Source organism: Halomonas sp. IOP_31 (assembly GCF_021151495.1).
Lineage (GTDB): Bacteria > Pseudomonadota > Gammaproteobacteria > Pseudomonadales > Halomonadaceae > Modicisalibacter > Modicisalibacter zincidurans.
Map to the genome: position 1 here is coordinate 110,794 of NZ_JAIRBP010000002.1, position 94,041 is coordinate 204,834.

Annotated in this window: 85 protein-coding genes, 1 tRNA gene and 1 pseudogene (1 of these 87 only partly in view); 32 read left to right on the plus strand and 55 right to left on the minus strand. The window is 65.0% G+C overall.

Annotation, left to right across the window (positions count from 1 at the left end; all coding sequences use genetic code 11):
* The 16 genes from dnaE to rpsB form a co-directional block, all read right to left on the minus strand.
* Positions 1–2,759 carry the 5' portion of a DNA polymerase III subunit alpha gene (gene dnaE / locus K7I12_RS02250; RefSeq protein ID WP_231662872.1) on the minus strand. It extends 745 nt beyond the left edge of the window, so the window shows 2,759 of its 3,504 coding nt (coding positions 1–2,759); the start codon lies at positions 2,757–2,759; its stop codon lies off the left edge, out of view.
* Between the two features lie 88 nt (positions 2,760–2,847).
* Positions 2,848–3,501 (minus strand): ribonuclease HII, encoded by a 654-nt coding sequence (gene rnhB, locus K7I12_RS02255; RefSeq protein WP_231662873.1) that lies wholly within the window; start codon positions 3,499–3,501, stop codon positions 2,848–2,850.
* Complete coding sequence (gene lpxB, locus K7I12_RS02260; RefSeq protein WP_231662874.1) at positions 3,498–4,748, minus strand: lipid-A-disaccharide synthase; 1,251 nt, start codon at positions 4,746–4,748, stop codon at positions 3,498–3,500. The genes rnhB and lpxB overlap by 4 nt, the downstream gene beginning before the upstream one ends.
* Positions 4,749–4,751: 3 nt before the next feature.
* The gene (gene lpxA / locus K7I12_RS02265; protein WP_231662875.1) at positions 4,752–5,522 is read right to left on the minus strand and encodes an acyl-ACP--UDP-N-acetylglucosamine O-acyltransferase; all 771 of its coding nucleotides are present in this window, start codon (positions 5,520–5,522) and stop codon (positions 4,752–4,754) included.
* A complete protein-coding gene (gene fabZ / locus K7I12_RS02270; RefSeq protein WP_231662876.1) occupies positions 5,519–5,962 on the minus strand; it encodes a 3-hydroxyacyl-ACP dehydratase FabZ in 444 nt (147 codons plus the stop codon). Before fabZ ends, lpxA begins: the two co-directional genes overlap by 4 nt.
* 117 nt (positions 5,963–6,079) lie before the next feature.
* Positions 6,080–7,120: a UDP-3-O-(3-hydroxymyristoyl)glucosamine N-acyltransferase gene (gene lpxD, locus K7I12_RS02275; RefSeq protein WP_231662878.1), complete on the minus strand. Its 1,041-nt coding sequence runs from the start codon at positions 7,118–7,120 to the stop codon at positions 6,080–6,082.
* A 33-nt stretch (positions 7,121–7,153) separates the two neighbouring features.
* On the minus strand, positions 7,154–7,291 hold the full coding sequence (locus K7I12_RS02280; RefSeq protein WP_231662879.1) for a hypothetical protein: 138 nt from the start codon (positions 7,289–7,291) through the stop codon (positions 7,154–7,156).
* 72 nt (positions 7,292–7,363) lie between these two features.
* Entirely contained in the window at positions 7,364–9,697 is a 2,334-nt protein-coding gene (gene bamA / locus K7I12_RS02285; RefSeq protein WP_231662880.1) for an outer membrane protein assembly factor BamA, read from the minus strand.
* A 147-nt stretch (positions 9,698–9,844) separates the two neighbouring features.
* Positions 9,845–11,203 (minus strand): sigma E protease regulator RseP, encoded by a 1,359-nt coding sequence (gene rseP / locus K7I12_RS02290; protein WP_231662881.1) that lies wholly within the window; start codon positions 11,201–11,203, stop codon positions 9,845–9,847.
* A gap of 15 nt (positions 11,204–11,218) precedes the next feature.
* Entirely contained in the window at positions 11,219–12,433 is a 1,215-nt protein-coding gene (gene ispC / locus K7I12_RS02295) for a 1-deoxy-D-xylulose-5-phosphate reductoisomerase (protein WP_231662882.1), read from the minus strand.
* Positions 12,434–12,473: 40 nt separating this feature from the next.
* Entirely contained in the window at positions 12,474–13,271 is a 798-nt protein-coding gene (locus tag K7I12_RS02300) for a phosphatidate cytidylyltransferase (RefSeq protein ID WP_231662883.1), read from the minus strand.
* Complete coding sequence (uppS, locus tag K7I12_RS02305; protein WP_231662885.1) at positions 13,264–14,007, minus strand: polyprenyl diphosphate synthase; 744 nt, start codon at positions 14,005–14,007, stop codon at positions 13,264–13,266. The genes K7I12_RS02300 and uppS overlap by 8 nt, the downstream gene beginning before the upstream one ends.
* A 59-nt stretch (positions 14,008–14,066) precedes the next feature.
* Positions 14,067–14,624, minus strand: coding sequence for a ribosome recycling factor (frr, locus tag K7I12_RS02310; protein WP_031384672.1), 558 nt, complete (start codon positions 14,622–14,624; stop codon positions 14,067–14,069).
* 4 nt (positions 14,625–14,628) lie between these two features.
* Entirely contained in the window at positions 14,629–15,432 is an 804-nt protein-coding gene (pyrH, locus tag K7I12_RS02315; protein WP_231662886.1) for a UMP kinase, read from the minus strand.
* A gap of 120 nt (positions 15,433–15,552) precedes the next feature.
* Positions 15,553–16,422: a translation elongation factor Ts gene (gene tsf / locus K7I12_RS02320; protein WP_231662888.1), complete on the minus strand. Its 870-nt coding sequence runs from the start codon at positions 16,420–16,422 to the stop codon at positions 15,553–15,555.
* Positions 16,423–16,588: 166 nt separating this feature from the next.
* Entirely contained in the window at positions 16,589–17,344 is a 756-nt protein-coding gene (gene rpsB, locus K7I12_RS02325; RefSeq protein ID WP_031384669.1) for a 30S ribosomal protein S2, read from the minus strand.
* 306 nt (positions 17,345–17,650) lie between these two features.
* Between rpsB and map the strand changes: the two genes are divergently transcribed.
* The 3 genes from map to K7I12_RS02340 all read left to right on the plus strand — a co-directional run bounded on the left by map (position 17,651) and on the right by K7I12_RS02340 (position 22,344).
* Positions 17,651–18,439, plus strand: a complete 789-nt coding sequence (gene map / locus K7I12_RS02330) for a type I methionyl aminopeptidase (RefSeq protein ID WP_231662889.1) — start codon at positions 17,651–17,653, stop codon at positions 18,437–18,439.
* A 51-nt stretch (positions 18,440–18,490) separates the two neighbouring features.
* Complete coding sequence (locus K7I12_RS02335; RefSeq protein ID WP_231662890.1) at positions 18,491–21,166, plus strand: [protein-PII] uridylyltransferase; 2,676 nt, start codon at positions 18,491–18,493, stop codon at positions 21,164–21,166.
* Between the two features lie 131 nt (positions 21,167–21,297).
* Positions 21,298–22,344, plus strand: coding sequence for a Fic family protein (locus K7I12_RS02340; RefSeq protein WP_084173589.1), 1,047 nt, complete (start codon positions 21,298–21,300; stop codon positions 22,342–22,344).
* An 80-nt stretch (positions 22,345–22,424) separates the two neighbouring features.
* Here K7I12_RS02340 and K7I12_RS02345 read toward each other — a convergent pair whose 3' ends face one another.
* On the minus strand, positions 22,425–23,144 hold the full coding sequence (locus K7I12_RS02345; RefSeq protein WP_231662891.1) for a hypothetical protein: 720 nt from the start codon (positions 23,142–23,144) through the stop codon (positions 22,425–22,427).
* Between K7I12_RS02345 and K7I12_RS02350 the strand changes: the two genes are divergently transcribed.
* The 6 genes from K7I12_RS02350 (at position 23,130) to K7I12_RS02375 (ending at position 32,334) form a co-directional block, all read left to right on the plus strand.
* A complete protein-coding gene (locus tag K7I12_RS02350) occupies positions 23,130–25,955 on the plus strand; it encodes a site-specific DNA-methyltransferase (RefSeq protein WP_231662892.1) in 2,826 nt (941 codons plus the stop codon). The two genes, K7I12_RS02345 and K7I12_RS02350, sit on opposite strands and share 15 nt — an antisense overlap.
* Positions 25,946–29,116 carry a DEAD/DEAH box helicase family protein gene (locus K7I12_RS02355; RefSeq protein ID WP_231662893.1) on the plus strand — a complete coding sequence of 1,057 codons (3,171 nt, stop codon included), beginning with the start codon at positions 25,946–25,948 and terminating at the stop codon, positions 29,114–29,116. Before K7I12_RS02350 ends, K7I12_RS02355 begins: the two co-directional genes overlap by 10 nt.
* A gap of 166 nt (positions 29,117–29,282) precedes the next feature.
* On the plus strand, positions 29,283–29,639 hold the full coding sequence (locus K7I12_RS02360; protein ID WP_231662895.1) for an arsenate reductase: 357 nt from the start codon (positions 29,283–29,285) through the stop codon (positions 29,637–29,639).
* Between the two features lie 58 nt (positions 29,640–29,697).
* Positions 29,698–30,723, plus strand: coding sequence for a 2,3,4,5-tetrahydropyridine-2,6-dicarboxylate N-succinyltransferase (gene dapD / locus K7I12_RS02365; RefSeq protein WP_231662897.1), 1,026 nt, complete (start codon positions 29,698–29,700; stop codon positions 30,721–30,723).
* Between the two features lie 49 nt (positions 30,724–30,772).
* On the plus strand, positions 30,773–31,939 hold the full coding sequence (gene dapE, locus K7I12_RS02370; protein WP_031384660.1) for a succinyl-diaminopimelate desuccinylase: 1,167 nt from the start codon (positions 30,773–30,775) through the stop codon (positions 31,937–31,939).
* An 8-nt stretch (positions 31,940–31,947) separates the two neighbouring features.
* Positions 31,948–32,334, plus strand: a complete 387-nt coding sequence (locus K7I12_RS02375; protein ID WP_231662899.1) for a hypothetical protein — start codon at positions 31,948–31,950, stop codon at positions 32,332–32,334.
* A gap of 70 nt (positions 32,335–32,404) precedes the next feature.
* On the opposite strand, the gene K7I12_RS17445 is transcribed toward K7I12_RS02375, so the two are convergent.
* Complete coding sequence (locus K7I12_RS17445) at positions 32,405–32,869, minus strand: cold-shock protein (protein WP_031384658.1); 465 nt, start codon at positions 32,867–32,869, stop codon at positions 32,405–32,407.
* 200 nt (positions 32,870–33,069) lie between these two features.
* Between K7I12_RS17445 and K7I12_RS02385 the strand changes: the two genes are divergently transcribed.
* Positions 33,070–33,315, plus strand: a complete 246-nt coding sequence (locus K7I12_RS02385) for a SlyX family protein (protein ID WP_031384657.1) — start codon at positions 33,070–33,072, stop codon at positions 33,313–33,315.
* A gap of 118 nt (positions 33,316–33,433) precedes the next feature.
* Here the strand turns inward: K7I12_RS02385 and trxB are convergent, their stop codons facing one another.
* From trxB to K7I12_RS02400, 3 genes are all read right to left on the minus strand, one after another.
* Positions 33,434–34,387, minus strand: a complete 954-nt coding sequence (trxB, locus tag K7I12_RS02390; protein WP_031384656.1) for a thioredoxin-disulfide reductase — start codon at positions 34,385–34,387, stop codon at positions 33,434–33,436.
* 137 nt (positions 34,388–34,524) lie between these two features.
* Complete coding sequence (locus tag K7I12_RS02395; protein WP_031384655.1) at positions 34,525–35,127, minus strand: peroxiredoxin; 603 nt, start codon at positions 35,125–35,127, stop codon at positions 34,525–34,527.
* Positions 35,128–35,320: 193 nt separating this feature from the next.
* The gene (locus tag K7I12_RS02400) at positions 35,321–35,530 is read right to left on the minus strand and encodes a CPXCG motif-containing cysteine-rich protein (RefSeq protein ID WP_031384654.1); all 210 of its coding nucleotides are present in this window, start codon (positions 35,528–35,530) and stop codon (positions 35,321–35,323) included.
* Positions 35,531–35,579: 49 nt separating this feature from the next.
* Here K7I12_RS02400 and K7I12_RS02405 point away from each other — a divergent pair, with 49 nt between their 5' ends.
* Together K7I12_RS02405 and acnA are read left to right on the plus strand one after the other, a co-directional pair.
* Positions 35,580–35,921 (plus strand): hypothetical protein, encoded by a 342-nt coding sequence (locus K7I12_RS02405; protein WP_231662901.1) that lies wholly within the window; start codon positions 35,580–35,582, stop codon positions 35,919–35,921.
* Positions 35,918–38,668 carry an aconitate hydratase AcnA gene (acnA, locus tag K7I12_RS02410; RefSeq protein WP_031384653.1) on the plus strand — a complete coding sequence of 917 codons (2,751 nt, stop codon included), beginning with the start codon at positions 35,918–35,920 and terminating at the stop codon, positions 38,666–38,668. Before K7I12_RS02405 ends, acnA begins: the two co-directional genes overlap by 4 nt.
* A gap of 65 nt (positions 38,669–38,733) precedes the next feature.
* Here acnA and slmA read toward each other — a convergent pair whose 3' ends face one another.
* The 7 genes from slmA to K7I12_RS02445 all read right to left on the minus strand — a co-directional run bounded on the left by slmA (position 38,734) and on the right by K7I12_RS02445 (position 46,043).
* The gene (gene slmA, locus K7I12_RS02415) at positions 38,734–39,351 is read right to left on the minus strand and encodes a nucleoid occlusion factor SlmA (RefSeq protein WP_031384652.1); all 618 of its coding nucleotides are present in this window, start codon (positions 39,349–39,351) and stop codon (positions 38,734–38,736) included.
* Between the two features lie 84 nt (positions 39,352–39,435).
* Positions 39,436–40,344 (minus strand): acetylglutamate kinase, encoded by a 909-nt coding sequence (argB, locus tag K7I12_RS02420; RefSeq protein WP_231662902.1) that lies wholly within the window; start codon positions 40,342–40,344, stop codon positions 39,436–39,438.
* Positions 40,345–40,429: 85 nt separating this feature from the next.
* Positions 40,430–41,812, minus strand: a complete 1,383-nt coding sequence (locus K7I12_RS02425) for a phosphomannomutase/phosphoglucomutase (RefSeq protein ID WP_231662904.1) — start codon at positions 41,810–41,812, stop codon at positions 40,430–40,432.
* A 94-nt stretch (positions 41,813–41,906) separates the two neighbouring features.
* Entirely contained in the window at positions 41,907–42,434 is a 528-nt protein-coding gene (gene dut / locus K7I12_RS02430; protein ID WP_231662905.1) for a dUTP diphosphatase, read from the minus strand.
* A complete protein-coding gene (coaBC, locus tag K7I12_RS02435) occupies positions 42,431–43,870 on the minus strand; it encodes a bifunctional phosphopantothenoylcysteine decarboxylase/phosphopantothenate--cysteine ligase CoaBC (RefSeq protein ID WP_231662906.1) in 1,440 nt (479 codons plus the stop codon). Before coaBC ends, dut begins: the two co-directional genes overlap by 4 nt.
* Before the next feature lie 87 nt (positions 43,871–43,957).
* Complete coding sequence (uxuA, locus tag K7I12_RS02440) at positions 43,958–45,133, minus strand: mannonate dehydratase (RefSeq protein ID WP_231662907.1); 1,176 nt, start codon at positions 45,131–45,133, stop codon at positions 43,958–43,960.
* Between the two features lie 175 nt (positions 45,134–45,308).
* Positions 45,309–46,043 (minus strand): GntR family transcriptional regulator, encoded by a 735-nt coding sequence (locus K7I12_RS02445; RefSeq protein WP_031384646.1) that lies wholly within the window; start codon positions 46,041–46,043, stop codon positions 45,309–45,311.
* Positions 46,044–46,435: 392 nt separating this feature from the next.
* Here K7I12_RS02445 and radC point away from each other — a divergent pair, with 392 nt between their 5' ends.
* From radC to K7I12_RS02500, 11 genes are all read left to right on the plus strand, one after another.
* Entirely contained in the window at positions 46,436–47,110 is a 675-nt protein-coding gene (gene radC, locus K7I12_RS02450) for a RadC family protein (protein WP_031384645.1), read from the plus strand.
* 216 nt (positions 47,111–47,326) lie between these two features.
* Positions 47,327–47,563: a 50S ribosomal protein L28 gene (gene rpmB, locus K7I12_RS02455; protein WP_031384644.1), complete on the plus strand. Its 237-nt coding sequence runs from the start codon at positions 47,327–47,329 to the stop codon at positions 47,561–47,563.
* A 14-nt stretch (positions 47,564–47,577) separates the two neighbouring features.
* Positions 47,578–47,733, plus strand: coding sequence for a 50S ribosomal protein L33 (gene rpmG, locus K7I12_RS02460; RefSeq protein ID WP_031384643.1), 156 nt, complete (start codon positions 47,578–47,580; stop codon positions 47,731–47,733).
* Positions 47,734–47,995: 262 nt separating this feature from the next.
* Positions 47,996–48,826 (plus strand): bifunctional DNA-formamidopyrimidine glycosylase/DNA-(apurinic or apyrimidinic site) lyase, encoded by an 831-nt coding sequence (gene mutM / locus K7I12_RS02465; RefSeq protein ID WP_031384642.1) that lies wholly within the window; start codon positions 47,996–47,998, stop codon positions 48,824–48,826.
* 83 nt (positions 48,827–48,909) lie between these two features.
* On the plus strand, positions 48,910–50,100 hold the full coding sequence (locus K7I12_RS02470; RefSeq protein WP_031384641.1) for a class I SAM-dependent rRNA methyltransferase: 1,191 nt from the start codon (positions 48,910–48,912) through the stop codon (positions 50,098–50,100).
* Positions 50,101–50,111: 11 nt separating this feature from the next.
* Positions 50,112–50,429, plus strand: coding sequence for a putative signal transducing protein (locus tag K7I12_RS02475; RefSeq protein ID WP_031384640.1), 318 nt, complete (start codon positions 50,112–50,114; stop codon positions 50,427–50,429).
* Positions 50,430–50,471: 42 nt separating this feature from the next.
* Positions 50,472–50,912, plus strand: coding sequence for an acyl-CoA thioesterase (locus tag K7I12_RS02480; RefSeq protein ID WP_231662908.1), 441 nt, complete (start codon positions 50,472–50,474; stop codon positions 50,910–50,912).
* Between the two features lie 165 nt (positions 50,913–51,077).
* Positions 51,078–52,193: an alanine dehydrogenase gene (gene ald, locus K7I12_RS02485; protein ID WP_031384638.1), complete on the plus strand. Its 1,116-nt coding sequence runs from the start codon at positions 51,078–51,080 to the stop codon at positions 52,191–52,193.
* A 128-nt stretch (positions 52,194–52,321) separates the two neighbouring features.
* On the plus strand, positions 52,322–53,335 hold the full coding sequence (trpS, locus tag K7I12_RS02490; protein WP_031384637.1) for a tryptophan--tRNA ligase: 1,014 nt from the start codon (positions 52,322–52,324) through the stop codon (positions 53,333–53,335).
* A gap of 195 nt (positions 53,336–53,530) precedes the next feature.
* Positions 53,531–54,733 (plus strand): YeeE/YedE family protein, encoded by a 1,203-nt coding sequence (locus K7I12_RS02495; RefSeq protein ID WP_084173585.1) that lies wholly within the window; start codon positions 53,531–53,533, stop codon positions 54,731–54,733.
* Between the two features lie 202 nt (positions 54,734–54,935).
* Positions 54,936–56,615, plus strand: coding sequence for an NAD-dependent malic enzyme (locus tag K7I12_RS02500; protein ID WP_231662909.1), 1,680 nt, complete (start codon positions 54,936–54,938; stop codon positions 56,613–56,615).
* Positions 56,616–56,809: 194 nt separating this feature from the next.
* On the opposite strand, the gene ppk1 is transcribed toward K7I12_RS02500, so the two are convergent.
* The 15 genes from ppk1 to K7I12_RS02575 form a co-directional block, all read right to left on the minus strand.
* Entirely contained in the window at positions 56,810–59,008 is a 2,199-nt protein-coding gene (gene ppk1 / locus K7I12_RS02505; RefSeq protein WP_031384634.1) for a polyphosphate kinase 1, read from the minus strand.
* Positions 59,009–59,044: 36 nt separating this feature from the next.
* Complete coding sequence (gene hemB, locus K7I12_RS02510) at positions 59,045–60,052, minus strand: porphobilinogen synthase (RefSeq protein WP_031384633.1); 1,008 nt, start codon at positions 60,050–60,052, stop codon at positions 59,045–59,047.
* A gap of 194 nt (positions 60,053–60,246) precedes the next feature.
* The gene (gene tatC / locus K7I12_RS02515) at positions 60,247–61,041 is read right to left on the minus strand and encodes a twin-arginine translocase subunit TatC (protein WP_031384632.1); all 795 of its coding nucleotides are present in this window, start codon (positions 61,039–61,041) and stop codon (positions 60,247–60,249) included.
* Positions 61,038–61,430 carry a Sec-independent protein translocase protein TatB gene (gene tatB / locus K7I12_RS02520; protein ID WP_031384631.1) on the minus strand — a complete coding sequence of 131 codons (393 nt, stop codon included), beginning with the start codon at positions 61,428–61,430 and terminating at the stop codon, positions 61,038–61,040. The genes tatC and tatB overlap by 4 nt, the downstream gene beginning before the upstream one ends.
* Before the next feature lie 6 nt (positions 61,431–61,436).
* Complete coding sequence (gene tatA, locus K7I12_RS02525; RefSeq protein WP_031384630.1) at positions 61,437–61,700, minus strand: Sec-independent protein translocase subunit TatA; 264 nt, start codon at positions 61,698–61,700, stop codon at positions 61,437–61,439.
* Positions 61,701–61,732: 32 nt separating this feature from the next.
* Positions 61,733–62,071: a phosphoribosyl-ATP diphosphatase gene (locus K7I12_RS02530; protein WP_031384629.1), complete on the minus strand. Its 339-nt coding sequence runs from the start codon at positions 62,069–62,071 to the stop codon at positions 61,733–61,735.
* A 78-nt stretch (positions 62,072–62,149) separates the two neighbouring features.
* A complete protein-coding gene (gene ubiB / locus K7I12_RS02535) occupies positions 62,150–63,772 on the minus strand; it encodes a ubiquinone biosynthesis regulatory protein kinase UbiB (protein WP_031384628.1) in 1,623 nt (540 codons plus the stop codon).
* On the minus strand, positions 63,769–64,413 hold the full coding sequence (locus K7I12_RS02540) for a ubiquinone biosynthesis accessory factor UbiJ (RefSeq protein ID WP_031384627.1): 645 nt from the start codon (positions 64,411–64,413) through the stop codon (positions 63,769–63,771). The genes ubiB and K7I12_RS02540 overlap by 4 nt, the downstream gene beginning before the upstream one ends.
* 7 nt (positions 64,414–64,420) lie before the next feature.
* Positions 64,421–65,167 carry a bifunctional demethylmenaquinone methyltransferase/2-methoxy-6-polyprenyl-1,4-benzoquinol methylase UbiE gene (gene ubiE / locus K7I12_RS02545; RefSeq protein WP_031384626.1) on the minus strand — a complete coding sequence of 249 codons (747 nt, stop codon included), beginning with the start codon at positions 65,165–65,167 and terminating at the stop codon, positions 64,421–64,423.
* 165 nt (positions 65,168–65,332) lie between these two features.
* On the minus strand, positions 65,333–65,716 hold the full coding sequence (locus tag K7I12_RS02550; protein WP_031384625.1) for a gamma-butyrobetaine hydroxylase-like domain-containing protein: 384 nt from the start codon (positions 65,714–65,716) through the stop codon (positions 65,333–65,335).
* A 156-nt stretch (positions 65,717–65,872) separates the two neighbouring features.
* Entirely contained in the window at positions 65,873–67,198 is a 1,326-nt protein-coding gene (gene hslU, locus K7I12_RS02555) for an ATP-dependent protease ATPase subunit HslU (RefSeq protein ID WP_031384624.1), read from the minus strand.
* 1 nt (position 67,199) lies between these two features.
* Complete coding sequence (hslV, locus tag K7I12_RS02560) at positions 67,200–67,721, minus strand: ATP-dependent protease subunit HslV (protein WP_031384623.1); 522 nt, start codon at positions 67,719–67,721, stop codon at positions 67,200–67,202.
* A gap of 270 nt (positions 67,722–67,991) precedes the next feature.
* Complete coding sequence (locus tag K7I12_RS02565) at positions 67,992–68,648, minus strand: SPOR domain-containing protein (RefSeq protein ID WP_031384622.1); 657 nt, start codon at positions 68,646–68,648, stop codon at positions 67,992–67,994.
* A 3-nt stretch (positions 68,649–68,651) separates the two neighbouring features.
* Positions 68,652–70,337: an arginine--tRNA ligase gene (gene argS / locus K7I12_RS02570; RefSeq protein WP_231662910.1), complete on the minus strand. Its 1,686-nt coding sequence runs from the start codon at positions 70,335–70,337 to the stop codon at positions 68,652–68,654.
* Positions 70,338–70,591: 254 nt separating this feature from the next.
* Entirely contained in the window at positions 70,592–72,838 is a 2,247-nt protein-coding gene (locus tag K7I12_RS02575) for a primosomal protein N' (RefSeq protein WP_231662911.1), read from the minus strand.
* Positions 72,839–73,020: 182 nt separating this feature from the next.
* Here K7I12_RS02575 and rpmE point away from each other — a divergent pair, with 182 nt between their 5' ends.
* Positions 73,021–73,236 (plus strand): 50S ribosomal protein L31, encoded by a 216-nt coding sequence (gene rpmE, locus K7I12_RS02580; RefSeq protein ID WP_031384620.1) that lies wholly within the window; start codon positions 73,021–73,023, stop codon positions 73,234–73,236.
* Between the two features lie 109 nt (positions 73,237–73,345).
* On the opposite strand, the gene K7I12_RS02585 is transcribed toward rpmE, so the two are convergent.
* A complete protein-coding gene (locus tag K7I12_RS02585; protein ID WP_031384619.1) occupies positions 73,346–74,224 on the minus strand; it encodes an AEC family transporter in 879 nt (292 codons plus the stop codon).
* A gap of 230 nt (positions 74,225–74,454) precedes the next feature.
* On the opposite strand from K7I12_RS02585, the gene K7I12_RS02590 reads away from it, so the two are divergent.
* The 5 genes from K7I12_RS02590 to K7I12_RS02610 all read left to right on the plus strand — a co-directional run bounded on the left by K7I12_RS02590 (position 74,455) and on the right by K7I12_RS02610 (position 79,443).
* Positions 74,455–74,592, plus strand: a complete 138-nt coding sequence (locus K7I12_RS02590) for a dihydrodipicolinate synthase family protein (RefSeq protein ID WP_150113117.1) — start codon at positions 74,455–74,457, stop codon at positions 74,590–74,592.
* A gap of 107 nt (positions 74,593–74,699) precedes the next feature.
* Positions 74,700–74,993: a type II toxin-antitoxin system HigB family toxin gene (locus K7I12_RS02595; RefSeq protein ID WP_031384618.1), complete on the plus strand. Its 294-nt coding sequence runs from the start codon at positions 74,700–74,702 to the stop codon at positions 74,991–74,993.
* Positions 74,990–75,415 carry a helix-turn-helix domain-containing protein gene (locus K7I12_RS02600; protein ID WP_031384617.1) on the plus strand — a complete coding sequence of 142 codons (426 nt, stop codon included), beginning with the start codon at positions 74,990–74,992 and terminating at the stop codon, positions 75,413–75,415. The genes K7I12_RS02595 and K7I12_RS02600 overlap by 4 nt, the downstream gene beginning before the upstream one ends.
* A gap of 136 nt (positions 75,416–75,551) precedes the next feature.
* Entirely contained in the window at positions 75,552–77,207 is a 1,656-nt protein-coding gene (locus tag K7I12_RS02605; protein WP_231662912.1) for a multidrug ABC transporter permease/ATP-binding protein, read from the plus strand.
* Between the two features lie 121 nt (positions 77,208–77,328).
* Positions 77,329–79,443 carry a TonB-dependent siderophore receptor gene (locus K7I12_RS02610; RefSeq protein WP_231662913.1) on the plus strand — a complete coding sequence of 705 codons (2,115 nt, stop codon included), beginning with the start codon at positions 77,329–77,331 and terminating at the stop codon, positions 79,441–79,443.
* Between the two features lie 260 nt (positions 79,444–79,703).
* Here the strand turns inward: K7I12_RS02610 and K7I12_RS02615 are convergent, their stop codons facing one another.
* The 7 genes from K7I12_RS02615 to K7I12_RS02645 all read right to left on the minus strand — a co-directional run bounded on the left by K7I12_RS02615 (position 79,704) and on the right by K7I12_RS02645 (position 88,816).
* Positions 79,704–80,294: a PRC-barrel domain-containing protein gene (locus K7I12_RS02615; protein ID WP_031384614.1), complete on the minus strand. Its 591-nt coding sequence runs from the start codon at positions 80,292–80,294 to the stop codon at positions 79,704–79,706.
* A 222-nt stretch (positions 80,295–80,516) separates the two neighbouring features.
* Positions 80,517–83,045 carry a cellulose binding domain-containing protein gene (locus tag K7I12_RS02620; RefSeq protein WP_051907521.1) on the minus strand — a complete coding sequence of 843 codons (2,529 nt, stop codon included), beginning with the start codon at positions 83,043–83,045 and terminating at the stop codon, positions 80,517–80,519.
* Between the two features lie 464 nt (positions 83,046–83,509).
* Positions 83,510–85,513: a Fe(3+)-hydroxamate ABC transporter permease FhuB gene (gene fhuB, locus K7I12_RS02625; RefSeq protein WP_231662914.1), complete on the minus strand. Its 2,004-nt coding sequence runs from the start codon at positions 85,511–85,513 to the stop codon at positions 83,510–83,512.
* Positions 85,510–86,436 carry an iron-siderophore ABC transporter substrate-binding protein gene (locus K7I12_RS02630; protein ID WP_231662915.1) on the minus strand — a complete coding sequence of 309 codons (927 nt, stop codon included), beginning with the start codon at positions 86,434–86,436 and terminating at the stop codon, positions 85,510–85,512. The genes fhuB and K7I12_RS02630 overlap by 4 nt, the downstream gene beginning before the upstream one ends.
* Positions 86,437–86,465: 29 nt before the next feature.
* On the minus strand, positions 86,466–87,233 hold the full coding sequence (locus tag K7I12_RS02635) for an ATP-binding cassette domain-containing protein (RefSeq protein ID WP_031384610.1): 768 nt from the start codon (positions 87,231–87,233) through the stop codon (positions 86,466–86,468).
* A gap of 217 nt (positions 87,234–87,450) precedes the next feature.
* Positions 87,451–88,188, minus strand: coding sequence for a 4'-phosphopantetheinyl transferase family protein (locus K7I12_RS02640; RefSeq protein ID WP_231662916.1), 738 nt, complete (start codon positions 88,186–88,188; stop codon positions 87,451–87,453).
* A gap of 4 nt (positions 88,189–88,192) precedes the next feature.
* A complete protein-coding gene (locus tag K7I12_RS02645; protein ID WP_051907517.1) occupies positions 88,193–88,816 on the minus strand; it encodes a hypothetical protein in 624 nt (207 codons plus the stop codon).
* 94 nt (positions 88,817–88,910) lie between these two features.
* Between K7I12_RS02645 and K7I12_RS02650 the strand changes: the two genes are divergently transcribed.
* Positions 88,911–88,987: transfer RNA gene (locus K7I12_RS02650), tRNA-Ile, on the plus strand.
* 39 nt (positions 88,988–89,026) lie between these two features.
* On the opposite strand, the gene K7I12_RS02655 is transcribed toward K7I12_RS02650, so the two are convergent.
* On the minus strand, positions 89,027–89,677 hold the full coding sequence (locus tag K7I12_RS02655) for a site-specific integrase (RefSeq protein WP_231662917.1): 651 nt from the start codon (positions 89,675–89,677) through the stop codon (positions 89,027–89,029).
* Here K7I12_RS02655 and K7I12_RS02660 point away from each other — a divergent pair.
* Positions 89,572–90,774, plus strand: a pseudogene (locus K7I12_RS02660) (IS1380 family transposase); the annotation flags it as partial. The gene K7I12_RS02655 and the pseudogene K7I12_RS02660 sit on opposite strands and share 106 nt — an antisense overlap.
* A gap of 255 nt (positions 90,775–91,029) precedes the next feature.
* Here the strand turns inward: K7I12_RS02660 and K7I12_RS02665 are convergent.
* A complete protein-coding gene (locus K7I12_RS02665) occupies positions 91,030–92,259 on the minus strand; it encodes a type II toxin-antitoxin system HipA family toxin (RefSeq protein WP_231662919.1) in 1,230 nt (409 codons plus the stop codon).
* A complete protein-coding gene (locus K7I12_RS02670; protein ID WP_231662921.1) occupies positions 92,252–92,836 on the minus strand; it encodes a helix-turn-helix domain-containing protein in 585 nt (194 codons plus the stop codon). The genes K7I12_RS02665 and K7I12_RS02670 overlap by 8 nt, the downstream gene beginning before the upstream one ends.
* A 174-nt stretch (positions 92,837–93,010) precedes the next feature.
* Between K7I12_RS02670 and K7I12_RS02675 the strand changes: the two genes are divergently transcribed.
* Positions 93,011–93,274, plus strand: coding sequence for a hypothetical protein (locus K7I12_RS02675; protein ID WP_231662922.1), 264 nt, complete (start codon positions 93,011–93,013; stop codon positions 93,272–93,274).
* Positions 93,275–93,300: 26 nt separating this feature from the next.
* Here K7I12_RS02675 and K7I12_RS02680 read toward each other — a convergent pair whose 3' ends face one another.
* Entirely contained in the window at positions 93,301–93,915 is a 615-nt protein-coding gene (locus K7I12_RS02680; RefSeq protein WP_231662923.1) for an integrase core domain-containing protein, read from the minus strand.
* Positions 93,916–94,041 lie beyond the last annotated feature (126 nt).

Consider the following 94,041-nt stretch of genomic DNA (forward strand, 5'->3'; position numbering starts at 1 on the left):
GTGGTGCTCTGGGCGGCGGCCTTGAGCGCGTCCTCCAGCGCGGCGGCGAGCATCGCCCGCGAGGGCCCCAGGTTGTCGAGCGCCCCGGAGCGGATCAGCGCTTCGAGGGTGCGCTTGTTCATGCGCTTGCCGTCGACCCGGCGACAGAAGTCGAACAGATCACTGAAGGCGCCGCCCTCGGCACGCGCCTCGACGATCGCGCCGATCGGCCCCTCGCCGACCCCGCGGATCGCGCCGAGCCCGTAGACCACCCGGCCCGCGTCGTCGACGGTGAACTTGTAGCCGCCGACGTTGACGTCGGGCGGGGTCACCGTAAGGCCCAGGTTGCGGCACTCCTCGATCAGCGGCACCACCTTGTCGAGGTTGTCCATTTCGGTGGACAGCACCGCGGCCATGAACGGCCCGGGGTAGTGTGCCTTGAGCCAGGCGGTCTGGTAGGAGACCAGGCCGTAGGCCGCCGAGTGCGACTTGTTGAAGCCGTAACCGGCGAATTTCTCCACCAGGTCGAAGATATTGCCCGCCAGCTCCTTGTCGATGCCGTTGGCGGCGCAGCCCTCCATGAAGCCGGCGCGCTGCTTGGCCATCTCCTCGGGCTTCTTCTTGCCCATCGCCCGGCGCAGCATGTCGGCCTGGCCCAGGCTGTAACCCGCCAGCACCTGGGCGATCTGCATCACCTGCTCCTGATAGAGGATGATGCCATAGGTGGGCTCGAGCACCGGCTTGAGCAGCTCGTGCTGGTAATCCGGGTGGGGAAAGGAGAGCTCGGCGCGGCCGTGCTTGCGATTGATGAAGTCGTCGACCATGCCTGACTGCAGCGGCCCGGGGCGGAACAGCGCGACCAGCGCGATCATGTCCTCCAGCGAGTCGGGTTGAAGGCGCTTGATCAGCTCCTTCATGCCGCGGGATTCGAGCTGGAAGACGGCGGTGGTCTCGGCCTTCTTGAGCATGTCGAAGGTCGGTGCATCGTCGAGCGGGATGGTGTCGAGATCGAGCGGGCCATGGCCGTCGCGCGCACGCACCGTGTCGACCATCGCCAGCGCCCAGTCGATGATCGTCAGGGTACGCAGGCCCAGGAAGTCGAACTTGACCAGCCCGGCGTCCTCGATGTCGTTCTTGTCGAACTGCACCACCAGGCTGCCGCCGCCCTCGTCGCACAGCAGCGGCGAGAAGTCGGTGAGCTTGGTCGGCGCGATCACCACCCCGCCGGCGTGCTTGCCGGTGCCGCGGGTGATGCCCTCGAGCTTGAGCGCCATGTCCCAGATCTCCTGGGCCTCCTCGTCGTTGGCGAGGTAATCGCGCAGCGCCTCCTCCTGCTCATGCGCCTTGGCCAGGGTCATGCCGACCTCGAAGGGGATCAGCTTGGAGAGCTTGTCGCCCAGCGAGTAGGGCTTGCCCTGGGCGCGCGCCACGTCGCGCACCACCGCCTTGGCGGCCATGGTGCCGAAGGTGACGATCTGCGACACCGCATCGCGGCCGTAGCGCTCGGCGACGTAGTCGATGACGTCGTCGCGCTTTTCCATGCAGAAGTCGACGTCGAAGTCGGGCATCGAGACGCGTTCGGGATTGAGGAAACGCTCGAACAGCAGGTCGTATTCCAGCGGGTCGAGATCGGTGATCTTGAGCGCGTAGGCGACCAGCGAGCCGGCCCCGGAACCACGCCCCGGCCCCACCGGGATGTCGTTGTCCTTGGCCCACCGGATGAAGTCCATGACGATCAGGAAGTAGCCTGGAAAGCCCATCTTGATGATGATGTCGAGCTCGAAATCCAGCCGCTCGCGATAGGCGCTCTCGTGCTCGGCGCGCTCGCGAGCGGCGTAGATCGCGCTGTCGCCGTCGAACAGCTGCGTCAAACGCTCGCTCAGGCCGTCGTGGGAGACCTTGCGGAAGAAGCCGTCGAGAGTCATGCCCTCGGGGATCGGGAACTCGGGCAGGAAGATCTCGCCGAGCCGCACGTCGACGTTGCAACGCGCGGCGATCATCACGCTGTTCTCCAGCGCCTCGGGGATGTCGGCGAACAGCTCGGCCATCTCCGCGGGGCTCTTGAGGTATTGCTCCTCGCTGTAGCGGCGCTCACGGCGACGATCGTCGAGCGCCTTGCCCTCGCCGATCGACACCCGGGTCTCGTGGGCCCAGAAATCCTCGCGGGTCAGAAAGCGCACGTCGTTGGTGGCCACCACCGGCGTTGCGGTCGCGCCGGCCAATTCCACCGACAGATGCAGGCAGTCCTCGTCGTACTGGCGCTCGGTACGCTGCAACTCGAGATAGAAGCGCCCCGGGAAGTGCTGCTGCCACTCCTCGAGCACGGTGCGCGCCTCGGCCTGGTGGTCGGCGAGCAGGAAGCGTCCGATCTCGCCCTCGCGCGCTCCGGATAGCGCGATCAACCCTTCGCTCTGGGCGAAGATCCACGCCTTCTTGAGCACCGCGATGCCCTGCTGCTGGCCTTCCAGCCAGCCCCGCGAGATCAGCTCGGTGAGGTTGCGGTAACCGACGTCGTTCATCGCCAGCAGCGTCAGCCGATAGGGGTGGCTGGCGTCGAAGGGGTTCTCGAGCCACAGGTCGGCGCCGATGATCGGCTTGAGTCCGGCGCCGAGCGCCGCCTTGTAGCCCTTGACCAGGCCGAACAGGTTGGCCTCGTCGGTGACCGCCATCGCCGGCATGCCGGCTTCGGCCGTCGCCGCGACCAGCGGCTTGAGGCGCACCAGGCCATCGACGAGGGAATATTCGCTGTGTACGCGGAGGTGAACGAAAGGCGTGGTCATATCGGGCTCGTGGTTGTGCGGTGACCGGGGCTTGGCATGCGGTGGTCGATGCGGCATCGCCGACCCGGTCGGAAACGGTCAGTAACGCTTAGCGAAGGTCGAGCTGTCTTTTCACCGGGGCGAACGAGCGGCGATGCTCGGGCAACGGTCCCAGCCGCTCCAGGGCCGCCAGATGCTCGGGGGTCGGGTAGCCCTTGTGGCGGGCGAAGCCGTACTCCGGGAAGCGCTCGTGCAACGCCACCATCTGCGCGTCGCGGGCCACCTTGGCGAGGATCGAGGCCGCGCCGATGGCCGGATGCCGGGCATCGCCCTTGATCACCGCCTGGCCGGGACAATGATGCCCGGGCAGCCGGTTGCCGTCGACCAGCAGGTATTCGGCGGCGATCGGCAGGCCGTCGATCGCCCGACGCATCGCCAGATGGGTGGCGTGATAGATATTGAACTCGTCGATCTCGATGGGCGACGCCTCGGCCACCGCGAAGGCCAGCGCCCGGTCGCGAATCGCCCTATCAAGCGCCAGGCGGCGCTGCTCGCTGAGCGCCTTGGAATCGGCGATGCCAATGATCGGCCGACACGGATCGAGAATCACCGCGGCGGCGACCACCGAGCCGATCAATGGCCCGCGGCCGACTTCGTCGACCCCGGCCAGCCGTTCACCGGCGTAATCGACGATCAGTTCGGCTTCGCCGTCGAGCCCACGCAGAGTATGCGTCACGCCCGGGCTGGCCAGCGCGATGGTCATTGCCGCTCTCCTTTACCCTTGCCCTTTTCGCCAGACCCGCCGGCGACAGCCTCAGACGACTCGCTCGGCTTAGTTGGCTCGCTCGGCTCATCTGGCTCATTTGACAGGGGCCGGCGCGCCGCCACCGCCAGCACCGCCTCGGCGGCACGCTCGCTGGCGCCGCGCTGCAGCGTGGCGTGCAGCGCGGCGAAGCGCGATTCCATGGCCTGGCGCGCCGCGTCGTCGTCGAGCCACTGCGCCAGCGCCGCGGCGATCGCCTGCGGCGTCGCGGCGTGCTGGATCAGTTCCGGCACCAGGCTCTCACGCGCGATCAGGTTGGGCAACGAGATCCATTCGGTCTTGACCATGTGGCGGGCCAGCCAGTGGGTCGCCGGCGCCATCTTGTAGGCCACCACCATCGGCCGATGGCAGAGCATCGCCTCCAGCGCCGCGGTTCCCGAGGCCAGCAGTACGGCGTCGCTGGCGATCATCGCCTCACGCGAGCGGCCGTCGATCAGCGTGACCCGTTCGGCCAATTGCGGATGCTCGGCCAGCAGCGCTTCGAGTTCGTCGCGACGCTGCGCGGTGGCCGCCGGAATCACCAGCTGCAGGCCTTCGATGCGCGCCGCCAGACGCTCGGCAGCGGCCAGGAAGGTGGCGCCCAGGAAGTGGATCTCGTTGCCGCGCGAGCCGGGCAATATCGCCAGCACCGGTCGCTCGGCATCCAGCCCCAGCGCATGCCGGGCGGCCAGCCGGTCGTTGGCAAGCGGCAGCTCGTCGGCCAGCGGGTGGCCGACGAAGGCGACCGGTACCCGATGGCGGGCGTAGAAGGCCGCCTCGAACGGCAGCAACGTCAGCATCGCGTCCACCGAGCGGGCGATGCCCTTGACGCGGCCCTGGCGCCAGGCCCAGACCGAGGGGCTGACGTAGTGCGCAGTGGCGATGCCCGCCACGCGCAGTTGACGCTCGAGCCCCAGGTTGAAGTCCGGCGCATCGATGCCGACCATCGCGTCCGGCTGCCAGTCCAGCGCGTCGCGCTTGAGATGACGGCGCACGCGGATCAGCCCCGGCAGGTGTTTGAGCACCTCGACCAGGCCCATCACCGCGAGGGTTTCCAGCGGATAGCGGCTGTCGAGACCTTCGGCGATCATCCGCGGACCGCCGATGCCGCGAAACTGCACCTCGGGATGGCGCGCCTTGAGCGCCCGCATCAAGCCGACGCCGAGAATGTCACCCGACAGCTCGCCGGCGACCAGATAGATCTTCATGGCTCAGCGAATGATACCGCGGGTCGATACGCGCAACGAGTCGCTGAACGCGGTGACCTCGGCCAGGTCGGCATAGCGCGCATCGATCTCGGCGAGCGCCTGTTCGAGCGTCAGCCCCTGACGATAGACCAGCCGATAGGCATCGGACAGCGCCTTGAGCGCCTCGCGCGAGAAGCCGCGACGCTTGAGCCCGACCAGGTTGAGCCCGTGGGCCTGACCGGGGTTGCCGTTGACCATCAGGTAGGCGGGGATGTCCTTGGTGATGATCGAGCCGCCGCCGCACATCGCATGGATACCGACATGGCAGAACTGGTGAATGGCGCTGAGCCCACCGAGGATCACGAAATCGCTCAGCGTGACGTGGCCGCCCAGGGTCGCCTGGTTGGCGAGGATGCAGTCGTCGCCGATCAGGCAATCGTGGCCCACGTGTGCGTAGGCCATGAACAGGTTGCGACTGCCGATGGTGGTCACGCCGCGATCCTGGACGGTGCCCCGATGCAGGGTCACGCCCTCGCGCACGACGTTGTCGTCGCCCATCTCGAGACGCGTCGGCTCGCCGGCGTACTTCTTGTCCTGGCACTCTTCGCCGACCGAGGCGAACTGGAAGATGCGGTTGCGTCGGCCGAGCCGGGTCGGTCCTTGAAGTACCACGTGCGGGCCGATCCGGCAGCCCGCGCCGATCACGACATTGGCGCCGATCACGCTGAACGGCCCCACCTCGACGTCGTCGGCCAGTTGCGCTCCGGGATCGACGATGGCGGTTGGATGAATCAAGCGACCTTCCTCTCGGCACAGATGATGTCGGCTTCGCAGACCAGCTCGCCGTCGACCGTGGCGCGACAGGCGAACTTCCAGATGCCGCGCTTGGCGAAGATCACCCGGGCTTCCAGGCGCAGCTGGTCGCCGGGCAGCGCGGGGCGCTTGAGACGCACGTTGTCGCTGCCCACATAGTAGTAGACGTAACCGTCGCGGGGCAGCTTGTTGACCGTCTTGAAGCCCAGGATGCCCGCCGCTTGCGCCAACGCCTCGATGATCAGCACGCCGGGCATGATCGGATGGTGCGGAAAATGCCCGTTGAAGAAAGGCTCGTTGATGCTGACGTTCTTGTGGGCAACGATGTATTCGCCGATTTCCAGTTCCATCACCCGATCGACCAGCAGAAACGGATAGCGGTGAGGGAGATACTCTCGAATTTCGTTGATGTCCATTACCATCGATGCAACCTCTGATAGTGCGTCACGCCTGTCCGGGCGGCGCAGGCAATTCTGGGGCAAGCCCGCTGCCTGTGAAGTGACGGGGGATTATAGCGTTGCTACTGGCGGCTTACAGCCTCAAGGCTGACGCGAGTCGCGCTCGAGCCGGCTCAGACGCTTGGCGATATCGTCCAGCTGCTTGAAACGCACGGCATTCTTGCGCCATAGCGCGTTCTGCATGGCGCCGGTACCCGACGAGTAGACGCCGGGCTCGGTGATCGAATTGGTGACCAGGCTCATGCCGGTGACCTGCACGCCGTCGCAGATCGTCAGGTGGCCGGACAGACCGACACCGCCGCCCAGCATGCAATGACGCCCGACCCGGGTCGAGCCGGCGATGCCGACACAGCCGGCCAGCGCGCTGTGCGCGCCGACCTGCACGTTGTGGGCGATCTGAACCTGGCTGTCGATCTTGACGTCGTCGCCGATCAGGGTATCGCCCAGCGCGCCGCGATCGATGCTCGAGCAGCTGCCCACTTCGACCTCGTCGCCGATGATCACCCCGCCCAGTTGGGCGATCTTGTGCCAGCGCGCGCCGTCGTGGGCGAAGCCGAAGCCGTCGGCACCGATCACGCAGCCACTGTGCAAGATGGCGCGTTCGCCGATCGTCACACCGTGATAGACGGTGACGTTGGCGTACAGCCGCGAACCGGCACCCAGCGACGAGTCGGCGCCGACCACGCTGCCCGGGCCGATCACCACGTCGTCGCCGATCACCGCGCCGCGCTCGATCACTGCCTGGGCCTCGATGCGCACGTTGGCGCCCAGCGAGACGTCCTCGGCGACCACCGCCGAAGGGTGCACGCCGGCTTCCTGAGGCATCGCCATGGGATCGAACAGCCGCGAGAGCTCGGCGTAGGCCAGGTAAGGATTGTCCAGCTCGAGACGCGCGACCGGGCAGTCGGCGGCATGGGCCGGGTGCAGCAGTACCGCTGCCGCCCGGGTCGCGGGGAGATACTTGAGATACGCCTTGTTGGCGAGGAAGCTGATGTCGTCCAGGCCGGCATCGCTGAGCGTCGCCAGGCCGCTGACCCGGCGTTCGCCGTCACCGACGAGGGTCGCCCCCAGCCGCGTGGCCAGCTCGCCCAGCGAGCAGGAAAAGGTCTTGGTCGTCTTCATGTCGGCGAGGCCGGCGGCAGAACGCTCGGCACCTCAGTTGGCATTGAGGATAGCGGTCACTTCCCGAGTCAGGCCGAGACCGCCGCTCATGTAGACGACGGCCTCGCGATCGATCACCTGCACGCCGTGACGCGCGACGTCGTTGGCGTAGGCGCAAACGGGGGCGAGCAACGCCCCCGACGGCACAGCACGCCGGTCAGCTTGCGCATGCCAGCGTCTCCCCGGTTGCGGACCCGGCCGGCATCAGAACGTCTGGCCGAGGGAGAACTGGAAGACCTGGGACTCGTCGTCGTCCTTGGCGTTGAGCGGCTGGGCGACACTGAAGGTCAGCGGCCCCACCGGCGTCAGCCAGGAAAGCCCCAGGCCGGCGCTGTAGCGCAGGTCGCTGAGACGAACGCCGCTTTCGCAATTCGATTCGTAGCCTTCGGGCACGTCATAGCAATTGGTCAGATAGGTGTTGCCGGCATCGAGGAACACCGTGGTCTGCAGCGAGCGACGGTCCTCGACGAACGGGAACGGATAGATCAACTCGACGGAGCCCTCGAGGAGCACATTACCGCCCAGGGTATCCTCGCTTACGCCGGCGGGATCGGTGGTCTTCGGCCCCAGCGTATTGCCCGAGTAGCCGCGAACGGAGCCCAGCCCGCCGGCATAGAAGTTTTCGTAGAACGGGTAGGGGTCGTTGTCGATGGTATCGGCGTAACCCAGCGTGGAAGCGAACTTCAGCGACCAGTCGGGGCTCAGTTCGAACAGCTTCTGGCCGCTATAGCGCAACTTGTAATATTCGGCGTCGGAGCCCGGCACCGCGGTTTCCAGCGACACGCGCTGATAGCTGCCCGCGGTGGGCAGGATGCCGCGATTGAGATTGTTACGGGTCCAGCTGGCGGTCAGCTTGTAGCTGGATGCGTCCTCGCCCTGGCTGTCGACGTACTCGACGATCTCCAGCGGCGTATCGTCGTAGGTCTCGACGCTCAGCTCCTCGAGGCCCACGCCAAAGTTCAAGCGGCTGAGATCATTGATCGGGTAGCCGAAATTGATGCTGCCGCCGTAGGAATCGGTCGAGTAGGTCGAGATGTCCGAATCCTCGTAATCGGTCTCGCGGTAGAACAGGTTATAGCCGCGCGAGATGCCGTCGAGTGTCCAGTAGGGATCGGTGAAACCGAAGTTCAGATTGGTATAGGTGTCGCTACGCTGGGCGCCGATATCCACCTTGTTGCCGGTACCCAGGAAGTTCTTCTGCGACAGCGAGGCGCCGTAGATCACCCCGGCGGTCTGCGAGAAGCCGACGCTCGCCGAGATCGAGCCGGACGGCTGCTCCTCGACCGTGTAGGCGACGTCGACCTGGTTGGGCTCGCCGGCCACCGGACGGGTCTCGACATCGACCTGGCGGAAGAAGCCGAGTCGTTCGAGGCGCTGCTTGGACTGGCTGATCTTGTCGGTGGAGGCCGGCGCGCCCTCCATCTGGATCATTTCGCGGCGCAACACCTCGTCCTGGGTGGTGGTGTTGCCCTCGAAGCTGATGCGTCGCACGTAGGCCCGACGCCCGGGCTCGACCATGAAGGTGACATCGACGGTGTCGCCGTCCGCGTCGACCTCGGGCACGCTCTCGACGGTGGCGAAGGCGAAGCCCTCGGCACCGAGCTTCTGGCGCAAGGCCTCGGCGGACTCGGTGAGCGCGCTGCGCGAATAGATGTCGCCCGTCTCGGCGGTGACCAGCGAACGCGCCTCGCGCTCGGCGATCTTGAGATCGCCGGCAAAGCCGATCTCGTCGACGCGATAGCGCTTGCCCTCGTCGACGTTGACGGTGACGAAGATCTTCGACTTGTCGGGGCTGATCGCGACCTGGGTCGAGGTGATGGCGAAATTCACATAGCCGCGATCGAGATAATAGGAACGCAACGACTCGAGATCGCCGGAGAGTTTCTCGCGGGAATATTCGTCATTGGAAAACCAGCCGAACAGCCAGCCGGGACGGTCTTCGAGCTGCAGCAGCTCGCGCAGGGTCTCGTCGTCGAACGCCTGATTGCCGACGATGTTGATCTGGCGAATTTTGGCGACATTGCCCTCGTTGACGTTGATGTTGACCTGCACGCGATTGCGATCGACCGGTTCGACCGAGGCGTCGATGCTGGCGCTATAGCGACCCTGGGATTGATAGAGCTGTTCCAGCTGACGCTGGACCTCCTCGAGCGAAGCGCGCTGCAGGACCTGACCTTCGGCCAGCCCGGAATCCGCCAGGCCCTTGCGCAGATCCTCGTCGGAGATCTGCGAATTGCCGTCGATCTCGACGCGGGAGATCGACGGCCGCTCCTCGACGCGAATGATCAGCACGTCGTCGTCGCGGGCCAGGCTGACATCCTCGAACAATCCGGTATCGAAGAGCTGCTTGGCTGCATCGGCCAGTTGACGGTCGTCGGCGCGCTCGTTGGCGGAAACCGGGAAGGCGTTGAAGACGGAAGCGGCCGAAACCCGCTGCAGCCCCTCCACGCGAATGTCGGAAACAGTAAAGGGGGCCGCCTGGGCCATTTGGGTGCTGCCTAGCAGCAGTGCCGCCAATCCGATGGTCTTGAGTTTCATGCGCTCGCTTCGCTCGAGTTGTTCCGCCGGCTCGCTGAACAGGCACCTTATACATTTACGCGGGTAACTGACAAGGCCAACCATGGCGCTTGCCGCGCGTCACCCTAACACGGCCCCGCAGGGCATTTCTCACCGCCAGCCATCTTTCTACAAACGCATCAGGTCGAAATACAGCGCCATCACCATCAGCGTTCCAACCAGCGCCAGGCCGATGCGCAAGCCGGCCGACTGAGTCGCTTCGGACACCGGCCGCCCGCGGATCAGCTCGATGACGTAATACAGCAGATGGCCGCCGTCGAGCACCGGGATAGGCAGCAGGTTGAGCACCCCCAGGCTGATCGACAGATAGGCCATGAAGGCCACGAAACTCTCCAGTCCGCTGCGTGCGGTCTCGCCGGCGATGCGCGCGATGGTGATCGGTCCCGACAGGTTGCTGGGTGAAATCAGCCCGATCAGCATCTTGCGGATCGAATCCAGCGTCAGCACGGTCATCTCGCCGGTCCGGGTCACCGCCTCGGCGACCGCGTCCAGCGGACCGAAGCGAATCTCGCGGCGGTAGCTCTCGGGCCAGCTGACTGGCTCCACGCCGGCACCGATATAGCCGATCGTCTCGCTGTCCTGCTCGCGACGCTGCGGGGTCAAGCTTATCTCGCGGGTCGCTGCGTCGCGCTCGACGCGCAGCGTCAGGGTCTCGCCCGGGCTGGCCCGCACCCGCTCGACGAAGGTCATCCATTCGCCGATCGGCTCGCCGTCGACCGCCACGATGCGATCGCCGGTCTGCAGTCCGGCCTGCGCGGCGGCGCCGTCGTCGAGTACCTGGCCAAGTACCGCCGGTGTCGCCGGACGCCAGGGGGTCACGCCCAGGGTGGTCAGCGGCTGCGGCGGGTCCTGGCCGACCAGCCAGTCGGACACCGGCACCTGATAGCGTTTCGTCGTCTGGTCGCTGCGTTCGGGGTCGCGGGTCGCGATCTCGAGCGAGCCGTCGGCGCCGATCGCCGACAGCAGTTCGAGGTTGACCGCCTCCCAGGTCGGCGTGGCATCGCCCTGCACCGCGACGATTTCCTGGCCGCTCGCCAGCCCGCCGCGCGCTGCCGGCGAATCCGGCGCCACCGGGCCGATCACCGGTGCCACGGTGCTGGTGCCCATCACGAAGATCAGCCAGTAGGCGGCAATCGCCAGCAGGAAGTTGGCCAGCGGTCCCGCCGCGACGATGGCGATCCGCGACCACACCCCCTGACGATTGAAGGCGCGATCGAGCTCCTCTTCGGCCACCGGGCCTTCGTGTTCGTCGAGCATCTTGACGTAGCCGCCCAGCGGGATGGCAGCAATCGCGTACTCGGTGCCATGGCGGTCGAAGCGCGACCACAGCGGCTTGCCGAAGCCCACCGAGAAGCGCAGCACCTTGACACCGCAGCGCCGCGCGACCCAGAAGTGCCCGAACTCGTGAAAGGTGATCAGCAGCCCCAGCACCACGATGGCCGCCAGGACATTCTGAATCGCGTCCATCTTTCTCTCCTCGCGTTAACGCTTCGGTCGCTGGGCGGCAATTCGCTGGGCGGCATCCTCGCGGGCCCGCGCATCCTCGTCGAGAATCATAGCCAGCTCGTCGGCCGGTTGCACCTCGCGCGCGGCGAGCACCGCCTCGACGACCTCGCCGATCGCAGCGAAGGCCAGCCGACCGGCGAGAAACGCCCCGACCGCGACCTCGTTGGCGGCATTGAGCACGGCCGGCGCGGTCCCGCCGGCAGCCATCGCCTCGCGGGCCAGGCGCAGGCAGGGAAAGGCCGCCTCGTCGGGCGGTTCGAAATCGAGCCGTGCGACCTCGAACAGGTCGAGCCGCGCGACGCCGGCGTCGATCCGCTCGGGCCAGGCCAGGCCGAAGGCAATCGGCGTGCGCATGTCCGGGTTGCCCAGCTGGGCGATCACCGAACCGTCGCTGTAGGCGGCCATCGAATGAATCACGCTCTGCGGATGCACGACCACCTGGATCTGTTCGGGGCGCGCGGCGAACAGCCAGCAGGCCTCGATCAACTCGAGCCCCTTGTTCATCAGCGTGGCGCTATCCACCGAAATCTTGCGGCCCATCGACCAGTTGGGGTGGGCGCAGGCCTGTTCGGGAGTCACCGCGCGCAGCTGCTCGGGCGTCCAGCCACGAAACGGCCCGCCCGAGGCGGTCAGCAGCAACTGCTCGACTCCGGCTTCGCCGAGCCCGCCGCGGCGCCCGGGGGGCAGGCACTGGTAGATGGCGTTGTGCTCGGAGTCGATGGGCAGCAGGGTCGCGCCATGGCGCTCGACGGCGTCCATGAACAGCGCCCCGGACATCACCAGCGCCTCCTTGTTGGCCAGCAGCACGCGCTTGCCGGCGCGCACCGCCGCCAGCGTCGGCAACAGCCCCGCGGCGCCGACGATGGCGGCCATTACCACGTCGACCTCGGCGGCCTCGGCGACCTCGCTGAGCGCCGTCTCGCCGGCGCGCACTTCGGTGCCGAGCCCGGCCGCCGCCAGCCGTTCACGCAGCCAGGCGGCGTCGTGCTCGGCGGCGAGTACCGCGACCGCCGGGCGGTGTAACAGGCATTGCTCGAGCAGCGCTTCGCGACGCCGGCCCGCGGTGAGTGCGTGGACCCGGTAGCGATCGGGATGGCGGGCAATCACGTCCAGGGTACTGACGCCGATGGAACCGGTGGCACCCAGCACGGTAACTCGCTGACGGCGCGGCGTGACGGAAAGCTCGCTCATTCGGATCTCCTCGCGGCCGAGAATTTCACGACTCGGCGCGTCACAGCCATAACCGCAGCAGGGCGAACAGCGGCACTGCGGCGGTGAGGCTGTCGATGCGATCGAGAATGCCGCCGTGGCCCGGCAGCACTCGCCCCGAATCCTTGATCCCGCGCCAGCGCTTGAACATGCTCTCGAGCAGGTCACCGAGCACCGAGACCAGCGTGACCAGCAAGGTGGCGACGACCAGCCACAGGGTGTCGGCGATATTCAGCGACAGGCCGGTGGCATAGCCCAGAGCCAGCAGGGCGGTGACCATCATGCCGCCGTAGACGCCTTCCCACGATTTGCCGGGACTGACCCTGGGCGCCAACTTGCGACGTCCGAAGCGTCGGCCGGCGAAATAGGCGCCGATATCGGCCAGCCACACCAGCAGCAGTACATAGAGCAGCCATTCGAGGCCGTCGGCACGCAACTGCACGAACCCGACCCAGCATGGCAGCAGCACCCACATGCCGATCAGCGCGCGCCGCGGGGTCGAGCGCCATTGGTGACCGCCATCGGGATAGCGCGCCACCCAGAGGAAGCTTAGCAACCAGCCGCCCAGGGCCAGCCACAGTGGCCAGGTGGCGTGTACGGCGCCGCTGAACCAGCCGACGATCATCAGCGCCACCAGTGCGGCGACGTAAGCAAGCCGCGGCGCCAGTCGGACGATACCCGCAAGATTGGCCCATTCCCAGGCCGCCAGCGCCACCACGCCACCGGTGAAGATCGCGAAGCCGCCGCCGTCCAGGCCGAACAGCCCGGCGACCATCAGCGGCCCCAGGATCGCGGCGGTGATGATGCGCTGCTTAAGCACCCCGGGCCTCGATCTGTTCCTGGGTCATCCCGAAGCGCCGCTGACGCCGGCAGTAATCGTTGAGTGCCGCATCGAAGGCATCCGCCGAAAAATCGGGCCACAACAGCGGCGAGAAATAGAACTCGGAGTAGGCCAGCTGCCAAAGCAGGAAGTTGGAGATACGCTGCTCGCCGCTGGTGCGAATGCACAGGTCGACCGGCGGCACGCGGCCTTGGTCGATCTCACGCTCGAGCAACTGCTCGTCGATCGCCTCGGCGGTGAGTTGGCCGGCCTCGACCCGCGCCGCCAGGCGTCGTGCGGCCAGGGCGATGTCGCGATGGCCGCCATAGTTGGCGGCGATTACCAGGTGTAGGCCGTGATTGTCGGCGGTCAGCGCCTCGGCGCGTTCGATGTGTTCCTGGATCGAACTCGAGAAGCGTTCGCGCTCACCGATCACGGTCAGGCGAATGTCGTGCTCATGGAGCTTTCTGACCTCGCGCTTGAGCGCCATCAGGAACAGTTCCATCAACGCGCTGACCTCGCTCGACGGGCGCTTCCAGTTCTCGCTCGAGAAGGCAAACAGCGTCAGTGTCTCGATGCCCCGCTCGGCCGCGCGTCGGATCACCGCGCGTACTGCCTCGACACCGGCACGATGACCGCGCGTGCCGGGCAGCCCGTGGGCACGCGCCCAACGGTTGTTGCCGTCCATGATGATCGCCACGTGGCGTGGCAGGTTGTCGGTCCGCTGTTGTGTCATGCTATCTCGCCTGGCGGGCGTAAGAGACGGGCGGCGCAATGCGCGCCGCCCGCTCCGGCTCAGACCTGCAGCAGGTCGTGTTCCTTGGCTTCCAGCAGCTTGTCGATCTCGGCGACATACTTGTCGGTCAGCTTCTGGATCGCCTCTTCACCCTGATGCTCATCGTCCTCGGTGATCGACTTGTCCTTGAGCAGCGCCTTGATGTCGCTGTTGGCATCGCGGCGTACGTTGCGCACCGCCACGCGAGCGTTCTCGGCTTCACCGCGGGCCTGCTTGATGTAGCCGCGACGGGTTTCCTCGGTCAGCGCCGGCATCGGCACGCGGATCACGCTGCCCGCGGTCGCCGGATTGAGTCCCAGGTCGGAGGTCATGATCGCCTTCTCGACCTTGGGCACCATCGACTTCTCCCACGGCACCACGGCCAGGGTGCGGGCATCCTCGACGTTGACGCTGGCCACCTGGTTGAGCGGCATCTGCGCGCCGTAGTACTCCACGGTGACCGAATCCAGAATCGTCGGATGGGCGCGCCCGGTGCGGATCTTGTGGAAGTTGGTCTGCAGCGACTCGAGAGTCTTCTTCATTCGCGCTTCGGCGTCTTGCTTGATGTCGTTGATCACGGTTTCAACCTCTGTCTATCAGCGTACCTTCCTTACCACCCACGACCAGGTTCAACAACGCCCCGGGCTTGGTCATGTCGAATACGCGCACCGGCATGTCATGGTCCCGTACCAGGCAAATGGCGGTCAAATCCATGACCCCCAGCTTGCGGTCGAGCACTTCATCGTAACCCAGTCGCTCGTACTTGACGGCATCCGAGTGACGCACGGGGTCCTTGTCGTAGACGCCGTCGACCTTGGTGGCCTTGATCACCACGTCGCCATCGATCTCGATGCCGCGCAGGCAGGCCGCGGAGTCGGTGGTAAAGAAGGGATTGCCGGTACCGGCGGAGAAGATCACCACGTCGCCCGAGGTGAGATAACGAATGGCGGTGCGTCGGTCGTAGTGCTCGACCACGCCGCTCATGGGGATCGCCGACATCACCCGCGAGCGGATGTTCGAGCGTTCCAGGGCATCGCGCATGGCCAGCGCGTTCATTACCGTGGCCAGCATGCCCATATGGTCACCGGTCACGCGTTCCATGCCCGCCGCATGCAACGCCGCGCCGCGGAACAGGTTGCCGCCGCCGATGACGATGCCGACCTGGACGCCGATGCCGACCAGTTGCCCGATCTCCAGTGCCATGCGGTCGAGCACCTTGGGGTCGATGCCGAACTCGCCATCGCCCATCAGCGCCTCGCCGGACAGCTTGAGGAGGATCCGCTTGTACTTTGATTTGTCGCTGCGCGGTGCGGACTTGTCGCTGCGCGGCGCGGACTTGTCGCTGCGCGGTGCGACGCTGACATTCGGGTCGGGAAGGGCGGGCATGGTGTCTCTCCTGGTAACAGCGGAAAAGTGGGCAGCCGGCGCTAGCGCCTAAAACCACCGGCCGGATACACAATGGCGTGCGCCGAAGCGCACGCCATGCAACAACCAGAAGTTAGGACCTCAGCTGCGACGAGCCTGTTCCATGACTTCCTTGGCAAAATCGACTTCTTCCTTCTCGATGCCTTCGCCGACCTCGAAGCGCGTGAAACCAACCACTTCACCGCCGTGCGACTTGACGTAGTCGGCCACCGAGGTGTTGGGGTCCTTGACGAACGGCTGCTCGGTCAGGCTAACCTCGGCCAGGTACTTCTTGAGACGGCCCTGGACCATCTTCTCGGCGATCTGCTCGGGCTTGCCGGCCATGTCCGGCTGGGCCAGGATGATCGCCTTTTCCTTGTCGAGCTGCTCCTGGGGCATGTCCTCGGGACGCGCCACCAGCGGGTTGATCGCCGCGACGTGCATGGCGACATCCTTGGCCGCGTCGGCATTGCCGCCCTTGAGCTGGGTCAGCACACCGATGCGACCGCTGTGCACGTAGGCGCCGACCACGCCATCGACCGGGGCCTCGACGACCACCGCGCGACGCACGCTGATGTTCTCGCCGATCTTCTGCACCAGCTGCTCGCGGGCGGTTTCCAGCTCGCCGTCCATCAGCGCGGCGACGTCTTCGCTTCTGGTCTCGAAGACCTTGGCGACGACTTTCTCGGCAAAGGCCTTGAAGTTGTCGTCACGGGCGACGAAGTCGGTCTCGGAGTTGACCTCGAGCATCACGCCGTAGCGGCCGTCGTCGGCGACGCGGGTCACCACCGCGCCTTCGGCGGCGGTACGACCGGCCTTCTTTGCGGCCTTGAGACCGGAGTTCTTGCGCAGGTCCTCGATCGCCCGCTCGATGTCGCCGTCCGCCTCGGTGAGCGCCTTCTTGCACTCCATCATGCCGAGCCCGGTGCGTTCCCGCAGTTCCTTGACCAGCGATGCGCTGATAGCTGCCATGGTGAATACCTCTGAAAATTGTCGACGTCGAATGACGTAAGCAAAGTTGGCGCTCGGCGCGTCGGGTTCTACCAATCCCGGCGCGCCGAGCCAAGCCTGATAGTCGGAGCCTGGCCCCCATCGGCCTGCCCGGACGGCTTCGCCGCGCGGGCGGGCCCGCTATCGATCACTCGGCGACTTCGTTGCTCTCGGTAGGGTTGCTCTCGATGCTCTCGGTTACCTCGACGAACTCGTCGGGACGGCCTTCCTTCGCCTTGGCGCTGGCATCGGCGATCGCCTGCACGTAGATCTGGATGGCGCGGATCGAGTCGTCGTTACCGGGGATGACGTAATCGACGCCATCGGGGTTCGAGTTGGTATCGACCACGCCGATCACCGGAATGCCCAGCTTGTTGGCTTCGTTGATCGCGATGCGCTCATGGTCGACGTCGACCACGAACAGCGCGTCGGGCAGGCCGCCCATATCCTTGATGCCGCCCACGCTGCGCTCGAGCTTGTCCTGCTCGCGGGTGGCCATCAGCACTTCTTTCTTGGTCAGCTTGGCGAAGGTGCCATCTTCGTGCATGGCTTCCAGCTCGCGCAGACGCTTGATGGACACGCGGATGGTCTTGTAGTTGGTCAGCATGCCGCCCAGCCAGCGATGATTGACGAACGGCTGACCGGCACGCTGGGCCTCTTCCTTGATGATCTTGCTGGCCGCACGCTTGGTGCCGACGAACAGGATCTTGTTGTTGGAAGCGGCCATCTTCTCGACCACGGCGGCGGCGTCGTTGATCGCCGGCAGGGTGTGCTCGAGGTTGATGATATGGATCTTGTTGCGTGCGCCGAAGATGAACTTGCTCATCTTCGGGTTCCAGTACTTGGTCTGGTGCCCGAAGTGGGCGCCTGCCTTGAGCAGGTCACGCATATTGACTTGCGCCATGGGAATGACTCCTGATGTATCGGGTTAGGCCTCCATGCACCCCATGGATCCGACCGCGACGAGTGTTCCGCCGACGGCACCCGGGACCATGTGTCGGTGCATGTGTGTTTTTCAAGGCATTGATTGCTTGTCGCCTGACGCCGCGCTCTGAAGCCGTGCTCGGCAGATGCAATGTCGAGACGGAGCGCCAAGGCGGAGTACGGTTTGCAGTCAAGCGCGCGGCTTTATACCATAGATGACCGCCAAGATGAAGCCGGCCGGGCCTTTCAGGCCGACTCGCGGCCCCATTTCCCGACCCGAGATTCCATGAACGTCCCGATCAATACCCCCGACGATATCGAGAAGCTGAAGATAGCCGGACGCTGCGCCGCCCAGGTGCTCGAGATGATTGCCGAGCATGTCCGTCCGGGCGTCTCGACCGGCGAGATCGACAAGCTGTGCCAGGATTATCTTGAGCAGGAATTGGGCTGCACATCGGCCACCATCGGCTATCACGGTTACCAGCACGCCACCTGCATCTCGCTCAACCACGTGGTGTGTCATGGCATTCCCGACTTCGGCAAGCTTTTGAAGAACGGCGACATCTTCAATATCGACGTCACCGTGATCAAGGACGGCTATTACGGCGATACTAGCCGCATGTTCGTGGTCGGCGAGAACATCAAGGGCGAACGCCTCTCGCAGATCACTCAGGAGTGCCTTTACAAGTCGCTGGCAATCGTCAAGGAGGGCGCCCGGCTGTCCGACATTGGCAAGACGATCCAGGCCCATGCCGAAGCCAACGGCTACAGCGTGGTGCGCGACTTCTGCGGGCACGGTATCGGCAAGAACTTCCACGAGGAACCGCAGGTACTGCATTATGACGGCTACGACCAGCATAACGACCTGATCCTCAAGGAAGGCATGTGCCTGACCATCGAGCCGATGATCAATGCCGGCAAGTACCAGACCAAGGTGCTCAAGGATGGCTGGACGGCGGTCACCCGCGACAAGAGCCTGTCGGCGCAGTGGGAGCATACGCTGGTGGTCACCAGGGGCGGCTGCATCGTCACCACGGTGCGCCACGACGAGGACCTGTCGTTTCTCGACGGCTGACCGCCGTCTTCGTTGACCCGCCCTTCGTCGCCGCCTGGAGAGTCGTTTCGCATGCTGCTGCATCACTACCGCTTCGTGGCCGACGACAGCCTGTTTGACGTCGCCGACTTTCGCGCCGAACTCGACACCGGTCGCCCGCCGGTCCCGCTGTACAAGCAGGCGCTGGGCGACATCCAGACGCGCCTCGACGCACGCTTTCGCGACGGCGCCGACATCCGCGACCTGATCCACGGACGGGCCTGGTGCCTCGATCGGCTGCTCGAGACGGCTTGGACCCGCCACCCCTGGCCCGATGCCGGCGTCGCGCTGCTCGCGGTGGGGGGCTACGGTCGCGGCGAGCTGCACCCGCATTCCGACATCGACCTGCTGCTGCTGCTCGAGCACGACGACGACGCCCCCTATCGCGAGCCGCTGACTGCCTTCATCACCTTTCTCTGGGACATCGGTCTGGAGATCGGCCACAGCGTGCGCTCGCTGGCCGATTGCGAACGCGAGGCGCGCGCCGATGTCACGGTCATCACCAACCTGCTGGAGACGCGCACCCTGGCCGGCGCCGAGCGTCTTCGCGAGGCCATGGCCGAGCGCCTGTCGAGCCATCACATGTGGCCGCCGGCTCAGTTCTTCGAAGCCAAATGGCAGGAGCAGATTGCCCGTCACTACAAGCACAACAACTCCGAGTACCAGCTCGAGCCCAATCTCAAGAGCTCTCCCGGCGGGTTGCGCGACATCCAGATGATCGGTTGGGTGGCCAAGCGCTATTTCGGCCCGCTGCGTTACGAGGACGTCGTCGCCCAGGGCTTCATGAACGACGCCGAGCTGCAGATCCTCAGCCAGGGCCAGGCTTTCCTGTGGCAGGTCCGCTACGCCCTGCATACCCTCACCGGGCGCGCCGAGGATCGTCTGCTATTCGACCATCAGCGCGCCATCGCCGAGCTGTTTGGCTTTCACGACAGCCACCAAGGTCTCGGCGTCGAGCAGTTCATGAAGCGCTACTACCGGCATGTCACCGCGCTGGCCGGGCTCAACGACATGCTGCTGCAGCATTTCGACGAGATGATCCTGCGCGGCGACGAGGCGCTCGAGATCCAGCCACTCAACGCCCGCTTCGAGATTCGCGGCGGCTACATCCAGGCGCGCCACCCCGGCGTCTTCCGCCGTCGTCCCGCCGCACTGCTCGAGCTGTTCCTGCTGATGGCCCAGCACCCCGGCATCGAGGGCGTGCGCGCCGAGACCATCCGCCTGATCCGCGATCACCGCCACATGATCGACGAGGCCTTCCGCGACGACCTGCGCCACCAGAGCCTGTTCATGGAACTGCTGCGCAGCGGCGGCAACGTGCCGCGCCAGCTGCGGCGCATGAACCGCTACGGCATCCTCGGCAAGTACCTGCCCGAGTTCGGCCAGGCGGTGGGGCTGATGCAGCACGACCTGTTCCACCTGTACACCGTCGACGCCCACACCCTGCGCCTGCTCAAGTTCATCCAGCGCTTCCGCGAGACCGCCGGGCGCGAGGACTTTCCGGTCGCCGCCACGCTGATCCATCAGTTGCCCAAGCTCGAGCTTCTATGGATCGCCGGGCTCTATCACGACATCGGCAAGGGCCACGGCGGCGATCACTCGCTGATCGGCGCCCAGTACGTCGCCGAGTTCGGCGAGCGTCACGGCCTGTCGCCCCGCGACACCCGGCTGGTCGCCTGGCTGGTCGAGCACCACCTGCTGATGTCCAAGACCGCCCAGAAGCGCGACATCTCCGATCCCGAGGTGATTCGCGAGTTCGCCCACCAGATGCGCGACGAGGTGCATCTCGATTATCTCTACGTGCTCACCGTCGCCGACATCACCGCCACCAATCCCTCGCTGTGGAACGGCTGGCGCGCCGCGCTGCTGCGCCAGCTGCATGGCGAGACCAAGCGCGCCCTGCGCCGCGGCCTGGAAAACCCCATCGACCGCGACGACTGGGTCCGCGAGACCCGCGCCGAGGCACTCGGCCTGCTGCGCACCCTGGGCGCCGACGTCGCCCGGGTCGAGGTGCTGTGGGACACCCTCGGCGACGACTACTTCATGCAATACACGCCCAGCGAGATCGTCTGGCAGACCCAGGGCATCCTCGCCCACGCCGGCTCCGAGCTGCCGCTGGTGCTGGTCAGCGCGCCCGCCGAGGACACCAGCGAAGGCGGCACCAAGGTGTTCATCCATACCCGCTCGGTGGACGATCTGTTCGCCGCCACCGCCGCGGCCATGGACCAGCTCGACCTGTCGATCCACGATGCACGCATCGCCACCTCGAGCAACGACTGGACGCTCAACACCTTCATCGTGCTCGACGACGCCAACGAGCCGATCCGGGAAGCGGCGCGGCTCGAGCGCATGCGCGCGTACCTGGTCGAGGAGCTCGACGATCCCGACGACTACCCGCAGATCGTCAATCGCCACACCCCGCGCCAGCTCAAGCACTTCCGCGTGCCCACCCAGGTACTGATCGAACAGGACCCGGCCAACGCGCGGACCATGCTCGAACTGATCGCCCCCGACCGCCCGGGGCTGCTGGCGCGGGTCGGGCGGATCTTCATGGAGCAGCACATCGCGCTGTCGGCGGCCAAGATCGCCACCCTCGGCGAGCGCGTCGAGGACGTGTTCTTCATCACCGACAAGAACGGCGAGCCGCTCATCGACCCCGAACGCCAGGCGGCGCTGCGCGAACGGCTGCGCGAGATGCTGAGCGTTTGACACAACCCGACAAAAAAGGCCAGACAAAGCACTCGTCCATAGGAATAGGGTAACAAAGCAAAAATAAGGGCAAACTGGTGAAAAATTACCCCATTGAAGCTATTATGCTCCCCTTCCAATAAGGGGGCGGCATGCATTCACTTTCACCTGAATTTCTGGATAGGCTGCGCTATGACGGCTTGCAACTTGCCACCTTGCGTACGCTAGGAGAGCATCGCGGAAAGCAACAACTATTCACCATTCAGTCACCGGAAGTGCTACGTGATCTCAAACAAGTGGCAGTCATCGAGTCAGCTGAATCTTCTAACCGCCTCGAAGGCGTCGTAGTAAAGCCCAGTCGGCTCAAACCCTTGATAGTACGCAACGCTACGCCTAAAAGCCGCTCCGAGCAGGAACTGGCGGGTTACCGCGATGCGCTGGCACTGATTCATGAATCGGCAAGCGATATGCCCCTTTCCGTGGGAGTCGTCAGACAACTGCACGCCCTTCTCTACCGCTATATGCCGCAGGATGGCGGGAATTGGAAAGCAACCAACAATGACATCATCGAGAAAGGGCCTGATGGCAGCAGTCGTGTTCGCTTCCAGCCAGTCGCCGCGCACCTAACCCCCATGGCCATGAACAAGCTAGTGGATTGCTACCAACATGCCCTGGATCGTCATTTGGCCGACCCTCTCGTACTGGTCCCACTCACCATCCTGGACTTTCTCTGTATTCACCCTTTTCCAGACGGCAACGGACGTATGGCCAGATTGCTGACACTCGTACTGCTCTATCATTTCGATTATGACGTGGGTCGCTTCATCAGCCTGGAGCGTATAATCGAGGAATCCAAGGAGAGCTACTACGAAACCCTCGAAACCAGTTCCCAGGGCTGGCACGAAGGCCAACATAACGCCCGTCCCTGGCTCGACTACTTTTGGGGCGCTCTGCTGCGCGCCTATAAGGAGTTTGAAGCGCGTGTCGGCACCATTGACAACAGCCGGGGGAATAAAAGCGATCGGGTTCGTGCCGAAGCGCTTAATCGCACCCTACCTTTTTCGATCTCCGAACTGGAAGAGAGTTGTCCCGGCATTAGCCGCGATACCGTGCGCCTAGTACTACGAGCACTGAAAGCCGAAGGGCTAGTCAAACCGACGGGGAAAGGCCGGGGCGCAAAATGGATAAACATACAGTAAAATGATATTCAACCACGTCTCAGCTTGTTACCGAACACTTTTGGACAACCATGACCGCACCGATCCAAGCCTTCGACCAGTTACGCCGCTTCCTCAAGGACATGTTCCAGTTCGAGGCCCACGACCTGGACTTCGGCATTTACCGCATCACGCGCTTGAAGCGTCAATTCATCCAGTCTTTCATCGATGGCGAAGCGGACAACAGCCTGCGCAGTACCGTCAATCACGCCCTGGGTAGCGTACATAACAGTCAGAGCGAAACCGCACGCCACTGGCTGGCGGCCTTTGCCGCCCAATTCGGTGACATGGGCCGTCCGCTCTGGCAGGCCGTGGTTGAAAACCCCGACGATGAAAATGCGCAAACCCACTTTAGGAGCTTGTTCACCATGCCGGTGCTCAGCGATGAGCAGCGCGAACAGGCCGAAGCCCAGCTGACCAACTTCCTCGAGACCCGCCAGCTCTCTGCCGAACAGCTGGAAACCAAGGTCTACAACCACCTGCTCAACTTCTTCGAGCTGTACTACCAGAACGGTGACTTCGGCTACAACACCCGCGCCACCAGCGCCTTCAAGGTGCCCTACGAAGCCGATTACGATGGCTCGGACACCTTGTTCCATTGGAAGCACAAGGACAGCTACTACATCAAGACCGGCAACGGCTTTCACAGCGTACGCTGCCAGGTCGCCGGCCAGTGGCTGGAATTCCGCCTGGCCAGCGGCGGCGATGAAGACGCCGAAACCAGCGAGCGCAACAACAACAAGGACATCAACCACAAGCATTACCGCTTGACGGGCATTCACCCCGTTGCCGAGCAAGATGCCGAAGGCAATGAAAAAACCGTCTGGCAGGTGCGCTTCATCCTGGCGACCAGCCCCACCCCCAAGATCGAGCTGTACACTCGCCTATGGCAGGACGTTTTCCAGAGCGGCGACGACCTCACATCCTACCTGCACAAGAAGCCCGGCAAGAGCGACCCCGAACCCGGCAAGCCCGTTTTCAATGACCTGACCGACGACTTCGACAAGAGCGACGGGGGCCAGGTCAAGGGCATCGGCCAGCTGCGCCTCAAGTTTGATAAGTACATCGAAGAGCTGGCCAAGCGCAGCGAGTTCGCCGATCTGGGCGGCAATGCCGGCGAGCGCCAGCAGGAGCTGGCGCAGGACTGGATTGCGAGCGCCCTGTGGCAAATCGACCGCAACCTCAACAAGTTCTATGTCGGCAACGATTCCGATTATTTCATCCACAAGGACCTGCAGGGCTTTCTCACCCGTGAGAAAAGCCGCTTCATCAAGCAGGTGATCTTCTCGGATCTGGATGCGCTATTGCATGCCGGCGAGGATAACGCCACCCCCGTGATTGCCCGCGCTTTCAACCAGGTCGCGGACACCTTGATCGGTTTCCTCGCCGCCATCGAGAATTTCCAGAAGGGCCTGTTCGAGCTGAAGAAGAAGGTCGTCGATACCCACTACCTGATTTCCGTGGGCAAGATCCCCTCACGCCTCCACGAGCGGATATTCGCCAATTCCGCCCAGCGCGAGGAATGGCGCGATACGTTCAAGGTTGACCTCGGTAGCGCGACCGAGCTGGTCGAACATCCCAATTTGGTGGTCGATACCCACTTTTATCGTGAAAGCGACCCGGCCTTTCAGGATGACCTACTCAGCCTGTCCGAATTCGACGACCTCGACGAGCAGACCGATGGCTTGCTGATCGCCTCAGAAAACTGGCAGGCGCTGAATCTGCTGCAGGAGAAATTCCGCGAGCAGATCAAGTGCGTCTATATCGACCCGCCCTATAACACCGGCGGCGATGGCTTTTTGTATAAGGACAGCTTCCGGCATTCGAGCTGGGCGAGCATGATGCATGACCGGCTAGCGCTGGCGCATACCGCCCTCAGGCAGGACGGCGTTATCTTTTCGAGCATCGACCATCGTGAGCGCAATAGCCTGCAACACTTGCTTGACGAGCGTTTCGACAATGCCAACCAGGTGGAGGAGCTGATCTGGGCGCAGAATACCAACGACAATCGCGCTCCGGCCTACTCCACCAATCATGAATATGTGCTGGCCTACGCCAGAAATAAAGCAGCTGCCACGGCCGGGACGCGCATGTTCCGCGAAACGCGCCCCGGCTACGCCGAAATCACCGAGTTACTGGAAGAGATGCAAGGCGATTACCCAGCGCCCGCCACGGTCGAGTCCGCTATCAAGGGGCTGATGGAGCAACACAAGGAAGAGTACAAAAAAGAACTGGAAAGTGTTGGCCTGACCTATAGCAAGGAGACCCAGAAACAGGACCCTTGGCGCGGCATCTACAATTACCGCCGCGTGGAATACCGCACACCGGAAGGGCGCTATGTATCTCCAGAAAAGGCCGAGGCGCAAAAAGCCGTACTTTGGGCTTGGCGTGAAGCTGATGCTTCTGCGCCACCCAAAGATGATGCGCGTAAAATCACCGATCCCGGCGATCCTAACTACCGCTTCTATCGGCCAGCCCATCCGCTAACAGGCAAGCCCTGCAATTATCCCAATGGTGGCTGGCGGCTGCGCTTCGCTCCCGATCCGGACGATCCTCGCAAGGACTCCTTTCAGGCACGTCACGAGGATCATCGCATCGTCTGGGGCGAGAATGATAAGAAAGTGCCCCAGCTTAAACGCTTTCTGCACGAAGTCGGTAGCAATGGCAGCGAGGACGATGGCGGTCTATCGGTTCCCAAGTCGGTTTTTCATGATTACACCGATGGCGCCAAACAGATAGAAAGTTTATTTGGCGAGAAAGGCGTGTTTCGCTTCCCCAAGCCCACCACGCTGATGGGGCGTTTCTTCGAACAGACCACCGATGCCGGTGACTGGGTGGCCGACTTTTTTGTCGGCTCCGGTACCAGCGTTCATGCGCTGTTGCGTCTCAACAAAGAGCATGGCGATCAGCAGAAGCGACACTTTATGGCTGTGGAAATGGGCGACTACATCGACAAGGTGGTCAAGGCTCGCACCAAACGAGTCATGTTCTCGCTGAATTGGAAAGCCGGCGAGCCCGTTAACGAGAACGGCCTGCGTCATCTGGTAAAAATCCAGAGCTTCGAACAATACGAAGACCTGCTCGACAACTTGGCACTGGACGATAGCGGCCAGCCGCGTACGCATTGGGATGAATCCGCGCTACCCCAACAGATTCCGGTCAACTACCTGTTCCGTCCCGAACACAACAGTCTTTCCAGCTCGCTGGATGTTTCCCGGCCGTTCAGCCAAACGCTGCGCATCGGCAAGGCCCGCGAAGAAAAACCCATCGACCTGATGGAAACCTGGTGCTATTTGCAGGGCTACTGGGTCAAGTCGCGCCGCGTGTATCGCCCTGACACCCACCCAGATCTCGACCGGCAGTATCTGGCCGTGGAAACCACCCACGGCACGCTGGTGGTGTTTCGCGATATCGATCCCGCCGAAGACGACACCACCAACCTGCACGCCATCCTCGCCCACTATGCCGACGCTCAGGGCGTCAGCCGCATTCAGCGCCTGGAGCTGAACTTCGATGCCGACCTGCGCCGGCTGGAGCTCGACACCTACCTGATTCAGGCCAGCGACTTCTTGCGGGGGGCACAATGGAGCTAAAACTCTACAACCATCTCAAGCACGAGCTGCTGGGCGAGTTTTCCGCGCGTGCCGAAGGGCATGAACGCGACTATCAGAAACAGGTGGAAAGCTTCGCCTCGCGCCAGAGCAGCGGCCTGCCCAAGCCGATGGGGCGCAAGATTCAGAAGTGGCTGAACGACTACAACCAGCTGCTTTCGCGCCCCTTTACTCTACGCTATTACCAGATTTTGGCGCTGTATTTCACCGAGCATGTGCTGGAGCAAAAGCGCGCCGGCAAGAGTTTTGCCGAGCAAAAAGCGCTGGCGTACTGGATGGCCACCGGCAGCGGCAAGACGCTGCTGATGCATCTCAATATTCTGCAATACATCGCACACATTGGCGGCGGCGCAGCCTTCGACGAGTTGCAGATCATCCTGACCACGCCGGGCGTCAACCTGATCGAGCAGCATGAGCGCGAGCTGGGCGAAGTGGTCCGCCAGCTGAACCGCCTGTACAACAACCGCATCAAGCTCACGGTCGCCACCACCGGCGCGCTACTCAACAAGGAACCCGGTTTCTTCAACATGCCGGACAGCACCCGGCTGTTCCGCCTGGTGCTGGTGGATGAGGGCCATATCGGCCTGGCCAGCGGCGGCAAGGAGGTCGGCGCCTTCAAGCAACTGCGTCAGGAACTGCTCAAGCCGGATAACGCTTTTCTGTTCGAATACTCGGCAACCTATCACGGTATCAGCGATACGCATGTGCGCGACTACGAAGAACAGATCGTCTACGACTACAACTATTACCGCTTCTTCAAGGATGGCTACGGCAAGGACTACGCCCTGCAGAGCCTGGCCGACGATCGCTTCGCCGATACCGGCAAGGGCGATGCCGCCTTCTTCGCCAGCACCTTCGATACCCTGCGTGAAAAACTCACCGCGCATGAGCACTTGACCGTCAGCCAGGCGCATGGCGCCGGCGAGCTGCCCTTCGCCGGGCATTTCCCCGACAAGCCGCTGCTGGCCTACATGGGCAATACGGTGGAAGACCCCAGAAAGGAAGGCACCGCCAAGGACGAAGTTTCGGACATTCGCCGCTTCGTGGTCTGGCTCGCGCATCTCGATGCCACCGATCGCGAGGCCTATTCCCCCATCTTCAACGACCAGCACAGCGGCAAGCTGACCCTGACCCGCTCGCCGGGCGTGGCCGATGAGATCTGGCTGTCCTGGGGCGATGGTCAATACTGGGGGTTGATCAACGTCGGCAACGGCGACAAGTTCTTCAAGGAGTGTGAGGCGCACCCGCAGTTGCATGACGCCAATGGCGAGCCGCGGGTGACATTGAGCAAGGCGCCGATCGTCAATGCGCGCTATCACTTCGACGCCATCGATGACGTGGGCTCGCCGATCAATGTGCTGGTCGGCAGCCGCAAGTTCGCCGAGGGCTGGAACTGCTTTCGGGTATCGATCATCGGTCTGATCAACCTCGGCTCGAGCAAGGGCAACAAGATCATCCAGATCTTCGGGCGTGGCGTGCGCCTGAAAGGCCTGCGCGGGGATGGCAAGCGTCGCCATCAAGAACACTGCACCGATTATGCGGCGCTGGTGGCGGACGATACGCCGGATAGCCAACTGCGCCGCCTGGAGACCTTGAACGTCTACAGCCTCAACCGGTCATGGCTGGAAGTCTTTCTCAAAGCACTGGAAAAAGACCTGCCGGCGATTGCCGGGCCTTACAGCCTCGAGGTGAAGCCCGCCGTCGTGCAGGTGGGCACGCACAAGCAAAAACGTGCGCCGTTGGCGTTCACCGAGTATCAACACAAGCTGCATACCTTCAAGGTAGGACGTGCCGATTTCGATTCGCCCTTGCGCATCACGCTGAACGCCGCGACGCATGAATGGCATTGGCACTATTTTCAGCGAGACGGATTTCAGCAAGGCGGGTTTCAGCAAGACGGATTTCAGCGAGACGGAACGCAGCAAGGCGATGTATTCAGCGGCCGGCTGGCCAACCCCGGTTTCAGCCTCGATTACCGTGCGGACCGCAGCCAACCGGGCCACAACCTGGTGGCTAGCCTGAAAGCGTGCCTCGCGGACCAGGCGCTGTTCGTCTCCAGCGATTGGCTGCAAACCCGCCTGCGGATCTGGTGTAGCCAGCAACGTGTGCAGCTGTATGTGAACCATGACGGCGCCAGCCAGCCTCTTACCCTGGCGGCGCTGCTCGCGCCGACCAAGGAAGTGCTTTACGACCAGCCACTGAGCGAGCGCAACTGGCCGGTCATCGAGCGCCTGCTGGAAGAGGTGCAGCGCGATTTGCTGGAAAAGATGTTCCACAAGGTGCGTTATGACATCGACAGGCGTCAGTATCGTTTTGAGACCGTACGCCAGAATGCGCCGGACGCGCGCGGCGATTTTATCGATCGCTACACCCTGACTTATGAGTTCGCGGACCAGACGCAGAAGGTCGCCTTCGAGAACGATGCCTCACTGAACCAGCAGATTCAGCTCGATCTCGAGGAAGCCCAAGGCGATTACCATATATACGAGCCGCTACTCGGCGAAGCCGCCGATACGCTACTCAAGAAGCATAAACTCAAGCGTATCGGCATATCGCCGGACAGCCTCAACGCGGGCGAGCGCAAATTCCTTCGCGACATCCTGGCGTTCATCGACGTCAACTATCCCCGCGACCATCGCGAGTTTTACCTGATGCGCAACGTCGAGTCGCTGCGCTCGATCGGCATCTATCTGGAAGGCGAAACCCGCGTTTTCTATCCCGATTTCGTGCTCTGGATCGTCGATGACAAGGCCAACAGAACCACGCTGGCCCTGTTCGACCCCAAGGGCCAGACCGGCATCGTCAAGGAGGACGATCTCGGCCTGAAGGGTGTAGATGGCATGAACGACAAGGTGCGTGTCGCCACCAGTGGCCAGCTCGTCGAGCTGGCAAAACAACTGCAAGGCCGGACGGAGCGAAAGTGGTCCATCCATTCATTCATCCTACTACGCGATAAGTCGCCGCTGGGGCGCTGGAAAGGCTCTTCGCCGACCGATAAGGAAATGGAACTAGCCGAAGACATGATCAAACGCGGTGTATTGCGTCTGGATTGGCATGGAAAAAACGAATCGGGGCACGCTTCTGCCACGCTTCGCGATGGCGACTCGTACTTGAGCCGAATTTTCGCTCAGCTCCTGGCATGACATGCACGGCCGGCGCATTTGAGGGGAACCCCACGGCTTGCCTATAATCGGTGGCTTCGCGCCCCACGGCACCCATGACAAGACAATCCTGCCCTGGCGCCGACGCATCCACGCTTCCCACGAGCGACACGTTCGACCCGCTCTCGAATCAGGACCGACCCGGCCCATGAACACGTTATACGGCATCAACAACTGCGACAGCTGCCGCAAGGCGCGCAAGGCCCTCGAGGCGCGGGGCATCGATTACCGCTATCACGACCTGCGCGACGACGGCCTCGACCGCGAACGGCTGACACGCTTTCTGGCCATGGCCGAACTGGCCACGCTGCTCAATACCCGCAGCACCACCTGGCGCGGTCTGGACGGCGCCGACCAGCAGGCGGCCCGTGACGACGACGAGCACGCCGCCGCGCTGATCCTCGCCCAGCCGACACTGCTCAAGCGACCGCTGCTCGATACCGGCGAACGGCTGCTGGTCGGCCTGCCGCGCGACGGCTATGCCGGTCTCGACGACTCGGCGTGAGCGCAGCCGCCCGACCCACGCACTTTCTACTTTCTTACGATATTTTCAGGAGAATCGCATGCTGAGTTTCGCACTCGGAATCGGCAACCAGAACACCCAGGGCGACTGGCTCGACGTCTACTACCCGGCGCCGCTGTTCCAGCCGGAAAGCGCGCTGGCGGAGGCCGCCCGCGAGGCGCTCGACGCTCCCGCCGGCAACGCCGTGGTGAGCTTTTTGCCCGAGCACTGCGGCAAGCTGGCCGAGGCCCTCAAGGCCGCCGGCAATGCCGAACAGGCCGAGCTCGCCACCTCGCTGGCGGCCAGCCGGCGACCGTTGGTGGCGACCTTCATCGAGACCGACCAGCCGCCCTCGAGCGCGCCGGAGGTGTATCTCAAGCTGCATCTGCTGTCGCACCGCCTGGTAAAACCCCACGGCGTCGACCTGACCGGCATGTTCGGCCTGCTGCGCAACATCGCCTGGACCAACGAGGGCCCCATCGACATCGAGGAGCTGCCCGCCCGGCGCCTCAAGGCGCGCCTCGAGGGCCGTTCGCTGTCCGTGGACTGTGTCGACAAGTTCCCCAAGATGACCGACTACGTGGTACCCACGGGCATTCGCATCGGCGACACCGCACGGGTGCGCCTGGGCGCCTATCTCGGCGAGGGCACCACGGTGATGCACGAGGGCTTCGTCAACTTCAATGCCGGCACCGAAGGCCCGGGGATGATCGAAGGCCGCGTCTCGGCGGGGGTGATGATCGGCAAGGGCTCGGATCTCGGCGGCGGCTGCTCGACCATGGGTACGCTGTCCGGCGGCGGCAACATCGTCATCAAGGTCGGCGAGGGTTGCCTGATCGGCGCCAATGCCGGGATCGGCATCCCGCTGGGCGATCGCTGCACCGTCGAGGCCGGGCTGTACATCACCGCCGGCACCAAGGTCGCGGTACTCGACGATCAGGGCCAGGAAGTCGAGAAGCTGGCGGCCCGCGAACTGGCCGGCCAGAGCGACCTGCTGCTGCGGCGCAACTCGCTCAACGGGCGTGTCGAATGCCTGACCAACAAGAGCGCCGTGGCGCTCAACGAAGCGCTGCATGCCCACAATTGATCCGTGGCGCCCCGACCGGGCGCCCCAACCGCCGCTATCCGGAACCGCCATGTCCACGTCCGCCACTGCCGCGACCCGCCAGCCCCTGTCAGCGACGCTGGAGCTGGCCATCGAGCTGATGCGCCGCGTCTCGGTGACTCCCGACGATGCCGGCTGCCAGGCGCTGATGATCGAGCGCCTCGAGCGTCTCGGCTTCAGCATCCAGCGATTGGCCTTCGGCGATGTCGATAACTTCTGGGCGGTGCGCGGCCACCACGGCCCGGTGCTGGCCTTCGCCGGCCACACCGACGTGGTGCCCAGTGGCCCCGAGGCGCAGTGGCACACGCCGCCGTTCGAGCCGTACATCAACGAGGCCGGCGAGCTGTGCGGGCGCGGCGCCGCCGACATGAAGGGCAGTCTGGCGGCGATGCTCACCGCGGTGGAGCGCTTCGTCGCCGCGCACCCCGAGCACCCGGGACGGCTGGCGTTTCTGATCACCTCCGACGAGGAGGGCCCCGCCATCGACGGCACCCGGGCGGTGGTCGAGCACCTGCGCGAGGCCCACGAACGGCTGGATTACTGCATCGTCGGCGAGCCCTCGTCCAGCGAGCGGCTCGGCGACACCGTCAAGAACGGCCGGCGCGGTTCGCTGGGCGGCGTGCTGCACGTCAAGGGCGTGCAGGGCCATGTCGCCTATCCGCACCTGGCGCACAATCCGATCCACGCCACGGCACCGGCGCTGGATGCGCTGTGCCGCGAACACTGGGACGACGGCAACGCCTTCTTCCCCGCCACCAGTTTTCAGATCTCCAACCTGCGCGCGGGCACCGGCGCGAGCAACGTGATTCCCGGCGAACTGGAAGTGGTGTTCAATTTCCGCTACTCCACCGAGGTCACCCATCAGCAGCTGCGCGAACGCGCCGAGGCGATTCTCGACGCCCACGGCCTCGACTATCGGCTCGACTGGACGCTCAACGGCGAACCGTTCCTGACCGCCCGGGGCGAGCTGATCGAGGCGGTGCTCGCCGGGGTCAATGACGCCACCGGCGAGACGCCGGCGCTGTCGACCGCCGGCGGCACCTCGGATGGCCGTTTCATCGCCCAGCTGGGCAGCCAGGTGGTCGAGCTCGGCCCGCTCAACGCGACCATCCACAAGGTCAACGAACGCGTGCGCGCCGCCGATCTCGATACCCTGAGCCAGGCCTACGAAGCGATCATCAAACGGCTGTTCACCTGAGGTTCGCCATGCAACGCTATCCCGACATCGAGATCTACCTGGCCGACGCCTCGCTCGAACGCCTCAATGCCTGGCTCGGCTCGCAACTCGATGCCGCGCCGCTGGTGCCCGCCGGCAAGCGCAAGTGGCGCGGCAAGGGCCATCGCGAGGGCGCGCTGGTGCCGATCCTGCTGGTCGAGAACGCCGCCGACGGCTTCGCCAGCCTGTGGTTCGACAGCGTCGCCACCCCCTGGCCGCGCGACATCGACTGCGCCCGCGCGGCGGTCGCCGCACTGGCCTGCGAGGTACGCTGCTCGCTGGGCGGCTGGCAGCCGGGCGACGACCCCGATCGTTTCTGGCAGGTCTGTCCCGACGGTCACGAGGGTGCCATTACCTGGCCGGATTCCGGCCAGTAGCATCGACACGCAAACGCCCCGGCCGGCACGAGCCGACCGGGGCGTCCGGTCATACGCGGGAGCGCCGCGTTCAGGTGATGACGGTCACGTCGTCGGCCTGCAGGCCGCGCTCGTTGTTGATCACGTGATAGCGCACCTTCTGACCCTCGGCCAGGGTCCGGTGACCCTTTCCGCGAATCGCCCGGAAGTGCACGAACACGTCTTCCCCGTTGTCGCGGGTGATGAAGCCGTAGCCTTTGTTGACGTTGAACCACTTCACCTCGCCCATCTCGCGATCGTCGTTCTCGATCTCGGCAAGGTTGACGAGCTGCGGGGTGAGGCTGTGCACGGCAAGGGTGGCGACCAGCAGGATCAGAAACACCGCCACCGCGCTGGCAACATAGATGCGTTCGATGCCATCCAGGGTCAACGCTTGTTCGAGGGCCCCGGTCAGGGCGCCGTCGACCAGCGATGCAAACAGGGCAATCAACAGCGGGGCAGGAGCGGCAAGCAGGAGACTGATGAGACTACAGCGGAGTAATACCTTTCGATTCATGGACCTCGGACTCTCTTGTTGTGCTGACAATGACGGCCTGACGCCACGCGTGCGACGGGCGGTGCTTCGAAGAGCGATCGTTGCGAAGCGTGATGATTCCAAGCTCAACTATTATTCGAAACGTCGGCGAGTGCCGATGGGTTTCGAACATAGGGTAAGGTGTCGCGATGAACGGCAACACACAGCGGAGCGATTCTAGCATGATCGAAAATGACACGCTCACCCGCCTGGAGGCGCGCCTCGAAGCGCTGGAGAGCCGCCTGGCCTATCAGGAGCACTGGCTCGACACCCTCGACCAGGCCCTCGCCGGCCAGGCTCAGCGACTCGATCGCCTGGAGCGGGTCAACGCGCTGATGCAGCAGCGCCTGCGCGATCAGCACCAGACCCTTGCAGCGCTCGATGCACCGGGTACCAGCGACGCGGACGAGCGCCCCCCGCATTATTGAGATTGATGCCAGCGGCTGCTGCAAACGCGACACCCCCGCGGGCAAGCCGGCGGGGGTCAGGTGCTTCGCAGCAGGACTTTCGAAGCCCGGTGCCGTCGCGTGGCTAGTCGAGCCCCTCCTAATCGAGCCCCTCAAGATAGCGCTCGACGTCCAGCGCCGCCATGCAGCCGCTGCCCGCCGAGGTGATCGCCTGACGATAGACGTGATCCATCACGTCGCCGGCGGCGAACACGCCGGGCACGCTGGTCGCGGTGGCATTGCCCTCGAGCCCCGAACGCACCCGAATATAGCCATTGGCCATCTCCAGCTGGCCCTCGAAGATGCCGGTGTTGGGCGTGTGGCCGATGGCGATGAACACCCCCGGGGCGGAAAGCTCGCGCTGGCTGCCGTCGAGGGTCGAGCGCAGGCGTACCCCGGTCACCCCGGTGTTGTCGCCCAGCACTTCCTCGACCACCTGGTTCCATTCGACGGCGATGTTGCCGGTGTCGACCTTCTCGAACAGCTTGTCCTGCAGGATCTTCTCGCCGCGCAGGCTGTCGCGGCGATGGACCAGCGTCACCGTGGAAGCGATGTTGGAAAGGTACAGTGCCTCTTCCACGGCGGTGTTGCCGCCGCCCACCACGATGACTTGCTGATTGCGGTAGAAGAACCCGTCGCAGGTGGCGCACGCCGACACGCCCTGGCCCATGAATCGCTGCTCGGAGGGCAAGCCCAGGTAGCGGGCGCTGGCACCGGTGGCGACGATCAACGCGTCGCAGGTATAGGTGCCATTGCTGCCCTTGAGCGTGAAGGGCTTATGACGCAGCTCCACCTCGTCGATGTGATCGAACAGTACCTCGGTATCGAAGCGCTCGGCGTGCTTGCGCATGCGCTCCATCAGTTCGGGACCCTGGACCCCGTCGGCGTCGCCCGGCCAGTTGTCGACGTCGGTGGTGGTGGTCAACTGACCGCCCGCTTCCATGCCGGTGATCAGCAGCGGCTTCAGGTTGGCGCGCGCCGCGTAGACGGCCGCGCTGTAACCGGCCGGGCCGGAGCCGAGGATGATCAGGCGCTCGTGTCGCACTTCACTCATGAATTGATCCTCTCACGCAAGGCGCCGCCGGACGACGGCACCGCTCGTTGACTGGCTTCGCCTTCGCATTGGCAGCGTCGGGCGCAGCCCAGACGGCAAAAGGGCGGCCCTCGGCCGCCCCATGAAGCCGTGAAGGCTTACAGGTTCGTGGAATGGGTGCCGAGGTACTTGGCAACGCCTTCCGCGGTGTCCTTCATGCCTTCCTTGCCTTCGTCCCAACCGGCCGGGCAGACTTCGCCGTGCTTCTCGTGGTGCTGCAGCGCCTTGACCATGCGCAGCATCTCGTCGACGTTACGGCCCAGCGGCAGGTTGTTGACGGTCTGGTGCTGAACGACGCCGTTGGCATCGATCAGGAAGGAGGCGCGCATGGCGACGCCAGCTTCCGGATGCTCGATGCCGTAGGCCTGAACGATCTCGTGCTTGACGTCGGCGACGATCGGGAAGCCGACTTCGCCGATACCGCCCGCATCCGGCGAGGTCTTGCGCCAGGCGTAATGCGAGAACTGGGAATCGATGGACGCACCGATCACCTCGACGCCCAGCTCCTTGAACTGTGCCAGACGGTTGTCGTGGGCGATGATTTCGGACGGGCAAACGAAGGTGAAATCCAGCGGCCAGAAGAACAGCACGCGCAGCTTGCCGTGGCTGTCGGACAGCTTGAAGTTCTCGACGATGGTGCCGTCGCCGAGGACTGCTGCCGCTTCGAAATCCGGTGCCTGACGTCCAACCAATACGCTCATGCAACTTCTCCTTGAGGTTAGTCCTTCGAGGTTAGAGGGGTTTGAAAAGATAACGGACTAGACTAAAGTCGCACCTCTTGTCTGCCAATTAGTTAACGCCAATGGCAGGCATAGTCAATATCTATCGAAAGCGTCTTTGCATATCCGCCCTCGCCATGGAGGGATGACGGAATCGCGGACAAACAGCGTCCGCTTAGAGAACATCGTCGTCGCGCGCCAGCGTCACGGCCTGCACGCTGCCGTCCGGCTCCGCCACGTCGACGCTGACCTGAATCGGTGCGCAACAGCGCGGGCAGTCCTCCCAGGTGGAATGGCTGCCTTGGCTGCCATCGACCAGCAATTCGAACGGCGTGCCGCAATACGGGCAGCTGACCGGTCGTGAGGCAAGCATTGCTTCGTGCATGGCGCGACTCGCTTGCGTGACGCCTTGGTGAGCAACGATATGGGTATCGTTGCAGACGCTTTCAAGGGTGAATGACCAACCCGGCGCCATGCGCGTCTCTGCCAGCGCGGTCGCCTGGCTCGAACGCTGGCTGGCGGTTGAATTCAGCGCCTATCATGACAAGGTGATGATCAGCAATAATCAACAGGATGTGTCGACAATCGCTGTCTCAAGCGTAGTATCTGGGTACGTCATTCAAGAACCTGACATTCGGGCAAGCGGCATCGGCCAGTCGCAACGGCGCTGTTCAGTGCCACGCAGGGTGGCCAAGGATACGTCGCCACACCAGCCAGCCGCACCCGTCGATGGTGACGTGCTAGCCCCGCTTGGTATTAAGGAGGAGAGTCCATGAGCGCCGAAAACACGCCGAATACCCTGAGTTCCCTCGAGGCCGGAGGGAACACCTATCACTATTACAGTCTGCCCAAGGCCGCTAAGGCGCTCGGCAACATCGATCGCCTGCCCTTCACGCTCAAGGTCCTGCTCGAGAACCAGCTGCGCTTTGCCGATACCGACAGCGTCTCGACCGAAGACATGCAGGCGCTGGTCGACTGGCAGCAGGCGGCGCGCTCGACCCGCGAGATCGGCTACCGCCCCGCGCGGGTGCTGATGCAGGACTTCACCGGGGTGCCCGGAGTCGTCGACCTGGCCTCGATGCGCGACGCCGTGGAGCGCCTCGGCGAAGACCCGGCGCGCATCAACCCGCTGTCCCCCGTCGACCTGGTCATCGACCACTCGGTGATGGTCGATCGCTTCGGCGATCCCTCGTCGTTCAAGGACAACGTCGCCATCGAGATGGAGCGTAACCTCGAGCGTTACGAATTCCTGCGCTGGGGGCAGCAGGCCTTCGACAACTTCCGCGTGGTGCCGCCGGGCACCGGTATCTGCCACCAGGTCAATCTCGAGTACCTGGGCCGAACGGTGTGGACCAAGGACGAGGGCGGCAAGACCTTCGCCTATCCCGACACGCTGGTCGGTACCGATTCCCACACCACGATGATCAATGGCCTGGGCGTACTCGGCTGGGGCGTCGGCGGCATCGAGGCCGAAGCGGCGATGCTCGGCCAGCCGGTGTCGATGCTGATCCCCGAAGTGATCGGCTTCAAGATCTCCGGCAAGCTGCGCGAAGGCATTACCGCCACCGATCTGGTGCTGACGGTGACCCAGATGCTGCGCCGGAAGGGCGTGGTCGGCAAGTTCGTCGAATTCTACGGCGACGGCCTCAAGGACATGCCGGTCGCCGACCGCGCGACGATCGCCAACATGGCCCCCGAATACGGTGCCACCTGCGGCTTCTTCCCGGTCGACGAGCAGACCCTGGATTACCTGCGCCTGACCGGCCGCGAGGACGCCCAGATCGAACTGGTCGAGGCCTACGCCAAGGCTCAGGGCATGTGGCGCGAGCCGGGCCACGAGCCGATCTACTCCGATACCCTGCAGCTCGACATGGACGATGTCGAAGCCAGCCTGGCCGGCCCCAAGCGCCCCCAGGACCGAGTCGCGCTCACCGACATGAAGGCGACCTTCGAGAAGCTCATGGCATCCGAAGCACCGGACGCCCCCGCCGAGGACCAAGCCAAGTGGAATTCCGAGGGCGGTCACGCCGTCGACGACGTCGAACTGCACGACAGCCATCGCCACTACGAGCACAGCGACAGCCAGGACTGCGAGATCGACGGCGAGCGCTTCAAGCTCAACCCGGGCGCCGTGGTGATCGCCGCGATCACCTCCTGCACCAATACCTCCAACCCCAGCGTAATGCTGGCCGCCGGCCTGCTGGCGCGCAAGGCGGTCGAGAAGGGCCTGGCCACCAAGCCGTGGGTCAAGACCTCGCTGGCGCCCGGGTCCAAGGTGGTCACCGATTACCTGGCGGCGGGCGGTGTCCAGGACGACCTCAACGAACTCGGCTTCAACCTGGTCGGCTATGGCTGCACCACCTGCATCGGCAATTCCGGGCCGCTGCCCGAGTCGGTCGAGAAGGCCATCGACGCCGGCGACCTGACCGTGGCCTCGGTACTCTCGGGCAATCGTAACTTCGAAGGCCGCGTGCACCCGCTGGTCAAGACCAACTGGCTGGCCTCGCCGCCCCTGGTGGTAGCCTACGCGCTGGCCGGCAACGTGCGCCTCGATCTGTCCAAGGAGCCGCTGGGCACCGGCAAGGATGGTCAGCCGGTCTATCTCAAGGACATCTGGCCGTCGCAGGCCGAGATCGCCGAGGCGGTCGAGCGGGTGCGCACCGACATGTTCCGCAAGGAATACGCCGAGGTGTTCGATGGCGACGAAGCCTGGAAATCGCTGAAGATTCCCGAGAGCAAGGTCTACGAGTGGTCCAAGGATTCCACTTACATCCAGCATCCGCCGTTCTTCGAGGGCATGGGCAAGGAACCCGAGCCGGTCGAGGACGTCAAGGACGCCCGCGTGCTGGCGATGCTCGGCGATTCGGTGACCACCGACCACATCTCGCCGGCCGGCGCGATCAAGCCCGACAGCCCGGCGGGTCGCTACCTGCAGGAGCACGGCGTGGCGCCCAAGGATTTCAACTCCTACGGCTCGCGGCGCGGCAATCATGAGGTGATGATGCGCGGCACCTTCGCCAACGTGCGCATCAGAAACGAGATGCTCGACAACGTCGAGGGCGGCTACACGCGTCACGTGCCGTCCGGCGAGCAGCTGGCGATCTACGATGCGGCAATGAAGTATGCCGAGGAGAGCAAGCCGTTGGTGGTGGTCGCCGGCAAGGAATACGGCACCGGCTCGAGTCGCGACTGGGCGGCCAAGGGCACGCTGCTGCTCGGCGTGCGCGCGGTAATCGCCGAATCCTACGAGCGCATCCACCGCTCCAACCTGATCGGCATGGGCGTGCTGCCGCTGCAGTTCCCCGAGGGCGAGGACCGCAAGTCGCTGGGCCTGACCGGTGACGAATCGTTTTCCATCGAGGGCCTCGGCGAGTTGGAGCCGGGCGGCACCGTCAAGGTGACCATCGCATCAAGCAAGGGCGAGAAGACGCTCGACGCCAAGTGCCGCATCGATACCGCCAACGAGCTGGAGTACTATCGTCACGGCGGCATCCTGCACTTCGTGCTGCGCAACATGCTCTAGACCCGGGCCGCAACGCCCTGCCACGACGGGCAGGGCGTTGCTTGAAGCCGGCTAGGCGCGGCCGGCTAGGCGCGGCTGGCCTGGGTCACGGCAACCAGCAGGTCGCGCGATAGCAACGGCCAATGCTCGTCCCAGTGGCTGGTCGGCAGGCGCTTGAAATCGCTGCGCACGTACTGGCCGATGCGCCCCTCGGCATAGGCCAGCAGCACGTTGGCGGCCGAAGAGACCGGCAGCACCGGGCGCAGCCCTTCGTGGATCTCGGCCTCGCGAAGGATCTGCTTGAGCTGGGTCTCGAGGCGTTCGAACAGCTGGCCCATGCGCACTCGCAAGCGGGCGGTCTCGCCGGTCAGGGCGTCGCCGTTGAGTAGCCGGCACAGGCCCGGGTTCTTCTCGGCGAAGCCCAGCAACAGCATCAGGATGTGCTGGCAGCGCGGCAGCGCCTCGGGCGTTTCGTCGAGTATCCGGCGGATGCGCTCGAACAGCGTGGCCTCGATGAATTCGATCAGCCCCTCGAACATGCGCGCCTTGCTGGGGAAATGGCGGTAGAGGGCGGCCTCGGAAACGCCGACCTGGCGGGCCAGCGATGCCGTGGTGATACGCTTGCCGCTGTCTTCCTCGAGCATCAGCGCCAGCGCCTGGAGAATCTGCTCCCGGCGGCTCTGCTTGGTTGTCGCCTGCGTCATGTCGTTCTTCTAATAATATTTTATGGTTACGCTAATCCTACTGGCGGCTCCTTGCCGGGGCAAACCGCAAAGGTCGTGTATGCCCTATTCCTGGTTCGTCGCATCGGTGATCAGCGTACCGACCCCGGCGTTGGTGAAGATCTCCAGCAGGGTGGCGTGGGGCACCCGGCCATCGACGATGTGCGAACTGGCCACGCCGCCCTTGACGGCCTCCAGCGCACAGCGAATCTTGGGCAGCATCCCGCCATGGATGGTGCCGTCACTGATCAACGCGTCGACCTGGGTGGTGGACAGCCCGGTCAATACCTCGCCGGCGGCGTTCATCAGCCCGGCGACGTTGGTCAGCAGCATCAGCTTCTCGGCATTCAGCGCCTCGGCGATCTTGCCGGCCACCAGGTCGGCGTTGATGTTGTAGCTGCGACCCTGGGCGTCGACGCCGATCGGCGCGATCACCGGGATGAAATCGCGGGCGGTGAGCATCTCGATCAGTTCGGTGGAGACGTGCTCGACCTCGCCGACATGCCCGATGTCGATGATCTCGGGCACGCGCATCTCCGCGCTGTGCTGCTCGACCTTGAGCTGGCGGGCGCGAATCTGGCCGCCATCCTTGCCGGTCAGGCCGATCGCCTTGCCGCCGCACTGGTTGATCAGGTTGACGATGCCCTTGTTGACCAGCCCGCCGAGGACCATTTCCACGACGTCCATGGTTTCGGCATCGGTAACGCGCATGCCATTGACGAAGCGCGACTCGATCTTGAGCTTGCCGAGCAGCTCGCCGATCTGCGGGCCACCGCCATGCACCACCACCGGATTGATGCCGACCTCCTTCATCAGCACCATGTCGCGGGCGAAGGAGTCGACCAGGGTCTGTTCGGTCATGGCGTTGCCGCCGTACTTGACGACCACGGTCTTGCCGGAAAAGCGCTGAATGTAGGGCAGCGCTTCGGACAGGACCTCGACCACCTGGCGCGGGTCCCGGGGATATTCGCTCATCGGCGATTCTCCATCGGTTGGGTCGGCCCGCGCTGCCGGCGGCGGCGCGGGCCCGGTTCTTGGGGGCAGTGCTCGGAGAGCCGGCTCAGAAGGGCAGTTCGGCGTCGGGGACCAGCTGCTTGAGGGCGTCGCGAAAGCGCGCCTGGACGCGCTCCAGGGACTCCTGGGTCTTGCCTTCGAAGCGCAGCACCAGCACCGGCGTGGTGTTGGAGGCGCGGCACAGTCCCCAGCCGTCGGCGTAGTCGACGCGGATGCCGTCGAGGGTGGTCTTGACGCCGTCGTCACCGAAGTCGCCCTCGCGGGCCAGTTTCTCGACGATGGCGAACTTGTTGTCGTCGGTGACGTGGACGTTGAGTTCCGGAGTGCCCAGATCCTGCGGGAAGCGATGGAAGAACGTGTCGGCATCGTCTTGCTGCTTGGAGAGGATCTCGAGCAGCCGCGCCGCGCCGTAGAGGCCGTCGTCGAAGCCGTACCAGCGCTCCTTGAAGAAGATGTGACCGCTCATCTCGCCGGCAAGCGCCGCACCGGTCTCCTTCATCCGGCTCTTGATCAGCGAGTGACCGGTACGCCACATCTCGGGCGTGCCGCCGGCTTCCTCGATCACCTTGGCCAGGTTGCCGGTGCACTTGACGTCGAAGATCACCCGTGCGCCGGGGTTGCGCTCGAGCATGTCCTCGGCGAAGGCCATCATCAGGCGGTCGGGGTAGATCACCTCGCCCTTGGGGGTGACCACGCCGAGCCGGTCGCCGTCGCCGTCGAAGGCCAGGCCGATGTCGGCGCCGGTTTCCTTGACGGTGCGGATCAGATCCTGGAGGTTCTCGAGCTTGCCGGGATCGGGATGGTGGTTGGGAAAGTCGCCGTCGACGTCGGCGAACAGCGGCACGGTCTCGGCGCCCAGGCGCTCGATCAGCGTGGGCCCCAGCGTGCCGGCCACGCCGTTGCCGCAGTCGACCACCGCCTTGATCTTGCCGCTCAGGGTGACGTCGCCGATGATCCGGTCCAGGTAGGCCTCGCCCACGTCCTGCTCGCGGACCCGGCCCTCGCCGCTGGCGAAGTCGTCGTCGGCGATGCGCTGATAGAGCGCGGTGATCGCCTCGCCGGAGAGCGTCTCGCCGCCCAGCACGACCTTGAAGCCGTTGTAGTCCGGCGGGTTGTGGCTGCCGGTGACCATCACCCCCGAGGTGCTGTCGCCCAGCGTGTTGGTGGCGTAGTAGAGCACCGGGGTGGGCACCATGCCGATATTGACGACGTCGCGGCCGGCGGCGGTCAGGCCCTTGATCAGCGCCGCCTGAAGGCGCTGGCCGGAATGCCGGCCATCGCGGGCGACGATCACCGAGCGCTCGCCGCGCTCGGCGGCCTCGCTGCCGATCGCCCGGCCGATCAGCTCGACGGATTGTTCGGTCAGGGTGTCGTCGACGATGCCGCGGATATCGTAGGCGCGAAAGATGGACGGGGTAATCTCGCTCATGGGGTCCCTCCTTGGTAGACGACGGGAAACCGCCTCAGTTGGCGACTGTCTCCAGTCTAGTTGGCTCGTTGGTCAGCGTGTGTCGAGGTGCCGCCTAGCGGCGGCCGGAGTGGCCGAAGCCGCCGGCGCCGCGCTGGCTGGCGGCGAAGTCTTCGACGATCTCGATCTCGGCCTGAACGACCGGGACCAGCACGAACTGGGCCAGGCGTTCGCCGGGTTCGAGGGTAAACGGCGTCTGGCCGCGGTTCCACACCGAGATCAGCAGTTCGCCCTGGTAATCGGAGTCGATCAATCCGACCAGGTTGCCGAGCACGATGCCGTGCTTGTGGCCCAGTCCCGAGCGCGGCAGGATCATTCCCGCCAGGCCCGGGTCGGCAATGTGCGCGGCGAGCCCGGTGCGCACCAGCTCGCAGGCGCCGGGCGCCAGCGTCAGCGGCGCATCGAGCAGCGCGCGCAGGTCCATGCCGGCGCTGCCCTGGGTAGCGTAGTGCGGCAGCGGGTAGTCGCGTACCCGCTCGTCGAGGATCTTGACCGCCAACTGCGGCTGGCGACGCAGCGGCTCGGGGTTGGCAGTATCGGTGACGGCGGTATCGCTGACTGTATCGAGGGTTGTATCGCTCATTGGGGATCCTGTTGCGGCGCGGCGGGCGGAACTTCTGCGGTCGATGGGCCGGAGCGTGTCGCACGATAACCGCGCAGCGCCTGGTCGATCACCGCCTCGGCCAGGCGGGCCTTGCTCTGCGCCGGCAGCTCGGCGCGCCCGGGCTCGGCGGCGGCATTGCGCCACAGCACCAGCGCGGCGTTGTCGTCGGCGCCGAAGCCGAGCCCGGCTTGCGAGACGTCGTTGGCGACGATCATGTCGAGGTTCTTGCGCTCGAGCTTGTCGCGGGCGTAGCGCTCGAGATCGCGGGTCTCGGCGGCGAAACCGACCATGAACGGCCGTGGGCTGGCGGCGGCGCTTTCGCTAACACTGGCGTTAATACGAGCCTCGGCGATCAGGGCAATGATGTCGGGGTTCCTGACCAGTTTCAGGGTCATCCCGTCATCGTTGGCGCTCTTCTTGAGCTTGTGCGCGGCGATCTGTTCGGCGCGGTAGTCGGCGACCGCCGCGCAGCCGATGAAGATGGCGCTGTCGCCGGCCGCCTGGCGGGCCGCCGCGAGCATCTCGTCGGCCGAAGTCACATCGATGCGCTCCACGCCGGCCGGCGTGGCGAGCGCCACCGGGCCACTGATCAGGCGCACGCGGGCGCCGCGATTCGCGGCCGCGGCGGCCAGCGCATAGCCCATCTTGCCCGAGCTGTGGTTGGAGAGATAGCGCACCGGATCGAGGGCTTCGCGAGTCGGCCCGGCGGTGACGGTCACCGTCAGCCCGCGGGCGTCGTCGGCCTGCGGCGATGATTCGGATGCGCTCGGCGCGTCTTCGGGCGCCATGGAAAGAGGCGCGTCTTCGGGCGCCATGGAAAGAGGCGCGTCTTCGGGCGCCATGGCAGACGCGGCCCCGGGCGTTACAGAAAGCCCGGCGACGATCGCCTCGGGCTCGAGCATGCGCCCGGCGCCGACGTCGCCGCAGGCCTGGTCGCCGGAATCGGGACCCAGCAATCGCCAGCCGTAGCCCTCGAGGCGACGGGCATTGTCGCGGGTCGCCGGGTGGCCCCACATCGCCTGGTTCATCGCCGGTGCCATGACGCATTCGGCGTGGGTGGCCAGACACAGCGTGGTCAGCAGGTCGTCGGCGTGGCCATGGGCGAGCCGCGCCATCAGGTCGGCGGTGGCCGGGGCGATCAGGATAAGCTCGGCCCAGCGCGCCAGCTCGATATGGCCCATGCCGGCTTCCGCCTCGGGGTCGAGCAGCGAGGTGCGCACGCTCTCGCCGGTCAGCGCCTGCAGGGTCAGCGGGGCGATGAAGGCCTGGGCGCCCTCGGTCATCACCACGCGCACCTCGGCGCCGGCCTTCTTCAAAAGGCGCGCGAGCACGGCGCTCTTGTAGGCGGCAATGCCGGCGCTGATGCCGAGCAGGATGCGCTTGCCGATCAATGGCGTGGCGGCCAGCTGTGACATGACGGTTCACCCCTGGAACGTTCGGGATTCGATTTTATCATCCTGCCGGGGGCTTTGCGTCATCGCCCGTCAGCCGGCCGCGGGCGGTTAGCGTGTCAACCGGCGGACCGCGGTCTCGACGCCACGCAGCTCGGCGAGGCCCTTGAGGCGGCCGATCAGCGGATAGCCGGGGCGCGTGTCTCTGTGCAGGTCGTCGAGCAAGTGGTGGCCGTGGTCGGGGCGCAGCGGCAGGCGCGGCCCGCCGTCGCGCTCGCGGCGGCGCTCCTCGTCGATTAGCGTCTTGATCACCCCGACCATGTCGACGTCGCCGCCGAGGTGCGCCGCCTCGTGAAAGGTCCGTGGGTCGGACTCGCGGCGGGTGGCGCGCAGGTGGGCGAAATAGATGCGCGAGGCGAAACGCTCGCCCATCGCCACCAGATCGATCGCCGCACTGACGCCATAGGAACCGGTGCAGAAGGTCAGGCCGTTGGCCGGGCTGGGCGCGGCAGCGAGCAGCCACTGGACGTCGTCGGGGGTCGAGACCACCCGCGGCAGGCCGAACAACGGGCGGGGCGGGTCGTCGGGATGAATGGCCAGGCGGATGCCGACCTCTTCGGCCACCGGCACGATAGCGCGCAGGAAGTGGCCGAGGTTGTCGCGCAGCCGGGCGGCGTCGATCTCGGCGTATTCGGCGATCACCTGGCGAAAGCGCGCCAGCGTGTAGTGCTCCTCGGCGCCGGGCAACCCGGCGATGATGGTGTCGGATAGCCGCCGACGCGCCGTGTCGTCGAGGTTGTCGAAGTGGCGGCGGGCGGCGTCACGTTCGGCGTCGCTGTAGTCGTGCTCGGCGCCGGGGCGTTCGAGCAGGTACAGGTCGAAGGCGGCGAACGCGGTCTGCTCGAAGCGCAGCGCGGTACCGCCGCCGGGCAGCGGCCAGGCCAGGTCGGTGCGCGTCCAGTCGAGCACCGGCATGAAGTTGTAGCACACCACGTCGATGCCGCAGGCCGCCAGGTTGCGCAGCGTCTGCTGATAGCGCGCGATGTAGCTCTCGCAGTCGCCGCGACGCTGCTTGATGTCTTCGTGGACCGGCACGCTTTCGACCACCGACCAGCTGAGCCCCGACGCCTCGATCAGCGCCTTGCGCTCGGCGATCGCAGCTTCCGGCCAGGTCTCGCCGTTGGCGATCTCGTGCAGGGCGGTGACGATGCCGGTGGCGCCCGTCTGGCGGACATCGGCCAGGCTGATGGGGTCGCTGGGGCCGAACCAGCGCCAGGTGTGTTCCATGGATTCGCTACTCCATCGAGGATTCGAGGTTGGTCGGAATGGCCCCGGCGCCGCGAGCGCCGGTGGCCGGCACAGGATCGGCTACTCCCCGAGCAGCAGGTTGGGGAGCCACAGCGACAGCGCGGGGATGTACGCCACCAGCATCAGCACCACCAGATTTCGGCGTCGCGAATCGTCATGCCGGGTCCCCGGTGGCGAAAAGTGGGGCGCTGGCGGCGTCGAACAAACCGGGATGGCGCGCGATGAGTTCGGGCAGCGAGCGCAGGATCTCGCGCATGTGCGCCTTGACCGCGCGCTCGGCCGCATCGGCATCGCCTGCGGCGACACTGTCGAGGATCGCGGTGTGCTGTTCGATCAGCGTGGCGATCGGCGTGGCGTCCGGCACGCTCAGATAGCGCACCCGGTCCAGTTGGGCCTTGACCTCCTGGGTGACGCCCCAGGCAGCGTCGTGGCCAGCGCCCAGCGACAGCGTGCGATGAAAGGCTTCGTCGAGGCGATAGAAGCGGTCGTGATCGTCGCTGTCGGTACAGCGTTTCTGGCGCACGATCAGTTCGCGGAGTTCGTCGAGTACCGCCTTGCTCAGGCCTTGTTCGGCGGCCGAGCGGGCAACCGCCGCCTCGAGCGCCTCGCGTACGAAGCGCGCCTCCATGACCGCGGCCTGCGAGATGGGCACTACATAAGTGCCGCGCTGCGGACGTACTTCCACCAGGCCGGCCTCGGATAGCCGGATGAACGCTTCGCGCACCGGCTGGCGGCTGACGGCGAAGGTCTCGGCGATCTCCTTCTCGGAGAGCGCCTGACCGGGCGCCAGCGTCATGCGAATGATCGATTGACGCAGCACTGCATAAAGGCGCTGGCGGACGTTGCTTTCCGGCTGTTCTTCCCAGAGCGCGAGTAACGACGGCGTCATGGCGATGGTCTTCGGCTGCCTGATATAACTAGTATGGTAGTTGGATTGGCAGCAGGCGCGATGAGACCTTGGTCGATAGTCGGGCCGCCTTGACTTGGCGGCATGTCGGCAGGACCACGTATGCAAATTCGCTGATACACTGACACTACCGGCCGGCCATGAGCGAGCGCGTTACTCGCCCACGCCCTGACAACCAACGACAAGAGCCTGTCATGACATCGATACCCGATCGCCGCTGTTTACCGCCCAGTACCTATACCCTGAACGACCTCGACGAGCCGTTGGCGATGACGACCGCCCTGAGGGCTCTCGCTTGACGACTTGTCTCGCTTTTCATGGGCGCGCCGCGGTCAGCGTGCAGCCCACCGCCTTCTTTGACTCGCGGGTGATGCATGGCAATCCGACACTGGCCGGAAGGTGAGCGGCCGCGCGAAAAGCTCATGAGTCTCGGCTCGCAGTCGCTCAGCGATGCCGAGCTGTTGGCGATATTCCTGCGCGTGGGCGTCAAGGGGCGCTCGGCGGTGGACCTGGCCCGCGACCTGCTCGGTTCCTTCGGCGGTCTGCGGCCGCTGCTCGAGGCCGACCGCGAGCGCTTCTGCGCCGAGCACGGCCTGGGCGAGGCCAAGTACGTGCAGCTGCAGGCGGTGCTCGAACTGTCGCGCCGCCACCTGGCCAGCCAGCTCGAGCGCGGCGGGGCGCTGACCTCGCCGACGCTGGTCAGGGCCTACCTGGCGTCGCAGATGCGCCACCTGGGACATGAGGAGTTCGCCGCGCTGTTCCTCGATACCCAGCATCGGGTGATCCGCTTCGAGTCGCTGTTCCGCGGCACGCTGGACAGCGCCTCGGTCTACCCACGCGAGGTGGCCAAGCGGGCGCTGGAGCTGGGCGCCGGGGCGCTGATCTTCGCCCACAATCATCCGTCGGGCGTCGCCGAGCCCAGCGACGCCGACCGGCGCATCACCGAACGTCTGAAGCAGGCGCTGGAGCTGTTCGAGATTCGCGTGCTCGATCACTTCGTGGTCGGCGACGGCGAGGTGGTGTCGTTCGCCGAACGCGGCTGGCTGTAAGGGAAACCATGGGCGCCGGCGACAAGAATCGCTAGAATCGCCGCGTTTCGGGGCAATCGGGCTTTCCTCGCTTGCCGAGACGCCGGGGCTCTGGTATAACGTATGCCCTTTGACTTCCTTGGGTTAATTAAGGGGCGGAAGGCGGTTACCTGCCATTCTCTCTTCCCGGTTTGCCCGACAGGTTTTGAACAACTCGCCCAGCGGTTGGAGGCTCCAATGTCCAAAGTATGTCAGGTTACCGGCAAGCGTCCGGTGACTGGTAACAACGTATCGCACTCCCAGCGCAAGACGCGTCGCCGTTTCGTGCCCAATCTTCACACCCACCGTTTCTGGGTGGAAGCCGAGAAGCGCTTCGTCAAGCTGCGCGTTTCCTCCAAGGGTATGCGGATCATCGACAAGAAAGGCATCGACACGGTGCTTTCCGAAATTCGCAAGCGCGGTGAGCGCATTTAACGGGAGTTAGGTCCATGCGTGACAAGATCAAGTTGGTGTCCAGCGCCGGTACCGGCCACTTCTACACCACCGCCAAGAACAAGCGGAATACCCCGGACAAGCTTGAATTCAAGAAGTACGATCCGGTCGTTCGCAAGCATGTAATGTACAAGGAAGCCAAGATCAAGTAACGAAGCGTCGATAAATGCCTGCGCACGCCAATCGCTGCGTTGCGCGGTGCTCGAAAGCTCGCCTAACAACCCGTTATGTCTCGCTTTCTGCACGCCGTGCGCCTTGCGCTTGACGCTGCTCGTCGATTTATCGATTGCTTCGAGGCTTAACTGCTTCCACCGCAGGCGTGGCGCCTGCCCGAAAAGACCCGGCCCCGTGCGCCGGGTCTTTTCGTATCCGGTCCGCCCGGCCAGTCACGGGCTGTCAGCCACGGAGCCCAGCATGCCCGAGTTGCCCGAAGTCGAGACCACCCGCCGCGGCATCGCCCCCTACGTCGAGGGTCGCGAGATCAATGAGGTGATCGTTCGCGAACGCCGCCTGCGCACCCCGGTGCCGGCCGATTTCGAACAGGCGCTGGTCGGGCGGCGTATCGGCGAATTGGGGCGCCGCGCCAAGTACCTGACGATCCCCCTGAGCGAGCCGCACGCGGAGCGACGCGCGCTGCTCTGGCATCTGGGCATGTCGGGCAGCCTGCGCATCGCCCGCCTCGGCGACTTGCCGAAAAAGCACGACCACGTCGACGTGGTGCTCGACGATGGGATGATCCTGCGCTATCACGATCCGCGCCGCTTCGGCTTCGTCGACTGGCTGCAGGGCGACGTGCGCAGCGATCCGCGGCTGGCCAAACTCGGCCCCGAGCCGCTGTCGCCGGACTTCACCGGCGAGCGGCTCTACCGGCTGTCGCGGGGCCGTCGGCTGGCGGTCAAGCCGTTTCTGATGGACAACGCGGTGGTCGTCGGTGTCGGCAACATCTATGCCGCGGAGGCGCTGTTTCTCGCCGGAATCGACCCGCGCCGGGCCGCCGGGCGCGTCTCCCGCGAGCGCTACGCGCGCCTCGCCGCGGCCGCTCGCGAGGTGCTCGCCGCGGCGATCACCCAGGGCGGCACCACGCTGCGCGATTTCGTCAGCGGCACCGGCGAGCCCGGCTATTTCGCCCAGCGGCTCAACGTCTATGGTCGCGCCGGCCAGGCCTGCCGGCGTTGTAGCGGCGAGCTGCGCCTGATCACCCTGGGGCAGCGGGCGAGCGTGTTCTGCGCCCATTGCCAGACCTGACGCGCGTGCGGCCGCGGGCTTTCCCCCGGGGGGCGCGAGCGCGTTAAAATGCCAACATCGTGATGACCTGAACCGGAGTCCCCGTGACTGAACGCCTGCGCCTCAAGAAGAACGCCGATCGCCGCCTCAAGGCCGGTCATCTGTGGCTCTACTCCAACGAGATCGACACCCAGGAGACGCCCCTGAAGGGCGTCGAGCCGGGTGCCCAGGCCGTCATCGAGGCGGCCAGCGGCAAGCCGATGGGCATCGCCTACGTCAACCCCAACTCGCTGATCTGCGCGCGGGTGGTCTCGCGCGACGTCAACGTGCGCCTGGATCGCTCGCTGCTGGTGCACCGTTTCAACCAGGCGCTGGCGCTGCGCGAGCGGCTGTTCGACAAGCCCTTCTACCGCCTGGTGTTCGGCGAGGGCGATTTGTTGCCGGGGCTGGTCGTCGACCGCTTCGGCGACGTGCTGGTGGTGCAGCTCAACACGCTGGGCATGGAGCGTCTCGGCGAGGAGATCGTCGCTGCGCTGGACAAGGTGCTGGCACCGCGCGCCATCGTGTTCAAGAACGACTCCTCGGGGCGCCGCCAAGAGCAGCTCGAGAGCCATGTCGAGGTAGTCCACGGCGAGCTGCCCGACCAGGTGCTGCTGGAAGAGAACGGCGTGCGCTTCGCCGCCCCGGTAGTGGATGGCCAGAAGACCGGTTGGTTCTTTGATCACCGCGCCAACCGCGCCTGGCTCAACGCTCTGGTCGAGGGCAGGCGGGTGCTCGACCTGTACAGCTACGTGGGTGGCTGGGGCGTGCAGGCCGCCGCCCACGGCGCCGCCGAAGTGCTGTGCGTCGATCGCAGCGGCGAGGCGCTCGAACGGGTCGCCGAGAACGCCGCGCTCAACGCGGTGGGCGATCGGGTGGCGATCGGCGAGGCGGACATCTTCGAGGCGCTGGCGTCGCTCAAGGCGGACGGCGAGCAGTTCGATGTGGTGATCCTCGATCCGCCGGCGTTCATCAAGAAGCGCAAGGACATCCCCAACGGCGAACGCGCCTATGCGCGGCTCAACCGCGAGGCGATGCGCCTGCTGGGCCGCGACGGGTTGTTGATGAGCGCCTCGTGTTCGATGCACCTGACGCCGGAGCGCCTGGTTGAGTGCGTGCGCGGCGCGGTGCGCCATCAGGACCGTCATGGTCAGCTGATCTATCAGGGCGGCCAGGGGGCGGATCACCCGGTGCACCCGTCGATCCCCGAGACTGCCTATCTCAAGGCGCTCGGGGTTCGCGTGTTCCGCGACTGAGCGCCGATGCGATGACCTGGGTGCGGCTCTACCAGCATGCCAACCTGCTCGTGGTGGCCCATGTCCGCAACGTGCTGGAGGCCGCGGGCATCGCCTGCGAGTTGCGCAATACCACGCTCGGCGGCGGCGCCGGCGAGCTCCCGCCGGGCGATTGCGAACCGGCGGTGTGGGTCGAGAGTCGCCAGATGACCGCGGCACAAGCGCTACTCGACGAAGCGTTGGCGGGTCCCGCGCGACCCTTGCAGGTGTGGGTCTGCCCACAGTGCCATGAACGTCTCGACGGCGTATTCGACGCCTGCTGGCAGTGCGGTACGGCGCGCCCGGGTTGACCCCCGCCCACCGTGGAGAAAATCGCAAGACAGGAGCCCGTGATGAGCTGGGAACTGCCGTCGCCCTTCGTGATCGGCATCGAGGTCGAAGAGGCTGCCATCGACGCCTACGGGCACGCCAACAACGCCGAGTATCTGCGCTGGATCGAGCGCATCAGTTGGGCGCATTCGCAGCATCTCGGCCTGGACATCCACGATTATCGCCGCCACGACCGGGCGATGGCGGTCCATCGTCACGAGTTGGATTATCTGGCGCCGGCACGTGCCGGCGATTCGCTCGAGCTGGCGACCTGGATCGTCGCCTGCGACGGCCGTCTGACCCTGACCCGCCGCTTCCAGCTGGTGCGCGACAGCGACGCCACGACGCTGCTGCGCGCCCGTACGCGCTTCGCCTGCATCGAGCTTTCCAGCGGCCGGGCGCGGCGCATGCCGATGGACTATCGCGAAATCTATGGTCGGGCGCTCGTCGAGGAGCCGACCTGAGCCGCGCCCGAAAGCTTGCTGTCTGCGCATTTTGGACAGCAGATATTGCTGTCTGAAATCCCGCATGCCGAATAAATCTTCGTTTTTATTCGGCTTCTATCGCACCCGCCACGCTGTGTTGTACTAATGGCAGATAATCCGCTATTCGTCGCAGGAGTGACAGCCATGAAGATCGCCGTGCCCAAGGAAATCAAGAATCACGAATACCGCATCGCCCTGACCCCGACCGGGGTGCGCGAACTCGTCGAACGCGGCCATCGGGTCACCGTGGAGCAGGGCGCCGGCGACGGCTCGGGCTTCGCCGACGCCGCCTACGAGGCGGCGGGCGCGACCCTCGAATCCGACGTCGAGGCGCTATGGAAGAACGCCGAGTTGATCGTCAAGGTCAAGGAGCCCCAACCCGATGAGGTCGCCCGGCTCGGCGCGGGGCAGACGCTGTTCACCTACCTGCATTTGGCCGCCGAGGAGAAGCTCACCCGCGACCTGATGGCCAGCGGCGCTACCTGCATCGCCTACGAAACCATTACCGCGCCCCAGGGCGGCCTGCCGCTGCTGGCGCCGATGAGTACCGTGGCCGGGCGCATGGCCGTGCAGGCCGGGGCGCACAGCCTGGAGAAGGCCCAGGGCGGCGCGGGCGTGTTGTTGCCCGGGGTGCCCGGGGTGGCGCCGGCGCGGGTGACGGTGATCGGCGGCGGGGTGGTCGGCGAGAACGCCGCGCGCATGGCGCTGGGTCTGGGTGCCGAGGTCACCGTGCTCGACAAGTCCATCCCGCGCCTGGAGACCCTGGATGATCGCTACCAGGGCCGGTTGCATACCGTCTATTCGACCGCCGACGCGCTCGAGGAGGCGGTGCGCGAGTCCGACCTGATCATCGGCGCGGTACTGGTGCCCGGCGCCGCGGCGCCCAAGCTGATCACTCGCGCCATGCTGGCCGACATGAAGCCCGGCAGCGTGCTGGTCGACGTAGCCATCGACCAGGGCGGCTGCTTCGAGACCAGCAAGGCGACCACCCACGCCGAGCCCACCTACGTGGTCGACGGCGTGGTGCACTACTGCGTGGCCAACATGCCCGGCGCCGTGGCGCGTACGTCCACCCAGGCGTTGACCAACGCCACCATGCCGTTCATCGCCGCGCTGGCCGACAAGGGCTGGCAGCGGGCGTTGGCCGAGGATCGGCATTTCATGGCCGGGCTCAACGTCCACGATGGCCAGGTGACCCATCCGGCGGTGGCCAGTGCCTTCGGTCTGGAGAGCGTCGACCCGGTCAGCCTGACCGGCTGAGCCCGTCAGGCACATTCCACCACCCCGGCATCAGTCGGGGTGGCAAGGGTAGTGGTGGCGGTCGCTTTGAAAAGCCTTGGCGCGTTACACTGGCGTCTTTGCCATCGCTTGCAGACACCTTTATTGCCATGCACAAGACTCGCGTTCTTACCGGCATCACCACCACCGGCACGCCGCATCTCGGCAATTATGTCGGCGCCATCAAGCCGGCCATCGCCGAGAGCCAGGACCCCGGCGTCCAGTCCTATTATTTCCTCGCCGACCTGCATGCGCTGATCAAGTGCCAAGACCCCAAGCGGGTGGAGGCCTCGCGCCTCGAGATCGCCGCGACCTGGCTGGCGCTGGGCCTGGATACCGACAACGCGATCTTCTATCGCCAGTCGGACATTCCCGAGATTCCCGAGTTGACCTGGATGCTGTCCTGCGTGTGCGCCAAGGGGCTGATGAATCGCGCCCACGCCTACAAGGCGGCGGTTGCCGACAACGAGGCGGCGGGCAATTCCGATCCCGACAAGGGCGTGACCATGGGGCTGTTCGGCTACCCGGTGCTGATGGCCGCCGATATCCTGATGTTCAACGCCAACAAGGTGCCGGTGGGCCGCGATCAGATCCAGCACATCGAGATGGCCCGCGACATGGCCGGGCGCTTCAATCACCTCTACAAGGGTGAGTACTTCACCCTGCCCGAGGCGGTGGTCGACGAGAAGGTCGAGGTGCTCGGCGGGCTCGACGGGCGCAAGATGTCCAAGAGCTACAACAATACCATTCCGCTGTTCGTCTCCGAGAAGAAGCTCTTGAAACTGGTGCGCAAGATCAAGACCAACTCGCTGGAGCCGGGCGAGCCCAAGAATCCCGACGGCTGCACGCTGTTCCAGATCTATTCGGCCTTCGCCAGCGCCGAGGAGAGCCAGGCGATGCGTCGGCGCTACGCCGAGGGCATTGGCTGGGGCGAGGCCAAGGACTCGCTGTTCGAATACCTCAACGCGCATCTGCGCGAGCCGCGCGAGCGCTATCTGGCGCTGATGGAGGACCCCGGGTACATCGAGGACGTGCTGAAGAAGGGGGCCGAACGCGCCCGCGCCGAGGCCGCGCCGTTGATGGATCGGCTACGCCAGAGCGTGGGCCTGGGGCGCTTCGCCTAAAACACGTCGAGTCGCCGGCGCATGACGGGTGCGTTGCGCGATGAGCCATGACATGAACAGCGACCGAACGGAGCCTTGGGCTCCGTTTTTTCATGCGAAAAAGTTATTGTTGCGATTTCTTTTATGCATTTCACACTATTCAGCTTAGAAGCTAGGCTCTTAACTATTCGAATCGGACTTTTGACGGAGGCAGGAATGGCGCAGACAAGCATAGCGGCACCGCGAATGGCGCCGACGACCTGGATTCCGGGTCTGTTGCTGGCGATCGGCGTCGTCGCGCTGGGGATCGCTTTCGGCCCGCGCCTGGCGGCGCTGGTGCTGGTCGGTGGCGCTTTTGGCGTGGTGCTTTATCATGCCGCCTTCGGCTTCACCGCAGCTTGGCGGGTGTTCATTCTCCAGCGTCGCGGGCGTGGCTTGCGCGCACAGATGGTGATGCTGACATTGGCGGTGGTGCTGTTCTTTCCGGCGCTGGGCGCCGGGTCGCTGTTCGGCACCCCGGTCAACGGGTTCGTGGCGCCGGTGGGCATCTCGGTGCTGGTCGGGGCCTTTCTGTTCGGGCTGGGCATGCAGCTGGGCAGCGGCTGCGCCTCGGGCACGCTATACACCGTGGGTGGCGGCAACGCGCGGATGCTGATCACCCTGGTGTTCTTCATCGTCGGCTCGCTGATCGGTACCGCGCACTTCAGTTGGTGGACCAGCCTGCCGGCCTTTCAGCCGGTGTCGTTGGTCGACGTGTTCGGCGCCGGCGGCGGCATCGCCGTCAGCGTGGTGCTGTTCGCGGCGATCGCCGGCGTCACGGTGCTGGTGGAGCGGCGGCGTCACGGCGGGCTCGAGGCGACACCGGAACACGACACCCGGCATGGCTCGCGCTGGCTGCGCGGGCCGTGGCCGCTGCTCGCCGGGGCGGTGGGCCTGGCGCTGCTCAACTTCATCACCCTGTGGCTGGCCGGGCGGCCCTGGGGCATCACCTCGGCGTTCGCGCTGTGGGGCGCCAAGGGCTTCGAGGCGCTGGGTGGCGACGTCAGTCAGTGGGGCTACTGGCAACTGCCCGGCAACGCCGAGGCGCTCAGGGCCAGCGTGTGGTCGGACATCACCACGGTGATGAACCTGGGCATCATCCTCGGGGCAATGATAGCCGCCTCGCTGGCCGGGCGCTTCGCGCCGAACTGGCGCATTCCTCTGCGCTCGGTGGTGGCCGCCGTCATCGGTGGATTGCTGCTGGGTTACGGTGCGCGGCTGGCCTTCGGCTGCAACATCGGCGCCTACTTCGGCGGCATCGCCTCGGGCAGCCTGCACGGCTGGCTGTGGCTGGTCGCGGCGTTTGCCGGCAACATGCTGGGCGTGAAGCTGCGGCCATGGTTCTTCGAGCGTCCGCGGCGGACCCTGGAAGGGCGCTGAAGCGCGTTTGTCCGGAGGCTTCAACTGTCGAAGACGGGTTCTGAGCGCCGTCATGCTGGGGCGAAGCCGGACGCGCGCGTCCGGCGGCGGCGCACGGGGGGCTGGCGTGTTATCTTTACGCCACTGGACTGCGTTCGGCTCTTTGCGCGTCAGACGCGCATAGGGGCCCGCCGACACCCTTGAACCAACCTCGAGTCGAGAGATGAGCGAAAACGTCAAGCGTCCCCTGTACACCCCCTACGCCGGCCCGTCACTGCTGGAGATGCCGCTGCTCAACAAGGGCAGCGCGTTCACGCTCAAGGAGCGCATCGACTTCAATCTGATCGGCTTGCTGCCGCAGAATGTCGAGACCATCGAGGAACAGGCCGAGCGCGCCTATCGTCAATACCGCCTGTGCAAGAACGATCTCGACAAGCACATCTACCTGCGCTCGATCCAGGACGACAACGAGACGCTGTTCTTCCGCCTGCTCGAGGAACATCTCGAGGAGATGATGCCGATCATCTACACGCCGACAGTCGGCGAGGCGTGCGAGGAATTTTCCAACATCTACCGCAACCATCGCGGGATCTTCGTCGCCTACCCCGACCGCGAGCACATGGACGACATCCTGCGCAGCGCCACCAAGGACAAGGTCAAGGTGATCGTGGTCACCGACGGCGAGCGCATCCTGGGGCTCGGCGATCAGGGCATCGGCGGCATGGGCATCCCCATCGGCAAGCTCTCGCTGTATACCGCCTGCGGTGGCGTCAGCCCGGCCTACACGTTGCCGATCATGCTCGACGTGGGCACCAACAACCAGCAACTGCTCGACGACCCGATGTACATGGGCTGGCGCCACAAGCGCATCAGCGACGAGGAGTACGACGAGTTCATCGACATGTTCATGCAGGCGGTCAAGCGCCGCTGGCCCAACGTGCTGCTGCAATTCGAGGACTTCGCTCAGACCAACGCCATGCCGCTGCTCGAGCGCTATCGCGACGAGCTGTGCTGCTTCAACGATGACATCCAGGGCACCGCGGCGGTCTGCGTGGGGACCCTGCTGGCCGCCTGCAAGTCGCGCGGCGTGCGCATCAGCGATCAACGCGTGACGTTCGTCGGCGCCGGTTCGGCGGGCTGCGGCATCGCCGAACAGATCATCGTCGCGATGAAGGCGGACGGTCTCAGCGACAAGCAGGCCCGCGAGCGCATCTTCATGGTCGACCGCAACGGCCTGCTGACCGACGACATGGCAGGGCTCCACGACTTCCAGCAGCGCCTGGCCCAGCCGCGCGAGATCGTCGCCGACTGGCCGGGCAGCCAGCTGATCGACGTGGTCGAGCAGGCCCAGCCGACGATCCTGATCGGCGTGTCGGGGCAGAAGGGGCTGTTCAGCGAGACGGTGATTCGTGGCATGCACGCCAACTGCCCCAACCCGTTGGTGATGCCGCTGTCCAACCCCACCTCGCGTGCCGAGGCGATGCCCCAGGACATCCTCGACTGGACCAACGGCCAGGCGCTGGTGGCCACCGGCAGTCCCTTTCCGCCGGTGACCGTCGACGGCCACAAGATTCCCATCGCCCAGTGCAACAACGCCTATATCTTCCCCGGGGTCGGCCTCGGCGTGGTTGCGGCCAATGCCACGCGGGTCACCGACGGCATGCTGATGGCGGCCTCCAACGCGCTGGCCAACGGCGCGCCGATCGTCGAGTACGGCGAGGGCGCGCTGCTGCCGGCGCTCAAGGACATTCGCGAGCTGAGCGAGGCGATCGCCTTCGACGTTGCCAAGCAGGCCCAGGAAGAGGGTGTCGCGCTGAGCTCCAGTGACGAGATGCTGCGCGCGGCGATCGAGCGCAGCTTCTGGTACCCGCGCTACCGTCGCTATCGGCGTCGCGCCTACTAGGAGCCCGTCGGACTTGACACTGACCTACTGCGAATCCCGGCCTTTCGGCCAATTCCATCGATCCATTTCGTTAAATAGCGCGCTATTCGCCTCAATCGATCGATAAATTTGACTCGAAACCCGTGCTTCTCGTGACGATCGGCCAAGCCCGACAGACTCCTAGGAGTCTGTCGGGCAGAGGATGTCAGGGCGAGCTACGCCTTGCTGGCATAGGCGTAGAGCAGCGTCTCCTGGGCGCTGACCGGGGCGCTGGCACAGGGGTCCTGCTTCAAGTAGCTGCCGTCTTCCTGGAGCAGCCAGCTCTGGCAGTTGTCGACCAGATAGGTCTCCAGGTCCTTGCGCACCCGCTGGGCGAGCTTCTTGTCGAGAATCGGGAAGCAGGTCTCCACCCGGTGGAACATGTTGCGTTCCATGAAGTCGGCGCTCGACGCCCAGGTTTCGGGCTTGCCGTCGTTGTGGAAATAGAACACCCGGGTGTGTTCGAGAAAGCGGCCGATATTCGAGCGCACCCGGATGTTGTCCGAGATGCCGGGCACCCCGGGGCGCAGGCAGCACATTCCGCGAATGATCAAATCGCAGCTCACCCCGGCCCGCGAGGCGCGATACAGCGCGCGGATCAGCCGCGGCTCGGTCAGCGAGTTGCACTTGACGATCAGGTGAGCCTTCTTGCCCATCTCTGCGACCTTGGCTTCGCGGTCGATCATCTCGATCAATCGCTGGTGCAGCACGAAGGGCGCGTGCAGCAGCCTGGCGATGGTGCGCGGCTTGCCCATCCCCGAAAGCTGTTGGAAGACCCGGTGGACGTCCTCGCACAGCGTCTCGTTGGCGGTCATCAGGCTGTAGTCGGTGTACAGCTTGGCGGTCTTCGAATGGTAGTTGCCGGTGCCCAGGTGAACGTAGTAGCGCAGCTCGCCGCTTTCGCGGCGCACGATATGCAGCATCTTGGCATGGGTCTTGTAGGCCATCACCCCGTAGATGACGATCGCCCCGGCTTCCTGCAGGCGCGAGGCCAGCGCCAGGTTGTCGGCTTCGTCGAAGCGCGCGCGCAGCTCGATGACCACGGTGACTTCCTTGCCGTTGCGCGCCGCGTCGACCAGCGCGCCGACGATGCTCGAGTCGGCGCCGGTGCGATACAGCGTCTGCTTGATCGCCAGCACGTCGGCGTCGCGGGCGGCCTCGCGCAGCAGATCCTCGACCGGCGCGAACGACTGGAAGGGGTGATGCAGCAGAATGTCGTTGCTACGAATCGCCTCGAACAGACTGCCGTCGGCCTTGAGGCTCTTGGGCAGCCCGGGAATGAAGGGCCGGTAGAGCAGGTCCGCGCGCTCGATATCGCCGAGTACCGACATCATGCGGGTCAGGTTGACCGGGCCGCTGACCCGGTAGAGATCCGGCTCGCCGAGCTCGAATTGCTTGAGCAGGAAATGGGCGAGCCGGTCGGGGCAGTTGTCGGCGACCTCCAGGCGCACGCCGTCGCCGTAGCGCCGCGCCAGGAGCTCGCCGCGTAGCGCCGAGGCCAGGTCGGATATCGCTTCGGGATCGACCGTCAGGTCGGCGTTGCGGGTCAGCCGAAACTGGTAGCAGCCGCGCACCTCCATGCCCGGAAAGACCTCCTGGGCATGGGCGTGGATCATCGACGACAGGAACACGTAGTCGGTATAGCCCGGCTCGGCGAGCGCATCGGGCAGGCGTATGACCCGCGGCAGCGAGCGCGGCGCCGGCAGGATCGCCAGGCCGCCTTCGCGACCGAAGGCATCCTTGCCCTCGAGTTCGACGATGAAATTGAGGCTCTTGTTGACCAGCCGCGGGAAGGGGTGCGAAGGGTCCAGCCCGATCGGGCTGATCACCGGCGCGATCTCCTCGTCGAAATACTCGCGGACCCAGTCGCGCTGGGGCGGGGTCCATTGCACACGGCGCCGGTAGCGAATGCGCTGCTCCTCGAGCGCGGGGATCAACACCTCGTTGAGGATGCGATACTGACGCTCGGTCTGTTCGTGGGCGATGCGCGAGATTTCGGCGAGTACCCGACGCGGGGGCAGGCCGTCGGGGGCACTGGCGTCCTCGTGGCCGAGCGCCAACTGGTGCTTGAGGCCGGCGACCCGGATCTCGAAGAACTCGTCGAGGTTCGACGAGAAGATCAACAGGAACATCAGCCGGTTGAGCAGCGGATGCGAGGCGTCCAGGGCCTGCTCGAGCACGCGAATGTTGAACTGCAGGTGCGAGAGCTCGCGATTGAAGTACAGCGACGGATCGTCGAGCTCGGCTTCCGGCGAGGGTGTCGGCTTGGCGTGAATGCCGGTGCGGGTGCGATTGACCCGCAACGGTGCCTCGTTGGTGGCATCGCTGCCCGCCGTGTCGGTGGACGGCACGGGCTGGTTCGACGTTTCTTCCATCGGGCGACTCCAGCGCGGCAAGGGCGCAGCCCGCCGCTATCGGTTGAGCAATTGCGCCGCGCGCTTGGCAAAGTAGCTCAGGATGCCGTCGGCACCGGCGCGCTTGAAGCACATCAGCGACTCGAGAATCACCGTATCGGCTTCCAGCCAGCCGTTCTCGAAGGCGGCCATGTGCATCGCGTACTCGCCGCTGACCTGGTAGGCGAAGGTCGGCACCTGCAACTCGCGCTTGATGCGACTCAGCACATCGAGATACGGCATGCCCGGCTTGACCATCACCATGTCGGCGCCCTCGGCGAGATCCAGTGCGGTCTCGTGCAGCGCCTCGTCGGCGTTGGCCGGATCCATCTGGTAGGTGGTCTTGTCGGCGCGCCCAAGGTTGCCCGCCGAGCCCACCGCGTCGCGGAACGGGCCGTAGTAGCGCGAGGCGTACTTGGCGGAGTAGGCCATGATCCGTGCGTTGTGCAGGTTCTCCTGCTCGAGCACCGCGCGAATCGCGCCGATTCGCCCATCCATCATGTCCGAGGGCGCGACGATGTCGGCGCCGGCCTCGGCGTGCGACAGCGCCTGCTTGAGCAGCGTCGCGACGCTGCGATCGTTCTGCACGTAACCGTGCTCGTCGAGGATGCCGTCCTGGCCGTGGCTGGTGTAGGGATCGAGCGCGACGTCGGTGATCAGGCCGAGCTCAGGGCAGGCCTGCTTGAGCGCGCGCACGCTGCGCTGGACCAGACCGCTGGCGTTGTAGGCTTCCTCGGCGAGCTCGCTCTTCTGGGCCGGATCGATCACCGGGAACAGCGCCAGCGCGGGAATGCCCAGCGCGGCGACTTCGCGTGCCTCTTCGATCAACAGGTCCAGCGACAGGCGCTCGACGCCGGGCATCGACGCCACCGCCTCGCGGCGATTCTCGCCCTCGAGCACGAACACCGGCAGGATCAGGTCGTCCGGGGTCAGCGTCGATTCGCGCATCAGGCGCCGCGAGAAGTCGTCCTTGCGCATGCGCCGCATGCGCGTATTCGGATACTGGCGTTGGGTTAGCAGGCTCAAGCTGGTTTCTCCGGTCGTGAAGGGACGCGACCGTCATTGTCGTCCACCATGCCCCGCGCATGTGACAAGGCGATGACAATGACGCTGATAGCTTCGAGTATATCAATGTCGGCAAGCGCACGGATAACCACGGCAAGACGTCGGCATTCAGCAGGAGAGCGGCGTTCGGGTGGCGTTGCCGGCCGCCTTCCGGGCTAGTCGGCGCCGTCGGGCTCTTCCGCATCGGCGCCACGGCGACGCTGCAACAGGCTTCCGGCGACGATGCCGACCTCGTAGAGCAGCCACATCGGCACCGCCAGCAAGGTCTGCGAGACGACATCGGGCGGGGTCATCAGCATGCCCACCACGAAGCAGCCGAGGATCACGTAGGGGCGTTTCCTGACCAGGCTCCCGACGCTGGTCGCCCCGGTCCAGATCAGCAGGAAGGTGGCAATGGGAATCTCGAAGGCCACGCCGAAGGCGAAGAACAGCTTGAGCACGAAATTCAGATACTGGTTGATGTCGGTCATCACCGCGACGTCCTGCGGCCCGGTGTGCACGAAGAAGTTGAACAGCAGCGGAAAGACCACATAGTAGGCGAACGCCGCGCCGCCGTAGAACAGCAGTACGCTCGAGGCTATCAGGGGCACCGCCAGGTGCTTCTCGTGCGCGTAGAGGCCGGGGGCGATGAACGCCCAGGCCTGGTGCAGCACGAACGGCACGGCGATGAACACCGCCACCACCAGGGTCAGCTTGAAAGGCGCCAGGAACGGCGAGGCGACCTCGGTGGCGATCATCTGCGAGCCTTCCGGCAGCAGCGCCATCAGCGGATCGGCGACGAAGGTGTAGATGTCGTTGGAAAACGCGTAGAGCGCGGCGAAGATCACCAGGATGGCGATCACCGCGCGCATCAGCCGCGAGCGCAGCTCGATCAGGTGCTCGATCAGCGGCGCCTGGGCCTGGGAGGGATCCGAGCCCTGGTCATCAGACGAGTGAGGGGAGTCGCTCATCGCGGCGTGGCGTCCTTGTCGGCGGCGGTCGGTGTCGGATCGACCGGCGTCGTGGCCGGCTCGACGGGTTCGTGGGCGGCCTGCTGGCTTGCCTCGTCGGGCTCGGCGCGATCCTCGTCATGGCGTCGCGGCTCGCCGCTGCCTTCGAGCTCGCGACGCGCCTTGCCCAGGCCGGCGTTGAACTTCTTTTCCTGCTCGCTGAGTTTCTGGCGCAGCTCCTCGGCCTCGAGCTGGGCGTTGATCTCGCGTTGCATGTTGGCCACGGTGCGCTTGGCCTTGCCGATCCACAGCCCGGCGGTGCGCGCCGCCTTGGGCAGGCGCTCGGGGCCCAGCACCAGCAGGCCGACCACGCCGATCAGCATCAGCTCGAGAAAACCCACATCGAACATGGCGGCTTACTTCGGCTCTTTGCGTTCTTGCTCGGCCGTGTCGCGCTGCTCGGCCCTGGCGTCGAAGGTCTGGCCTTCGTCGTCGTGGCGGACCTGACGCTGGCTGGCGTCGTCCTTCTTGTCCTTGTCCTCTTCGTTCATGGCGCTCTTGAAACCCTTGACGGCGCCGCCGATGTCGGTGCCGACATTGCGCAGTTTCTTGGTGCCGAAGATCAGAATGATGATGCCGAGAACGATCAGCAACTGCCAGATACTGATGCCACCTAACATGACTTTCTCCTCTGGGGTCGGCGGACCCTCGCTCATTGCGTGTCGCGGGCGGCTTTCTCGTCGAGCCCGGAGATGCCGAAGCGCCCCGCCAGCTCGTCGAGCACCGCCTGCGAATCGATGCCCAGATGCGACAGCATCACCAGGCTATGAAACCACAGGTCGGCGGTTTCGGCGACCAGTGCCTGACGTTCGTCGGCGCCGCCATTGGTCGCATCCTTGGCGGCGATGATCGCCTCGGTGGCTTCCTCGCCGACTTTCTCGAGAATCTTGTTGAGGCCCTTGTGGTGCAGCGAGGCCACGTACGAGGAATCGGGATCGGCGTGGCGGCGTTGATCGAGCACGTCGGCGAGCTGTTTGAGAGTATCGCTCATCGATGACAGTCCTGAGTGGGGGAATCGTAAACGCAAGGCGCCTGGAGGCTTGTAAGAGCGCCGCTTGCCGGGAGCGCTTCAGCGCCAGGCGAGCAGCATCACGCCCAGCGCGGCGCCGGCGAGCACCGGCCACGGTTGTTGCTCGGCCCACTGCCAGAGCGGCTGCCAGGCCAGCGCCAGCGCCAGTGCCAGCGCCCCCAGGCGCAGCCGCCGGGTGCTGCGCCCGGCGCGCGCCAGGTGGCGGTCGATGTGCTGCAGCGTCTCGACCTGCTGATGGCGCTGGCGGCGCTCGGATTCGACCTGCAACAAGGCCTGATGGGCGAGTACCGGCAACTCGGGCAACTGATGGCTGAGCTCCGGCGCCTGTTTCTTGAACGAGGCCCAGAAGCCGCGCGGTCCGGCGCGCTCCTGCATCCAGCGCTCGAGATAGGGCTTGGCGGTCTTCCACAGGTCCAGGTCGGGATACAGCTGGCGGCCCAGGCCCTCGATGTTGAGCAGTGTCTTCTGCAACAGCACCAGCTGCGGCTGAACCTCCATGTTGAAGCGTCGCGCGGTCTGGAACAGCCCCAGCAGCACCTGGCCGAAGGAGATGTCCTTGAGCGGCTTCTCGAGGATCGGCTCGCATACCGCGCGGATCGCCGCGGCGAACTCGTTGGCGCGGGTGCCTTCGCCGACCCAGCCGGACTCGATGTGCAGCGCCGCCACTTGGTAATAATCCTGGTGGAAGAAGGCCAGCAGGTTGCGCGCCAGGTAGTCCTGGTCCTCGCGGGTCAGGCTGCCGACGATGCCGCAGTCGATGGCGATGTACTGCGGGTCGTCGGGCTTGTCGCGGGTGACGAAGATGTTGCCCGGGTGCATGTCGGCGTGAAAGAAGTTGTCGCGAAACACCTGGGTGAAGAAGATTTCCACGCCGCGCTCGGCGAGCTTGCGCAGGTCGGTGCCCTGGGCCTCGAGGCTGACCATGTCGGCCACCGGAATGCCGTAGATGCGCTCCTGGACCAGCACTTGGCGGCGGGTCAGCGGCCAATGGATGGACGGCACGTAGAGCAGTGGCGAATTCTTGAAGTTGCGCTTGAGCTGCGAGGTGTTGGCGGCCTCCTTGTGCAGGTCGAGCTCGTCGAACAGCGTCGCCTCGTAGTCGGCGATCACTTCCACCGGGCGCAGCCGGCGCGCCTCGGGGACCAGCCGTATCAGCCGCGCCAGGATGTACATCAGGGCGATGTCCTGACGCATCACGCGGTCGATTCCCGGACGGATGACCTTGACCACCACCTCCTCGCCGCTGTGCAGCCGGGCGGCGTGGACCTGGGCCACCGAGGCCGAGGCCATGGGTGTCGTGTCGAAGCGCGCGAAGGCGGCGTCGATGGAGCACTCGAGCGCCTCCTCGATCAACGCCTGCGCCTGGTCGCCGGGGAACGGCGGCACCTGGTCCTGCAAGCTGCGAAGGTCGTCGGCGATGTCCGGCGGCAGCAGGTCGCGCCGGGTCGAGAGCATCTGGCCGAACTTGACGAAGATCGGCCCCAGCGCCTCCAGGGCCAGGCGCAGACGCAGCCCGCGCGAGTGGCGGCCGACCGGCAACAGGCGCAGCGGCGACAGCCGGAAGGCCAGGCGCAAGAGTGCCGGCAGTCGATCCAGCGGCACCAGCGTGTCGAGACGATAGCGGGCGACGATCCATAGAATGCGCAGCAGTCGCAGGTTCACGTGGCGCGCTCCCGGCGTGCGGCGAGCTTGCGCTCGAGGCGGGCGAAGCGCGCTTCCAGACGGTCGGTGGCGATCTCGAGCTCGGTCAGGTGATCGCGCAGTACCTCGCGCTGGGCCTGACCGGGGAGCAGCCGCGCCTCCTCGAAGACGTAGTCGGCAAGGTCGGCGCGCAGTTCACGCTGGCTGCGCAGGCCGAATTCGGCGAAGCGCCGCAGGCCCTCGGCCAGCGCGTTGGCCGGCACGTCGCCCAGCCACTCGGCGAGGCTGGCCTCCCAGTCGAGGTCGATATCCATCAGCAGCGTGCGGGTAGCCTCGAGCAGGTGGGTCTGGCCACGCAGCGACAAGCGGCCCGAGAACATCAGCCGCTCCAGCGACTCGCCGGCGAGCAGCGCGCTCAACGCCTCGTTGTCGATCTCGAGTAGCGCGTCGGCGTCGCTTTCTTCGGCGTCGGGGGCCTGCGCCAGGTCCAGGCCCCGCTCGTGGAAGCCGACCAGCACCGCCAGTCGTGGGCGTTCGAGGCGCAGCAGCAGGCGCTTGCCGGCCAGCTGACGCAGCCGGCTGGGCGCGGCGGGGTCGCGGGCAAGCAGGGCATTCAGGGTTCGTTCGGCGGCGGCCAGCAACAGGGGGGGAGTCAACGCCATCGAATCCTCACAGCTTGATGCCGCGGTGGAGGGCGACGATGCCGCCGGTCAGGTTGCTGTACTCGACCCGCTCGAGGCCGGCCCGCTCCATCATCGCCTTGAGGGTTTCCTGGTCGGGGTGCATGCGGATCGACTCGGCCAGGTAGCGGTAGCTGTCGGCGTCGTGGGCGACCCACTCGCCGATCTTGGGCAGCAGGCGGAAGGAGTATTCGTCGTAGACCCGCGACAGCGCGCCGTGCACCGGCTTGGAGAATTCCAGTACCAGCAGCCGGCCGCCGGGCTTGAGCACGCGGGCCATCGAGGCCAGCGCGGCATCCTTGTCGGTGACGTTGCGCAGGCCGAAGGCGATGGTGATGCAGTCGAAGCTGTTGTCGGGAAACGGCAGGCACTCGGCGTTGGCCTGGACGTATTCGACGTTGCCGCCGACGCCCTGGTCGAGCAGCTTGTCGCGGCCGACGCGCAGCATCGAGGCGTTGATGTCGGCGAGCACCACGCGCCCGGCGGGGCCGACGCGCTGGGCGAACTTGAGCGTCAGGTCGCCAGTGCCGCCGGCGATATCCAGTACATGGTGACCGCGGCGCACCCCCGAGCGTTCCAGCGTCAGGCGCTTCCAGAGTCGATGGATGCCCATCGACATCAGATCGTTCATCAGGTCGTAGCGGCTGGCCACCGAATGGAAGACATCGGCCACCCGGGCGGCCTTCTCGTCGACCGGAACTTCCTGGTAGCCGAAGTGAGTCGTGCGCTTGTTCATGAGCATCCCTTCATATATGCCGGCGAGCTACTCGCAGGCCCCGACGATACCCGGTCGGGCACGGCGCGAAAATGGCCGTGACGGATCGAGGCGGGGCGATGTGGCCGCCATTGTAGCGCCGCCCGGCCGGCTTGTCTGTGCGTGGCTCTGGGTACGGCGCCGAGGCTATACCGGCTTGAGCGGAATGCCCAGCGGCTCGCGCGAGGCGCCGGCGTCCGCGAGTTGCTTGAGATAGTCCGCCCAGTAGGCGTCCTGGTTGACCGCCAGGTCGTAGAGATAGTCCCAGCTGTACAGCCCCGTGTCGTGGCCGTCGTCGAAATGCAGCTTGAGCGCGTAGCGCCCGGTCTGGGTGATGTTCTTCAGGCCGACGAATTTCTGGCCGGTCTGCAACTTGGCGGTGTCCGGGCCGTGGCCGCGGACCTCGGCGGAGGGCGAGTACACGCGCAGGTACTCGGCCGAGAGCCGGTAGCTTTGGCCGTCGGCGTAGCCGAGCTCGAGTTCGCGGGCCTGCTGATGATAATGCACGCGGGTGGGGATCGGGGCGGTCATAAGAAAACTCCTAGCTATAAGCTATAAGCTATAAGCTGTAAGTTTTGGGCTGGGCCAGGTAGAGATGCAAATGAAAGAGAAGAACACCATTCTGGGTTGCTCTTCTCTTCCAGCCGCGAAGCGGCGCTCTTGCAGCTTAAAGCTTACAGCTTCTCGTCAGAGGATATACCGCGACAGGTCCTCGTCCTTGGCCAAGTCGCCGAGCTGGGAATCGACGTAGGCGGCGTCGATGGTCAGCGGGCCTTGCAAATCGCCGCCCTTGAACGAGGCTTCCTCGAGCAGGCGCTCCATTACCGTATGCAGGCGCCGCGCGCCGATGTTCTCGGTGCCCTCGTTGACCTGCCAGGCGATCTCGGCGATCCGCGCGATGCCGTCCTCGGTGAATTGGATCTCAAGCCCCTCGGTGGCCATCAGCGCCTGGTACTGGCGGGTCAGCGACGCCGAGGGCTCGGTGAGGATGCGCTTGAAATCGTTGGGGCTCAGCGCCGAGAGCTCGACGCGGATCGGCAGCCGACCCTGCAGCTCGGGAATCAGGTCCGACGGCTTGGACAGGTGGAACGCGCCCGAAGCGATGAACAGGATGTGATCGGTCTTGATCATGCCGTGCTTGGTCGACACCGTCGAGCCCTCGATCAGCGGCAGCAGGTCGCGCTGCACGCCCTCGCGGGAGACGTCGGCGCCGCTCTGGTTGCCGCCGCCCCTGGCGACCTTGTCGATCTCGTCGAGGAACACGATGCCGTGCTGCTCGACGGCCTCGACGGCGCGGCGCTTGATCTCCTCGTCGTTGACCAGCTTGGCGGCTTCCTCGTCGCGCAGCAGCGGCCAGGCCTCCTTGACGGTGACCCGCTTGGACTCGGGCTTCTGCTTGCTCATGCTCGAGAACAGGTTCTGCAGCTGGTTGGTCATCTCCTCCATGCCCGGCGGGGTGCTGATATCGAAGCCGCCGCCCTGGGGGGTGATCTCGATATCGATCTGCTTGTCGTCGAGCTGGCCTTCGCGGAGCTTCTTGCGAAACGTCTGGCGGGTCGACGACTCGTCGCGGGCGTGGTCGTACTCGCTGCCCCGCGGGCGCGGCAGCAGCGCGTCGAGGATACGATCCTCGGCGGCGTCGGCGGCCTTGTGGGCGACCTCTTGCTTGGCCTGCTCGCGAACCATCTTGATCGCCATCTCGACCAGGTCGCGGATGATCGACTCGACGTCGCGGCCGACGTAGCCGACCTCGGTGAACTTGGTCGCCTCGATCTTGATGAACGGCGCGCGCGCCAGCTTGGCCAGGCGCCGGGCGATCTCGGTCTTGCCGACCCCGGTGGGGCCGATCATCAGGATGTTCTTGGGCGTCACCTCGGGGCGCAGCTCGTCGTCGAGCTGCATGCGCCGCCAGCGGTTGCGCAGCGCGATCGCCACCGCGCGCTTGGCGTCGTGCTGGCCGATGATGAACTGGTCGAGGGCGTGGACGATCTCGCGGGGGGTCATCTGGGACATGTCAGGCGAGCTCCTCGATCACGGTATTGTGGTTGGTGTAGACGCAGATGTCGGCGGCGATGTCGAGCGACTTCTCGGTGATCTCGCGGGCCGACAGCTGAGTGTTCTCGAGCAGCGCGCGGGCCGCCGACAGCGCGAAGTTACCGCCTGAGCCGATGGCGATGATGCCGCGCTCGGGTTCGACCACGTCGCCGTTGCCGGTGATGATCAGCGAGGCGGTCTTGTCGGCGACCACCAGCATCGCCTCGAGGCGACGCAGGGCACGGTCGGTGCGCCAGTCCTTGGCCAGCTCGACGGCGGCCTTGGTGAGGTGGCCCTGGTATTTCTCGAGCTGCGACTCGAAGCGCTCGAACAGCGTGAAGGCGTCGGCGGTGCCGCCGGCGAAACCAGCCAGCACCTGGCCGCGATACAATCGGCGCACCTTGCTGGCGTTGCCCTTGAGGACCGTGTCGCCCAGCGAGACCTGGCCATCGCCGGCCAGGGCCACCTGGCCATCGCGACGCACGGAAACGATCGTGGTCATGTGGCGGAAACTCCGTTGCGGGGCGCCGAGTTGACGTGTGACGCCCGGTGACGAATGGGGCATTGCGTGACGGGGCAGTGCCGCGGCAAGGCTATGTGTTCAATCAAAGTGCTCGAACAAGGCTATGCATCGTGAGATGCGGGCGAGGTGCCCGGAAATCAAGCGAAAGGGGCAATCGCCCCGCGCTGGAAGAGCCGATGGCGCGCCGGATCGTCGGAAAAGAAGACCCCATCCGCCGCCGGCCGGGTTCGGCCACGGTGGCGGCCGGCTTCAGTTCTGCAGCTTGATCATCAGCGGTTCGATGCCCTGGGTGACCATCAGATCCTGAGCGCGGCTGAGTTCGCGGGTGTCTTCGTAGGGACCGACCTGGACGCGATGCCAGGTCTGGTTGCCGTTGGCCTGGACCGTGGTGATCTTGGCCAGCAGGCCGAGGTTCTTGAGGCGTCCGGCAAGGCGCTTGGCGTCGGCGGCGTTCTTGAACGAAGCGGCCTGCAGCATGAAGCTGCCGCCTCCAGCGGCTTGCGCGGCCTGGCCGGCGTCGGCCGCGTCGTTGGGGCGTGGCGTGGACTGATAGGCCTCGACCTTGGGTGCGACCACCTCGGACTCGGGCAGCAGGGTGTAGAACTCGAAGGTCGGCATGCGCGCCTCGTCCTGGGCCGGGGCTTGCGCCTTGCCCGACGACGAAGACGTGGCCGACGACGGTGCCTGCGCCTGACTGGCCGGCTTGGGCATCAACGTCGCCATCGGCGGCGCCGACTGCTGGAAGTACTGGGCCAGCGCGAAGCCGGCGACCAGGCCCGCCAGCGCCCATAGCCAGCCCGGCACGCGCAGCCCCTCGCTGGGCTGCTTGCGCTGGGAGCGACGTGCGGTGGCGCCCTTCGCCGGGGCGCGCTTGCGGCTCGAGCTTTGTGCGGCGGTGCGGGCCATGGCTTACATCTCCTCGGGCGCGCTGACGCCCAGCAGGTCGAGCCCGTTGCGCAGCACCTGGCGCGTGGCCAGGCCCAGCGCGAGGCGGGCGTTGCGCAGCGCCGCGTCGTCGACCATCACCTTGACGGCGTTGTAGCAGGTATGGAAGTCGGCGGCGAGATCCTGCAGATACTGGGCGATCTGCTGCGGTTCGCGGCTGGCGGCGGCGTGCGCGACGACCTCGGGATAGCGGGCCAAGCGATTCATCAGCGCCTTCTCCTGGTCGGTTTCGAGCAGCGCCAGGTTGGCCAGCGCCAGGTCGTGATCGAACGGCCGCGCATCGGCTTCGGCCTTTCGCATCACGCTGCACACCCGGGCGTGGGCGTACTGCACGTAGTACACCGGGTTGTCGTTGGACTGCGAGCGTGCCAGGTCGATGTCGAAGGTCAGTTGCGAGTCGGCGCGCCGCGCGGCGAGGAAGTAACGCGTGGCGTCGCGGCCGACCTCGTCGATCAGATCGCGCAGGGTGACGTAGCTGCCGGCGCGCTTGGAGAGCTTGACTTCCACGCCGGAGCGGGTGACCAGCACCATCTGGTGCAGCACGTAATCCGGCCAGCCCTCGGGAATGCCGGTTTCCAGCGCCTGCAGGCCGGCGCGCACGCGGGTCACCGTCGAGTGGTGATCGGCGCCCTGTTCGTTGATCACCGTCTCGAAACCGCGCTGCCACTTGTCGAGATGGTAGGCGACGTCGGGCAGGAAGTAGGTGTAGCCGCCATCCTGCTTGCGCATCACCCGGTCCTTGTCGTCGCCGAAGTCGGTGGTGCGCAGCCACAGCGCGCCGTCGGCCTCGTAGGTGTGGCCGCCGTCGACCAGCTTGGCGGCGGTGGCCTCGACCTTGCCGTCGGCATACAGCGAGGACTCGAGGAAGTAGACGTCGAAGGCCACGCCGAAGGCCTTGAGGTCGAGATCCTGCTCGCGACGCAGGTAGGCCACCGCGAAGTCGCGAATCGCGTCGAGATCCTCGGGGTCGGCCTTGGCGGTGACGTGACGATCGTCGGCGTCAACGGTCTCGCCGGCCAGGTAGCTGTGCGCCACGTCGCCGATGTAGCCGCCGCGGTAGCCGTCGGCGGGCCAGCCGGCGTCGTCGGGGGTAAGACCCTTGGCGCGGGCCTGCACCGACAGCGCCAGGTTGTTGATCTGCGCGCCGGCGTCGTTGTAGTAGAACTCGCGGGTGACCTCAAAACCGCTGGCCTCGAGCAGCCGGCACAGGCAGTCGCCGACCGCCGCGCCGCGCCCGTGGCCGACGTGCAGCGGGCCGGTGGGGTTAGCCGAGACGAACTCCACCTGCACCTTGCGACCGGCGCCGAGCATGCTGCGCCCGAAGCTGTCACCGCTGTCGAGGACCGCCGCGACCACCTGGGCCACGGCGTCGGTGGCGGCGAAGAAATTGATGAAGCCGGGCCCGGCGATCTCGACCTTGCGTACGGCATCGCTTGCGGGCAGCGCCTCGATCAGCGCCTGGGCGACGTCGCGCGGCAGCTTGCCGGCCGGCTTGGCCAGGGACATCGCCAGGTTGCTGGCGTAGTCGCCGTGGGCCTTGTCCTTGGCGGGATCGACCTTGTAGGCCGGCGAGGCGTCGGCGGGCACGATGCCCTGCTGCTTGAGCGTGGCCAGGGCCTCGTCGAGCAGTGCAATGATGGTGTCTTTCATGTGGCTTGCGTGCAGTCCTGTGGCCTGGGAGCGCGAGCGATGAAGGCGGGTCGCGCGCCGCTGAAGGCGTGTAAGCGTCGCTCGCGTGCGAGCATTTGGGCGGCCATTATCGGCAATTGCGGCCGGGCTTTAAACCCTAGCCCCTTGCGGGGAGCTGTAAGTTAGAAGCTTTAAGCTGTAAGCAAGAACGTACCGATCAATTCTACATAGGCAAAGCGATTGCATTCCGGCTTACGGCTTACGGCTTACGGCTCTTAGGCCAGCGTCTGCGGGTCGACATCCAGCGCCCAGCGTGCCCGGCGCGCGCCCGGCGCGCGTTCCAGCCAGGCGGTGAGCCAGGCGCAGGCTTCGTGCAGCGGGCCGCGCTTGGCTGCCGACAGCATCAACTGCACGTGATAGCGATTCTGGCGGCGCTCCATCGGCGCGGGCACCGGCCCCAGGCAGTCGACGGCGAGCGCGCGCTCGCCGAGCCATTGGCGCAGCTGGCCGGCGGCCTCGCCGGCCAGCGCCGTGGCATCGGCCTCGCGCGGGCTTTCCAGGCGCAGCAGGGCCATGAAGCGGTAGGGCGGCAGGGCGGCCAGCCGGCGCTCTTCGAGCAGCGTCTCGGCGAGCGCGTCGTAGCCGCTCTCGGCGAGCAGGCGCAGATGCGGGTCGTCGGGGTGCAGGGTCTGCACCAGCACCCGGCCGGGACGTTCGGCACGCCCGGCCCGTCCGGCGACCTGAACCAGCAGCTGCGCGCTGTGCTCGAGCGCGCGAAAGTCGCTGGCGTAGAGCCCCGCATCGGCATTCACCACCACTACCAGGGCGACATGCGGCAGATGATGGCCCTTGGCGATCATCTGCGTGCCCACCAGCAGGCACGGTTCGCCGCGACGGATCTCGGCGAGGGTGTTTTCGAGGGCGTCCTTGCGCCGGGTGCTGTCGCGGTCGATGCGATGCACCGGCACTTCGGGAAACAGCGCGGCGAGGGTTTCCTCGCTGCGCTCGGTGCCGGTGCCCAGCGGGCGCAGGTCGGCGCTGCCGCACTCGGGGCAGGCGTCGGGCAGGCCGCGCTGGCGTTCGCAATGGTGACAGGTGAGCTGCGGCGGCTGGCGGTGCAGGGTCAGCCGCGCGTCGCAGTGGTCGCACTCGGCCAGCCAGCCGCAGGCATGGCAGGCCAGGGTGGGGGCGAAGCCACGCCGATTGATGAATACCAGCACCTGGTTGCCGGCGGCCAGCGCCTGGCGGATGGCGTCGATGGTCGGCGGAATCATCCCGCCCTGGCGCGGCCGACCGCGCAGGTCGGTGAGCTCGAGCCGCGCCGGCGCATGGTGGCTGGGGCGGCGAGTCAGCCGCAGGTGGCGATAGTTGCCGGCACGCGCCTGGAGCAGGCTTTCCAGCGACGGCGTGGCGCTGCCCAGCACGACCGGAATGCCATGCTGATGGGCGCGGGCGATCGCCAGGTCGCGGGCATGGTAGCGCAGGCTGTCCTGCTGCTTGAACGAGCCGTCGTGCTCCTCGTCGACGATGATCGCTCCGGGGCGCGCCAGCGGCGTGAACAGCGCCGAACGGGTGCCGATGACGATCGGCGCGCGACCGGCGCGGGCGGCCTCCCAGGCGTCGAGGCGCTCGGCATCGCTGAGCCCCGAGTGCAGCGCGACCACCGAGACCCGAAAACGCCGCCGAAAGCGCGCCAGGGTCTGCGGGGTGAGGCCGATCTCGGGCACCAGCACCAGCGCCTGGCGGTTGCGCGCCACCACCGCCTCGATCAGTTGCAGATAGACCTCGGTCTTGCCGCTGCCGGTGACGCCGTGCAGCAAACAGGGATGATAGCGATCCAGGCCTTCGTGCATTTCGGCCAGCGCCGTGGCCTGCTCGCGGTTCAGGCTCAGCGAGGGCTCGGCGAGCAGGCCGCCGTGACTGGGCGCCGGCGCGGCGGTCAGCGGTTCCTCGTGGCAGTCGATCAGTCCCTTGTCGGCCAGCGCACGCAGTTGGGCGCGGGTGAAGCCCTGGGCGCCGATCACCGAGCTGACCACGCCGCGCGGATGCTGGCGCAGCAGTTCGAGCAGCTCGACCTGGCGTCGGGCGCGGCCCAGCCGGGCCAGGTCGATGTCGCGGCCGCTGGCGGTGAGCTGCCAGCGTTCGCGAATGCGCGCCTCCAGCGGCCGACCTTGGCGCAGCAATACCGGCATCGCCTGATGCAGGGTGTCGCCGAGCGAGTGCTGGTAGTAACGCGCGGTGAAGCGGCACAGCCACAGCCAGTCCTCGGGCAGCGGTTCGCTGTCCAGCCAGGCCACCACCGGCTTCAACTGATCGAGCGGGAAGTCGCTGGTGTCGCGACATTCGACAACCACGCCGACCACCTCGCGCTTGCCCAGTGGCACCCGCACCCGCAGCCCCGGCTGCCAGCCCCGCGAGGGCGCCGGCTGGCAGGGACGATAATCGAACAGGCGGCGCAAGGGTGTGGGCACGGCGACGCCCAGCACGCCGGGCGCCGGGCTCTCGGGGGGGGTGGTTGACAATTGGCCTCCGCTGCTGGTTCTGCTATAATGTCCGGCCTTTCCTGATCTTGACACGCTGCTGGCGCTACGGCCGTTGCTGGCGAGGCAGGGAAGTCAACCGGTTACTCACAACCCGTGTGCGGTGCTCGACCGAACAGCGATTCAGGATCGGGTGGCGGCACACCGCTTCATGAGGCTTCACGATGAAACAAGGTATCCATCCGGAATACAAGACGGTCACGGCAACCTGCTCGTGTGGTGCGACCCACTCGATCGGTACCACGGCCAGCGACGATTTCCATCTGGACGTCTGCTCCAACTGCCACCCGTTCTACACCGGCAAGCAGAAGCAGGCGACCACCGGCGGCCGCGTCGAGCGCTTCAACAAGCGTTTCGGAGCCGCGCTCAAGCGTAACTGATCCACTCTAGCGGCTGCCCATGGCCGCCGTGGAGCGCCAGAACCCCGAGCCATCAATGGCCCGGGGTTTTTTGTGACTGTCTCGTGGATCGCGGGCGGGCAGACGGCTGTCAGTTCAGCACCGCCAGCAGCACCGGCAGGTAGAGAAACGACAGCAGCGTCGAGCAGAACACCAGGCCGGCGACGAATTCCGGCTCGCGCCGGGCGCGCTGGGCGAACAGGTAGTTGTAGACCGCCACCGGCATGCTCATCTGCAGCACCAGCACGCTCTGCGCCAGCGGCGGCAGGCCGAGCAACTGAGCTACCCCGTAGGCGATCGCCGCGGCGGCGGGAATCCGCAGCAGGCTGAACTTGAAGCCGGCGGCGATGCTCTTGACCTGGATGCTGGCCAGCGACACGCCGAGGGTGATCAGCATCAGCGGCACGCTGAAACCCGAGATCAGGTCCACGGTATTGGCCAGCCAGCGCGGCAGGGTGGTGTCGGTGAGCAGCAGCGCCGTGGCGATCAGGATCGCGTAGACGGTGGGCGTGCGCGCCAGGGTACGCAGCGGGCGGCCGCTGCGGCTGGCGAGCAGCGCGCCGAAGGTGAACTGGACCAGCGATACCGCGACCATCGCGGTGATGGCGTAGGCGAAGCCGGCGCTGCCGAAGGCGTAGAGCGTCACCGGCAGGCCCATGTTGCCGGTGTTGGGAAACATCATCGGCGAGACGATGACCTTCCAGTTCTTGCCCAACAGCCTGGCCATCAGCACGCTCGCCAGGCCCATCGCGGCGAGCACCAGCAGCGTGCCGAGCATCGTCCGGCCGAAGCTCTGGGCGTCGATCTCGGCGTTGCCCAGCGCAGCCAGCACCAGTGCCGGCGTGCCGATGTTGAAGACCAGCTTGGTGACGAACTCGACCGGGTAGTCGTAGCCCAGGCGTATCCAGAAATAACCCAGGCTGGCGCCGAAGAATACCGGGGCCATCACCGCGAAGAGTTCGGCGAGCATGCACAGTCCTTGGTTGGGAGACGAGCGGCCTATTGTCGCCAGTCGTCACGCTGCGGTGCAACGTCGACACCGGAAACACAGTGTTTTGGCGCGCTGTCTCGAGTGTTCCCATAAAACATGGGTCATAACGTCTGGTCATTGTTTCCTGGGATTAAATGTCGTTTTTCCAGGGAGGGCCTCCCTCTTACCATCGATTGATCAACCCTAAGCCAACAATCACAAGGTGCTATATGAATTTCGATGGTATCTGGACGCCGGTGGTAACTCCGTTCGCCGCGGACAACACGGTCTCGCTCGATACTCTGGGCAAGGTAATCGATACCCTGATCGACCGGGGTGTGCATGGCCTGATCATTGGTGGCATGTAGTAGCAAGTAGGCAATGCAGCGCATAGCAATTCGATATATAGCAGAATGCTATACGAATACAGCATTCTGCTTTACTATACACAGAACCAGAACAGGGAAAGGTTTGTATGCACATCATCACGCAGAAGCGCATCTGGGAAGCCATGGAGAAATGGCCTCGGATCGCCACGGCGCTCGAGGCGTGGTATCGCATCATGAAGGCCAGCGAGCCCAAGGATTTCGCCGCGATGAAGGGCATTTTCCCGGCAACCGATAAGGTCGGCCGCTATCACGTCTTCGACATCGGCGGCAACAAAATTCGGCTCATCGCCATCGTCCACTATCGCGCCAAGAGGGTGTACATCCACGAAATTCTGGATCACGTCGATTACGACAAGGGCAGATGGAGGAAATCCCCATGAACGCACTGCTCGATGAAGCGAAGAAGCATTGGAGCCATGTCGCGCCCTTGCTCCAGATGCCTGAAAACGATGACGAGTACGACGCCAAGGTCGAAGCCTTGGATGACATTCTCGAGATTGTCGGTGACGACGAGGATCACGTGCTGGCCAGCCTGGCGTCTCGTCTCGGCGACCTGATCGAAGCCTATGACGAAGAGCATCGTCCCATGCCTCGCGTTTCGAGTGCCGAGGTGCTGCGTTACCTCATGCAGGAGCACGATATTTCTCAGGGCGACCTTCCGGAAGTCGGGGCCCAATCGGTGGTGTCGGCTGTTCTTTCAGGCAAACGCACACTGAACTGGCGCCAGATATGTGGTTTATCCGATCGGTTCGGTGTGCCTACCGATGCGTTCCGGGAGCCGCGGATCGATAGCGTTCGCTAGCCTCGGCGGCAAATGCGAGCGACAGCGCCGAGTGAGATCCCCGCCGTCTGATGGCTTGGCAAATGATAATGCTTCATTGACGCCATGGGCGTTTTGCCCAAAGGTAGGCGCCAAACTGCTACGTTCGGGGTCTGGCATGGAGTTGCTGCGCGTCGTCTTTCGCGATTACCGCTGGCCGTTCATCAGCGTGATGGCGCTGAGCCTGGCGAGCGCCGGGCTGGGGGTGGGCGTGATCGCGTTCATCAATCAGCGGATGATCGCCGACACCGCCAGCGCCCTGACCGCCTTGCCGGGGTTCATCGGCCTGCTGGCGTTGCTGCTGACGGTGTCGCTGGGCGCGCAGCTGGCGCTGACCATGTTGGGCCATTGGTTCGTCTATCACCTGCGCGGACGGCTGATCAAGCGCATGCTCGACACCCCGATTGAGCGCCTCGAACAATTGGGCAGCGCGCACCTGCTGGCCAGCCTGTCGAGCGATCTGCGCAACGTCACCATCGCCTTCGTGCGGCTTCCCGAGTTGGTCCAGGGTGTGGTGCTGACCGTCGTCACGGCCGCCTACCTGGGGTATCTCTCGGCGCCGATGCTGGCCGTCACCGCGCTGTGGATCACCGTGACCATGCTGATCGGTTGGTGGCTGGTGTCGCGGGTCTATCATCACCTGCATCTGGTCCGCGAGTCCGAGGACCGGCTCTATCAGGATTACGAGGCGGTGATCGACGGGCGCAAGGAGCTCTCGCTCAACCGCTATCGGGCACGCCGCCTGTTCCACGAGAACGTCGACGCCGATTCCCGCGATTACCGCCATCACGTCATCTGCGCCGATACCTTCCACCTGAGCGCCAACAACTGGGCCAACATCATGATGCTCGGCGCCATCGGCGTGGCTTTCTACCTGGCCAATGGCCTGGGCTGGGCCAATACCACGGTGGCGGCGACCTACGCCCTGGCGCTGCTGTTCCTGCGCACCCCGCTGATCGGGGCGGTGGGCGCGCTGCCGACCCTGCTCAGCGCCCAGGTGGCGTTCGACAAGCTCGAGTCGCTGCAGCTCGTCGAGGACCGCGAGGGCTTCGACATCGAAGATGCCCCGGCCGACTGGCAATCCATCGAATTCCGCGGCGTGAGCTTTCGTTACGCCCCGCTCGGCGACAAGTCGGGCTTCGCCGTCGGGCCGCTCGATTTCACTCTGAATCGCGGCGAGCAGATCTTCCTGATCGGCGGCAACGGCAGCGGCAAGTCGACCCTGGCGCGCCTGCTGACCGGGCTCTACCACCCGCAGTCGGGCGAGATCCGGGTCGACGGCACGCCCATCGAAGGCGCGCAGTGGGAAGCCTATCGCCAGCGTTTCGCCAGCGTGTTCACCGACTTCTATCTTTTCGACCAGTTGATGGGGCCGCAGGGAGGCGGCGCCGACCCGGCATTGGTCGAGGCGTGGCTCGAGCGTCTCAACATGCGCGAAAAGCTGGAATTCGTCGACCAGCGGGTGACCTCGCGGCAACTCTCCCAGGGCCAGCGCAAGCGCCTGGCGCTGCTGGTGGCGATCTGCGAGGCGCGCGACATCCTGCTGCTCGACGAATGGGCCGCCGACCAGGACCCGAGCTTCCGGCGAGTGTTCTACCGCGAACTGTTACCGGCGATGCGCGACCAGGGCCTGACGGTGTTCGCGATCAGCCATGACGACAGCTATTTCGAGCATGCCGATCGCCTGCTGGAGATGCGCGATGGCCAGTTGAGCGAATTGACCGGCGAGCAGCGCGCCCATGCGAGCCGCGATGCGGCGTCGCGCATCGGTTGAAGGGGAGTCGAAAGTGGCCGGGCAGCTCGCGATGAGCCAAGTTCCGTTGTGACGCTAAATAAAAATCTTTATCATGCGCGTTAACAACCAAGAACAGCCCATCCGATCATTCGAGGCTCCCATGTCCCACATCTCATTTCCTGCCGCGACGGACCTGCGTTTGTCGCTGACGATCCGCCGTGTGCTGGGTCTGTCGCTGTCCGGCGCGCTGCTGGCGCTGCCGCTGGCCGCGCTGGCCCAGGACTCGGCCGCTACGACCGCCGAAGACAGCGATACCATGGTCATCATGGGCACCGCACTTAAAGTCGACACGCCGGTGCTGGAAACGCCGCGGACCACTTCGATGGTCGATGAGGACGAGCTGGAAAAGCGTGCGGTGACCAAGTACGACGAGGCCTTCCAGTACCGCTCCGGGGTCGTTTCGCAGCCCTACGGCTCGGATAACAACGCCGACTGGATGTTCCTGCGCGGATTCAGCGCCGAAGGTTCCACATACCAGGATGGCTTGCGGCTGTTTCGCACCGGCGGCTATTTCTGGTGGATGACCGAGCCGTTCGGCCTCGAGCGTGTCGAACTGCTCAAGGGGCCGGCCTCGATCCTCTATGGCGAGGCGCCTCCGGGCGGGGTGATCAACGCCATCAGCAAGCGCCCCACCGAGGAGCCGCGCGGTGAGTTCGAAGTTCAGGCCGGCAACGAAGGGCACCGTCAGGTCGGGGTGGATGTATCGGGTCCGGTCACCGGGCGGGACGACATGCGCTATCGCATGGTGGGCCTGTATCGCGACGGCGATGGCGAGCTCGACGGCACCGAGAAGGAACGCTACTACTTCGCGCCGAGTCTCGCCGTCGACTTCTCGGAAGACACCACGGTGACTTTCCTGGCCAGCGTGCAAAAGGAAGAGGGCGTACCCACCACGGCTTTCTTCCCGGCCTACGGGACGCTCTACGATACGCCGTTCGGCAAGATCGATCGTGACACCAACCTCGGCGAGCCGGGTTACGACAACATCGAGCAGACTCAGGTGTCGTTGGGTTACGAGTTGGAGCACCGACTCAACGATACCTGGGAATTCCAGCAGAACTTTCGCTACAGCCATCTGGATCTCGATCTGCGCAGTGTCTACCCCTTTCCGTCCAATACGTCGCGTAACGTGGGCCGGGGGATCATCTATCGTGATGGCGACTACGATGCCTATACCATTGACAATCGGCTGATCGCCCGTACTTACGGGGCGGACTTCGAGAATACCTTCCTGGTAGGTGTCGATTATCAGAATCTGGATCTCGGCTATGCCGATGGCGACAGTTTCAGCTTCGGCACGATCGACGTGTTCGACCCCGAGTACGGCAATTACACGCCGGTCCGCGAGGCCGCTTTCATCGACCATGACGTCGACAAGAAACAGCTGGGGCTCTATGTGCAGGATCAGTTTCGCTTGAATGAGGACTGGATATTCCTGCTCGGTGCGCGGCACGATTCGGTGGAAAGCAGCGATGAAACCGCCACGACCCGTCAGAGCTACGACGACAATCAACTGTCGCTGTCAGCAGGGGTCATGTACCTGGCAGACAACGGGCTGTCTCCGTATGCCAGCTACAGCGAGTCGTTCACGCCGTTGGCGAGCTCCGATGCCGATGGCAATGCCTATGAACCGCTCGAGGGCAAGCAGTTCGAAGTGGGCGTGAAATACGCTCCAGCCAGCTTTGATGGCTATGTCACGGTGGCGGCCTTCGATCTGACCGAAGACAACACCCTCATCACCAGCGAGGCCGGACCGCAGCGGCAGATCGGCGAGCGTCGTTCGACCGGCTTCGAGATTGAGGGTGTCGGCTACCTGACCGACAATCTCAAGCTGACCACGTCCTATACGTACACCGACACCCGCGTCGACGTCAGCGAAAGCCAACAGGACCAGCGCGCACCGCTCATTCCCTATCATATGGCATCGGCGTGGCTGGATTACGATTTCTCGGCCGGCGCCGTCGAAGGCTTGTCGGTCGGCGGTGGCATGCGCTATGTGGGCGAAACCGCGGCCAGTCCGGGCAGCGGTATCGATCGCGACGTACCGTCCTACACTCTGTACGACGCCATGGCCCGCTACGATTTCAACGCCCACTGGACGGCTCAGGTCAACGTCAACAACATCACCGACGAAGAGTACGTCAGCGGTTGCGATTACTACTGCTACTACGGCGAGTCGCGCAGTGTGATCGGCAGTCTCAAGTACCGCTGGTAAGCCAATCGGGCTAACAATGCCCTGCTAGCAGCCATAAAAGAGGTTCATCGCATTTTGCCGGGAAATGCGGCCCAGATCATCGCGAACAAGTTCCCTCCCACAGGAGTCCCCATGCTCCAGTGGGCCATCCAGGCTGGTTTGCGTGGGAGGGAGTTTATTCCCAATAGCGGGGCCCAAACGTTTTACGCTGATCCGCGAAGAACCATAAAAAAGCCCGGTTTATCATCGACCGGGCTTTATGGCGCCATTAGGGCAGCAAATCAGTTGTTCTGGTCGAATCCCTCCTGAGTTTCGTTGCTTGCCTCTTGAGCGGCCTGTTCGGTCTCGTTACCGGCCTCGCTCAGGGCATTACCGGCTTCCGTCAAGGCGTTTGAAGTGGCTGCCTTGGTGCTTTCCCAGGCGCTCTGTGCGGTTTCCTTGGTGTTCTGCCAAGCCTGGCTGGTGTTCTGCTTGGTCTGCGCCCACCAGTCATTGGTATATTCGGGTTGCTGAGTGATTTCCTGCTCGGTCAGGTCGACACGCACCTGATATGCGATATTCTCGAGATCGTCACCATTCTGGGTTTCGACGGTGAATTTGCCGGTCTGGATGACGTACTGCTTGCTGCCCATGTCGAGCAGGTTGCCGGTGTCGATTACCAGGCCGCTGACCTTCATGTTCTCGTCGAGCAGCACGTCCTCGACGTCGCCGATATCCTCGGATGGGTTGTCCTTGCTGTAGACGTCGGCGTCGGTCAATTCATCGGCGGAATACAGTCCCTGAGGCGCACCCCAGGCCAGCCCACCGACACTCAGCGTGCCGGCGGCAAGCGTGGCGAGCAGGGCTTTGTTGAACGGCTTGTGCATATCCATGATCTGGCTCTCCTTGTACAAAGTCCTTTTCGAGTGTCCAGACGTTTCGTCCTTCGCGCCTTACTGGCGCCGCTGAAACGCCGGAGGCATGAAGCCGGCCGTTGCCGACCGTGAAAAAGAGACGGTTACTTCCTTACACCGCCTGGCATTTCTTTACATCGCGCCTGTTACTCAACATAGGGCCTGAATGCGCAATTTCAACCGTCGCTGGCGTTTGAGCGGTTACAGGATCAACCCGTCGGCGCCGTTGACATTGCCGCCCACCAGCTCGATGGCCATATCGGTGATGCCGTCGCCGTTGCCGCCCGAGAGGCTGTCGTTGCCGCCGAGACCAAACAGCAGGTCGTCACCTGCGTCACCCAGCAGTATCAGGTCTGGCGACGTATCGCTGCTGGCGTCGGTTTCGCCACCGGTCTGCAGGACGCTTCGATCCATTTCGACGGCGTAGCCGTTGAAGGTCAGGTCCTTGGGAATCGCGCTTTCCGGGGCATAGGCCTTGAACGAGAAGCTCAGGGTCTCGCCGGGCTCCAGCGTCTGGCGGCCGCCCTCGTAAGCGACGGTGTAACGGCCGTTCTCGGTGTTCAGCAGCGTGGCGTTGTAAAGCGTGGTCAGGTCGGCATCCAGGCCGAAGGCGATTTCCGGGTTGTCGACGGTGGTGTCGGCGATGCTGGTGAGGTTCACGCGCATCACGTAGCCGCTCGACCAGCGGCTGACGGTTTCCAGTTCCACCGAGAAGCTCGGGGCCGGGGCTTCTTCGGGCGCATCCGGCGCGGCAGGCTCAGACGGCCCGACAGGCACTTGCGGTTCGACCGGCAGCGTGGCGACAGTGTCTTCATCGCGCGAGGTTACGCTGGGTTGCGGATCCTCGACATGGGGATCGTTGGCGAGAATCTCCTCGGCGCTGGGAATCGTCGCTACTTCGCCTTGCGCGACGACGCCGCTGCGCAGGTCGAGCAGCATGCCGTCGGCGAAGCGGGCCTGTTCCATGTCGATCAGGGTGTCGTCGTCGCCGGGCCCGTCGAAGGACCAGCTGCCGTCGCCGTTGTCACGGAACTTGTAGTCGCCGAAGGCATGATCGAACAGCGCGGTGTCGAAGCCCTCGCCGCCATCGAGGATGTCGTTGCCCCAGCCGTCGCCGCCGCGCAGCAGATCGTCGCCGGCACCGCCGGTCAGCCGGTCGTGGCCCAGGGCGCCATCGAGATAGACGCCGTCGTCGCTGCCCTGGATGACATCGTCGCGCCGCGAGCCGACCAGGTAGTCGAAAGTGACCTGGTTGGTCGCCATGTCGGTGATGGCGCCGAAGCTCTCGCCGCCGGCGTTGATCCACAGCGAGGTCGACATGGCGTCGTTCTCGGCGCTGCGGATCGATTGGCCGACCCGCACGCTGTTGTCGTGGTCCTGGCCGCCATGAAAGTTGATGTCGCGGTCGGTGGCGCTGACTTCGATGTCGTTGCCCACCGAGGAGCGCCACGAAGCGAACAGCACGCTGTGACGCATGCCCGAGTCTTCCAGGTTGGTCAGCACGCCGTCGTAGCTTTCACGCAGCTCGTAGGCATAGCCGATACCGCCGCTGCCCTTGTTGAAGCTGCCGTGGGCGCCCAGCGAGTCGGCCTTGAGGTCGAGCGCCAGGGCGAATTCGAACGCGGTACCGGGGCCGTTGATGACCTGAATGTCGCTGAGCTCGCTAGCCACGGTGCCGTTGAGCTTGATCGCCTGGTAATCCGTGAACGACGACAGCGTGTTGGAGAACAGGCCGGGGTCCGGTTCGCCGAGCTCGTAAGCGACGCTGAAGCCCGCCAGGGTGACGTTTTCCAGCGCATCGAACTGCTCGATCTTGGCTTCGCCACCGGCGAAATCGAAATGCACGCCGCGATCCAGGGTGACCGTGTCGCCGTCGACGGCGAGGACGTTGGCCATGCTGGTGCGAAGCGGCGCATCGCTCTTCTGCCAGGAGGTGTCGCCGATCGCCTCGAAGTAGGCCGGGTCGTTGTCCTGCCAGATGCGCACGGTATCGCCTGCCGCAAGGCCGTGACCGCTGGCCAGGGTCAGGGTGTCGCTGCCCTCGGCGACGTCGCGCTGCAATTGACCGGCGAAGCGGGTCGCGGTGCTTTCCACCAGGATTCCGGTGTCCTTGTCGTTGGCCAGCGCCTGGTCGGTGAAGGTGATGCGGGTTGCGCCGGAACCGGCGCCGATCAGCGCGATGTCGGAGCGTTCGATACTGAGCGAATCATCGAAGCGATAGTTTCCCGCGGCCAGCTGGATGACCGCGCCCTCGGGGGCACCGTCGATCAGCGCCTGCAAGGTCTCGACGCTGATGGCGCTGTCGACGCTGAGCGCCTTGTCGATGAACTGGAATTCGCTCGGGACGCTGACCGGCGCGTCGTCGCTTGCATCCGGTTCGGGGGCCTCGATGACCGGCGTCGGGGGTGAAGTGGCATCGTCAATGCCGAGCAACTCGCCGTTGAGCGTGAAGTTGGCGGGGCGCTCGCCGCTCTCGGTGGCGACCTTGAACTTGAAGCGAACGGTTTCGCCGGGGGCGATATCGCTGTCGCTGCCGCTGTCGCCGACGACATACCGCTCGCCGGCGTGGGCGATGATCGAGGCGCTCCAGATGTCGGTGATGGCGCCGGGCAGGTCGAAGCCGAATTGATAGTCGGCGATGGGGTCGCTGCCCGAATTAGTGATGAACACCTCGTAGACGGCACCGCCGTTCCATTCACTACGGAGTTTGAAGTCGATCGTTGCGCGCATGGAATCATTTGCTCTGAATGGATGTCTCGAGCGCCGGGCCATCGAAAAGATGAAGCCGGCGGCGATGGTCGTGGCTAACGAGAGGGCTGTCGCGACTGGCAGTGAAGGGCGTCGTGGACGCTGCGACAGTAGGCATTCATTCGCCCGGGAGGCATCCGTGAATCAGGTTACCTGGCAACCGAACGGATTATCGGCGCATGGATGTGCCGCTTTAGTAAGGAAAAGCGCACGTTTTGTGCGCTATATCTTGGCGAGGGCGGGATGGCAGGATGATGAGTCGAAGGGGAGGGGGCGAGCACTGGCAGGTTGGCGTCGCTGCTAGGGAAACGCTGTATAAATAGGCGAGCGGATTGAAGCGCAAGGCGTACGGCGCACAGGAACCGGAGCATATGGGGTATATGTGAGGATTCCGCGCACCGCACAACGCAGCGATTTGCCCGCGCAGGCATTTATGCAGTGTTTCCTTAGAGCCGACGCAGCCCCCACATGAAATAGGCGCCGCCGAGCAGCGTGGCGACCAGCCCGGCGGGGATCTCCTGGGGAAACAGCAGCTGGCGGCCCAGCCAATCGGCCAGGACCATCAGCAGCGCGCCGATCAGCGTGGCGCCGAGCAGGTGCTCGCGGGCGCGCTTGAAGCCCATCAGCCGGGCCATGTGCGGGGCCAGCAGGCCGACGAAGGACAGCGGGCCGACCACCAGGGTGGCGCAGGCGGTAAGCAGCGCCACCAGCCCCAGCAGCAGCAGCCGGGCGCGGGCGACGTTGACGCCCAGCGCCTGGGCGGTGGGTGCGCCGAGCGGTAGCAGATCGAGCCAGCGGGCGAACGGCGTGGCGGCGATGGCCAGTACCACCGCGAAGCCCAGCACGATGATCGCCACCGGCGCGTCGATGTAGTAGGTCGAGCCGGACATCCAGGCGATGATCTGCTGGCCGCGCGGATCGCCACCGGCAAGGATGAAGCTGCGCACGGCGTCGAACAGCGCGGTGATCGCCACTCCGGTGAGCAGCAGTTGTTCGGGCTGGAAGCCGTTGCGCCGGTTGAGCGCGACGAGCACCACCAGCGTGACCAGTGCCGCCAGCGTGCCCACGCCGATCAACCCCAGGTAGCCGATGCCCGGGACCAGCAGCAGCGCGACGATCAGCCCGATTGCCGTGCCGCCGCTGATACCCAGCACTTCGGGGCTGGCCATCGGGTTGCCGGTGACCCGCTGGATCAGCGTCCCGGCGAGCGCCAGCAGTATCCCTGCGCCGGCGGCGGCGAGCAGCCGCGGCCAGCGCCACGGCAGCGTCGACCAGTCGCCGCTGGAAAGCGGCGTCTGCCAGCCTTCGGCGCCCTGACCGATCAGCAGGCTCACGCCGGTGGCCAGCAGCAGCGCCACGGCGAGAATGGCAGCCAGCCGCCGCGGCGTGCCGTGAGCAGTGGGTGTTTCGCCGACCTCGACGCGCGGGCGTTGGCCGCCCAGATGCAGGCGGCGGATCAGCCACAGCAGCAACGGCGCGCCCAGCGCGGCGGTCGTCGCCCCGGTGGGAATCAGCGTCGGCAGCTTGCCCGAGAAGCGCTGCAGCAGCAGGTCGGTGGCGGTCAGCAGCAAGGCGCCGAGCAGCGTCGCCCAGAGCAGCCGCGCGCCCAGCCGACGCGCGCCCAGTAGTCGGGCGATCGCCGGCGCGGCCAGGCCGATGAAGCCGACCACCCCGACCACGCTGACCACGCAGGCGGTGATAAACACCGCCAGGCCCAGCCCGGCCAGGCGCATCTGCTTGAGCGAGACGCCCAGGCTGCGCGCGTTGGCGTCGTCGAGCTCGAGGATCGTCAGCGGCTTGATCAGCGCCAGCGCCAGCAGCGACGCGATCGCCAGGCGCGGCAGCAGATACACCACGCCGTCCCAATTGTTCTGCGAAAGCGAGCCGGCGCCCCAGATCATCAGGCCCTTGAGCTCCTCCTGGTTAAACAGCAGCAGCACCACGCTCAGCGCGCCGAAGTAGAGATTGACCACCAGCCCGGCGAGCACCACCACCATCGGCGTCAGCCCGCGCCGCCAGGCCAGCGCGAAGACCAGCCCCATGGCCAGCCCGCCGCCGACCAGCGCTACCCACTCGCGACCCAGCATCAGCAGCCCCGGAGCGAACAGCGTCGCCGCCAGCAGTGCCAGGTTGGCGCCGCTGGCCACCCCCAGCGTGGTCGGCGCGGCCAGCGGATTGCGCAACACCTGCTGCATCAGCACCCCGGCCAATGCCAGCCCGCCGCCGGCCAGCAAGGCGATGCCCAGCCGCGGCCAGAAGCTGTAGTACGCGACCCACTGGCCGATGGCGTCGTCTGCGGGGCCGAACAAGCCCTCGAGGGCCTCGCTCAGGCCCATCTGAGCATCCACCGCCAACCAGGCCAGCGCCAGGGTCAGCACGGCGAACGCGGCGCAGGCGCGCCCCGGGGTGAGTCGGCGGCGCCGTGCGACGTGGGCGGCGGTCGCTGTCATGGAATGTCGTCCTCTGCATTCCTTTCGGCCGCGCGCAGCGCAGCGGCCAGCTGCTCGGCGAAGCGCTGCGCCGAGGGCAGCCCGCCGAAGCTCCAGACCGGCGGCAGGGTAACCACCCGGTCGTTACGTACCGGCTCGAGGCGGCGCCACAGGCCGCTGTCGGCCAGCGCCGCTTCGACGCCGGCCGGCAGCGGCTCGACCACCACCAGGCGCGCGTCGATACCCGCCAGCGCCTCGAGGCCGACCAGCGAGAAGCCCCAGCTGTTGGTGGCGCCGGTCCAGGCGTTGGCGAGCCCCAGCCGGTCGAGCACGGCGTCGTAAAGGGACTTTTCGCCGAAGATGCGCACATGGCGAGCGTTCATGAACTGCACCATCAACAGCGGCCGCTCGATCGGCGGCAACGTGTCGGCCAGCGCTGCGATACGTGCCTGGCTGGCGGCGATCAGCCGCTCGGCGGCCTGCGGGCGACCGGCCAGCTCGGCGATCTCTCGGGTCGCGGCCAGCAGGTTGGGCCACAGCGGGCCCTCGCGGGCATAGAGGGCCACCGTCGAGACCGGGGCGATCTGCGACAGGCGCGATTCAAGCGAGGCGAACATCGGCGAGATCAGGATGCGCTCGGGGGCCAGGTCGGCGAGCAGCTCGAGATTGGGTTGGGCGCGCAGCCCCAGGTCGGCCACCGTGGCGGGTAGCTCCGGCGCGCCGACCCAGTCGCGATAGGCGCCGGTCTGGGCGATGCCCCGCGGCGTCACGCCGAGCCCCAGCAGGGTCTCGGCGATGGTCCAGTCGATGGTGGCCAGGCGCGGCGGCGTGTTCGACGAAACGTCGGCGCTGGCCGGGCGCGCCAGCAGCAGCCCGCTCAACAACGCCAGCAATAGGGCCGCGATCAGCGACGAAGCGGTATGGGGCGGGCGGATTGGCGACACTCGGGCTCCAGGGCCGGTTCGATCGGGACTCAATGCAGCACGGCGATCGGATGCTCGCCGCCGGGGTGAGCCATCACCCGCATCGGGATGCCGTAGATCGCCTCGAGGGTGGCGTCGCACATCAGCTCGCTGGGCGCGCCCTGGGCGAGCAGCCGGCCGCTATGCAGGGCGATCAGGTGATCGCAGTAGCGGGCGGCCATGTTGACGTCGTGCAGGACGATGATCACCCCTAGCTGCAACTCGCGGCACAGCTTGCGGATCAGCGCCAGCACCTCGACCTGATGGGCGATGTCGAGCGCCGCCAACGGCTCGTCGAGCAGCAGAAAGCGGCTGCCCTGGGCGATCAGCATCGCCAACCACACGCGCTGGCGCTCGCCGCCGGAAAGCGTATCGACCAGCCGGTCGGCAAACGCCTCGGTGTGGGTCAGCGCGATGGCGCGCTCGATCTGCCGACGATCCTCGTCGCTCATGCGCCCCAGCAGGCCGTGCCAGGGGTAGCGGCCGAACGCCACCAGTTCGCGGCCGGTCAGCGCCTCGGCGCCGGGTAGATGCTGCGGCAGGTAGGCGACCTGGCGGGCGAATTCGCGGTTGCCCCAATCGGCCAGCGGCCGGCCGTCGAGCCGGATCTCGCCCTGGCTGGCGCTCTGCTGCTGGGCGAGCAGCTTGAGCAGCGTCGACTTGCCCGAGCCGTTATGGCCGATCAGGCCGTAGACCCGGCCCTCGTCGAAGCGCAGATCGGTGGGCTCCAGCAGGGTTTTGCCGTTGATCGCGAAGCTGGCGGCATTGACTTGGAACATGACGGACTCCGCGTGCGGGCGAACGTGCTGCGATGGGCAGGACGGGACGCTGGCGCGGCATCCGTTGCATACGTGCCAGTGTCCCGAGCCGCAGAGGGTAAATTAAATACGAATTGTTATCAATAGTCATTCCGGCGCGCTAGATCGCCCGCATCCAGGCGCTGATCCCGGCGAGCGGCTGCCAGGCGATTGATAGCGTTCAGTCGATTGAAAGCGCTCAGGCTGGGATCGCGATCACGCTGAGCAGATAGTGTTCGAGAGTAGCGTAGTGCCCAGTCAGAGCACGGCCGGCGAGCCATTCGTCGCTCAGGGTCGTTGTCAGCCTCAGCGTGGCTCGGTGGCGGGCGGGGTCCCAGCCGGTGAGTTCGGCATCCTGAAAATAGAAGCGCACGCCGACCAGCGGAAACAGCGCCTTGAACAGGCTTTCCTTGAGCGAGAACGCCAGCGTGATGAATTCGCCGCGCCGCTCTGTCGGTAAAGTCTCGAGCCAATGACGCTCGGCGGGGGTGAGGATCTGCGGCGCCAGGCGTTCGGCGCGCGCCTCGCCGAGCAGCGCCTCGGCGTCCTGGCCAATACCGCGCCAGCACTCCACGCGGGCGACCAGCGCGGCGGCCAGGTCGCCGCCATGAGTGATCGAGCCGACCGTGCCTGCCGGCCAGTGCGGTGCCTTGCCGGCGCCGATCACCGGCACGTGGGGTTCGCCAGTCAGCGCATTCAGGGCCTCGCGGGCACACAGCCGGCCGGCGAGGAATTCAAGCTGGCGCTTGGACGCGGCGCGACACAGCGCATCGGGCGGTGTAACCGCCGCCTGCGACCAGGCCTCAAACGTGAACGCCGACTTGGCGTAGCGCAGTGCCAGCCACTGAGCGCCGGGCAGCGCCTCGGCCCACGGCCAGGCGTTCAGCCACGGACCCAGGCAGGCGGGCAGGGAAGCGGTGCGCGGCGCGTCGGGCATCGGTTCAGCGATCGACGAGGGTGGCGTCCAGCTCGACAGGAATCTCGTCGCCGATCTCCTCGTAGCCGAGCAACAGCAGGATGCCGCGGGCGTTCTGATTGGCCATCAGCGCGCTGCCGTCCATCACCACCCGCTCGGCGTTGCGCAGCCGGATGACAGCGCTGGACTCGCGGGTGAAGCGCACCTGCAATGGTTCCTGGCGGCGCCCGCCGTTGCTCTGCACCTCCAGGGTCACCGTATCGGTCAACGACTCGCCGACGGTCAACTCATCGAGGCGCTGGGCGGGAAAATACGCGGTCACGGTGGCCAGCGGCGCGTCGGTCAGCCCCGAGAGCCATGACGGCATCTGGCCCAGGCGCTCGGCGACGTCGGTCTGGTTGAAGCGCAACGGCACGCGCAGGGTGCCGGCGTCGCTCAACTCGCCCTGCAGGCCACTGACACGGTGGGTACGCGGCAGCGGCCCGTTGGGGGTGACCTCGACGATGGTGGCGGTCACCTGCGACTGCTCGGGGTCGAGTTGCCAGGCGGCATGCGCCGACAGGCTCAACCCGGCCGCGAGCGGGGCGATCAGTAGGGTGCTGGCCAGGCGACGAAAGCGCTGGTCTATTGATGCGTATCGAACGTCCATGTCGTTTCCTCCCGGTGGATTGGCCGTGGCGAGAATAGCAGCCGGGCGCTGGTCTCAGCCATTTCCATTCGCTATCATACGCCCGCGCAACGTAGGGCCTATAGCTCAGTTGGTTAGAGCAGGGGACTCATAATCCCTTGGTCGCTGGTTCGAGTCCAGCTGGGCCCACCAATAAAATCAGGCAGTTACGGCACCAAGGTTCGATTTCCGTCAGTGTGTGGTTGCTGTTTGGTTGCTGATCCGCGGCAACTTTGCCACCACGCTTTCCCACCTTGCCGGATCTGCATGCGCATAGCGGCTGGTCACCGTGAGCGACGAATGGCCGAGCAGATCCCTGATGCTCGTCAGTGCCTCCCCCTTACTGGCCAGCAGCGAGGCGTAGCAGTGCCGCAGATCATGAAAGCGAATATCAGGGCGACCAATCTTCTCCCTGGCTTTCTCGAATGCACCACGCACTCTGTCACCCGTCGTATCGAACGGCAGACCTTCCACCAGCGGTAGGGCTTCCTCTGTCAGAGGAATGACCCTCTGTTTTCCGCTCTTCGTCTGATTGGGCCTGAGCACGATGCGACCGTTGTAAACGTTCGCCGGTTCGAGTCCCATCAGCTCCCCTCGTCTCATGCCAGTGAGCATCGCCAGCAAAATCACCTGACGCTCAACCTTGTAGCGCTCTGGGACTGCCTCCAGCAACTCAGCAAGCTTGGACTCAGTCAGGTAAACGTGCCGCTCATTCTTTGGTGATGGCTTGCGCAGCTTCGCTGGCCAGTCAGATCCGCACCGTGGTGCTCCAACGCGCCATGGGCTGGTATGACCTGAGCGATACCGGCACCCTCCAGCAGGATCCACTCTGGCACTTGGCATATAGTGATGCCCGCGGAATGACACCCCTGGGTCAGGCACGTCCTTCCCAAGCGACCCTGTCGCGCCTGCTCGGCTGTCTGGGCATGGATGACAACATCGATACGCTCCACGAGGGCTTGCTGCGCCTGGCTATCTGGCGGCTGCGCTCGCTTCACGGCGGTCAACGCGCCAAGCACTTGACCCTGGATATCGACGGCCTGCCGGTCGAGGTCTTTGGTCACCAGGGCGGCTCCGCCTTCAACGGCTACGCCGGTGCCCGCATCTACTCGCCGCTGATCGCCTCCATCGACGAGACCGGCGACATGCTGGGCGGCCTGTTGCGCGAAGGCAATGTCGGACCGGCCGAGGATGCCGATACCTGGATTCCGCATCTGGTCCAGCGCATGGCGGAAGGCCTGAACCTGGACGTGGCGCAGATACAGGTGCGCCTGGATGCCGGCTTCACCGATGGCGAGACGCTGCGTGCCATGGACGCCCGGGACATCGCCTATCTGGGGCGGCTGAAGAGCAACTCGGTATTGCAGGCCAAGGCAGAGCCTTACCTCACCCGGCCGCCTGGCAGACCGCCCGAGACACCCCGCGAATGGTGCCATGACCTGGAATACCAGGCGGAGAGTTGGGCGTCACCGCGCCGCGTGGTGCTGGTGGTTCAGGAGAATCCCGACGACCTGCTGTTCCACGCCTTCTTCCTGGTCACCAACCTCAACAAGCTCGATTATCCACCGGAGACGGTGTTAGCGCTGTACCGCAAGCGTGGCAAGGCCGAGGCCCACATGGGGGAGCTGAAGTCGGCCCTCAACGTTCACCTCTCGTCGACGGATCGCGGCGCCTCCACGGTGCAGGACGTGATGGCACGCAACCAGGTCAACCTGTTGCTGAGTCTCTGCGCCTACCAGGTCTTGCATGGGCTGCGCTGCCTGATCGAGGGTCAGACGCAGCAAGGCTGGAGCCTGATACGGCTGCGAGAGCAACTGCTCAAGGTCGCGGCGACGATCACGGTGCACGCCCGGCAGATCACGCTGCAGTTGGGCGCCGCCGCGGATCGATGGTGGCCCTCGGCGCTGAAGGCGCTACCGCGATTGGGCACTTTGTCGTAGCCCTCCACAAGACAGCACGGACAGCCACCGAGATCGGCGTCTCGCCGAGCATCGCCCGTGGCTAATCGACAGCCATCAATAACTGATGGCAATAAAATAGGCAGAAATGAGAACTTAAAGCTATCAATGCCGCGCCGCTAGTAGGCGGGATCCGGCGGTCGCTCCGTCAGCACCGTCGGGAAGCCTCGAAATGCCCCTCGGCGAAGGGTGTGATGAATTAGGCGGGATAATGGGCACGATGACTATGCCATCCTCTTATCGCGCTATCGGGAGATTCTTGATATGCGCCTCGATAGCTTCACGGACTTGCTTTGTCATCGGGAGATTGTACTTCTCAGCCTGCCAGTGCTGGTGGAAGAGTGCGACAGTCTCGTAGGCCGTATCCAGAACGAGCCTTTCGGGAATGGCGGCCTTGGCTGACAAATGCTCAAGCTCGTCGTTGGTCAGTTCGGAAAACGCGCGGGTCCGGCTGATTCTGAGTCCCATATCGTCGTTGGGGATATAGGGGATGGTCGAAACAAGATCGTAGGCAGGAGCGAGAACGGCGTTTCGCCGGTCGGGATAAATGAGCGACCAGTTCTTCATGTGCATGTCGCCGTTTCCGGTTAGAACGCAGAACACCAGCCGCCGGATGAACTCGACGATATCAGCGTCATTGGTCTCCGCGGCAAGCACCTGCGCGATATTACGTAAAGTCGCCGTTTTGTATTTTTGTTCGGCATAGACATCGAAGACCTGCGCGAAATCTTCGATATGGGCGGCGCTGCCGTCAGATAGCCTGTCGAACCGTTCGATAATGAAAGCACTTTGCCCTATCTTGTCGATTCCTTCAGGCAGATTTTTGATGCTACCAACATCGACAAGATCAATCGGCGGAACATCTATGCCGATGAGGCGTGCGAGCGTCATCATCGAAAACTCGTTTTCGGGAACGCCTTCAAACTCACGCGATGGGAGTTTCACGATCCATGAGCCGCCAACGCCGGATGCGGGAATCGTCAGGCCGCCCGTCGGTGCGAGAACTGCCGAGAATTTGAGCTGCACCCCTGCAAGCGAGAACCGCAAGGGGTTCTCGCGGCGATCACCTTCGGCGTCACCGGCATCGGTACCCTCACCTGCAATCGGCGGCCATGCCTCGCCATCAGCGGGTTTGATCGTGACCGCACCAGGCAGGTCGTGACCAAGCGCCCAAAGCAGATGAAACTCGCGCTCGGGATTTACGCCCGCATTCTCCGCGAGGTATTTGCGCAGATGTCCTTCAGGCAGAAGGTTTGAGAAAAAGGGCATCACGCGCTTTTGATAGGCTCGGAAGTCCGTAAGCAGCGCGCCGAATTCGTCCTTGAAGGCCAGCCCCAGGATCGGTCTGTCAGGGTTGTCGATATAGGCTTCGTTGAAGGCGAATATCGTCCGGTCTCCGCCAACATTGGTGAGAGTGCCGATAGGTTCCCCATAGAGCAGGACATCAAGGACAGAGACATCAGCCATCTTGATCCTCCTCCAGCCGATAGGCTGGCCTTGGGGCACGCGGCTTCTCGTGGGAAGCTGCGCGATGGGCAAGCTGGTTGCGCAGGGAGCGGATGGCTTCTGCGGCCCGATTGATGGCCGCATTACTGCCAGAGGACTCGATAGACTCGATAGTGCGCCGTACCTTTTGCAGAATTTCGGGGTCAATCTGGCTCTGGATTTGCGTGATTTCACGGACACGGCGCTGGAGGTTGTCGATATTTGCGCCGGATGCATTGGATGCGATTGCATCCACCGTTTCGCGGATGCGGTCGAGTTCCCGCTGTGTTGCCGCGTTGATGACCGGCGCGCTGGCGACGCTGCGGGTGATTGACTGGACAGCCGGAAGCGCCTTGCGGGGAACGAGCATCAGCTCCAGATCCAAAGCGTGGGCGATGGAAGAAAGGCTTGAGACACGCAGGTCAACAGCATTGTTCTCGATCTTCGAGATGTGCGACTGCGGCACACCAGCAAGCGCGCTCAGCTCCCGCTGGCTGAGCCCTTTGGCCTCTCGTGCGGCCTTGAGTCGTGCGGCCAGTTGTTCCGTTCCATAGCTCATTTGATCTACTTCTCTATATCAAAAAAAATTTTTGATACACCAAAATATATCATAGAGTAAAGAGAATCGCAAGAAGTACTGATCTACCCAAACGCATCAACTGTCGGGGCCCGGATGCTGCCAACAGGTCTGTACGACGAACTGAAGTCTACGCAAGCATACCGGGAAAATGGAATGTTCCATTACGACCATAACGGGCCGACTGAATACGCCTATTTCATTCAGCGTGAGGACGGGCACGTATTTGTCGGCGCTGCACCTACCGGAATAGTTCACTTTGAGATTATCAAGGAGCATCTCGACCCTGAACTGAAAGCCGAGGTGATTCTCTGCGCAGTGCCAGCGCAGAACGTGCGGCGCTTTGGAAACGGTTATCTCGCTCCCGAGTACAGCCCACTTGAATTTCTGGCTCAGCATCACCGGAGTCTGTCAACATAGTTGGCACATGAAATGGTTTCGGCTCTTTAAAACCCTGCTGCCTGTGGCACCGGCTCCCGCTCGGGATTCAGGTGCACCACCTCTGGCAAGCTGAGGTTTCGGATGCCACCTGACCAACGCTCCGGGTGACGCTTTTTTGCCGTCACGAAGACCTCCCGGCGCTGCGCCAGGATACCTTTGTCCTCGCCGTTATGACGCTGGCTCGGCGTGACGTAGCGAAGGGCGCTGTGCCGGTGCTCGTGGTTGTACCACTCGGTGAATTGCTGGACCCACTCCTGGGCTTCGGCCAGGGTCGCGAAGCCGTCGACGGGGAAGCCCGGCCGGTACTTCAGCGTCTTGAAGGCCGACTCGGCGAAGGCGTTGTCATTGCTGACCCTCGGCCGGCTGTACGACGGGGTGATGCCCAGGTCGTAGAGCTTCTCCAGGAAGGTCGCTGCCTTCATCGGGCTGCCGTTATCTGAGTGCAGAATCAAGGGCTTGTGACGATCCGTCAGATGCTCTCGCCAACAGGCCTTCTGGATCAGCTCAGCCGCCAGCTGGCCGGTCTCGGTTTCGTAGACCTCGTGCCCGACGATCTTGCGGCTGTAGATGTCGACGATCAGGTAGAGGTACCACCAGGTACCGCGTGCTGGACCCGGCAACCAGCTGTAGGGGTCGAGCCGGGGCGCCCTGCCAACCTTTCAGCTGGTGGTTTCCCCGGCCCGCCCTCCGAACCGGACATGCGACTCTCACCGCATCCGGCTCTCCACAAGGTTATGCCAGTGTTT

Bases quoted from the DNA above. Each gene is read 5' to 3' on its own strand.
- K7I12_RS02385 (WP_031384657.1), top strand. From the start codon at position 33,070: ATGATCGAAAATGACACGCTCACCCGCCTGGAGGCGCGCCTCGAAGCG.
- uxuA (WP_231662907.1), bottom strand. From the start codon at position 45,133: ATGGAACACACCTGGCGCTGGTTCGGCCCCAGCGACCCCATCAGCCTG.
- tatA (WP_031384630.1), bottom strand. From the start codon at position 61,700: ATGTTAGGTGGCATCAGTATCTGGCAGTTGCTGATCGTTCTCGGCATC.
- bamA (WP_231662880.1), bottom strand. From the start codon at position 9,697: ATGAAACTCAAGACCATCGGATTGGCGGCACTGCTGCTAGGCAGCACC.
- K7I12_RS02500 (WP_231662909.1), top strand. From the start codon at position 54,936: ATGAGCGAAAACGTCAAGCGTCCCCTGTACACCCCCTACGCCGGCCCG.
- rseP (WP_231662881.1), bottom strand. From the start codon at position 11,203: ATGGACGCGATTCAGAATGTCCTGGCGGCCATCGTGGTGCTGGGGCTG.
- K7I12_RS02540 (WP_031384627.1), bottom strand. From the start codon at position 64,413: ATGGCGTTGACTCCCCCCCTGTTGCTGGCCGCCGCCGAACGAACCCTG.
- tsf (WP_231662888.1), bottom strand. From the start codon at position 16,422: ATGGCAGCTATCAGCGCATCGCTGGTCAAGGAACTGCGGGAACGCACC.
- K7I12_RS02395 (WP_031384655.1), bottom strand. From the start codon at position 35,127: ATGAGCGTATTGGTTGGACGTCAGGCACCGGATTTCGAAGCGGCAGCA.
- trxB (WP_031384656.1), bottom strand. From the start codon at position 34,387: ATGAGTGAAGTGCGACACGAGCGCCTGATCATCCTCGGCTCCGGCCCG.
- K7I12_RS02340 (WP_084173589.1), top strand. From the start codon at position 21,298: ATGCATTCACTTTCACCTGAATTTCTGGATAGGCTGCGCTATGACGGC.
- slmA (WP_031384652.1), bottom strand. From the start codon at position 39,351: ATGACGCAGGCGACAACCAAGCAGAGCCGCCGGGAGCAGATTCTCCAG.
- K7I12_RS02610 (WP_231662913.1), top strand. From the start codon at position 77,329: ATGTCCCACATCTCATTTCCTGCCGCGACGGACCTGCGTTTGTCGCTG.
- K7I12_RS02475 (WP_031384640.1), top strand. From the start codon at position 50,112: ATGACCTGGGTGCGGCTCTACCAGCATGCCAACCTGCTCGTGGTGGCC.
- K7I12_RS02480 (WP_231662908.1), top strand. From the start codon at position 50,472: ATGAGCTGGGAACTGCCGTCGCCCTTCGTGATCGGCATCGAGGTCGAA.
- rpsB (WP_031384669.1), bottom strand. From the start codon at position 17,344: ATGGCGCAAGTCAATATGCGTGACCTGCTCAAGGCAGGCGCCCACTTC.
- ald (WP_031384638.1), top strand. From the start codon at position 51,078: ATGAAGATCGCCGTGCCCAAGGAAATCAAGAATCACGAATACCGCATC.
- tatB (WP_031384631.1), bottom strand. From the start codon at position 61,430: ATGTTCGATGTGGGTTTTCTCGAGCTGATGCTGATCGGCGTGGTCGGC.
- K7I12_RS02445 (WP_031384646.1), bottom strand. From the start codon at position 46,043: ATGACGCCGTCGTTACTCGCGCTCTGGGAAGAACAGCCGGAAAGCAAC.
- uppS (WP_231662885.1), bottom strand. From the start codon at position 14,007: ATGACACAACAGCGGACCGACAACCTGCCACGCCACGTGGCGATCATC.
- ubiE (WP_031384626.1), bottom strand. From the start codon at position 65,167: ATGAACAAGCGCACGACTCACTTCGGCTACCAGGAAGTTCCGGTCGAC.
- K7I12_RS02400 (WP_031384654.1), bottom strand. From the start codon at position 35,530: ATGCACGAAGCAATGCTTGCCTCACGACCGGTCAGCTGCCCGTATTGC.
- K7I12_RS02635 (WP_031384610.1), bottom strand. From the start codon at position 87,233: ATGTTCCAAGTCAATGCCGCCAGCTTCGCGATCAACGGCAAAACCCTG.
- hslV (WP_031384623.1), bottom strand. From the start codon at position 67,721: ATGACCACGATCGTTTCCGTGCGTCGCGATGGCCAGGTGGCCCTGGCC.
- coaBC (WP_231662906.1), bottom strand. From the start codon at position 43,870: ATGTCACAGCTGGCCGCCACGCCATTGATCGGCAAGCGCATCCTGCTC.
- dut (WP_231662905.1), bottom strand. From the start codon at position 42,434: ATGAGCGATACAACCCTCGATACAGTCAGCGATACCGCCGTCACCGAT.
- K7I12_RS02550 (WP_031384625.1), bottom strand. From the start codon at position 65,716: ATGACCGCCCCGATCCCCACCCGCGTGCATTATCATCAGCAGGCCCGC.
- K7I12_RS02425 (WP_231662904.1), bottom strand. From the start codon at position 41,812: ATGAGCGAGATTACCCCGTCCATCTTTCGCGCCTACGATATCCGCGGC.
- ispC (WP_231662882.1), bottom strand. From the start codon at position 12,433: ATGAGCGAGCTTTCCGTCACGCCGCGCCGTCAGCGAGTTACCGTGCTG.
- K7I12_RS02590 (WP_150113117.1), top strand. From the start codon at position 74,455: ATGAATTTCGATGGTATCTGGACGCCGGTGGTAACTCCGTTCGCCGCG.
- trpS (WP_031384637.1), top strand. From the start codon at position 52,322: ATGCACAAGACTCGCGTTCTTACCGGCATCACCACCACCGGCACGCCG.
- K7I12_RS02615 (WP_031384614.1), bottom strand. From the start codon at position 80,294: ATGGATATGCACAAGCCGTTCAACAAAGCCCTGCTCGCCACGCTTGCC.
- K7I12_RS02585 (WP_031384619.1), bottom strand. From the start codon at position 74,224: ATGCTCGCCGAACTCTTCGCGGTGATGGCCCCGGTATTCTTCGGCGCC.
- K7I12_RS02565 (WP_031384622.1), bottom strand. From the start codon at position 68,648: ATGGCCCGCACCGCCGCACAAAGCTCGAGCCGCAAGCGCGCCCCGGCG.
- fabZ (WP_231662876.1), bottom strand. From the start codon at position 5,962: ATGGTAATGGACATCAACGAAATTCGAGAGTATCTCCCTCACCGCTAT.
- argB (WP_231662902.1), bottom strand. From the start codon at position 40,344: ATGAGCGAATATCCCCGGGACCCGCGCCAGGTGGTCGAGGTCCTGTCC.
- mutM (WP_031384642.1), top strand. From the start codon at position 47,996: ATGCCCGAGTTGCCCGAAGTCGAGACCACCCGCCGCGGCATCGCCCCC.
- K7I12_RS02605 (WP_231662912.1), top strand. From the start codon at position 75,552: ATGGAGTTGCTGCGCGTCGTCTTTCGCGATTACCGCTGGCCGTTCATC.
- K7I12_RS02360 (WP_231662895.1), top strand. From the start codon at position 29,283: ATGAACACGTTATACGGCATCAACAACTGCGACAGCTGCCGCAAGGCG.
- dapD (WP_231662897.1), top strand. From the start codon at position 29,698: ATGCTGAGTTTCGCACTCGGAATCGGCAACCAGAACACCCAGGGCGAC.
- lpxD (WP_231662878.1), bottom strand. From the start codon at position 7,120: ATGAAGACGACCAAGACCTTTTCCTGCTCGCTGGGCGAGCTGGCCACG.
- acnA (WP_031384653.1), top strand. From the start codon at position 35,918: ATGAGCGCCGAAAACACGCCGAATACCCTGAGTTCCCTCGAGGCCGGA.
- rnhB (WP_231662873.1), bottom strand. From the start codon at position 3,501: ATGACCATCGCGCTGGCCAGCCCGGGCGTGACGCATACTCTGCGTGGG.
- K7I12_RS02495 (WP_084173585.1), top strand. From the start codon at position 53,531: ATGGCGCAGACAAGCATAGCGGCACCGCGAATGGCGCCGACGACCTGG.
- K7I12_RS02335 (WP_231662890.1), top strand. From the start codon at position 18,491: ATGCTGCTGCATCACTACCGCTTCGTGGCCGACGACAGCCTGTTTGAC.
- dapE (WP_031384660.1), top strand. From the start codon at position 30,773: ATGTCCACGTCCGCCACTGCCGCGACCCGCCAGCCCCTGTCAGCGACG.
- rpmE (WP_031384620.1), top strand. From the start codon at position 73,021: ATGAAACAAGGTATCCATCCGGAATACAAGACGGTCACGGCAACCTGC.
- radC (WP_031384645.1), top strand. From the start codon at position 46,436: ATGGCAATCCGACACTGGCCGGAAGGTGAGCGGCCGCGCGAAAAGCTC.
- K7I12_RS02675 (WP_231662922.1), top strand. From the start codon at position 93,011: ATGTTCCATTACGACCATAACGGGCCGACTGAATACGCCTATTTCATT.
- K7I12_RS02355 (WP_231662893.1), top strand. From the start codon at position 25,946: ATGGAGCTAAAACTCTACAACCATCTCAAGCACGAGCTGCTGGGCGAG.
- K7I12_RS02640 (WP_231662916.1), bottom strand. From the start codon at position 88,188: ATGCCCGACGCGCCGCGCACCGCTTCCCTGCCCGCCTGCCTGGGTCCG.
- K7I12_RS02665 (WP_231662919.1), bottom strand. From the start codon at position 92,259: ATGGCTGATGTCTCTGTCCTTGATGTCCTGCTCTATGGGGAACCTATC.
- rpmB (WP_031384644.1), top strand. From the start codon at position 47,327: ATGTCCAAAGTATGTCAGGTTACCGGCAAGCGTCCGGTGACTGGTAAC.
- K7I12_RS02595 (WP_031384618.1), top strand. From the start codon at position 74,700: ATGCACATCATCACGCAGAAGCGCATCTGGGAAGCCATGGAGAAATGG.
- ppk1 (WP_031384634.1), bottom strand. From the start codon at position 59,008: ATGGAAGAAACGTCGAACCAGCCCGTGCCGTCCACCGACACGGCGGGC.
- K7I12_RS02375 (WP_231662899.1), top strand. From the start codon at position 31,948: ATGCAACGCTATCCCGACATCGAGATCTACCTGGCCGACGCCTCGCTC.
- K7I12_RS17445 (WP_031384658.1), bottom strand. From the start codon at position 32,869: ATGAATCGAAAGGTATTACTCCGCTGTAGTCTCATCAGTCTCCTGCTT.
- K7I12_RS02645 (WP_051907517.1), bottom strand. From the start codon at position 88,816: ATGGACGTTCGATACGCATCAATAGACCAGCGCTTTCGTCGCCTGGCC.
- fhuB (WP_231662914.1), bottom strand. From the start codon at position 85,513: ATGACAGCGACCGCCGCCCACGTCGCACGGCGCCGCCGACTCACCCCG.
- rpmG (WP_031384643.1), top strand. From the start codon at position 47,578: ATGCGTGACAAGATCAAGTTGGTGTCCAGCGCCGGTACCGGCCACTTC.
- K7I12_RS02670 (WP_231662921.1), bottom strand. From the start codon at position 92,836: ATGAGCTATGGAACGGAACAACTGGCCGCACGACTCAAGGCCGCACGA.
- hslU (WP_031384624.1), bottom strand. From the start codon at position 67,198: ATGTCCCAGATGACCCCCCGCGAGATCGTCCACGCCCTCGACCAGTTC.
- K7I12_RS02655 (WP_231662917.1), bottom strand. From the start codon at position 89,677: ATGCCAAGTGCCAGAGTGGATCCTGCTGGAGGGTGCCGGTATCGCTCA.
- argS (WP_231662910.1), bottom strand. From the start codon at position 70,337: ATGAAAGACACCATCATTGCACTGCTCGACGAGGCCCTGGCCACGCTC.
- pyrH (WP_231662886.1), bottom strand. From the start codon at position 15,432: ATGCCCGCCCTTCCCGACCCGAATGTCAGCGTCGCACCGCGCAGCGAC.
- K7I12_RS02600 (WP_031384617.1), top strand. From the start codon at position 74,990: ATGAACGCACTGCTCGATGAAGCGAAGAAGCATTGGAGCCATGTCGCG.
- tatC (WP_031384632.1), bottom strand. From the start codon at position 61,041: ATGAGCGACTCCCCTCACTCGTCTGATGACCAGGGCTCGGATCCCTCC.
- lpxB (WP_231662874.1), bottom strand. From the start codon at position 4,748: ATGAAGATCTATCTGGTCGCCGGCGAGCTGTCGGGTGACATTCTCGGC.
- map (WP_231662889.1), top strand. From the start codon at position 17,651: ATGAACGTCCCGATCAATACCCCCGACGATATCGAGAAGCTGAAGATA.
- K7I12_RS02530 (WP_031384629.1), bottom strand. From the start codon at position 62,071: ATGAGCGATACTCTCAAACAGCTCGCCGACGTGCTCGATCAACGCCGC.
- K7I12_RS02620 (WP_051907521.1), bottom strand. From the start codon at position 83,045: ATGCGCGCAACGATCGACTTCAAACTCCGTAGTGAATGGAACGGCGGT.